Below are 115,343 nucleotides of genomic sequence, written 5' to 3'. Positions count from 1 at the left end.
CATCAATATGCGCCTGCCGACGGCCGGCGGGCTTTACCACTGGGAGTTTGAGAGGGAAGGGAAACCGTTACGGGTCAGAGTGGAAGGGCAGGTAACGTTTAATCTGCAGGCGGAAAGGATTGATGCGGCGTTATCCGGTTTTGGCCTCGCCTGTATACCTGAAGACAGAGTGCAGGAATATATAAAGTCAGGAGAGCTGATTCAGGTTCTGCAGGAGTGGTGTCCGTCTTTCCCCGGATATTATCTTTACTACCCCAGTCGTAAGCAGCATCCGCCCGCTTTTGCGCTGATGATCGATGCCCTTCGCTACGCGGAATAACGGGTCCGCCATTCGCCGGGGGACCCGTCCGGGTATTGATTAACGGCCTACGCGAGCCTGGTGCTCAGGAGAGTAACGCTCGCCGACGATTTTAATCGTTTCCAGCGCCTGGGTTATCTGCCGCAAGTCATCCGGTGAAAGAACGATGTTGGCAGCGCCGAGGTTTTCCTCCAGCCGGTGTAGTTTGGTGGTGCCCGGGATGGGAACAATCCACGGTTTTTGTGCCAGCAGCCATGCCAGTGCGATTTGCGCAGATGTGACGCCTTTGCCGGCCGCCAGTTCACCCAACAACGAAACCAGCTTTTCATTGGCTTCAATGGCTTGTTCGGCGAAGCGCGGCACGGTACTGCGGTAATCATCCTTACCGAAAGTGGTTCCTGGCTTAATCGATCCCGTCAGGAAGCCTTTGCCTAATGGGCTAAAGGGCACAAAACCAATACCCAGTTCCTCCAGCAACGGCAGGATCTCCTGCTCAGGTTCGCGCCACCACATGGAGTACTCACTTTGCAGGGCCGTGACCGGTTGTACCGCATGCGCACGACGGATAGTTTGCGCGCCCGCTTCGGACAAACCGAAATGTTTGACTTTGCCTTCCGCTATCAGGTCTTTCACCGTTCCCGCAACATCTTCAATGGGGACATCCGGGTCGACACGGTGTTGATACAGCAGATCAATGACATCCGTCTTAAGACGGCGTAATGATCCTTCAACCGCTTCACGGATATGCGCCGGGCGGCTGTTTAAAATCTGCTGCTTGTTGTCCGCACCGAAGGTAAAACCAAATTTGGTGGCGATGACCACACGATCACGAAACGGTTTTAAGGCTTCACCGACAACCTCTTCATTAAGATATGGGCCATACACTTCGGCGGTATCAAAGAACGTGACGCCACGTTCAACCGCTGCGCGAATGAGCTCGATAGCCTGACGGGTATCGGTCGCCGGGCCGTAGCCGTGGCTTAAGCCCATGCAACCGAGTCCAGGGGCGGAGACTTCGAGTCCGGATTGACCCAGATAACGTTTTTGCATTGAATGAATACCTCTGCTTATTGCGCCTTAAACATCAAGTTTGCGACCGGTCAGCCATTCCACCATCGCCGGATCGCGGTGAGAGAAGAAGGCGCTGGTGGCGGTGTCGAGGGCGGCAATCTGCAGCATATCTTCACCACTGAGTTCAAAATCGAGAATGTTGATGTTCTCTTCCATGCGCTCTTTTCGCACCGATTTGGCCAGTGAAACGATGCCTCGCTGGAAGATCCACCGCAGTACAACCTGGCCCACGCTTTTGCCGTACTTCTGACCAATCGCCGTTAACACCGGATGCTGGAACAGGCCATTTTTACCTTCTGCAAACGGTGCCCAGGCTTCCGGCTGAATGCCACGGCTTTGATTCCATGGAACGGCCTGCAGCTGCTGGTTGAAGGGGTTAACTTCAATCTGGTTTACCGCCGGGACAACGTGGTTGAAGGCGATAAGGTCGGCCAGTCGGTCAGGATGGAAGTTGCTGACGCCAATGGCGCGAATTTTGCCGGCCTGTTGCAATTCCTCCATGGCCCGCCAGGCCCCATGGACATCACCGTAAGGCTGATGAATCAGGTACAGGTCAACGTAGTCAAGTTGCAGCCGATTCAGGGAACGTTCGAACTGTGCTTTAGCGCCTTCGTAGTGGGTATCCTGCAGCCACAGTTTGGTTGTGACAAAGAGTTCGTGACGTGCGATACCGGTCTGTTTCAGCGCATTCCCGACCTGGGTTTCATTCTGGTAAGACGCGGCGGTATCGATCAGGCGGTATCCCGTATCGATGGCATCAATAACGGCTCTTTCGCATTCAGCGGCATCAGACATCTGAAACACACCAAAGCCCAGCAGGGGCATTTCAATACCGTTGTTCAGTTTTACAGTTTGCATGACGTTATCCTTCAGCTGTTGTGTGGGAAAAGCATAACGCAAACGGATTTATTCGATTAGATGGGGTAATTCGCTAGGGTTTATTAGATTTGTTCATTAATTTTGAGAGGATTTGCCAATCGGTTTTCTACTGAAAGTGGCGCTCGTAATGTTCGTTCAGCTATTGCCGGCTACGTATTCTTATTGTTGCCCGTGTTTACGATAAATGTCTGGTCGATTGATCTGCCAGACAAAATCTTGCCGGTTCAACGGGTTATACCCCAACTTCTGGTATAGCCAGGGCGCACTGTCGGTTACCAGCATTATCCGTCGCAGACGTGACAGCACCGGATGGGCGTGACAGCATTCAATCAGCCACCGGCCAAGACCACTTTTCTGATAATCGTTCAGCACGTAGACGTCGCACAGATAACCAAAAGTGGCATAGTCTGTGACCAGACGGGCGAAGCCGATTTGTCTTGTTCCATCCAGAAGCGCAAAACAAAGGCTGTTCTGGACGGATAACCTGACCGTTTCGACATCAATACCCGGAGCCCAGGACGATTGCGAGAGGTAATCGTGAACGGCTTCCAGCTGAAAAAAAGCGGGATCGGTTGTGACAGTAAAATTATCTTTGGTAAAACTCAGATGCTGATTATTCACTGAACGTTTCCTTCTGGACTGACTGGTGATGAGACAAGCCTTACTGGTTAAACGGGAAACACTCAGGATGCTTTTTCATGTACTGTCATGATGAAAATCAATGGGCTCTCCCCCCGGTTTTCATAGAAATGAGGAACGTCCGTTCTGGCCGTTGCCGAACACCCGGTCTTCACCAGATACAGGTGGTCCTGTACGCCAAGTGTCAGCGAGCCCGTCTGAACATAAAACAATTCAAGCGTCCCTTCCGTGTGCCCGGGTGAAGCAAACTTCTCCCCCGGCTGCATTTCCCACATCCAGAGCTCTGTCATATCAGGGCCACCAGATCCTGCGAGCAACCTTGCTCTCCCGCCTTTTTCACCTTCCCACAATTCTGGGATCTCATCTTCAGCAATGAGATGAACCGTTGGTTTTGAACTGACATCCACAAAGTCAGCCACCGAAACTCCCATTGCGGCAGCCAGGCGGCATAGCAGGGCAATGCTGGGATTCGCCCGGCACCCCTCAATCTCAACCAGCGCCCCCTTGCTGACGCCCGCCCGACGGGACAGTTCATCGAGTGATATTTTCTTTTGCTTACGATACAGCTTAATCCGCTGAGATACGGCTTCATTCACGGTGCTGACTATAGAATTTGCGTCGGTCATTAAATTGACTTTTTTGGTCATCGGTCATTATTATGGAATAAATTGGTCGTTACAGGATTATCACGTGTTTACAGTATCTCCGTCAATTGCCCCTGAAATTTATCGTATTGCTCCCGGTTTTCGGGCACTCAGTATCTACGTAAAAGCTGCCCCGGTGCTGAACCCTGATACTGGAGAAACGGCGTTGCGAGAAGCAAGTGAAGCGGTTCTGGCCGGTGAGCCTGAATGGGCGGAATCTCATCTGGCCGCATGGGCTGAGGTTTTTCAACAGTTTGGCGCCAAACCCAAACGCACCCCTTGTTCAGCCGATGCATTACGTAAGCGCGTATTACGTGACGGTACGATGCCAGCACTCGATCCCATCGTTGATCTTTATAACGCCGTGAGTCTCCGCTACGCCATTCCGGTTGGTGGCGAAAACATTGCTGCCTATCAGGGGTCGCCACGTCTGGTTATGGCAGAAGGCACTGAGCCTTTTGATACGGTAAAAGAGGGGGAAACCGCCGTTGAATATCCTTCACAAAACGAAATTATCTGGCGCGATGACGCAGGCGTAACCTGTCGCCGCTGGAACTGGCGACAGGGGAGCCGAACCCGCTTAAGCGCGGAAGCTCAACAAATGTGGTTTATTCTGGAAAGTCTGCCGCAGATGCCGCTGGAAAAGCTTCACGACGCCGGAAAAATGCTGACTGATGGTCTTGAAAAAATGATGCCAGGTCTGTGGTTTGATGTGGCTCTCATCGAAGAGCAACGCCAGTAATATCATTCAGGAGAAACACTATGTTTACCGGTTTGTCTGCGTTCCCAATAACACCAATCACCGCCAGCGGCGTGGACGAAAAGGGTTTCAGTCATATTCTTTCCCGCCTTACAGAAGCTCGGGTTGATTCTATGGGTATCCTCGGGTCAACCGGTAGCTACGCGTATCTGACCCGAGAGCAACGCCGGCGCATCGCGACTCTGGCAAAACAGCATGCCGGAGAGATCCCCGTCATGGTATGTGTGGGTGCTGTCAGCACGGATGCCATCCTGCATCTGTCAGACGATGCGCAAGCCGCAGGCGCAGATGCCTTGCTGCTACCGGCGGTTAGCTACCAGTCGCTCCGTGACGAAGAAGTCTTCGCACTCTTTGAGACCGTTACCCGGCACGTGTCTGTACCGGTGTGCATCTATGATAATCCAGGCACCACGCATTTTACCTTTACGGATGAACTGCATGGCCTTCTCTCCTCGCTGGAGGGTATCCATTCGGTTAAGATCCCTGGCGTCCCGGATAACCCGGCTGCAGCGGCTGAGCGGGTGGATGCGTTACGTCAACATCTGCGTCCTGGTGTAACAATCGGTATTAGTGGAGATGCTTATGCCGGGCTGGGATTAAACGCCGGCTGTGAAGTCTGGTACTCCGTGTGCGGCGGTTTGTTCCCGGTGACGGCGAAACAAATCACGGAAGCCGCGGCGGCGAACGATCGTGAGCGCGTCACGACCTTGACAACCCGCCTTGAGCCTCTGTGGGCTCTTTTCCGTAAACATAGAGGAAGTCTCCGGGTTATTGCTGCAGCCGCAGGCGTGCTTGGGCTGACGGATACGGATTGTTTGCCTCGACCACTTCAGCCGCTGTCGGTGGGTGATATTGCTGATATTGCCGGGGTGATAAGAGCGCTGGAACTGAAATAATCCCGCCATTGGACCGGAAGTCTGCTGGTCCTTTAGAAAACCAAACGTGCAAGACTTTTCATGACAACCCTCAGAAAGAGGTATTGCTTAACCCGATCGCGCGGCGAATTTTACGACAGAATGACAAAGGTCCGTTGTTCGTTCATAGCGGATGACCGCCGAGGGCGGGCATTAGAGAAGGGCACAATAGAAGAGCAATTGGTGTATCTTTTGCACCCATCTGGATCGTCAGAGGTATGTTTATCGGTAATCGCGCAGTGCCGCTGGGAATACCTCGGTTAGCCAGTCAATAAACACTCGTAACCGGTGCGTCATGTGCCTGTTCTGCGGATAGACGACATAAAAAGGATAACTCGCGGGACGCCATGCCTGTAGGATCTCAACAAGTGTGCCGTTGTTCAGTTCATCTTTCGCCGCATAACAAAAGGTCTGGATAATTCCCATTCCGGCCACGGCGGCAGCCAAATGCGCATTACTTTCGTTAACCCCGATGTGATGCTGCGTCTTCATCTCCCGCATTTCACCTTCTACGATAAAGCGAAAAGGAAAGGCTCTGCCCGTCAGCGGAGACAAATAGCTCACCAGCTTATGTCCATTTCTTAATTCATCCGGATACGCAGGTACGCCAGCGGCTTTCAGGTATCCCGGCGTAGCGCAGGTCACCATCGGGGCATCACCAATATGACGGGCGATCAACGATGAGTCATCGAGAGAGCCACCACGGATTACACAGTCCACATTTCCGCTAATAAGATCCACCGGCCTATCGGACACGCCTAAATCGATTTTGATTTCCGGATAGCGCTGCAAAAAATCCGGTAACGCCGGGATCAGGACTTCACGTGCGGTAGAGCCGCCGACATCAATACGCAGATACCCTTTAGGTCTGCTCTGCGAGGCGCTAAACGAAGTGTCTATCTCCTCAATATCAATTAGCACCCGAGAGGCTTTTTCATAATAGTCCTGACCCTCTGGCGTTGTGACGACGCGCCGGGTTGTGCGATGTAAAAGACGCACGCCGAGATGGGCCTCCAGTGATTTAACCAGTTTACTTAATGTGGCATTTGGCAGATTCAGTGAATCCGCTGCCCGCGTAAAATTGCCGGTTTCCACTACCCGTGTAAACGCACGCATAGCCATTAACTGATCCACGTTCTGTTTCTCCGTGTGACATCTGATTATGCACCTGTAGAAAGAGTGTTTTCTATTTTTACTAATTTATCAATAATTTCTCTGCGGCTAGAGTGTGTTCACAGGCTGAATGACTGCCAATTCGAAACAACGTCGAGGATATGAATAATGAGTAAACCACTTTCAGACAAAATTGCCCTGGTCACGGGCGGCAGCACAGGAATCGGTCTTGCCAGTGCGCAGGAACTGGCTGCGCAGGGGGCAAAAGTCTACATCACCGGACGTCGTCAGCAGGAACTGGATGCGGCCATCGCGTTGATCGGCACGTCTGCTAAGGGGATTCGGGCCGATGTCTCCCGTCTTGACGATCTGGATAAGGTTTACGCGCAGATTGCAGAAGAGTCGGGGCGTCTGGACATTTTGTTTGCTAACGCCGGTGGCGGAGATATGCTGGCGCTGGGTGCCATAACCGAAGAACATTTTGACCGGATTTTCGGGACTAATGTTCGCGGAGTATTATTCACCGTCCAGAAAGCACTGCCACTGCTTGGTGCCGGTTCATCCATTATCCTCACCGCTTCCACCGTTTCGGTAAAAGGGACGGCTAACTTTAGCGTGTATAGTGCCAGTAAAGCCGCAGTGAGAAACTTTGCTCGCTCATGGGCGCTGGACTTGCAGGGGCGTGGTATTCGGGTGAATGTCGTGAGTCCGGGTCCGGTCAAAACCCCTGGATTAGGGGGGCTGGTTGCCGAGGAAGAGCGTCAGGGCCTGTTTGATGCACTGGCAGCGCAGGTTCCGTTGGGCCGGATTGGTGAGCCAGCGGAAGTCGGCAAAGCCGTTGCGTTTCTGGCGTCTGATGCCGCCAGTTTTATCAATGCCATAGAGCTGTTTGTTGACGGCGGTATGGCGCAGATTTAAAGCTGATATCACACCGTCAAATCCCCCGAGGTGACGGGTTTTCAATGGACGGCTGGCGTCAGTCCACGGTTTTAACTTCACAGTGTGACACGCACAATACGGCTCCAGCCATCCCTGATGGGTTTTATCATCTCGCAAAACATAGCGACCGTTTGCCAGTCACTTCACCATCGTCAACAAAATTTGCGCATAACTCCCTTCTAATGACGAGTTTCGGTCAGAACGGCTGCTGTGTGCCAGAAGCGGACATTGCGTGCGTATGAAAAAGGGGTATTGCCTATGGCAATACCCTCCGTATCGGGAAAAATAAATCAGCTTTGACAGAACCGGAGCCGGTTTCCAAATGGGTCGTAGACTTCCAGAATATCTCCCCAGTCCTGCTTCACGATTTCCGGGCGACCATAGCCATATTGTTTTGCGTGTAGTTGGTCTCTAAACAACTCGATATTCTGCACAGGTATAAATATCGTTGCCCCCGGGCTGGCGTCACCGTGATGTTCAGAGAGGTGCAACTGCAAACCATCTCGAGCAATGCCCAGATACAAAGGTAAGTTGGGCTCGAACCGGTGTTCAAATTCAACGCTGAATGACAGAAACTCGAGATAGAACTCTCGCGCTTTTCGCTCATCGAACATTCGTAAGATAGGTATAGTCTTGATGAAATGAATTTGAGGCTGAGGAACAACTGGTGGGAGCAACGCAGCCGATGCTGTGTTCCAGTCCTTGTAGCCCAGCTGTTGTGAAACAGTTTCGAGTGCGGCGGAATAAGAAATTTTATGACCGCGCATTTCGAGAGAGCTTTTTAACTTCGCAGCCATTTGCTTGGCTTGCTCGATTGATAACATAATTTCTCCTGTCGTCAGGAAACCATGGTGCCCGCATTACCAAATCCCGACCGTCAAGAGTGGTTAAATCATTGAGGTTGAGGACAAACATGCTTTCACCATTTCCATACAGGAAGCGAGCGGCAGGCAGCACGGGCCTAAAATGAGAATATACAGGTCCGGCAAATCGCACAAGTGTTCAGGTTTGAATAGGTACCCCCTCAGCGAACTCGATTTTGCAGCTACCAGGCGTCAAACACAATTAGCCCAGCGTCTGATTTTCGCTCAAAGCAGACTTTCACAGCTGTCATGCACGTTGTCACTCGTACACATTTAAGCGCTCTCGAAATCTCATCGGCACTGGGGGACGTTAAAACGGTCTGGCATGATCGACTAAATACAATCTATTTCTTTATAAACAACAAGTTAATTCAAATATTGTAAGGTGTGACCACAATGACACGCGAGGGCGCTATTTCATTCTCTGTTTCCGGCAAAAAACCATGGAATCGCAGGATGGCGCTAAATGCTGACCGTGCGTCTTCACACAGGTCATGATCAATCACCGCATCCATTTTTTCAGCAGCCAGCAGACTGCGGTTTTCCTCATCCAGATCGTGGCCAATAAAGACTTTTATCTCTCGTTGCATCGCTGCAAAAGCCCGTAGAATAGCGCTGTTTCCCCCACCTACGCTGTAAACAGACTGGATTGAAGGGTCCTGTTCCAGCGCTTTACGCATCTGCGTAAAAGTCAGCGTATCGATACCATATCCTTCACTGACGGCGATGGTCTTCAGATACGGTGCCCGATCGGTTAGCGCCTGGATAAAGCCTGCCATGCGCTGTTCTTCTCCGCGAAAATCCTTACTACTGAGCACGACTGCGACCGTTTGCGCTTCTTTCAAAAGCCATCGCGACAGGAGCCATGCTGCTGTTCGCCCTGCTCCGGCATTATCCATTCCCACGTAACGGATACGTCTGCTGTGCGGCAGGTCAGTGACCAGCGTGACCACCGGAACATTAAGCTCCGCCAGTTCCGCAATAGCGCTTTCAAGCAACGGATGATCGCTGGCTTTAAGCAACACGCCGTAGCTGTCATTGCCGCAGCGGCGCAGTTCACGTTGCAACTCCTCAGGCGTGACTTCTTCAAAAATGTGGCAGCGTAGCGTCAGGCGAAACGGTGAAAAGGTTTTAATTTGGCTGAGCAGCGCCGCGACCGTCAGTGAACTGAAGCGTTCCGGCGTGTGCATCACCAGGTCGATCGGCAACGTGCGGCCGCTTGCAAGGCTGGTGCGCTGTTGTAATTCCAGATCGCTGATTGCCTGCGCAATGCGTCGGGCTGTACGGGGACTCACACTGCCACGCTGGTGCAACGCCCTGTCGACCGTAGCTTTACTCACGCCAGACTGGGCTGCGATTTGTTTGATGGAAAATGACCTTGCCATAAATTGAGGTCTTTCTGAGGTTATGTGTACATATTGTTAATCGAATGTAGCTGCTAAGGTCAGGGTAAGCAAGCGAACAAACCCGATCTCTCCTCAATAAGAAAGGACAACAAATGGACATGATTAATGGCAGTGGTTTTAACAACAAAGTGTTCGTCGTTACCGGCGGAACCCAGGGACTCGGCGCAGCGGTTACCCGTCTGCTGGTAGAGCGTGGGGCGCGAGGCATCGTTATTTGCGGACGTAACGTGAAAGCCGGACGTGAACAAGCAGAAACCCTTAGCCATGGCGGATGTGAAGTGATATTCGTCGAGGCGGATATCAGTTCGCCTGAAGCCTGCAAAAAAGTGGTGGGCGCCGCAGAATCGGCGTTTGGCACGCTGCATGGACTGGTGAACTGTGCAGGCATGTCGGACCGTGGCACCATCCTTGATACCTCTCCGGAATTATTTGACGCCATCATGGCGGTCAACACTCGCGCGCCTTTTTTTCTGATGCAGGCGGCGATCAAACTGATGATTGCCAGGGGCGTAGAAGGCAGCATTGTTAATATCATTACCATGACTTCCCACGGCGGCCAGAGCTTCCTGACCGCCTACGCCGCATCGAAAGGCGCCCTGGTCACGCTGACCAAAAACGTGGCCTTCAGCGTTATGCGCAACCGGATAAGAGTAAACGGCCTGAACATTGGCTGGATGGACACGCCGCATGAACACGACATCCAGCGGCAATATCATGATGCTGAAGAAAACTGGCTTGCCAGTGCTGAGCAGGCCCAGCCTTTTGGCCGATTGCTGAAGCCAGACGAGGTCGCGCGTGGCGTAGCATTTCTCCTTTCAGAGGAGTCGGGAATGATGACAGGCGCGGTGATCGATTTCGATCAAAGCGTGGTCGGTTGCGGTGACAACGGCGGTTTTCAGCCACCACATGCCCTGACGCTGTGAGGTAAAAATGAATACGCCCTATATAAATGACAGCCATATTTCTCTCGATAAGTTCGCCACGCTATGCGCGCAAACCTTGCGTAAGGGCGATTTCCCGCTGGCGCGTTCCGCCGATAAAAACGTACCGATCTATCATCATGATGATCTGCTTGCAGCAGCCAGAGCCGATCGTCAAACCATGCTGGGCGAACTGCATCACGCACTGTCTGGCGGACCAGGCGTGTTCGTGGTTCAGGGCTTGTACCGCGATCTCTCAGCCATAGACAGCAGCAATAAGGTGTTTGACAATATCCTCGTCAGTGAAGCGACAAACGGTGGCGGTGGCGATCACTTTGCCAAAGCCGGTAGCAATGGACGTATCTGGAACGCGCTACAAAAAGTCGCTGAGCGTGATGCCGATGCCTTCGTCGACTACTACAGCAATCCTTTACTGGCCCTGATTTGCGAAGCCTGGGTTGGCCCCGGCTATGAAATCACGGCCCAGGTGAATCAGGTCCGCCCTGGCGGTAAAGCGCAACAGCCGCATCGGGATTACCATCTCGGATTCCAGCTTAATGAGGTGGTTGCCCGCTTCCCGCTGCCTCTGCAGATTCTGTCGCAATACCTGACGCTTCAGGGTGCGGTCGCGCACAGCGATATGCCGGTAGAGTCAGGACCGACGCAGCTTTTACCGTGGTCGCAACAATATGCTGAAGGATACCTGGCATGGCGCGATCCGCGTTTTATTGAATTTTTCCAGCAGCATGCCATTCAGTTGCCACTGAAAAAAGGCGACGGGTTGTTCTTCAATCCGGCGCTGTTCCATGCCGCGGGGAATAACGTGACGCAGGACCATGTGCGTACGGCTAATTTGCTGCAGGTCTCATCCGCATTTGGCAAAACAATGGAAAAAGTGAATCACGTCAAAGTCATGGAAGCAATCTATCCCGTTTTGCTGGATAAACCATTAAACGATGAGCAGTTACAGGCAGTTGTGGCAGCAAGCGCTGAAGGCTATTCCTTCCCGACCAATCTTGATACCGATCCGCCGCTGGGTGGCCTGGTGCCAAAAACACAGCAGCAGTTGTTGCTTGAAGCGTTACAACAAGGTTGTACGGCTGAAGAGTTTATTCGGCAACTGGCAAATCACGAGAGCAAGAGAAAAGCTTAGCAGCGCATATGTGGCAGGCATGGTGTAATTTGCTCACGTGTGGATTGCGCCATGCCAAGGTTTCCCTGGATTATCAAATGCTGTGGGCTGGTTTGCCGTGTAGCCAGTCAGACGAATACGTTCTTACTTTTGCTCCTCGTTCAAAAAAGTCCTGGGCAGCGGTCAGTTAAGTGCCAGCAGCGGCCGTTGATAACATTGTGATATGTTACTTAATTGGGAGCAGGTTATTGATTTTCATTCCATCCTGGATTCAACACCACGCGATTTTTTTGTCTTAATCCACAAAGGGGATATTGCTGCTCTCATGCTATGTTTTTCCACAGAACACATATCAATATCGTTAACATCGCTAAACTCAATGGGATATATGCAACCTGAATACGGAGCACTTGATGGTCACCACACATGTTTTTATCGCTGTCAGTCTTGATGGTTATATCGCCCGACAGGATGGCGATATCGACTGGCTGGTGCAGCGCGATGACCCTACAGAAGATCATGGCTATGCAGCATTCATTGCGGACAAAGATTGGATCGTTATGGGGCGAGGCAGCTATGAAAAGGCGCTGACCTTTGACGAATGGCCTTATGATCGACCCGTGCTGGTTCTCTCGCGACAGCTAACCGGTACCTCCGTGCCCGAGGCGTTGAAGGCCAAAGTACAGTTCTCATGCCGTACGCCAAGGGAGGTGCTTGCTGACCTGACGGAGCAGAACGCACATCGCGTCTATATAGATGGCGGGCAGGTAATACAGTCGTTCCTGCGCGAAGGTCTGGTCGCCGATATCGTTATCACGACCGTTCCTGTCCTGCTCGGTTCGGGAAAACCGTTGTTCGGATCCCTGAGTAGGGATATAGATTTGACTCTGTTATCAAGCCGCAGCTTCCCATCGGGTCTGGTACAGTCGCACTATCGGCTGACGTCATAAGCTACATCTAAACAGAGAGGCGACCTATGCTAAAACAAGAGTACCGCGCTGCTGCCAGCGGTACTCTTGCTTCAGTTCACTGAAAAAGTAGCGCATCAGAAAACTGATCCACACAACCCGGGCCTTCAAACAGTTCTCGTCCTGAGGATTGGATTTGTCTACTGTCGTGGGAACAGTTTAGGCAAAGGTGTCAGCTTCTGCTCTTCGCTCAAAGCAGTCCCTGGCCGTTGCCGTGACTGCGTTATCCCCGATGCGGACATTTAGCACCTTACTTCGTATCCACTCTGTGTGTCATTCAGGCATCTGTCGTTCTTCGACCGGCAAAATAGTGCGCGGGAGTGCTACCCATCGTTTTTCGGAACATGGTAATAAACGCGTTTACCGACTCATACCCCAGATTAGCCGCGACGTTTTGCACCGATACTCCACTTGCCAGCTCCCGAAGGGCAATAATCAAATGCAGTTGCTGACGCCAGCGCCCGAAGGTCAGCCCGGTTTCGCGCAGCATCAGGCGTGCTAATGAACGCTCGCTGAGCGCCAGCCGTTTCGCCCAGGCTTTAAAGGTACTGCGATCCTCAGGGTGGCTGACCAGCGCATCCGCCATGGCGCGGATCTTCGGGTGTGCCGAAACCGGCAGACTCAGTTTCTGCTGCGGCATGGCGGCCAGTTCATCGAGCGTCACTCTGGTCAGCCTGCCGACATGGCTCTGCGCTACGTAATCAACGTCCTCATTCGTTAAGCGGTCAACTAACGCTTTTATCAGCGGAGAAATCGCCAGCGTGCAGCATTTCTCCGGCAGTGCGGCGGCGCCGGGTTCAATAAATAAATAGTTGAGATGCGCATTCCAGGTGGCTTTGGCGCTATGGGGGATCCCACCGGGGATCCACACCGCGCAATCTGGCGGCACTATCCAGATATCGTTTTCCGCGCGACAAATCACTGCCCCATACAGGGCAATAATCAGTTGCCCCTTGCGGTGGGTATGAACCGGCACTTCTGCCGCATAATCAACGAAATCAATATGCCGTGCGACGGCAGGGCTCGGCGTGCTATCGGGATCAAACAGGGTATGGGCAAGTCTGGACGGCATCTTATTGGCAATATTTAGGTATTTTTTGACAGAATAGAGTATTTAAGGGCAGGCGCAAAGCGGGAATAATTCCCGGCATGAGCAAATTAACTCTCCATCACCGCCGCGTTTTGCACGCGATAAGCCGTTGGTCAGGCCGTATAGCCTCTCCCGCACTGCTGAGCGACGCCCATGCGCTGCTCTATTCCGCCAGGAGTTTTGCCGCAGCGATGCTCGCGTATTACATTGCCCTGGCGATTGGCCTTGAACGACCCTCATGGGCCATCATCACCGTCTATATCGTTTCACAAACCTCGGTGGGCGCGTCCTTGAGCAGGAGCCTGTATCGCCTGGCAGGGACCGTGGCCGGCGCGGGGGCCACGGTGTTGATTGTGCCCACGTTTGTGAATATGCCGATTTTATGCAGCGTGATTCTGACAGGTTGGATCATCTTCTGCCTCTATTTATCCCTGCTTGAACGCACGCCCCGCGCCTATGCCTTTGTACTGGCCGGCTACACCGCAAGTCTGATTGGTTTTCCCGCCGTCTCTGACCCTGGCACGGTGTTTAACATTGCCATCATTCGGGTTCAGGAGATCACCATCGGCATCGTCTGCGCCGCGCTGATTCACCGCTACATTTTGCCTACCCGGATATCAGGGCTGTTCAACAGCAAATTAGCGCAGACGCTGCAGGCCGCGCGTCAGCGGCTTGCCGACACCCTTGCAGGCAAGTCCAACGCGCGGTCAGAGCCTCTGCATCTGGCGCTGGCGCTACAGTTCCTGCAGGGCATCAGCCACCATATTCCGTATGATTTTGCCCTTTCGGTTCCGGTCCGTCAGGCCAGGAAAGCGCTCCATGACAGGCTGGCGCGGTTAGTCATTGTGAACGGCGAATTGTGCGATCGGTTACAGGCGATCGCGGAGATGCCCGCCGATATGCAGAGGCTGCTGGATGATGTTCAGGCCTGGCTGACCTGCGACGATACCGGGAAACGCAGAAACTCAGCCGATGCGCTACAACAACGCAGCGCGCAGTTAGCACAGCGGCACGCTGCGCAGGCGCTGACGTTTGAGGATGCGCTGCGGGTAAATTTGTTACGCTATCTTGTTGAGTTGATTACCCTCCTGCAACAGTGTGAGCGTCTTTCGGATGCCATCCACCACGCCAGACCCGCCCCCATGCAGGCGGAAGATCATGCGGCGAAAGGGTATGTTTTCCATCGCGATCCCCTGAGTGCAGCCCGAACGGCGCTGGGCGCTTTTGTCATCATTCTGGGCGGCTGTCTGTTATGGATTTACTCCGCCTGGCCCGATGGCGGCACGGCGGTCTCGATTCTTGGGGTTTGCTGCACGCTGTTTGGCGGTTTCGATACGCCGGCCCCGCATATTGTTAAATACATTATCGGCTCCGTCTGGGGCGTATTGATAAGCCTTATCTATAGCTTCGCGCTGCTTCCTCCGCTCAGCGATTTCCCGGTGCTGGTGGCGGTGCTTGCCCCAGTCTATCTGTTTGCCGGGTCACTGCAGGCGCGGCCGCCCACGACCTTTATGGCGATGGGGATCACCCTGACGCTGCCTGTGCTGTGCGAGCTGGGCGCACACTACAGCGGCGACTTCGCCGACGCGGTCAACACCGCTATCGCCCTGTTTTTCGCGACCGGCTTTGCGGTTATCGGCATGAGTCTGCTGCAAACCGTGCAGGCGGACGCGGCGATAAACCGTCTGCTAAAACTTTGCCAACGCGATATTCGCCGCAGCGTGAACGGGGTGTTTAAAGGCGATGAAACGCACTGGACCAATCTGATGATCGACCGGGCAGCCCTGTTGCTGCCACGCTTGCCGCGCAGCGGGCAGTCATCCGCACGGGCGCTTGAACGCCTGGTACACTTTCTGCGCATTGGCCTCTGTGTGATGCGCCTGCGCCGTGGCGATACGCCCGCAGGCAGTGATATCAACGAGGTGCTTTATCATCTTACCCGCACAACGGAAACCGAAGCCTTACGCGAGCGCGTTGCCGCAATGGCCGCTCTCTGCTTGCCCGCGACAGATGAACAATCAAGCCAGTTTGTCGACAGGCTGGTTGATCTGCACTGCGCGTTACGGACGCAGAACAAGGAACTCACCCATGATAAATGATATCAATATCGGGGGTGTTTTTATCCCCGGACTACTGCTGACCGCGCTCATCGCTCAGGTCTGTACGCTGTTACTCGTGCCGCTTTTCTCTTTCAGCAGGCTTTACCGGCGTTTACCCTTGCGCCCGTTGCTTGATGTCTCAACCTATATTCTGACCTTTTTCCTGCTTTTGCAGGGCCTGACCACACCGGGGTTATTCGCATGAAACCTTTACTCTCTTTGCTGGGTCGTTACGCGCTGACGTTAATCGCAGTGGCGGTGGCGACTTTCGTGGCGTTTATTTTCTGGAAACAGTATGCGCAGACGCCCTGGACTCGCGATGGACGGATTAGGGCAGATGTGGTGCAGATTGCGCCGGATGTTTCCGGGCCGGTGAGCAGCGTGGCTGTCCGCGATAATCAGTGGGTTAACCAGGGCGACGTGCTTTATGCTATCGACCCGCGCTGGCTGAAGCTGGCCGTGCTCAGCGCGCAGGCCGACGTTGAAGCAAAACGTCATGAGATGCTGATGCGCCAGGATGCGGCCAGGCGACGTGCGCTAATCAAAGGCGTCATCTCCGGCGAGGACATCCAGCAAACAGGCAGTGCAGCACGCGTTGCGGCGGCCAATTATCAGGGGGCGCTGGCGGCGCTGGAACTGGCGCAGCTTAATTTATCTCATGCTACCGTGCGCGCTCCGGTTGCCGGCTACGTCACGCATCTTCGGCTTCGCCCGGGCGACTACGCCACCGTGGGAGAGACAAAGGTCGCCGTTGTCGATGCCCGCAGTTTCTGGGTGGTGGGTTATTTTGAAGAGACCAAACTGCGTCATATTCGTATCGGGAACGCCGCACAAATTTCGCTGATGGGGTTCGACCCGCACATCACGGGGCATGTGGAGAGTATTGGCCGGGGGATCGATGATAGCAATGACCAGACGGGCGGGCTTGGGCTGCCGGATGTCAATCCCACCTTCAGCTGGGTGCGACTGGCGCAGCGAGTACCTGTACGTATCCAGTTAGATAAGATACCGGAGGGAATTGAACTCGTGGCAGGATTATCCGCCAGCGTTTCCATTATGCCTTAACAGTTTGTCTCCATCCTGACGGCGGACATTCCGCAAGACCGGTTTACGCGACTCAGGCAGCGATAAATATAGCGTGAGCGACTCACTCTGATACGGCAGATTGCCTGGATACCTGCTTTGTACCAGATGCGGACGTTCTCCATCCCTGGGACAATTTCAGGGAGTATCTGGAGTCATAGGTTAAAATAGTTCGGTTGTATGCCTCAGTCCGCTCGGTGGTAATAAGGATTTTAAAGGAATCGCTATGGATACAGATAAGTTGAGTTTTTGGTTAAATCGTTGGTCACTTATTCCGGATGGGGAGATATTTATCACTCATACATCAACGTTGCTCCCGGTAAAAACAGCAACGCATGGTATTAAAGCTATGTTGAAAGTGACCGATGATGCGGATGAGCAAACCGGAAACGCACTGATGGCATGGTGGGAAGGTAACGGCGCAGCCCAGGTTATGGCTTATGAAAAAGAGGCTATTCTGCTCGCTCGCGCTACAGGAATTGCATCATTGTCAACGATGTCCAAAAATGGTCAAGACAAGGAAGCCTGTCGCATTTTGTGTGCAACTGCGAACAGGCTTCACAGCAAGTCAGATAAACCCTGGCCACAACTTACACCGCTACATCGCTGGTTTTCTTCGCTAGAACCCGCAGCCCTTGAGCATGGAGGTATTCTGGCACATTGCGCCGAGATCGCTCAGCAACTGCTCTCCTCTGGGCAAGATGTCGTGGTATTACATGGTGACTTGCATCACGATAACGTGCTGGATTTCGCATCATATGGTTGGCTGGCCATCGATCCCAAAGGGCTACTCGGCGAACGAGGATTCGACTTTGCTAATATTTTCACCAATCCGGATCTTGGTCATCCTGAGCATTATGTTGCAAGAGTACCGAGTATTTTTAAACAGCGACTTGCGATCGTTACTGAGATAGCGGGAATAAACAGAGAGCGACTTCTGCAGTGGATAATTGCATGGTGCGGGCTCTCAGCGATATGGTCGCTCGAATGCAATGATCGTATATCAGTCCAGGTTGAAATTGCTGAGTTGGCTATTGCTGAACTGGGCGGATGAGATGCAGGCAGCGCCGGGCATCGGAGTCATCATCCCACGTCTCATTTGCTGTGCAATTACCATCTGCAAGTCAGCTCCTCGCTCAAAGCTGACCGCCACGTTCAACACCTTTCCGCCAAAAGTCGTCCATTTTTCATTCTGATGTTTGTATTGAGCCTTCATGAATAAAGGCCCAATACAGCTTCTTTCTACTGCAGATCTTTTTCCTTCAGGAACTGACTCACCAAATCAGCAATCTGCACATTATTTAAATCAGAGAACGGGAAGTGGGTATTACCTTTGATACCTATCTCAGGCAGATGCGTTACCGTGACATCCCCGCCATGCTTGTTCACCGCGTCACGCCACTCGCGAGCCATCGCCAGACGAACGCGCCAGCTGTCCTGTGCCGGCATGGCGACGGGTTTCTCCGGGATGTTATCGCCGTAAATAATCAGAATCGGGATTTTAGTCAGCGCCATAAACTGTTTCAGCGGCACAGGCTCACCCTTCAGCGTGTCGAATGCGCTTGGCATCGGGGCAGGGAGTTCTTGCTCCGGGAAGACAAAGCTGCTGCCAGGCTCGAAGGCAACAATGGCTTTGACCTTATCGTTTTTCATCGCCGTGTACCAGCCCGGTCCGCCACCCTGAGAGTGGGTGAAGAGGATCGCCGGGCCGGATTTATCCACGACAGCGGACATCGCATCGGAGATAACGTTGATATCAAACGGCCCGGTATTGGGGGTCATCTGACGGAAATACTGATTCAGGGCTTCTTTATCGTGTGAGAACTGGACGCCTTTAAAATACTCCGGCCACACGCCGACGCGGAACTGATTAAACCACATCTGCTCATCCGGTTTTGGCGTTACCGTACCTTCTACAGTCGTGCGCCCGGCGCTGCCCCGACGCGGTTGATCGACAAGCCAGGTTGAGAATCCGCGGCGCAGGAAGATGTTCTGGAACCCTTCACGACCATCCGGGGTGCTTTCCCAGGTACGGGAAAACTGACCTGCACCGTGCAGCATGACAATAGAGTATTTATGCGGATTCACCGGGATTTGGTAGAACACGGACGCATGATCGCCATGATAAGTTTGACCAGCAGAATCCAGCGGTTTTTTCGCGTCGAAGGTTCCCGGGGCAGTGATGAGGGTGCCACCGGCAGAAAAGCTTCCTTGTTCCTGAATGACCAATGGCTCGGCATATACCGACTGAGCCACCAGGCCACCCGCCATGACGCAGATGGCCAGCGTTTTTAAAATCGTCTTCAAGATTACATCCTCTGTTATGTTTACCGTTCAATCATATCTGAGTTGTCTGCGTTAATTATTTAGCAGCCTTGATTGCCCTTATTTGGCAGCCTCATGAATGCGGGCGATTAGCCGCGGATGGTTTCTAACCAGCGGTTGACCGTTTCTGTGGTTCTGCGCTCCTGGTCGCATTCAATGACCAGCGGTTTTTCCCGGCGCGCGGTGGGCGCCAGACTGGCAAGGATGTCGTCGCTGTCTCCTTTACCGTAGCCGCCGTGAGTAATGAAGGGGATGAGTAATTTCCCCGCAAGGTTATGGCTGCTGAGAAACGTTTGCACGACGGGGGGGACGCTGGTCCCCCAGATGGGAAAGCCTACGTACACAGTCTCATAGCGTGAGATATCTGCGACGCTATTTTTTAAGGCGGGTTTGACTCCCCGCTCACGCTCATGTTTTGCTTGTTCAACGGTCTGGAAATAGTCTTCCGGATATGGCGTTGCCGGTTCGATTGCCAACAGATCGGTGTTCAGGCTGCGATGAATGACGCCGGCAATCACCCGTGTGTTACCGCTGCGGGAAAAGTACGCCACCAGAATTCGACTTTTACCCTGTATATTTGCATTTCCGGTGGCTGCTGATGACCGCGAGACGTTCGCCAGCGTCAGCCCGGCAAGCGCGGTAAGCAACATTCTGCGGGTGGGATCATGCTCCATAATCAACTCCTAATGGTTGGCGAGCGCCTGTTGCAGCGCCTTTTCAGCTCGCATAGCCGCATCATTTTCGCCATATTCGCGCAGGACCTGCGCCAGCTGGCGCAGCTGCGCTGCCGTCAGGCCGACCCGCATGCTGGCTCGCGTATGCGATAACAGCTGGGCTTCGACGCCCGGAGTGGCCGCTAATGCGCCAACCGTTGCCAGCTCGCGGCTCTGCCAGTCGAGGTTATCGCGGGCGAAAATATCGCCGAACAGATGCGTTTGCAGAAATTGATTAATGACCGGCGCAAAATCAAACAGCGGCCCCTGGACGGGAGCGCCTGAGATTTTGGTCTGGTTTGCGGTACCGACCCGGCGAAGTTCATCCCCGACTGGGATGGTGGCGACCGATTCTTTGCCCTCAACGTCTTCAATACCACGTTGTTTGCGTGCGTCGACGACCTTCATCAGTTCACTGAGCGCATTCAGGCTACGGGGGAAGCCCGTATAGGCATAAAGCTGGACGAGAATCTCTTTGGCTTCGTTTACCGTGAGCCCAGCGTCAAGTCCCTGATTCAGGGCCGTATTCAGCTTCTCCATCTGACTGCTGGCCATCGATGCCGCGATCAACGGGATGGCCTGCTGGCGAGCTGACAGCGTATCTGAAACGGTTTGTTGCTGGTTCATTTCTGAGGCTCCTGTAATGACGGGGGCAGCATTTGCGGTGAGAGCAAAACCAAAAGTCAGCAGTAGCGCTGCCGTTAATGCCTTAATGGGCGTGGTATTGTTCATCTGTCACTTTCTCCATCCAGTTAACGCTTTTGCCATCCACAATCCCGGTTATCGCCAGATGCGTCATTGCACTGCCGGGGGCAGCTCCGTGCCAGTGTTTGACGCCCGCCGGACAAGAGACAACATCGCCAGTGCGGATGACCTGCACCGGCTGGCCTTCTTGCTGGGTGAGCCCGACGCCAGAGGTCACGATCAGCCGCTGACCTGCCGGATGCGTATGCCAGGCGGAGCGGGCACCAGGTTCAAAGGTGACATAAGCCGCGGAAACCCGGATGTCGTTATCCGCCTTGAACAGGGGATCGACCCGAACGCGACCGGTAAAGTTCTCCGCTGGCCCATACACCGCGATCTGGCTCCCGGCGGGGGCGATATGGACAGCGGAATGTTGTGCCGCTGCCGAGGATGAAAAAGTGAAGAGGGGCAGTAACAGCCCGAGGTAACGTAAATGTCCGATCATGCAAAGCGTCCTTATCTACGATGAGGGGGATGGTCTGCAATGATTGTAATAAGGGTGGCATGTCGTCAGGCTGACGCCCCCCTGACAATGATGTCAGTTAAGCTCTATTAGGGTGACACCGCTTTATACTTCCTGAAAATAAAGCACCAAAGCAAAAACCGTGTCATTAATGCAAATAAAACAATAATGGCCAGGTAGCGCAAATAAAACAGAAGGGTAGATTCGTCGTAGTCGAAAAAGGAGAAATCCACCTTCATCAGCAAATAGTCGAGATAGTTCTGATTCAGAAGCCAGTACAACCCCAGTAACGCAATAATCGAAAAAATCCCCGGCATAATGACATTGGCAAAGCGTGAGTCGTCGGAGATGTTCAGGATCCGGCAGAAAAACGTTGCCAGCATTTTCCAGTGCAGCCCAATATGCAGTGCCAGAATGAGCATACCCCAGTGGACCGACGTCATGTGTATTTTTCTGACCCAGCTTGCCGGGTTGTGGAACGGCAGGTCCAGAAGGATATGTCGGGACAGCATCATGCCAGAGACAATCGCGGTCAGAATAACAACGAATGTCACCACATTAATGGCTCTGTTAACTATCCGCATCGATAACGGAATTTTCATCGACAATAACCACAAGCGCCGCCTGTTAAGATATAAATGCAAAATGATGAGCAGCGTAAAAATAATACTCGCCCATTCATGAATGATTTCACCCTGAAGGTGAAACCCCATCAGCACCAGCAGAAGTAACGTCATGAGCGTATCCTGCATGACCTGGAAAATATAAATTTTCTTCATGTCGATGGCTTAACGCGGTGGCTGGACTTGTTTGACCCATTGCTCAACTTGCGTGGGTACGTCAGGATCTGCAATATCGTTGCGTGAGATCGAGAGCGCGCGAGTGACTAATTTGGCCTGGGGCTGCATGCGGGCAATTTCTCGCAGGGAGTCGGCTAACCGGCTGCCTCCATGGGTGGTAAAGGGAATGACCGTTTTACCGGCAAAATCATTTTGCTCAAAAAGGCTATAAATCACCATGGGCATGGTGTACCACCAGATGGGGTAGCCGACGTAAATGGTGTCGTAATCGCTGAGTGCGGGGAGCGGCGTTTTTAGCGCGGGCCTGGCTTTAGTTTGCTGCTCCTTTTCGGCAACGCGTAACAGCGCGTCATGCTGGCGAGGGTAGGCGGTGGTTGTTTCAATGCGAAACAAATCGCCGTGAGTCTGTTTCTGCACCAGCTGCGCAATAAACTGCGTGCTGCCGGTCTCTGGGGTATTTTTTTGTAATACGCTGGCCCCGGAAAAACCATCCACGGCATCAGGTTTCATCTCCTCGGGTTGTGAAAAGTAGATAATCAGCGTGCGGGACTGAGCAGATGAATTCTCTGATGCGGACGCGGGCTGTCCCAGAAGCCCCGTGAAAATTATCGCCAGAAACCCGCTAAATACCTTGTTTATTCTCACTGTTTCATTCCTTCCATCAGCAGTGGTTAGTCTTAGCGGTGATTCTGGCGCAGGCAACCTGACATCAGACTGACGGCCCTCTGACAATTTCGTCAGAGGGCTTAGCGTGCGGACGTCCCGATGTTGTCTCTGAAATCAGTCTCTCTGTTCGGATAGCGTCGGGTTGTTTAGCAAACGTCAGTCCAAATGTATTGATGCCACCTTCACTACGGGCAAAGACATCTCCCCGGTGCATAATGGCGACGGCACGCACGATCGACAGCCCCAGCCCATGATGGGTATCACTCCTGGCTCGGGAGGTGTCGACACGATAAAACCGTTCAAAAAGCCGATGTAAATGCTCCGGTGCTATCGGATCGCCTGGGTTTGAAACTTCAACACAGGCTTGATTATCCTTTTCGCTGAGTCGCACGGTGACCGCACTGTTCGATGGCGAATGCCGGGCGCTGTTTTCCAGTAAATTGGCCAGTGAGCGGTGGAACAGCCGCCGGTCGATGTGCGCGCTGACATCGCCCTCAACATCCAGAGAAAGCTGTTTTTCAGCAAAGGAGGGCTCAACATACTCCGCGGTTTTCAGGGTTTCTTCTCGCAGGGAGACCCGGGTAAGCTGGGAAGCATGTTCACCTGCGTGAGCGTGGGACAGGAACAGCATGTCGTTCACAATTGACGTCATGCGCTCCAGCTCCTCGAGATTTGAACCCAGCAACTCTTCCAGTTCATCAGGCGAGCGTCGGCGCGAGAGACCCAGCTGCGTCTGACCAATCAGGTTGGTCAGCGGTGTGCGGAGCTCATGGGCAACATCGGCGTTAAAGCTTTCAAGCTGTCGCCAGGCGACCTCCTGACGCGCTAATACGCCGTTAAACGATGAGGCTAACTGCTGTAGTTCTTCGGGCAATGCGCGGGTATCCAGGCGTTGGCCATGGTCCACCGGGGCGAGATGTTGTGCCTGTTTACTGAGCATTCCCACCGGACGCAGACCAATCCTTGAAACGACGTATCCCAGCAGGGCGACGATCGCTACGCCCAGCGCGGCAATAATCAGCAGCGTACGCGTGAAGGCATTCAGTGTGCCCATATACGGCGTGGAGTCGATGGCAACCACGTAGCGCAGCTCAGGCCTTTCACCGTTGGCGGGGATGGTTTTCACTAACAGGAACAGTGAACATGCCCCTTCCGCTGCGCCGGGCACTTGATTAAACCCCTCCCGTAAAGCAGACCACTGGACTCCCAGCGGCGGCGTTCCCCCTATACTAAAGCGCGGATCGTCGCTCACTATCCAGTAGCGAACGCGCTCACCTTCAGAATTGGTTAACAGGGTAAATTTACTGGTAAGCGTCGACCAGCCGTCAGCCGAGGTCCGCGCGGTGATCCATGGACTCATCAATGATTCCCGGAATAACAGCTCGTTGTGCATCTGCTTTTGCAGAGAGTCATGCAGAGAGCTTCTTAGCAGGATACCGATAACGGACACGATCAGCAGCGCGGATAGGGCGAACATCAGCGCCAGGTGGACTGAGATGGAGCGCTTAAGCATGCTTATCCCCTTCATTTATTCAGCGCGGACTTCAAGGACGTACCCCATACCACGAACGGTATGAAGTAGCTTGATGTCGAACGGGGCATCCACTTTGGCGCGCAGACGTTTAATGGCGACTTCAACCACGTTGGCATCGCTGTCAAAATTCATGTCCCATACCTGCTCAGCAATCATCATCTTGGACAGAATTTCTCCCTGATGGCGGGAGAGAAGGCTCAGCAGGGAAAACTCTTTTGCGGTCAGTTCCAGTCGCGTTCCGGCGCGAAATACCCGGCGAGCCAGTAAGTCGAGATGCAGATCGTGAATGTGCAGCTGGGTGATGTCTGCACCGTCCACAGAGCGGCGGCGCACCAGGGCCTGAATACGCGCCACCAGCTCAATAAGTGAAAAGGGCTTGGGGAGATAATCATCAGCGCCAAGGCGAAGTCCTTTGACCCGTTCGTCGACCGATCCCCGTGCAGAGAGCATCAGCACCGGCGTCTGTTTGACGGCTCGTACCCCCTCGAGTACCCGGTAGCCATCCATCCCCGGCAGCATCACATCCAGGATGATGGCGTCGTAGTCAAACTCCAGCGCGTAATGAAGGCCCTCAGCGCCATCGGCAGAGATATCGACCGTAAATCCGGACTCACCCAGCGCACGGCTGAGATAGGTTGACGTTTTTTCTTCATCTTCGACTAACAACAGGCGCATAACGGAACTTCCTCTAAGCTTTTCAACGGTGCTTCAATATCTGAATAGATCTGTCCGGCATCCGGCAGACGTTGCCCCTGGATAGTCAGGGTTGCCAGTGAGCGGGTAAGCGCGGTCAGCGATACGCCGGCCGCCGCTCTATTTTGTCGCATAGGGTCTTTATTTGTTGCCGATACATGGGGAATCAGCAAGGTGGCGGCAATGCTCGCCCTGGCGACTAATCGCTTACGTCGCTCTGGTCGTGTTGAGGCGTTTTGGCGTTTCATCGATCGCTCCTTTGCTCGGAAAATTGAACATGAATCTCATCTAACCGAGACCATTCTGCGCCTTGATAGCCAACATAAAGCTGACGCTTACCTGACAGCGCTGTCAGGAACAGGTTCTCATCCCGGTCCGCTTCCTGACAAAAATGTTATTCCTCGGTCACGCTGCTGACAGCCCTTTCTCCCTAACCTGAGGCTGCAAATTGAATTCCGCGAGCCTGGATAACCAGGCTGATACTCATCGGGAGAGACCATGAAATTGATGCTTATAAGCGCCATGCTGCTGACGGCTGTCGCCGGAGTGACCTCAGTCAAGGCGGCTGATTACAAGAAAAATCCGTTCACCCTCGTTTATGACGGTGCCATTACTGAAAATATCAAAGGTAAGGTCAACATTCATCCGGTGAAATACGATCTGCACGGCATCCAGATTGCTGCGAATGTCTATACGCCAGCTCACTACGATCCCGCCCAAAAATACCCTGCGGTGGTGGTCGCACACCCTAATGGCGGCGTAAAAGAGCAGGTCGCGGGTTTGTATGCCCAACGTCTCGCTGAGCAGGGGTACATCACGATTACCGCCGACGCGGCTTATCAGGGCGCTAGCGGCGGGATGCCTCGTAGCGTGGATAAACCGGCAAATCGTATTGAGGATATCCACGGTATGGCGGATTACATCAGCCAATATCCTGGGGTCGATACCGCACGCCTCGGTCTGCTGGGTATTTGCGGAGGTGGCGGGTATTCACTGGCTGCCGCCGAGACGGATAAACGATTCAAATCGATTGCAACCATCAGCATGTTTAATTCAGGGCTTGTACGCCGCAATGGTTTTCAGAATTCACAGCTGGATACTATCCAGCAGCGGCTTCAGCAGGCTTCTGACGCCCGTGCTCAGGAAGCTGCCGGAGGCGAAGTGCTTTACTCCGGCGATGCAAATCTGACGGATGAACAGATCGCTAAATTACCTTTTGCCCTCTATCGACAGGGCTACGAGTACTACTGGAAAACCCATGCCCACCCGAACTCAACGTTTAAATACACCACCAGCAGCCTGTTGGATTTGATGAGCTTTGACGTGACGGACCATATCAATCTCATAAATAAACCGCTGCTGATGATTGCCGGTTCAAAAGCGGATACGCTCTATATGACTGAAGATGCGTTCGCGAAAGCGACCGGTACGCAGGATAAAGAACTGTTCCTGATCGATGGCGCTACTCATATCGAAACATATTGGGTTCCTAAATACGTTGACCAGGCCATGCAAAAGTTAGACGTCTTCTTCAATAAGCATATTTAGTTCGCCTCCGATGCCCCCGGCCGCACAGGCTGGGGTATATCCTCTGCTTGTGGCCAAATTCAGTGTGTTACTACAGGAGATCGAGTTTTGGCGCTGGCGTTTTGCCTTCTGCGGGATACTTACAACAGTATTACTTTACGTTATCTTCACACTTTCATCATAGTGTTTAGGGTTTTTTATTGTTAACTACATTTATTACCTTATTTATAGATGGATTTTTTCGTAACAATATACAAAGTGAAGGACTCACAGAATAAAACGATTTTCTAAGCCATCGTTGGTATTTTCATGGTTACTTTTATTGATACCCATAGAGGTGAAAACGGGCGTCGCTAGCACAAACAAGGGATCGGGGCCAGGGGACTCGCGGTAGTATCAATCGCTACACTCGTGACCCAGCCGAAATTCAACTTATAAGGTTCATGTTGTGTATGTGTAGATTAACGCGTGTTCACTATGCCTGGTATGTTGCTTTTGCCTGTTTGGCTATATCGTCTATCCGTGCCGGAATCGGTTTCCAGACCATGGGTTTCATTATAAATCCGGCCCGGGAAGAGCTTGGATGGTCCAATACTCAAATTACAGGGGTCATCGCATTCAGAGAGCTGATCGCAGGCGCTATCGCCCCTCTTGTCGGCTGGTTAGTTGATCGACGGGGGCCAGGAATTATTATAGTGGTTGGCGCTATTCTTGTTGGCTTCTCCCTCAGTGTGGTCTCTTTCACACAAACTTTCTGGCAGTTCGCGCTTATTTTTGGCGTAATCGGCGGTATCGGAGTTGCGGGCCTGTCTAACGCATTAGTGTTTCCTCTGATTGCCAAATGGTTTACGACGCAGCGCGGGCGTGCGACCGGTCTGGTATCATCTGGCGCCAACCTCGGCGGCATATTGCTGTCACCCGTTATCATTTGGCTGTTGTCTATTTCCGACTGGCGCTCTACCTGGTTCTTGCTTGGTTTTCTGCCCATTCTCTTTCTGGTGCCACTGGCTCTCTTTGTTCTACGTCGCGAGCCAGCGGATATGAACCTTCTGCCGCTCGGCGAAGAGCAGGGTAGCGCATTTGCTCAAGAAAAAAGCGGGGGGGAGCGTCCTGATCTTACATTGACAGAAGCCATTCGCTCGCCTGGTTTCTGGTGTCTTATCGTCGGCTGGAATCTCAGCGATTTTGTCTTGAAAGGCGTCTTGTTACATAAGGTTCCGGCGGCAGAATCGCTTGGCTTTACAACCGCCGAGGCAGGTAGTGTGATCTTGACCTATGGCGCTTTTGCGATCCTGGGTAAATTATTAACGGGTTTCATTGTAGAGCAAGTTTCAGCGAAATGGGTTGTTCTCAGCCTCTCTGTATTTCAGGCAATAGGTCTCATCCTCTTCATCACCGCGGGGAATATTTGGCAACTGCAGTTAGGCTATGGTGTCTTGAGCGGTTTATCTGCAGGAGGGCTGATCATGATGATGCCGTTTCTTCTCGCTTCGTTATTCGGGCGCAAGAATCAAGGCGTTATTATGGGGGTCGTTACGCCCTTAGTCATGATCTCAGGTATCGGTGGACCGTTATTGGCAGCGCTGCTGTTCGATATCACGGGTAGCTATATATTTGCCTTCGAGATTTACGCGGCGATTGCCGTTTTCGGTGGTCTGGCTCTTCTGGGTGCCTGTATTACCCCCACGAATAACACCAAATCCTTAAATCTATACAGGAGGTAATATCATGTCGACGATCGCTATTCTCTATCCGGGCCAAATGGGCAGGGCTTTTGCTGCATTGCTGCGGGCGGCTGGCCATGAAACGATCAGTCCGATGGGTTGCCGTAGCGAGAAAACCCAAAAATCGGCACGGGAGATCGGGATAGGCATGCGCGACAGCATGGCCGATGCTGTTGTTGAAAGTGACCTGATTTTGTCGCTGGTCCCCCCATCGGCTGTCGTCGAGGTGGCACATCAAGCAATTCGTGCCTGCCGAGAAAAGAATGCTATGCCCGTATTTATCGATCTGAATGCAAAGACCCCTGCGGATGCAGAGTACTTGAGCAGGGTTTTCGACCAGGCTTCATTGCCTTTTTGCAATGCTTGTATTATCGGGCGCGCCTCACATTTGGGCGAAGAAGGACGAATTTATGTCAGTGGTCCAGACACAATGCCGATAGAAAAATTATTTAAAGGTATATTGCCGGTGATTCGACTTGGCGATGAAATCGTCCAGGCATCAATTTTCAAAATGGTTTTTGCAGGTTTCAACAAGGCTGTTACTGCTGCCTTGTTTGAAACGGCTAATACTGCCAATGCTTTTGATGTTACCGATCCTCTGTTCGAGCTGCTTGAGTATCATCTGGGAAGCACATTGTCTGATTTACGAAAGCTGGTTCCAACCTATCCGCACCATATCACGCGTAGGGCAGAAGAGATGGAGGCGTTGGCACAGATGTTGAGTGACAGCCGGTTACCGAACAAGATTGCATTGGCTGCCGGGGTAACATTCCGTAGTCTTGGCTCCAGCGATTGCTGGTCTGGGGCTGAAACCTCACCTCAATTCATGGAGTTGTTATTGAATACTAACTATCGGGTCACATCTGGCAAGATAGTGTAATTGCTAAGCCCACTTTTTGTGGTTTCGACTCGTTTGGGCGCGTGAGCCATATTTGTATCGTTTTATCCGTCACAGCATGACAGATCACACACCGTATTCTGATCACATCATTGGCGCTGTAAGCATCCCGGCTTTAGTTCCACGCATCTTTTGAGCTTGACCCCGGCGTCAGAAACGGAGGCGCGATAAGTTACGGAACAGCCCGTTTCACTCGATGAATAACATTTACCTTTAAAGTATGATTTTTCTGTTGCATCGACTTAATAGTTAATTCAGGATGGTTTTTGTCGTCGACGGCTACTGTGAATATAAAATGGTGGAAATATTGACGCTAAGGAATTGTATATGCAAGAAATTAATCTGCACGCAATAGGTATAATTACTTTAATGGATGATAAAGTAAATGTTATCCTGCATCCTCCTTACCGGGATGGATTAAAAGGAATAGAAGGGCATAGTCATGTCAGTCTATTATGGTGGTGTGATGGTTGCGATGATAAATCGTCTCGCCAGACTATTATTACATCAACGCCTTATACTGAAGATGAAATGGGCGTATTTGCCACTCGCTCGCCGCAAAGACCGAATCCCATAGCGATTACAACAACAGAGGTATTGCATGTTGATTTAAACGCCGGATTGCTCATTGTATCCTGGATTGATGCGGAAAATGGTAGTCCAGTTATCGATATTAAACCTTACATTCCCAGTTTAGATCGTGTGGAAAATCCAATAACCCCTGAGTATTTATCTAACTGGCCCAGTTCTTTAGAAAAGTCTGCTGATTTTGACTGGTCTTCAGTTTTTAATTATTGATAAAGCCACAAAATTAGATTTTACTTGCAAGTCTCTTCCATGAGCGATCCTGAAAGTTTTACCCGGAATATTTTGTATCAGTAAACAGCCTATATTGGGTAAGTCAGGGTTAGCTGACAAGATGGCTCATGTAGGTATAGTGAATGAACGAGGGCTTATCCCTGCCTCTATGGGGTGGGGATCTGCTGCTGCAAAATACTGGCATAGAGGGGGCGATCAATATTGGCTCCGCTCAGTATTACGGCCACTTTTTTGTTTTTCTGTAATCGGCGTTCCTTTATTAATCCCGCGAGGCCAGCGGCTCCTGCTCCTTCAGCCATATTATGCGTATCTTCATGATAGATGCGAATGGCATGGCAAACTTCATCATCGGTGACCCTGATAATGCGCTCTGCACCGCGCTGAATCATGGCAAATGATTCAGCCAGAGGCATACGACAGGCAAGGCCATCGGCCATGGTATCGGCGCTTAGCGTCGTGATAATTTTCCCTTGTTCAAAGCTTTGTGCGAATGCGTCAGCCTGGTCAGAGACAATACCTACTATTTTTGTCTTTAGACCAAGCAAATCCCGGGTTTGTATTAAACCACAGATGCCTGAACCCATTCCGACCGGTACATAAACGGTATCCAACTCAGCCACGGCATTAAAGAGTTCCAGCGCGTAGGTTGCAACGCCAAGGATAAGGTCTTTATGAAATGCGGGAACAAAGTAAAGCCCCCTTTGTTGCGCTATCTCAGCGGCTTTAGCGCGCGCTTCATCAAAATCAACACCGTATTCGATGATTTGTCCGCCCAGCGCCTGCATGGCGGCATTTTTTTCACGGGAATTACCCTTTGGTACAACCAGGTAGCAGGGCAATCCCGCTTTTGTCGCCGCCAGAGCCAGGCTTTGTCCGTGGTTCCCTCGTGTTGCGGTAATGATACCGTTAATATTAGGTTCCCGTTTTAATAAACAGTTAATAAAAATGATCCCGCCTCTTATTTTAAAAGCGCCGGTTGGTGTATGATTTTCATGTTTAACCCATACTTCGCAATTTAAACGTTTACTCAATAAAGGCCATGTATATTGTGGCGTAGCTGGCATAACATGGTATACCGCGCTGGCTGAGGCGCGTAGTTCATCTATATTAAACATAGTTGACACTCTCTGGTTGTAAGTCTTGCTCCAGAGCGTAGCAACCGATATTGTATGGGTAAATAATTATATTGTATGGCAGGCAATAATGTGGGTCCCAACATTAAAAGAGACAAATCAACCTAAATATATTCTCCTGGTGGAAGCTATTGCCGAGGCGATTGAAAAAGGTGAACTCAAAGTGGGGGAGCGTTTACCGCCGCAGAGACAGTTGGCCTGGAAGTTAAACCTGAATCCGAGTACGACCATGCAGGCCTATAGGGAAGCCGCCCGGCGACATCTGGTTAGCGGTGAAGTGGGACGCGGGACTTATGTGCTTCCAGGGAGCAAGGAGGCATCACTTTTTTTGATAAAGAACCCACTACCGTTAAAAGAGCGTATCGATCTTTCAACAAACCTTCCTGCTATCGATCAAGATAATCGCGACCTGGCTTCAACGCTCATGGAGCTCACGATGTCAGCTGAGTGGGGCGGTGTGCAAAGCTATTTAACGCCGGATGCCATTCAATCAGGAAAAATTCGGGCTACTGAATGGCTTAAATTACGTAAGGTAAGTTATTTACCTGAAAACATAAAATTATGTGCCGGAGCGCAGCAAGGTCTGATGACGGTTTTGCTTTCTCTTTGTCAGAGGGGAGAGTCGATTCTGGTAGAAGAGCTCACTGCACCCGGGATCAAGGCTGCATCGCGGCAACTACATTTACCGTTGCACGGAATTATGTCAGATGAACAGGGCATAATTCCGGATGAGTTTGATCGAATGATTCGTACCACAGGTGCAAGAGTGGTTATTTTAACCCCTTCTCTGCAGAATCCTACGGGCACGGTTATGGGACATCGGCGGCGTGGTGAGGTTGCTGATATTATCAATAAATATCAACTCATAATGATTGAAGACGATGTCTATGGCGGATTGATTAAACAGCCACCGCTGAGTGTTTTATTACCGGAGCGAACCATTCTTATCAGCAGTTTTTCGAAAACGGTGGCTGCGGGCTTGCGACTGGGATATATCGCAGCGCCAGTCCCCCTGTTAAGCAAGATAGATCCGGATGCTCAGCTAACGCATTGGGCGGTATCTTCGCTAAATCTGATGATAGCGAATCGGTGGATTCAGGATGGCACGGCTGAAAAAAGATTAAACTGGCAACGCAGAGAAGTTGCACAACGCTGGCACCTGGCGCGTAAGCTTGTAGGACAATATATGCTGAATGTGACCTGCCCAAGCCCACATGTTTGGCTTACAGCCCCTTTTGAAACACCTGAACTGGTCCAACTCTGTTCTCAGGCGGGAATTAATGTTGTATCGGCAGATGTTTTTGCGGTACGACAGGCCCCGTTGAATGCAATTCGAATCAGTTTAACAGCCGCTAAAAATCAGGTTCAATTAAAAAGCGCTTTGGAGACTATTGCCACTTTATTGGCGGTTTAACCGAATCAAAAAATGTAAGCTGTAGAGGTGCTCCAATGAAAAAGTCCTGAATTCAAACGTGAATCCGCTCAGTTGCCTGTCGATCAAAATTACACCGTCTCTGACCCAGCTAAGGCTATGGATGTTGGTCTTTCCACGATATCGTTGGGTATTACAGCGCGCTCAGGCTGCATGAATATAACGGTGGGCTATCATCTAACGAATCAGAAAACGATACTGGAAGAACGCTAAAGTGGTGGCCAGTTTTAGTTGACCACTACACATATTTTGCGTGAAGCGCCATGCGCGCCGTCCAACGGTAATACTCAACCCAGGTCGCTGCATATCCTCTCGGAGCATACCCGGCGATATTTTCCCGCGTGCCGATATTTACGGCTCAAGAGTAATAGGCAGTAATCAGGCAGGATCGGGCTCACCGGGTTGCCCATCTGGCCGCTACAGTTCAGCAAGGTTAATGCACAACTGGAGCAGCTATGAAAACGATGGGTTATGCCGCACTTAATGCCACCACTCCGCTGGTTCCCTTCAGCTTTGAACGACGCGCTTTGCGTCGTAACGATGTGGCGATTGAGATCCTGTGGTCCGGGGTGTGCCACAGCGATCTGCATCAAACCCGGGATGACTGGAAAGAGTGGGGGGCGACCGTTTATCCCTGCGTTCCCGGGCACGAAATTATTGGCCGGGTAAGTGAGGTTGGCAGTGAAGTTAGCCGCTATCAGGTTGGGCAGATGGTGGCCGTCGGGACGATAGTCGACAGCTGCCAGGAGTGCGATCAGTGCCGCCGCCATGAAGAGCAGATGTGTCGCGAATTTCCGACGGTGACCTACAATGGCCGCGATCGCATTTCGGGCGAGATCACCTATGGCGGCTATGCGAAGCATATCGTGGTACGCGAAGAGTTTGTCTTAAATCTGCCGGAAGAGCTCGATCCTTCCCGCGCCGCGCCGCTCCTGTGTGCCGGTATTACCGTTTACTCCCCGCTGCGAACCTGGAATGTGGGACCGGGCTCACGCGTAGGGGTGATTGGCATCGGTGGCCTGGGGCATCTTGCCGTACGTCTGGCAGAGGCGCTGGGCGCTACGGTCACCGTGATTACCCGGAGCGCGGCAAAAGCTCAGGAGGCGCATGAGCTGGGGGCGAAACATGTTTTACTGTCGACCTCAGCAGAGGATATGCAGCGGGCAGGCTCCTCGTTCGACGTGATCATTGATACGATTCCCACCCGGCACGATCTCTCTGCGTACGTGCAGTTGCTGGATATTGAAGGGGCGCTGGTGATTGTCGGCAATCTGGGCGATATGGACGGTTTCAGCACCTTACCGCTCATCCTGGGCCGCCGCCGCATTACCGGCTCACCTTCCGGCGGCATTGCGCAAACCCAGGAAATGCTGAATTTCTGCGCGCAGAAAGGGGTTTACCCGGAGTGCGAGATCATCCCCATCCAGCAGATTAACCAGGCGTTTGAACGCATGGAACGGGGAGAGGTGAAGTACCGTTTCGTGATTGATATGGCCTCGCTGTCGGCCTGATGAGGACGGCTGACATCGGTGAACCGCTGTCAGCCTTTGCTGAGCTTTAGTAGGGGCGCCCGGTCCCGGCCGCCAGCGACAGGGCTTTATCGCCGATCGGCGTAATACCAAACTGACGCTTGTACTCACGGTGGAACTGGCTGACGCTTTCATACCCCACGCTTATCGCCGCCGTCGAGGCATCCGCATCTTGCGACAATAACAACCGTCTGGCTTCAAGAAGCCGTAGCTGCTTCTGGTACTGCAGCGGACTCATGTTCGTCATGCGGCGAAAATGGTGGTGCAGCGTGGAGACGCCCATACCGGCAATCCGCGCCAGCGCTTCGACTTTTAACGGCTGCGCATAGTTATCGCGTAGCCAGTCCAGGGCCACGGATATCCGTTGCCCGCTGGAGCCGGTCAACACGGTTTCCCTCAGGGTCCTGCCCGCCGGGCTGGTGAGAATACGATACAGTATTTCGCGCTGAATGAGGTTACCCATGTAGCCTTTATCCTGCGGATGTTCGTTGGCGTTCAGATAGCGTAGCAGCGCATCAAGCAGCGGGCCGTCGGCCGGCCCCAGGGACATTCCCTCATCGCTGTATTCCGCCTCATTTCCGTACTGTTTCATGTCGATCATCACTTCCCGGGCGAGAGATAAGTCCAGCTGCAGCAGCAGCGAGATAAACGGTTGTTCAGCGCTGGCTTGCATCACTTCGGCGACGGTCGGCAAATTGACGGCGGTCAGAAGAAAGTGGGATTCATTATAAGCATAGGTTTTTTCGCCCAGACTGACGCGCTTCTCCCCCTGAATAATCAGCGACACGCTGGGCTGGTAGAGACAGGCACAGGGCGGCATCGGGCGGTGTAGTTCGACAACGCTCATACCGGGAAAGGGGCAAAGAATATTTTCCCGCCGTCCGGTATAGGCTCTGATTTTCTCTCTGATCTCACCACGTCGCGACGCCATTTCCTGTTGCCAGCGTCTATGCTGTGAGTCCGGATGGTTATCAGGCATGGTCTGGCTCCTCAACTGAGTGATGTAGGCTTTACCTGGCCACAGGGCAGATAAACGATCGGCCGCGTCGGCACCCACGATATTATGTACCGACAGGCTGCGCAAACGGACGGTGTTCCCCGCGCTGCGATTCACACAAAAGGTTAAACCGCGCTGACCCATCATCAGCGCCATGCCGGCGAAGATCCCGGTTAGCCCGACAGCAAGCAGACGGATGAGATGATATCTGGCGCTTGTTACTCTGATGGTTGGGGGGATGGTGGCTGAACCTGAACGCGGGGAAAACTCACGCATCAACCAGCGGAAATAAACCGAGAGTATCCAGGCGCTGAAACTCCCCTCCGGCCTTTGCCAGAGGGGGAGCTGAACAATTATTCCCAGCGTTTCAGCAGCAGGCTGGCGTTGACGCCGCCAAAGCCAAACCCGTTCGACAGCGCATACCGCATTTTCTGCGGGCGGGCCACCAGCGCCACCAGGTTCAGGCCTTCCGCGTCTTCATCGGGGTGATGCAGGTTCAGCGTCGGCGGCACTATCTGGTCACGCAGCGCCTGAATGGTGAAGATGGCCTCAATCCCGCCGGCTGCGCCTAACAGATGGCCGGTTGCTGATTTCGTCGACGTAATGGCGACGGGATGGGTAGCAAACAGGCTTTTAATCGCCGCCAGTTCGCCTTTGTCTCCTACCTGAGTCGAGGTGGCGTGGGCGTTGATATGGTCAATCTCTTCTGCTGTCACCCCCGCCTGACGAATGGCCATTTCCATGGCCCGGCGCGCGCCGTTCCCGTCTTCCGGACCTGCGGTCAGGTGATAAGCATCTGCGCTGGTGCCATAGCCCACCAGCTCCGCCAGCGGGGTGGCGCCGCGCGCCAGGGCGTGTTCCAGCGACTCAATCACGATAAGCCCGGCGCCTTCTCCCATCACAAAACCATCGCGGTCGCGGTCGAAAGGGCGGGAGGCCGCTTCCGGCTGCTCATTGGACGCGCTGGAGAGCGCCCTGGCTGCGGCAAATCCGGCAAGGCTGACGCGATGAATTGCCGCTTCTGCGCCGCCGCAAAGGGCGATATCCGCCTCGCCGCTGCGGATCATCCGTGCAGCATCGCCAATGGCCTGCGCGCCTGCCGCGCAGGCGGTGACCGGCGCGCCGATGGGGCCACGGAAACCGTGGGCGATAGACACATGCCCGGCGGCCAGGTTGGCAAGAAAAGAGGGGATGGTGAACGGAGACAGGCGACGCGGCCCGCGATCATCCGTTGTATGTACCGCATTGGCGATCTCGCCAAAGCCGCCGATCCCGGTGGCAATGACCGTTGCGGTGCGATCTTGTTCTGCCGGTGATGCTGGCGACCACCCGGCCTGCGTCAGCGCCTCACGTGCGGCGACCAGCGCAAACTCGATAAAGCGATCCATCTTTTTACGTTCCCTGGCCGGGATGGTTGCCAGCGGATCGAAGCCGTGCAGCGGATCGCGTTCGATGGACGGAACCTGCCCGGCCACTTTGCAGGGAATGTCTTCGACCAGCTGCTCGCTAAGCTTTGTAATACCTGACCTGCCTGCCAGCAGCGACTGCCAGACGTGCTGTACGCCGCAGCCCAGAGGGCTGACAATCCCCATCCCGGTCACGACAATGCGTTTAGCTGAAACGCTCATAATCAACTCTCCTGTAATATCAGTGTGCCGGCGGCTTGTTCATCAATGGAACCAGCAGCGCAGCAATCAAAAAACCGATCATGATGAGGTAAAAAGCATCGGAAAATGCCTGTGTTCGCGCCTCCCGCAGCGTCAGAGCGGAAAGATTCTTTAGCGCAGCCGTATGAGCGGCATCCGGCGAGATCCCCTGAGCGACAAAGTTTGCCGCGCTGCGTTGAACAAAATCGCTCATTGCCAGGTTGGCGTTATTCAGATGATCCGCCAGGCGGCTGTAATGCAAATTGGTCCTGTCGTTAAGCACCGTACCGCACAGGGCGATGCCGATGGCGCCGCCGAGGTTGCGCATTAAATTAAACAGCCCGGAGGCCAGCTTAAGGCGTGCGGGAGGCAGGCTGCCCAGCGTCAGGGTCACGGTAGGCGCGACGGCAAACTGCTGCGCCAGCCCGCGAAAAGCCTGCGGTAGCAGCAGCTGGTCGGCGCCCCAGTCGTGGGTTATCGGCACAAAGCTGTACATCGAGACCGCAAAGCCGACCAGCCCGGCCATCAGCAGCCAGCGCAGGTCGACGCGGTTGGCGAGCCACGAATAAAACGGGATCGACATCACCTGGAACAGGCCGGTGGAAAATACCGCCAGTCCAATCTCCAGGGCGCTGAAACCGCGCACGCTACCGAGGTACAGCGGGGTTAAATAGATGGTGGCGAAGATGCCGACGCCGGCCATAAACGAGAAATAGCAGCCGAGGCTAAAGGTTCGGTCCTGCAGGGCCCGGAGATCCATGACCGGCTGCGGATGGCGCAGGGTGCGGATAATAAACGCCACGCCGCACAGCAGGGCGATCCAGGCGGTCGTCGTCAGGGTGGCGTCGTCAAACCAGCCCCAGCGCGGGCCTTCTTCCAGGGTATATTCCAGGCAACCGAGAGACAACGCCAGCAGCAGAATACTGAAGTAGTCCGCGCCGCGCAGCAGCGAGGGGTCAGCGGTATCCACTTTCACCAGCAGCGGTACGGCAACCGCGATGTAAATCCCCGGAACCACGTTAATAAAAAACAGCCAGTGCCAGCTGAAGTTTTCGGTGATCCAGCCGCCCACCGTCGGGCCAAGCGTGGGAGCCAGGGAGGCCAGGCCGCCGATCGTCGCGGCGGCAATGACCCGCTGTTTGCCCTGGAAAAAGGCGAAGGCGGTAGTGAAAACCAGCGGGATCATCGACCCGCCGGCCAGTCCCTGCAGGGCGCGAAAGGCGATCATGCTCTGGATGTTCCACGCCCAGCCGCACAGCAGACTCATCAGCGTGAAGCCCGCCGCGGAAGCGGCAAACAGCCAGCGCGTTGACATGACCCGTGCCAGCCAGCCGGAAAGCGGGATAATAATGATCTCGGCAATCAGGTAGCTGGTTTGTACCCACACGGTTTCATCGTCGCCCGCCGAGAGGCCACCGCCGATATCCCGCAGCGAGGCGGACACGATCTGGATATCGATGAGCGCGATAAACATCCCCACGCACATGCTGGCGAAAGCGAAGATCTTCTTCGTCATCGGCATCGATAGACCCTGCGGAGCGGGCAGCGCCTGAGCGGTGCTCATCGGCGGCTCTTTTCGTTCACGGTGACGATCACCGATAGCCCTGGGCGCAGGACGTCAAGTTTTGCTCCTTCTCCTTCCAGCGCAATGCGGACCGGCACGCGCTGAACGATTTTAGTGAAATTCCCCGTCGCGTTCTCCGCAGGAAGAATGCTGAAGCGTGAGCCGGTCGCCGGCGCCAGACTGGCAACATGGCCCTTAAAGGTATGGGCCGGCAGCACATCGGCCACGATGGTCACCGGCTGGCCGGCCCGCATATGCGCCAACTGGTTTTCTTTGAAGTTGGCGTCAATCCACAGGCCGTGCGCGGGAACCAGGGACAGCAGCTGCGTGCCGCTGCTGACAAATGAACCGGACCACGCGCGGCGGTTGCCAATTACCCCATCGAACGGTGCGCGAATTTCGGTATAGCTGAGGTTCAGCGTGGCTATCTCGAGGTTAGCCTGGGCCTGTGCCAGGGCGGCCAGCGTTTGTTGCTGGCGGGCATCCAGCACCGCCAGCTGGCGTTCGGCCGCGGTTTTATCCGCTTGTGCTTTATCCTGCTCGGCGTGCGCCCGGCGGTAATCGGCGGAGGCGTTATCGCGAATTTGTGCGGAAATCGCGCTCGACGCGGCCAGGGCGTGATAGCGCCGGTTGTCGTTAGCCAATTTTTCGGCCGCCGCCGTGGCGGCCTGTAACGAGGCCGCAGAGCCGGCAATGGTCGCCTGCTGTAGCTGCCGGGTGGCAATGACATCGGCCAGCGCGGCCTGTTGCGCCGCCACTTCTCCGGCGGCTTTTGCCAGGGCGGCGCGGTAATCGCGGTCGTCAATGCGAATCAGCAGATCGCCTTTTTTCACCGCCATATTGTCCTGCACCGCCAGCTGCTGGATATAACCGGAGATTTTGCTGGAGATGGCGCTAATGTCGCCGCCAACATAGGCATCATCGGTTGTCTGCATAAAGCGCCCGCTATGCCACCAGTAAGCGCCGTAGCTCGCTGCCGCCAGCGCGGCGACGGCGAGTGTCGCCAGGACGAGGGCTCTTCTCTTACTGGCCGGATTCATGGCTGGCATCTCTGTAGGGTTCGGGTTGAAACTTTTGGCCGCTATCGCCCTCGCGTTTGCGCAGCAGATATTGGTGACGATATTTCATCATCGGCGAGGCTGCGGGTCCCGGCACCATGGTGTATTTACCCGGAATAATCTCTTCGCCGGTCGCTTTATCGACCAGCATCGGCTCCACCGGTCGCTGGGTTTCACTTTCCACCAATTGCATCTGACGGCCTTCGGGTGAGAAGTGGCGGTTACCCCATTCCGCCAGCGCCAGCAGTACCATGCGAAAATCGCGGCCGCTTTGCGTGAGGTGGTATTCGTAGCGCGGCGGTGTGCTGCTGTAGCAAACCTTCTCCAGCAGGCCGTCGTCTACCAGCGCCTTCAGGCGGCGTGAAAGAATATTGGGCGCGACGTTGCTGCTTTTCTGAAACTCGTCAAAGCGGGTAAAGCCCGCGAAGGCGTCGCGCAGGATCATTATGCTCCAGCTGTCACCGATGCGACCAAGGCTACGGGCGATGGGGCAGGGAGCGTGGCAAAGCGGTTCATTTTTCATGGGCTGACCTGGATAGAGAGGTGGCTTTCGGGAGCAAATTGACATAGTAACTATCAAAATGCAAGTTACTTAAAAAACGATCTCTCTCTCAGCAGATTCATGGCGCCGGCGTTAAGGTTGACGCGCGCGATACCACTACGGGGTGACACGGCTTAGCGCAAAGCGGTGGTGCAGCGGGCCGGAATGGGTAAGGGAGTGACGGAGCAGAATCTGACGGTCCGCTCCGCGGCAGGAGCGGACGTTATGCTAATCAATGATGAGGGGGTCAGACGGGATAGTACGTGTAGCCAGTTTCTTTTGAAGTATTATGACCAGGACGGGAAATACAGATGCGGCTAATGCACTAACAACCAACAGCGTGTTTAGATTTTGCGTGGTTATTCCCTGGTCAGGGAGTAATAAGGAAGACAGAAAGAACGCGAGAGTTGTTATCAGGTACATCATGGCTGTCTGTAGGGAAGTAAAACTGGCTCGTTGTTTATCCTCCGGAAACGGGACTACAACCGATGAAGCGCAAACCAGCCGACTGTATGAAGCCCCAAGAAATAAGGTTATAAATAGAAATACATTATGATAACCCATCGCGGGAATCAGCAAGCTTGCTACAAAGAGTAGCGTTGAAATTATCGCCAACAGCAGAGCAGATAAACGCGATGTCAGCATACCTGTTATTTTTGTCGTCAGATAACCGGCTATCCCGCCGCTTAAAAATAATAAAGGTAATAGGTTTTGTTGGGCGCCCATATACTGCGTCATTAATGGGGTCAGAATGGGAATGATCAGCATTGGACTAAATTGTACCAGAGCAGTACAAGAGGCGAAAAGTAAGGTTGGAGAATCAATAGATAGCTTCCTCTGCACGCCCGGCGAGAGCGTATCCTTGGGGATAATAAATACTATCAACGGTAAAGATAACAGACAAAGTGAACTGATTAACCATAGCGCAGTATGCCAACCATAGTGCGTGCACAAAAATAATATAGCTGGCATGCCGACGATACTGACCAGCGAAAATGATGCAATGACCGTTGCCAGCATTTTTCCACGTAAGTTTGCCGGGGCATAATTTATCAAAATACTCATACCCACGCCCATTGTCGTCCCCCCCACCAATCCTGCGCAAAATCGTAGTGCCAGAAGAGTGCCAAAATGAGTCGTGAGTGTGGACAAAAATGTTAGCGCTCCCAGCAGCACCATATTCTTGAACAAGAACTGTTTTTTATTAAACAGGTCAATCCAATAAAAGGCCATGATTCCAGAAAGTACCGCACCCAGCGTATACATACCGGAGACATAGCCAGAAAATGATACAGGAACCGAAAATCCGTCGGCCATAAAAGCAAAAACAGGCGTTAACGCCATATATTCCAACGCATTAGTGAACTGGACAAAAGCCATAACAATGGCTATCCGCATGAGGGTTTTATGATTAAACGTCTGTGTGACCAGTGGCATAATAAGCAACCTATGGATGAAAGATATCCGAGTTTAACCACTATCAATGATGTTCATTAGATGGTAAAAATGGCACTTATTATTATCAAATGTGGGATAGTTGATGCGTTCAGCTCTTGATTTTAATGCCCTGAAAGTATTCATCGCGGTAGTTGAAAGAGAAAGTTTCGTGGGGGCAGCGAAAGTTCTTGCAATGCCGACATCAAACGTGAGTCGTTGCATTTCTCAGTTAGAAGAAAAACTGAATCTTCAGCTCATTGAGCGCAGCACCCGACATATGAAACTCACCCAGGCGGGGCACCTACTCTATACCCGAGCGAAGCCATTACTGGAGGCGCTTGAGCAAACTGAGACAGAATTAACGTTGCGGCAAATGCAGCTCAAGGGGCCATTACGCATCTGTATTCCCAATGAGATCGGTCCTGCATTGCTGGGTTCTGTTATTGCCGATTTCGCCTGTCAGTATCCGGATCTGGAGATCAGCTGTGTGACTAATCTGTCAGGTCTCGAATCCCTGAGAGATGATCTGGATTTAGCTATCATTATTACCCGTGGTCAGATGGATGACAGTGACTATATAGCCCGGCATCTGGTGACTATTCCTTGCACCATTGTTGCCGCGCCCTCCGTCATTCAGCGCTACGGCACCCCTTCTCATATCCGGCAGTTTGAAGAATTACCCTGCATTACAACGGTAAGCGCCCTGAAAGGTGCCCCCTGGCAGTTTGTCACTATGAAGGGGGGATTTGAGACAATTAAGGTGAATGGGCATTATCGGGTAAACAGCGGAGAGATGGCAGGGCGCGCTGCGGTAGCCGGCGTTGGTTTTGCCATCCTGTCGAAACAAGCCTGCCAACCCTATATTAGCGATGGACGGTTAATCGAGATTGAGTTTGAACAATCGCCAGCCCCATTGCAGTTGTTCGCACTTTATTCCGATCGGCGTTACTTGCCGGCTAAAACAAGAGCGCTCATTGATTTTATGCATCAGAAGTTGAGCAATACATCTTTAGCAACGTAAGGCGGTATGGAATCGCGACAGAGAGTCCCGGTGGGATAATGAATCTCTACTTAACCCAGAGCGTCTGTTTTTTCGCTCACCGTGAATTTTATGGCCTGGTTTCCTCTGCGCGTCGAGCCAGGTCACGTAACGGTGAGTGAAAAAACGGGGAACAGGTCATCGATTTCTATTCATTTTCCAGCCAGTCAATGAAGAACCGGGTGAAAGCGGTAACCGGCAGCGGCTGCAGCCGTCGCTGCGGATAGACAAATTGCAGCCCGACATTTTTTTTATCAAAGCGGCTAAACCCAATAAAACTTTCAGCAAACAGCAGTTGTAGCCTGCCTTGTTCCACATCTCGCTTGACATCCCACCATGATTTGCTGGCGATACCCGCATCAGCCAGCACCCACTGGCGGAGTAGCGCGCCATCGTCGCATACCATGGCTGGGGTAAAGCGTAATGTGCTCTGTTTACCGTCGTGCTCAAAACGCCATTCGTTCATGACCATTCCGCGCAGCTCCAGCGCCAGGCATCGGTGGTGGTGTAAATCCTCAATGGCGCCCGGAGTGCCTGCCGCCCGAAGATAGTTGGCCGAGGCAACCAGAACCCGATGATTCGGGCGGATATTTCTGACGACCAGGCTGCTGTCTGGCAGGTTTCCGAAACGAATGCTCATGTCCAGACGATTGGCGACCAGATCTTTGACACTTTCGCCCAGGTATACCGAGGTTTTCACTGCCGGATGCAGCCGGGAAAAATCGAGCAGCGCCGGGCTGAGATACTGTCGGCCAAAATCGGAGGGGGCCGAAATACGGATATTACCGCTGAGCACCCCTTCTTTTTGCGTAAGTAGCGACTCAGCATGGTTCATTTCATCCAGTACGCGCAGCGCAGCGTGGTAGAACTCCTCACCGGCACGCGTCATGGTAATGGCGCGAGTGGAGCGGTGGAACAGACGGGTCTGATAACGCTCTTCAATCGCCTTCAGCCTGGCGGTCATGGTGGCCGGGGAGAGTCCCATATGGCGACCGGCGGCTGAAAGCCCGCCGGCCTCCACCACGGCAACCAGCAGTGCCATGTCTTCAAGCTTTCCCATTATTCAGTAATCCTGAAAAGACAATCATATTTTAATGTCATTATCAAAATATCGCTCACCTCGTAAAGTATTTTCAACAATTCATTACGGGGACAGAAAATGGAAAATCGTACGCTTTTTGATAGCTACTACCTGAAGGCGCTCAGCCTGAAAAACCGGATTGTGATGGCGCCAATGACCCGGGCACGGGCGTTACAACCGGGAAACGTGCCCTCAGCACTTATGGCGGCGTACTACCAGCAGCGTGCCAGCGCGGGGTTGATCATTACAGAAGCCACGCAGATTTCACCTCAGGGGCAGGGATACTCCTGGACACCAGGTCTGCACTCCGCTGAACAGATTGAAGGATGGCGGCTGAGCACAGAAGCCGTTCACCGCGCGGGGGGAATTATCTTTTCCCAGCTCTGGCATGTGGGGCGCATGTCATATGCGGGTTTCCAGGAAGATGGCAAACCTGTCGCGCCGTCTGCGCTCGCGCCCGATGCCCAGGTCTGGGTTGTTGATGAGCAGGGGGAAGGGCATATGGTCGATTGTCCGGAGCCGCGGGCACTTGAGCCTGCCGATATTCAGCAGATTATTGCTGATTACCGGCAGGCCGCACTAAATGCGATTAACGCCGGTTTTGATGGTATTGAGGTGCACGGTGGTAATGGTTATCTGATCGATCAGTTTCTTCGCCGGACATCGAACAAACGTACCGATGAGTATGGCGGTAGCCTGGCTAACCGGATCCGTTTTGCGCAGGAGGTGCTGGAGGCTATCAGCGACGCCATCGGCACTACGCGCACGGGCATACGCCTTTCCCCATTCATCACCCAGCGCGGAATGAACGACCCACAGGTGATTGAAGCGATCCTCGCGCTGGCTGCATGGTGTGAAAAGAAAGGTATCGCTTATATCCATCTGGCAGAGGCTGACTGGGACGATGCCCCGCAGGTACCTGCTGAATTTCGTCAACGATTACGCGCCACCTTCAGCGGCACGCTTATTGTCGCCGGCAATTATACCCAGGACAAAGTGGACAAGCTCCTTAAGGCGGGGCTGGCCGACCTGTTTGCCTTTGGCCGCCCGTTCATTGCCAACCCTGACCTGCCGTACCGGCTCAGGAATAGCCTTCCATTAGCGACGGTAAGCAATCCCGCCACGCTTTTTGGCGGCAGCAGCGCAGGCTATACCGATTATCCGTTCTACAAAATCGACGAGGCGTAAAGTGATGGCGAAAAAAACATTAATCATCGGCGGGAGTTCCGGCATTGGCTTTGCTGTGGCTGGCGCTCTGGCTGAACAGGGAGAAAGCCTGATCCTTGCCGGACGGGACGGAGAAAAGCTGGCGCGGGCCAGACAGTTACTGAGTCAGGAAAGTGCATCTGTGGATACTGTCGTCCTTGATATCAGCAAAGAGGAGGAGGTGATCCAGCTTAGCCAGACGCTCGGAGAGGTCGATAACATTATTGTGACGGCGGGATCGCATGCGCCCGGCGGGGCGCTCACTTCACTGGATCTGAACGAGGCCCGGCTGGCTTTCGACAGCAAATTCTGGGGCAGTATCCATGTCGCCAGGCATCTGAGTAAAAATATTAGTGCCCGCGGCACTCTGACGCTGACCAGCGGCTTTGTTTCCCGCCGCACTGTCGCGGGCGCTATCGTCAAAACCACCATGAACGCGGCCCTGGAGTCCGCCGTTAAGGTTCTGGCGAAGGAGCTTTCCGCTGCGGGTAAACGCGGTGAGCCCGGGGCTGACAGATACCGAGGCTTACGCCGGTATGGATCCTGCTGCCCGCGAAAAATGGTTTGCGTCTGCCGCTGAAACTCTACCGGCAAAAGCTTTCGGGCGGGCAGAGGATATCGCAAAAGGCTATCTGTTCGTGATGGACAATCCCTTTGTCACCGGATCCCTGCTGGATATCGAAGGCGGCGCGCTGATTAACTAATCCTCACATTTTACCCGCAAGCGGCTGAAATACGCCCGGGTTACCTGTTTCTTTGAGGCAACACAAAGGACCTTTTATGCAAAAGTTGACGATTTATCCTACCCGGCTGGCGGCGCTTATGCTGCTACCCGTGGCCAGCGCTGCCTTTTCTGCATCGCCTGCGCTGGTGAAACCCCATCAATTGATTGCGGAAAATAGCCGGTTATCCGCCCGCGAGGCCGCGCTTGAAACCGTCGCGAGACGTTACGCAACATTCTGGAATACAGGTGATGAAGCCCTGGCCCGTGAGGCGCTGGCCGATAATTTTGTCGATAAGACGCCGCCTGAGGGCCGCAAACAGGGACCGGAAGGCGCACTTCTGGCCTCCCGTGCCTTCCGTACCGCCGTCCCGGATCTGAGTTGCGAGATTGAGCAGATGATCGTTGCAGGCGATCGAGTCGTATCGCACCTTCATTTCCGCGGACATTTCACCGGAACCTTCGGCAAACTGAAAGGTAAGGGCCAGCAGGTTGATTTTATCGCGACGGATATCTATCAGGTCAGGAATAATAAAATCATCGCGAACTGGCATCTTGAAGATAACCTGACCCTGATGAAACAACTGGGTGGGTCATAAAATGACGGCTTAGGGAAGAGGGCGTATTGCCAGGCAGTATGCCGAGAGACGGGCATCAACATCAGCATTTATCCTCAAGCCTGTCTGGAGCGGCAGGCGAAAACGAAAAGGTGTGAGGTCGCGCGTAATCTACGAAGAGAAATGCCACCGGGATTAGAGACAATCCGCGTTCAGCGCTCTTTCTTGTCCGCCTTTGGCATCTCTGTCCGCTGGTACCGCATCGGGTGGCTATTAATCAGGGGGGAGGTAACCACACGCTGGTTTTTTTAAAAGGGTCTCAGCAGGCACGACTCGTTGTGCCATTTATGCAGAAAGAACGCGATTTCGTCAATTTGACGCCCGCTGCTATTGGCTTCTCAGGCTATCTCTTTTTGTGCATGTTCACTGGTTTCGTCGTGACTGACTAAGCGGGCAATCAGCAACCGGGAGTAGGCTGGCAGAGGTTCACGTTCTGCTTCCTCACTTAAACATCAGTCCAGGAAACAGGCCCAGATAATCTATCGAGTCTCGACTCTCCTCTGGTAAATAGCGTTCATGCCGCAGAGACGAATGATTCCTGAATAATGTGATTGCCCTGCTTCCGATGTCTTAGGTCACGAAGGTATAAGTTAGCCTCGTTCCTCGCTCACAGTGGACCTTCCGCTCAGTCAGTTCGTCCGCTTCGTGCCAGAAGCGGACATCACTGCTTTACGGCTGCTGCAGCAACGTCGACTTGATGTGCAAGCATGCCTTATTTATTTAAGAATGACTGAACCGCGCTGGAAAACCGTTCTGGCTGATCAAGCATGATAAAGTGAAAACTATCATCGATTCGTGTGAAATGGATATCGGGCGTATTGGTATAGGCTCGACGGTACATTTCATCCACGCCGGATGCAGGCACCCCGAATAAGGCGTCATACGCATAAACGATCTCAATCGGTGCTCTAATGCGGCCAAGTTCGGGGCGCAAATCGGTAATCATCAATTCATACACAGCATCTGCAATGGTTCTGCGATCGGAACTGAGCCCGGCAGCCACCAGAGCAGGCCTCACCGCCTCGGTCCTGGCTAAACGGGCTATGGATGTTTTCTGAAACGCTAGAAATTCTTCCGGCGATTGCGCCAGTATCCAGTCCCTTGTCGCAATAGCACGTTGGGACGCTGTTTCGCTGGTCGCCGCAGGATCAATCATTAACGTATAGAACGGCAAAGCATCGACAATCATTAAGCGACCAACCAGGTCAGGATGCCGCGCACCTAACATCAATGCAATCTCCCCGCCAAGTGAATGGCCAATGATCGCCGGAGCTTTGATGTGTTGGGTGCGGATGTATTCAGCGATGGCGTCAACTACTGGAGCGATAATTTTACCGTCCCGGTTGGAAATAGCAGGCGTACTCGCAAAGCCCGCTAGCTCTAAAATGTGAACGCGGTGGCTCAACTGTAAACCTGATACTAAATCGGTCCAGATTGCGCGAGACGACGCCAGCCCTGGAATCAATATGACATCCGTTCCTGAGCCTTGCGTTTGAACGGAAATAAGCTGCAAGTTCGGATGTTCTGATGATATGGGCAGAGATTGAGCTTTGGTCATCGGGATGAAGACAGACGCCAATAATAAAGCCCCTCCGAGCATCGCACGAATAGAACCTGTAAAAGACGGCTTTCCATGATGCATTAAAATAATTTCCATAAAGATCTTCGTTTTTGGAGTTTTATAACGCAGACAGACTAACGCGATGAAGGTAGGGGGCACTACCACCATATTTAGGGTTGACCCCGGTCGATGAGGGAAGGTATCAGATAAAGATCGCTGCGCGCAGAAACAGATAAATTATGCAGCCGTACAGGTCTGATGTCCGCTCCTCGCTCAAAGCAGACCTTCCGCTCAGTCAGTTCGTCCGCTTCATGCCAGGAGCGGATGTTGCGGCCCCTTAGGTGCTATTGTCAATCAGGGTAGACACATACCGCAAAACATCGATTGGCGACACTTTCGCAGAAATGCAGCCGCTCGGAGTTTTATTCCTGTTGCTGAACTATCGGAACCTGGCATTATTGATTTCGTTTCACCTCGTATTGCAGACACACTACGCCCGACGGCAAAGCGTTACTCTTCACCAGCATGAGTGAGGTTCTGTGTTTTATATTTTGGAACAAGGGAATGCCTTGCCCCAGCAGAATCGGATTGACGAATAGCCAATACTCATCAATAAGGTTTTCCGCCATTAGCGAGTGAGTGCGTGATCTGGGCATTGAAGTAGATGATGCGTTAGAGATCTCTGAGCCGATTGAAGTCTAAGGTTGTCAGAGCTGCAACAGCAGCCCTGTGCCAGGATCGAACGTTGATTTCAGTGTTCTCAGACAGAGGCACACCTAAAATGGCTGCCTCTTGATAAATGGGCATTAATTTTGGATGTTATTTTTCATATCCGTATAAATTAATCCTACCCGATAAGTACTCACCTAAATATACTTCACTAATTTTATTAAAGCCTTTCTTTGTAACTTCATGTTCTAACCATTCATTGTCTTTATTAAGGATTTCTAGCAGATCATGGTTGGCTAAACCGTCCACTATAATAGGGTAGCGTATATTTTCATCGCCACTTTGTATGATGGTTAATTGCCCATTTTGTTCGAGAACCACGCGTTTTAGTTGTTCTATTTCATAAATGCCATTTGCTCTTAATTTGAACATTAAATCATTTGCAGAAACACCATTCCGTAAACACTCCTTGACATTAATGCTGCCATTGTGTACTAAAGTAATAGGTTTTCCATCAATAATTCTTTTAACTAACCGATTGTTTTCTTTAAAAAACTTAAGAGAAAAGACCAAGAAAGTCCATATGATTAGGACCAGGACAAACTGGAGTACTGTTATAGATTCGTTGTAAATTACGCCTCCTATAATCCCCCCCAGCACATAGTTTTGAACCTGGTCCATTGCGGATGAGGGGGCCAGATTCCCTTTTCCCATAAGATTTATTTGAACAATTAAACACAGTATCCCCAGCCCCAACTTTATAATGATAGGTAAATAAATTATCATTTCTACACCTCAGTTTTTTATGATTTCTATTTCTGGGTTTACTAACGAAACCTCTACTAAATTGTATGTTTTTTGATCCGGACTTAAGTTGACGCGATAAAAAAGATCGTTAACTTTAACGATAATGCCATCAGAGAGTTGTACTGAACTGGAAAATATAGCATTCACATCCACATCTTTTTTTTGTGATAAGGACCTGACAAAATTAACCATTTGTGATGATTGGGAATGTATATTTTTACTATCAGTATAATCAGCATATTGCACACCGGAAATGAAGAGCAAAAATAAGAAGGCTATGATTGTTAAGTCACGATATTTAGTTTGCAAACGATGGCGCATGTACAGACTAAAAACAACGATCAGGATAAATAAAGTACTAAATATAACGATGTATTTTAAATAATCATTGATGCTAGACTGCGTTTGTAGATAATCTATGCTATAAAATCTCATATATGTATAATCCCTAACCCCTCAAGACCCCATTTTTATTATAGTAACACATAGCCATTATCCGTTCTGGTGTTACTTAACAGCTAATAATTATCAGTTATCAGCTGAGATTTGTCATTATCCTTTTAGTCAACTGCAGTGATCTGCTTACGATGACCCAAGGCACTTCGATGTAAGTAAACATTCAGAACTTCTGTTTTTCGCTCACAGCGGCCACTGACCGTTGGCGAAGAGTGCTTTGCACCACAAGAGGATATCTCGGACATTACGACACGTTAGGTTAGATATCTAAAAGTGCATGGTTCGCCTGGTGGGAAACTTACAATGAGGCTAAGTGAGGTTGAATTTTGCAAGACTAACTGAATGGCCAAAATTGAGCAAACGGAGTAAGCAGTGTTCGCTATGCTGATGAATATTGAGCCGTAACAAGACAATGATAAGATTGATTTCTGTCTGGTCCCATTAAGGAACCCATTATGAACAGGCTGATTCGCAAAAATTATCCTGAGTTAGGTGAGGTAAAGGCCCCCTACGTTCACTCCGTGAGACATGGCGATACGCTCTATATCTCGGGGCTTACCGCATTTGGCACACCCGCACAGCAATCAGGCATCGTTGAACAGGCTGAGGAGATATTCAGTCAGATTTGTAAAATCGTCACCGCAGAGGGTACTGATTTCTCGTCTCTCATTAAAGTGACTATTTTCATTACCTCTTTTGACGAGATCAACGCGCTGCGCGAGGTACTCTACCGCTATTACGGCGATCACTTGCCTGCCAGTTCGCTGGTGGAAGTCAGCCGTCTCTTTGCACCCGATCTCAAGATTGAAATTGAAACGCTATTTGCCCTCTGATTAAGCTTAATGCGATGAAATAAATACCGAGGCTTGCTGGGCTGGCGGAACGGCGAAATTACGCTGCATACGTTTTATCTCCTCCGCCGGTGGCAGGCCAAACAGGCGTTTGAACTCGCGATTAAACTGCGACGGGCTTTCATAGCCTACGGCGTAACTCGCGGCGCTGGCGGTGATCTGCTGGCGCACCATCAACATGCGCGCCTGGTGCAGGCGGACCGATTTCACATACTGCATCGGCGGCATCCGGGTTATCGCTTTGAAATGGCTATGAAACGTCGGCACACTCATTCCTGCTTCCAGCGCCAGCTGCGTCAGCGTGAACGGCTCAGCGTAGAGAGCATGGATGCGCTGTAGCACTTTACCGATTTTGCCGAATTGCCCTTGCAAGGCCAGCGCGGCGCGCATTGCGTTGCCTTGCTCGCCTGTCAGAACCCGGAAATAGAGCTCACGCACCCGCGCAGGGCCAAGGATCGCCGCCTCAAGCGGATTGTTCAGAACTTCTAGCAAACGCAGCACCGCTGTTTTTACCGCGTCATCCATCGGACTCGACATCATGCTTTGCGGCACGGCGGGGGGATGCGGGGCACCATGCTGTTCAATCTGTAACATCAGTTCAGCGGCAAGCTGAAAATTCAGATGCATATAAATCGCCAGCAACGGATGTTCTGCCGAGGCGTCGGTTTCCATCACAAACGGCACCGGCACCGAAACCGCCAGGTAGTGCTGCTCATCATATAAATAGGTCTGCTGGCCGAAATAGCCGCGTTTGCTGCCCTGGCAGACAATCACGATCCCCGGATCGTACAGCACAGGTGTTCTGGCAAGCGGCCGGTCGGCACGCAAGATTCGCACATCAGGCAGCGCGGTCAGGTTGTACCCCTCCTGCGCGGCCAGTGTTTTCATCATGCTAATCATCCCGGACATCACGGCACCTCATAAAATCAGGCAATAAAAAGAGAAGATTCGGCCTAAAAATAGGACAGTACAGAGAATACCATGCAACCTTCACTGTTCATGGGAGTTCTTTTTTATGACATCGGTAAAAACGATTTTAATCACTGGCGTCAGCAGCGGCTTTGGTCGTGCGCTGGCGCAGGAAGCACTCACCGCAGGTCATCGGGTTATCGGGACCGTGCGTAATCACCACGCAAAGCAGGCTTTCGAGGCCCTTGATGCACAGCGGGCTTTCGGCCGCTTGCTGGATGTTACGGACGCCGGGCGTATTGCTGAGGTGGTAGCGGAGGTTGAATCGACCGTCGGTCCGGTTGATGTGCTGGTGAATAATGCCGGTTACGGCCATGAAGGCATCATGGAAGAAGCCTCGCTTGCGGAGATGCGCCACCAGTTTGAGGTGAATGTGTTTGGCGCAGTGGCAATGATGAAAGCCGTGCTAGCGGGCATGCGCCAGCGCCGTCGTGGCCATATTATTAATATCACCTCAATGGGCAGTTTTATTACTCTACCCGGTATCAGCTATTACTGCGGCAGCAAATTCGCGCTGGAAGGCATATCAGAAACGTTAAGCAAAGAGCTTATCCCGTTCAATATACACGTGACCGCCGTGGCGCCAGGGTCGTTTCGCACCGACTGGGCCGGGCGTTCAATGGTACGCAGCGCGCGTAGCATCCCGGACTATGATGCTCTTTTCGAACCCATTCGGCAGGCGCGTATGGAAAAAAGCGGCAAGCAACCCGGCGATCCCGTGATGGCTGCCCGCGCCATACTGACAATCATTGAGAGCCAGAACCCACCCACGCATTTATTGTTGGGCAGCGATGCATTGAGTTTAGTGCGGCAAAAACTCGCTGCATTAGATAAGGAAATCGAGCAATGGGAAACACTAACACGTTCAACGGATAGCGACTTACCGGCTTAGACGGGAGTGCATTGGATAACCCATAATGGCCGGTCGCCCATACGGCCATTTTGTATCGGGCATCGTGCTGATGCCCTGCACATGAGTGATGTTGACTTTGCGGACGTGCGGTGAAGTCAACGTCTCCTCTAACTTAACGCCACCCTGGCGCCTCTGGCCAGAGTGCTAAGTGCCAGGAGCGGACGTTGTTAATGGCATGATGTATGAACCCCTGGAGAGTCGATCATCTGTACTCCTGTTAATCCATACGGGAAATATTGTTATCAATAGCCCTACAGCGGAAGCGTTAACTGTATATTTGCACGCTCTCATTGAGCCTGCCACTTTGTTAAAGCAACTCTTACAGTTTAAAAGAACTTTCGCGGGATGTTACTCGGCTAAATAACCACCATCGATTGGATAAACGCCTCCGGTACAGAACGCTGATTTGTCTGAAAGCAAAAACAATATGAAGTCTGCTATTTCTTGCATTGTTGCCATCCTTTTCATAGGGTGGCTATTTGCGAAACTACGTACGATATTTTCAGGAAATTCAGTCATTCGTGGGGTTTGGACATAGCCCGGAGCGACTGCGTTGATTCGAATGTCCTGGCTTGCAAATTCTAACGCTGCGGTTTGGGTTAAACCGATTATACCGTGTTTAGCCACGGTGTAAGGTGCTAATCCAGGAATGCCAACCAGGCCATTTACTGCAGATAAATTAACGATAGAACCACCAAATTTCATCATCTCAGGTATTTCATATTTCAGACAGTAAAAAACGCCGCTCAAGGAGGTGGCAATAACCTTATCCCAGTTTTCAACCGTTTGCTCTGTTATGTTTTTACCATGTTCACCGGTTAAGCCTGCATTATTTACAGCATAATCAAGTCTGCCGAACTGTTGGATAACCTGAGCGATCATTTTCTGTACTTGTTCCGGTTGTGAGACATCACAGCCGATCCCCAGCGCTTGTGGTCCCTGTGAAGTTAATCGTTTCGCTTTTTGTTTAGCCTGCGCTGAGGAACGGGATACAATAACGACCTTCGCACCATATTTGTGTAATTGCTCTGCAACTGCCTCACCGATACCTGCAGTACTTCCTGTTATGACAGCAACTTTATTCTGGAAATTCATAATTCCCCCTATGAAGTAGAATGGAGTCTTTCATCGGGGTGAGTATACAAATTAGCTGTGACAGTTTTTGTCAGTACTCTTTCTCCTCGCAGATCCCTTCTTTGAATCTCCATTTTTTCAATAAAACCGTTCTGCTTTCACTATATGTAGAATCCAGCTGTGCCAGCTCTTTAATTTTATCAGTTCTAAAATGACGAAAATCATTTCTCATCTCACACCAGGCCACCAAAAGCCAGCATGACTCCATATATACCAATCCGATGGGCCATATGACTCGAGAAGAGTAAGTGTCTTTCTTGTCACAATACTTTATTTCGATTTTCTTTCGCTTTTTAATAGCATTGCGGATATCTTCAAAAAACAGTTCATTGTTTTCTGAAGGACCGATCAGATAGGATTGACTCTCAATAAGATTTTTTAATTCACCAGGAATGACGGCATGTATTTTGGCAAGGGCATTCCTTGCGGTATTCTTGAAATCATAATCCGTATTATGAGATACCCAATTTAACCCAAGCGTAATAGCATTGATTTCTTCATGAGAAAGGTTTAAGGGTGGCAAATGAAAGTCAGACTTAACGATATAACCAATTCCAGCACCGCCTTCAATGCACACGCCTTGATGTTGTAGCGTTTTTATATCTCTGTAAAGGGAGCGTACACTTACTCCTAATCTTATCGAGAGAGTGGATGCGGTGATCGGGTATCTTTGCGCCCTTAATATCTGTAGTAATTCGAGAAGCCTTTCTGTTCTGGTCATGCTGATCAATCCATCCTGATCCTGAGACGATATCTTAACGCATCTGTTGGATAAGCATCTTAGTACAAAGTAAGCGTACACGCTTAAGTTGAACAGTTCCCTTTGATTAATACAGCGCTATATTCGTCATTATTTTATTTAATAATATTAAGCGCTGCAGGCGAGGGCATAACTACCTGAAAAGGTACCGCTGGTTTCAGGGCGCGCCGTCAGCCGGAGCCAACCGATAAGAATGTAGCCGAAAACCATACCTGGCTGCGGGCGAGGATATCCGCCTGGTATCAACGTCGCTGAACGGCGGACAATCTGCGCGATCGGCTGAATGGGCTGGCACGGTGAGTACCGCGACCAGCCACGTGCGGCGGGGCATGACCTGTGGAAACCGCAGGTCATGGGAGCCCCCTGATTATTGCAATGCCGCCAGCTCATCCGCGGTCAGCGCAACGCTTTGCACCGTACCTGATTCCGCCGACTGTACCGCCGCTTCTAATACCGCCATTACCGCCAGCGCCTGCAGCGGCTGGACCGGGTTCTCGATCTTGCCGGTTAACGCATCGCGCACGTTAATATAGTACTGGCGCTGGTCGCCCTGCGGAGTAGGGATCTCGCGCGACTGCGAGCTGGCATCAAACACCACGAGGCTGTCGTCGTCATGCCCCCAGCTTTCGCTGCCGGGAACCACCCCGGCCAGCAGCTGGCTTTCCTGGCGATCGGCTTTCTGTTTCACCACGCTGCCTTTATCTCCGTGGACGGTAAAGCGCGATACGCCACCGGCCACCAGCATGCTGCAGTGCAAAATCACCTTATGCTGCGCGTAGTTTAAGACCACATGCGCCCAGTCATTAATCTCCGCGCCCTGGCGCAGGGTGGCGATATTGCCCTGCACCGACTGCGGCAGGCCGAACAGCTGTAGCGCCTGATCGATCAGGTGCGGCCCCAAATCGAACCATAATCCGCTGCCGGGGACATTTTGTTCTCTCCAGCGCACGCGAACTTCCGGGCGGAAACGGTCAAAATGCGACTCAAAGTGCTTAACATTGCCGATAAGTCCTTGTTCGATAACCTGTTTAATGCCGAGGAAATCGCTGTCCCAGCGGCGGTTATGGAAGACCGAAAGCAGCAGCTGCTTCTCTTCCGCCAGCGCAATCAGCTCGCGGGCTTCCTGCATATCCAGCGTAAAGGGCTTATCCACTACCACATGTTTCCCGGCATTCAGCGCCAGTTTGGCTAACGGGGCGTGCGTGGCGTTGGGGGAGGCGATCACCACCAGGTCAATATCCGGGTGTTGAATGGCCTGTTCTGGCGAGCCGATGACGGTGACATCCGGCAGATCGCGCTTCACCTTCTCTTCATCGCCGGACGCAACGACCGCCAGCGTGAGGCCTTCCACCGACTGAATCAGCGGGGCGTGAAACGTTTTGCCGACGAACCCATAGCCGATCAGCGCAATATTAATGTTTTTACCTTCACGAGCGATGACTTTTTTCATTACCCTCTCCACGTTATTGAGCGTCAGCAATGTTGACCTGCAGCGCGCTAGTATCCCCGAGCTCTTCCCAGGGCTTGTCTAAAAATAACTGATGTATGTCTGTTAATTCGGCCACCAGATGCGGCTCGCAGTGGTTCAACTTCATATGATCGGCGACCAGCCAGTGCTCGGTGCTTGCCGCCAGCATGGCGCGTTTGATTTCAGCATCGGCCTCCTGGCTGGCGCTTAAACCGAGTTGCGCATGGATGGCGCAGGCGCCGAGGATAGCGATATCGGCACGATAGCGCGCCAGCAATGCCAGGGTGGCGCTGCCGGCAAACAGCCGCTGCTGCACATCCCATGTTCCCCCCAGCATGATCAGCTGGATATCCGGGCGGGTGCTGAAATGCGAGGCAATATCTAATGAGGTGGTGATAACCGTCATCGGGCCTTGAATCTGGGTCGCGACGGCCAGAACGGTACTGCCGGCATCTAAAAAGAGGGTCGAACCGGCGGGTATTTTGCTGGCGACCAGGCGGCCTAAACGCTGTTTAGTCTGCGGCAGCAGGGCATTTCGGCCCTGGCGATTCATTGCGGAAATGTCGAGCGCGATTGCGCCGCCGTGGTTCTTCTGCGCCAGCCCCTGCTTTTCAAGATCGGCCAGATCGCGGCGCAGGGTGTCTGCAGAAACCTGCAGCTTTTCAACCAGGTCGCTGATACTGACTTGCCCGTTTTCACTAATAAGGTCGACCAGGTACTTTTGTCTGGCGGTTTTATGCATGGTGATGAAATCCTGCAAAATGCTGCAATAACTCGCATAATACAGCATTTCGCAGGAAAAGAAATCGTCCTTGCATCACCTTCTGGAGAGGAGCAGCGATGGGGCGAGGAAAGGGCGGCCGCCCGCTCTACGGAGGAGGTATCGGGCGGTATGGCGCAACGTTCTGCAGGCCCCCCAACCGCTCATCGTTACCGGTCAAAATATCCGCGACGGCGCTTCATCAGGGCGTCGGGGCGGGGCGAGACTTTTTTAAGGGGCGGGTTTGCAAAACGGCAACTCCGGTCTACTCTTACTCCTGCTCATAACAATGAAGGAGATAAAAACATGTGTACCAATTTGCACGATAACGCTCGTCAGTACGCAGAAGAGAAAAAATGAACGGCTCCTGCTAGCCTGCCGTCCCGCCGGTATTCATTCTGGCGGTGGTTCATTCAGCGGGCTGGACATATTCTTATGAAACGCACGCATAACCCGCCGTCGGCGGGTTCTTTTTTTATGTTTCTCCTCGTCCGCTTTTCATCAGCGAATTCAGCACCCTGCTGACTTTACCCCTTGATTAACCGATGTGTCAGGCTAGACTAGCAAAAATAAGAACTGACTGACGGAGGTCTGGTGGACGCCATTAAGGGATCGGAATTGAACGTGCCGGATGCGGTTTTTGCCTGGCAATTCGACGGGCAGGGCGGCGTGAAGCCGCTGACTGACAGTGACGCTATCGATAAGGAGCATCCCTGTTGGTTGCATCTGAACTATACCCACGCCGATAGCGCCGAATGGCTGGCATCCACTCCGCTGTTGCCCAACAGCGTCCGCGATGCCTTAGCCGGGGAAAGTACCCGTCCCCGGGTCACCCGGGTGGGGGACGGAACGTTAATTACGCTGCGCTGCATTAACGGCAGTACCGATGAGCGGCCTGACCAGCTGGTGGCGATGCGCCTGTATATGGACGAGCGCTTAATCGTCTCTACCCGTCAGCGTCGGGTGCTGGCGCTGGATGATGTGCTCGGCGATCTGCGCGAGGGAACCGGGCCGGTGGACTGCGGCGGCTGGCTGGTGGATATTTGCGATGCGCTGACCGATCACGCCAGCGAATTTATCGAGCAGCTGCATGACCGGATTATCGACCTCGAAGATAACCTGCTGGATCAGCAGGTGCCGCCGCGTGGTTTTCTGGCGCTGCTGCGCAAACAGCTGATCGTGATGCGCCGCTATATGTCTCCGCAGCGCGATGTCTACTCCCGCCTTGCCAGCGAGCGTCTGCCGTGGATGAATGACGATCACCGCCGCAGAATGCAGGATATCGCCGACCGGCTGGGGCGGGGCCTCGATGAGATTGACAGCTGTATTTCCCGGACGGCGATTATGAGCGATGAGATTGCTCAGATTATGCAGGAGGCGCTGTCGCGTCGTACCTATACCATGTCGCTGATGGCGATGGTGTTTCTGCCCAGCACCTTTTTGACCGGTCTGTTTGGCGTCAACCTGGGCGGGATCCCCGGCAATGAGTGGCATTTAGGCTTTTCTATCTTCTGCATAATGTTAGTCGTTCTCATTGGCGGTGTTACATGGTGGTTACATCGTAGTAAATGGCTGTAAATAATCGCTTTTCATCGCCGTCCATCGCGTGAAAATCCGGGAATGTTTGAGCGAAATCAATAAACCGTCTACCCATTCGGGGCAATATCTCTCTCGCAGGTGAATGCAACGTCAAGCGATGGGCGTTGCGCTCCATATTGTCTTACTTCCTTTTTTGAATTACTGCATAGCACAATTGATTCGTACGACGCCGACTTGATTAAGTCGGCTTTTTTTTGCTCTCTGGTTAGCAGCTTCTACGCTTAATGGGTATACCCGCTCATTCCCGGGAGAATCACCATGCGCTATCAGCCCCTGACATCGATCCCTGTCTCGCCAGAACCTAACGATCCCATACCGGTGCCCGATCCCCGGCCTCGCCCGCATCCGCTGCCCGACCCGCCGCCGGACGATGAGCCGATTAAATTGTCGCATCGCAGGCGCAGATCTGCGAGGATACGCGCCTGCCCTTTGTGTGCCTGTTAATTCGAGAAAAAATTGTGACCGCTTTTTCAACACTGAACGTTTTACCCGCTGCCCAGCTCGCCAATCTCAATGAGCTGGGTTATCTCACGATGACCCCTGTGCAGGCCGCCGCCTTGCCCGCGATTCTGGCGGGTAAAGATGTGCGCGTGCAGGCCAAAACCGGTAGCGGTAAAACAGCGGCATTTGGTCTGGGGCTGCTTCAACATGTTGATGCTACCCTGTTCCAGACACAATCTCTGGTACTGTGCCCAACCCGCGAACTGGCCGATCAGGTCGCGGGTGAGCTGCGTCGTCTGGCGCGCTTTTTACCGAATATTAAAATTTTGACCCTTTGCGGCGGGCAGCCTTTCGGCGCGCAGCGCGATTCGCTGCAGCATGCGCCGCATATCATCGTCGCCACACCGGGCCGTTTGTTAGATCACCTGCAAAAGGGCACCGTGTCGCTGGATGCGCTGCAGACGCTGGTGATGGATGAAGCCGATCGGATGCTGGATATGGGCTTCAGCGAGGCCATCGATGAGGTGATCCGCTTTGCCCCGGCCGAACGTCAGACGCTGCTGTTCTCCGCCACCTGGCCGGAAGCGATCGCGGCGATCAGCGGGCGGGTACAAAACCATCCGTTGACCATTGAGACCGATTCCGTCGACGCGCTGCCGGCAATCGAGCAGCAGTTTTTCGAAACCTCCCAGCGCGGAAAAATCCCGCTGCTGCAAACGCTGCTCAGCCAGCATCAGCCGGCCTCTTGCGTGGTGTTTTGCAACACCAAAAAAGATTGCCAGGCGGTTTGCGATTCGCTGAATGCCGCGGGGCAGAGCGCGCTGTCGCTGCACGGCGATCTTGAACAACGCGATCGCGATCAGACGCTGGTGCGATTTGCCAACGGGAGTTCTCGTGTGCTGGTCGCCACCGACGTTGCCGCGCGCGGCCTCGATATTAAATCGCTGGAGCTGGTGGTTAACTATGAGCTGGCCTGGGATCCGGAAGTTCACGTGCACCGTATCGGGCGTACCGCCCGCGCGGGTGAGAGCGGTCTGGCTATCAGCCTCTGCGCGCCGGAAGAGGCGCAGCGCGCCAATATCCTGGCAGAGATGCTGCAGCTGAAGCTGAACTGGGTGAGCGCGCCGACCAACGGCAATATCAAACCGCTTCACGCAGAGATGGCGACGCTGTGTATCGATGGCGGGAAGAAAGCGAAAATGCGCGCCGGCGATGTGCTCGGCGCGTTGACCGGCGATATGGGCTTTGACGGCGCCGACATCGGCAAGATTAACGTCCATCCTGCGCATGTCTATGTGGCCATTCGCCAGAGCGTGGCGCAGAAGGCCTATAAGCAGCTGCAGAACGGTAAGATTAAAGGCAAAAACTGCCGCGTTCGCCTGCTGAAATAAGCGATGACAAGGCGTCTCAGAGGTGACTCTGAGACGCCGGTGGGTTACTTCACTTCGACCACGTTCAGGCGCAGTTCATCCAGCTGCGCGGCATCGTCTTCCGGCTGCCAGCCGGCAGGCTGCAGCGGAATCTCTTCCCGGTCAAACGCCAGATCGCCGCCATCAACCACTTCTGAGTTGTGGTTAATCCCTTTAAAGTCAAACAGGTTAATGTCGCTCAGATGCGACGGCACCACGTTCTGCATGGCGCTGAACATGGTTTCTATACGGCCAGGATAGCGCTTATCCCAGTCGCGCAGCATATCGGCGATCACCTGGCGCTGCAGGTTAGGCTGCGAACCGCACAGGTTGCACGGAATGATCGGGAAACCTTTCGCCTGCGAAAAACGCTCAATGTCTTTTTCACGGCAGTATGCCAGCGGGCGAATCACGATGTGTTTACCGTCATCGCTCATCAGCTTCGGCGGCATGCCTTTCATTTTGCCGCCGTAGAACATGTTCAGGAACAGCGTCTGTAAAATATCGTCGCGGTGATGGCCGAGGGCAATCTTAGTTGCGCCTAGTTCACTCGCGGTACGGTACAGGATACCGCGACGCAGACGCGAACAGAGCGAGCAGGTGGTTTTGCCTTCAGGAATCTTCTCTTTGACGATCCCGTAGGTGTTTTCTTCGACAATTTTGTACTCGACGCCAAGCTGCTCGAGATATTCCGGCAGAATGTGGGCGGGGAAACCCGGCTGCTTCTGATCGAGGTTGACCGCGACCAGCGAGAATGAAATCGGCGCGCTTTTCTGCAGGCTGCGCAGGATTTCCAGCATGGTGTAGCTATCTTTACCGCCGGACAGGCAAACCATAATCCGGTCGCCGTCTTCGATCATGTTGAAATCGGCAATGGCTTCGCCGACGTTACGGCGCAGGCGCTTTTGCAATTTATCGAGGTTGTACTTTTCTTTTTTGCTAATTTCTTGATTTTGCAGCATTTAATAATAGCTCAATTCATAGTGTGGCACACGCACTCTGCCCACGGCACGGCGGGTGGTCGCAATTAATGACGTCAGTCTAAGTCTGTGGCGTGTATGGTACGGATTCGCGGTGGGGATGTCAGCACATTTCCGGTAGTTTAACCTGACAGATGTTGAGATAAAAAGCCCGCCGTGAGGGCGGGCTGAAGGGGTTAACGCACAACCAGTACGGAACAGTCGGCATGACGAACGACGGCCGCGGCGTTGGAGCCGAGCAGATAGGTCGTTATGTCCGGGCGGTGAGAGGCGATAATCACCAGATCGGCCGGCAGCGTTTTCGCCAGCTCCAGAATGTTATCCTTCGGCGAACCTTCCTTAACATGGAAATGCACCCGGTCTTCAGGAATGGCGAACTGAGCGACGAACTCTTTCAGACGCGTTTCCGATTCCGCTTTAAACTCATCCATCGGCGGTAGTTCGGTGGTATAGGCCATCCCCAGCGAGGCGTAGTAGGGAAGGGATGGAATCACGGTCAGAAAGTGTACTTCGGCATCGTCAATACGCGCTTCCGCCTCAACGTGACAGACAACGCGTTGAGTTAATTCTTTTTCAGATATATCAATAGGTACAAGAATTATTCTGGCCATAAAACCTCCTGTTTAAGTAACCGCTTAAAGTGTACGCCATTTGGCGGCATGATGTACCATGACGGGTCACATTTTAGCGTGAGCTACCCCGATGTTCGGTAAATTTCCCTTTGATGACGCCATCATAAAAACGTCCCTTGGAGACCACCTGCAAAAAAAGGCGATAGATGCGTTCGGGCACCTTCTCATAGCGGAGCGTGGTGGCGTCGTGAAACCGGATTTCGAGGATGCCAGAGGCTTCGTCATAGGCGATGGAGGCGATTCGGGATGATTTTACGGGTTGATGATCCATGGCTGGCGTCCTTTACGGCAGGCTTTACCGGCAATATATCATTTATCGGGTAACGGTTTTAATACACCAGGGATATTGTTTTGATTTGATTGATGTTCCCGGCACGACGCGATAAAACAGCGTTGCTGTGGGCGGGACTTTGCATCACCGCGGATACAGTGGCACCGGTGCGACGATGCAGGCGCCAGAGGAGCGTTATGCGATAAGGCGTTGTCATCTGTGCCCTATAGACTGGCTATAGAATAAACACCGGCAAAGTATTTCGCTTGAAGTCGTACATCGTCGCAATACCCGCATATGGAACGAGACTTTTATGGACATTGCTCATGCCGGATATAATGTGTTTTAAATATCAGGCCAATATTATGTTGATTCCTTTATAAATCTGCAGGCGATGAATAACGTATTTGATAAGCGTTATACATAATGATGACTTCAATTGGATGTTTCTGAAGTGTTTTTATTTTAAATTTAGAGTGGCGCTGAGGGTGTTATAAATAACAAAGAGGTGTAAGGGTGAAAAATGATCTGAGCGGTAATAGAACCTGTAGGCTAAAAAAATACACCTGTTATGATAATGGTTTGGTGAATGTATAAACTGAATATATACAAAATAAAAATTATACATAACGGGATTATTCGCTTATTATCCGTGCGTTATTGCCTTCTATTGTCGCCAGCTTCTTTATTATGTTCGTCACATATTCACGCACGATATTATTTTGACGATAAAAATGACAAGCCCGAATGAATATTCGGGCTTTTTTTATGCTAAGGCTTAAAAACAGAGCGGGTTAACTCTCGGTTGCCGGTTTCTCCGCTTTGCCGGCCATCTGGGCCAGGAAGTCATAGCGTTTTTGCAAATCCGCCGCCGCATCCTTCCACAGCTGCTCCGCCACTTCGGGCTGCTGAGAATTGAGGCGACGGAAACGTTGCTCGTTAAGCAGCGTTTCGGCCAGCGCGTCTGACGGTGGGCGAGAGTCCAGCGCCAGCGGCAGTTTGCCTTCATCCGCACGACGAGGGTCGAAGCGGTACAGCGGCCAGAAGCCGGTGGCGGTCAGCTGACGCATCTGATCGTGGCTGAGCGCCAGATCGTAACCGTGCTCTTCGCAGGGGCTGTAGGCGATAATCAGCGACGGGCCAGGGTAGGCCTCCGCTTCCTGAATCGCTTTCACCGTCTGATTCAGCTGCGCCCCCAGCGAAATTTGCGCGACGTAAACATGTCCGTACATCATCATGCTGACGCCGAGGTCCTTACGCGCCTTGCGCTTGCCATGCTCACCAAATTTGGTGACCGCGCCGAGCGGAGTCGCCTTCGATGCCTGGCCGCCGGTATTGGAATAACACTGGGTATCGAGAACCAGAATGTTGACGTTTTCGGTCAGGCTCAGGACGTGGTCGAGACCGCCGAAGCCAATGTCATAGGCCCAGCCATCGCCGCCGATAAGCCAGATGGATTTCTCAACCAGCGCATCGGCATCGGTTAAGAGCTCCTTCGCACCGGCTTCATTAGCCAGAACCTGGCGTAGCTCGGCCACCTGTTCGCGGCGCACCTCTGGGGTGGCGTCGGCCTGCAGCGCCTCATACAATGCTGGCGGCAGTTTATCGGCAAACGTTGCCAGCAGGCGCATGACGCGCTGACGGTGCTGGTCGACGGTTAAGCGGAAGCCGAGGCCAAATTCGGCGTTGTCTTCGAACAGCGAGTTTGCCCACGCCGGGCCACGGCCGTTGGCGTCGGTGGTATACGGTGTGGATGGCAGATTACCGCCGTAAATCGACGAGCAGCCGGTGGCGTTAGCGATCAGCATCCGATCCCCGTACAGCTGGGTCAGCAGTTTGATATACGGCGTTTCGCCGCAGCCGGAACAGGCCCCGGAATATTCAAACAGCGGGCTGATCAGTTGCGAGGTGCGGATATCAATCCGCTCCAGAGTGCTGCGGTCGATTTCCGGCAGGTTGAGGAAGAAGTCGTAGTTCACTTTCTCTTCTTCCACATGCTCAAGGCGCGACATCATGTTGATGGCCTTGATTTCAGGATTCTGCCGGTCTTTTGCCGGACACACTTCCACGCACAGGTTACAGCCGGTGCAATCTTCCGGCGCCACCTGCAGGACATATTTCTGCCCGCGCATATCGCGCGATTTGACGTCCAGGGAGTGCAGACTGGCCGGGGCCGCCTCCATGGCCTGCGGAGGGACCACTTTGGCGCGAATCGCTGAATGCGGGCAGGCGGCGACGCAGTGGTTACACTGGGTGCACAGCTCCTCCTTCCAGATGGGGATCTCTTCGGCGATATTGCGTTTTTCCCAGCGCGTGGTGCCCATTGGCCAGGTGCCATCCGGCGGCAGCGCGGAGACCGGTAGCGCATCGCCGAGACCGGCCAGCATCGCGGCGGTGACGGTTTTCACAAAATCCGGCGCGGCATCGGAGACCACCGGCGGACGGTTCGGGCTGGAGGCATCGACCGGGCGCAACGGCACTTCGGCCAACGATTCGCGCGCCAGCGCCAGCGCCTGCCAGTTGCGCTCAACCAGATCCTGGCCTTTGCTGCTGTAGCTTTTCGCAATGGCGCCCTGCAGTTCGGCCAGCGCGCTGTCGCCCGGCAGAATTTGCGTTAAGTGGAAGAATGCCATCTGCATGACGGTATTGATACGCGCGCCAAGGCTGCATTCTCGGGCAATTTTCGCAGCGTTGACGATATAAAAGCGCGCTTTTTTCTGATTCAGCGTTGCCTGCACTTCCTGCGGCAGGCGCGACCAGACGTCATCCACACCATAAGGTGTATTGAGCAAGAAAATCCCGCCGGGTTTTAACCGCTCAACCATTTGATATTTGTCGATAAACTGTAGCTGATGGCAGCCAACGAAATCGGCCTGCGAGATCAAATAGGAGGAGCGAATCGGTTTCTCACTGACGCGTAAATGCGAAACGGTCAACCCGCCGGCTTTTTTCGAGTCATAGACAAAATAGCCCTGCGAGAACCACGGCGTGGAGTTACCGATAATTTTGATATTGTTTTTAGTGGCCGATACGCTGCCATCGCTGCCGAGGCCGTAGAACAGCGCCTCCAGTTTGGCTTCTGACGGCAGGGTGTTCTCCCCGAGCGGCAGGGAGAGATTGGTCACATCATCATAAATGCCGACGGTGAATCGCGGTTTGGGCCGGGCTTCGCGCAATTCATTGAAGATAGCCAGCACGCACTCCGGGCCGAACTCTTTCGATGAAAGGCCGTAGCGGCCGCCGATGGTGCGGGGCAGAGTTTCACGTTCGCCGCGGTTAAAGGCTTCCGCCAGCGCGGTCATGATATCCAGGTACAGCGGCTCGGCATGGGCGCCCGGTTCTTTGGTGCGATCCAGAACGGCGATAGCGCGGGTGCTTTCCGGCAGTGCCTCCAGCAGATGGGCGGCTGAGAAGGGGCGATAGAGGCGAACTTTCAGGACACCGACTTTTTCGCCACGGCTCAGCAGTTCGTCAACGACCTCTTCACAGGTGCCGATCGCCGAGCCCATAATCACAATCACCCGTTCTGCCTGCGGATGGCCATAAAACTCGAACGGTTTGTACTGACGCCCGGTCGCGGCGGCGAAATCGTTCATCGCCGTTTCAACGTGGTCATAGACCGCGTCGTACCAGGGGTTCGTGGCTTCGCGGGACTGGAAATAAGTATCCGGGTTCGCCGAAGTGCCGCGGATCACCGGATGTTCCGGATTCAGCGCGCGCAGACGGTGCGCGTCAATCTCGTCCTGAGGCAGCAGGTTGCGAATGGTGTCATCCGCAAGCGGGGCGATTTTATTGATTTCATGCGAAGTGCGGAAGCCGTCGAAGAAATGGATAAACGGCACCCGGCTCTTAAGCGTGGCGATATGGGAAATCAGCGCAAAGTCCTGGGCTTCCTGGACGCTGCTGGCGCACAGCATGGCGCAGCCGGTCTGGCGTACGGCCATGACGTCGGAGTGGTCGCCGAAGATCGAGAGTGCGTGGGTGGCGACGGTACGAGCGGCAACGTGCAGGACAAACGGCATCAGCTGACCGGCCAGTTTGTACAGCGTGGGGATCATCAGCAGTAAACCCTGCGATGAGGTAAAGGAGGTCGAGAGCGCCCCGGTTTGCAGCGCGCCGTGTACAGCACCGATGGCCCCGGCTTCCGACTGCATTTCGACGACGCGAGGTACGTCTCCCCACACGTTTTTAAGCCCGTTACCCGCCCAGGCATCCGCCTGTTCCGCCATCGTTGAACTGGGCGTAATCGGGTAGATGGCGATAACCTCACTTGTGCGAAACGCGACTGAAGCGGCCGCGCCATTACCGTCGATAGTAATCATAAGAAGACACCCTAACATTGCGCAAAAGAAGAGACCTGACAAACGGCTACAGGTCTTGTAATTATAGTGGCTAGTATAAGGGCATTATCTATACCCTTGAAGTTGTGAGGCTTTCGAGTGCACAAATTGATCCACGAATTCTTCCCCGGAAGGGCAAAAGATACCGACGGCTTCGCATCTATCTTTATGATTATTATGCATTTATGTTGACAGGCGGCGTAACGGGCAGGTTTCCCCGTGGTGAGAGCCGTGCTGTCGAAGATATCGCCGTTGACGTATCAATCTGCCTGTGGGTCTGAATCAGGGGGCATTATTTATCTGCGAATTCGCGATACTCGATTTTCTAATCCTGACGTTGTGGAATAGCCATTCACGATTAACATTGGCAATGATGGGACATATTGTAGGCGGATGTTAGCGGACTGCGAATGTGAGAACTCCGCTATTTGTGATTTTTACATTCTGCCTTTACAAAGATAAACAAAGGTTGAAATAAACTCTCTTTTGCGGGTGTTAATATCAGCTCAACATTGCTGGATTAACTACGGAATGGTTAGCAAAAGTCAACCTGGAGAGTTTTTATGCAAAAATCTACCCGAAAAACCCTTTGTACAAAGCGATGGTCACGGACGCCTGAATCACAGGACCTGCAAAAAGATCGGTTTGATCCACTTTGGTCAGAGCATAAAGACAGCGGTTGCCGTAAAAAAGAGTGGAAAAAAGCGGGCTTAACGTTGTGCAGTAAAAATTCCCCCCTGAGACCTGATTGATATTTTTATTAGATTTTGCCTCCTGTATAAAAATCAGGAGGCGGTCTGCCTGGGGATTTTAATTTTAAGGACCATTGGCTGGTTGAGATTATATTTTAGGGTATATCTAAAAATGCCGAACTTTAATGAAAAAAGGTGACCTGGTCGTTGGCTTGCAATTTGATAATAGCATTAACGCTATGATGTCGCCGGCTGGTGGATAAATAGCTGAGCGGGATAACCTTCCTGGCACGATCCGAGCTCCGTAGAGAAGGGGCGGGAGAAGGGCGTCATGACAACCCTGCCATCTGGCGGGGTTTTATCGTTATGGGCGGCGGCATCCTGGTCGCGAGAGCAAACGCTCTTTTCTCATCACAAGTACAGCCGTTTTGACGGCGATAGCCACAGCCCGTCTGGAGGACCGCGGCCAGCGGCGTGCATCGCGGGTATAGATGATCCACAGCATTCCTGTCATTTTCCCTGACAAGATCAACGATCGGCGGAAAATTTGCTAAGAAATGTTAATGGGGCGCATAAATACGTATTTCGCCTCTCGACGTCAGGCGCTGCGCTGCCTATTATTCTTGGGTTTGTTTATTTTGGGAAGTTTCTGAGGGGAGAGACGATGCGAGCAGCGTTTTTAGTAGGGTGTGCCGCGTTATTATTGTCGGCCTGTAGTAGCGAACCTGTTCAGCAGGCAACCGCGGCACACGTGTCGCCGGGAATGCGTGCCGCGATGAGCAGCTCAGGGCAGGCGAACTGCGCGATGATTGGCGGCTCATTGTCCGTGGCACGACAGCTTGATGGTTCGGCGATCGGCATGTGCGCGTTACCCAACGGCAAGCGCTGCAGCGAACAGGCGTTAGCGGGTGGAAGCTGCGGTAACTACTAGTTGACCAGGTCGGCGAGTTTATAGACCAGAGTCTGATCGGCAGTGGCCAGCGTCAGCTGATTTTCCGTCAGGTCAACCTGTGCGCCATCGCGCAGCATTTTGCTCAGCGTATTATCCAGCGTATTCAGCTGAGAATCGGTGCACAGCATACGGGTCATCGCCAGCGTTTTGACCTTCAGCTCGCCGCCGCTGATTTTGCCTTTACCGCTAAAGCGGTTGCACATGTTTCCTGAAACATACATATCTTCGCCAAAACTCAGCTCCAGCGGTTTGGCTCCCGCCGCCAGCGCCTGGCCATTCACGCTGGTCAGGACGAAACGATGGTGCTGAAGTTGCTCCGCGCCGGTGGAAACTTTGCTGTTGTAGACACAGCCAGATAACAGCATTCCTGCCGCCAGCAGTGCAGCAAACTTGTTCATTTTTCCTCCAAAACATTTATCACATCTATTAAATACGCACAGTTTAACTTTACTGCAGGCAATTTCTGTGGGGGTTATCTGAAAGTGCCCCCCGTGGAAGGAGGGCACAAAAGGGAAAGGACGATCAGACCAGCGCGTTCGGGCAGGTTTCGCCAGCATCGACCTGGCGCAGGTTATCGAGGGTCGTTTGTGAAATGCTGATCAGCGCCTCGGCGGTCAGGAAAGCCTGGTGCCCGGTGAACAACACGTTATGACAGGCAGAAAGGCGACGGAAGACGTCATCCTGAATCACGTCATTGGACTTATCTTCGAAGAACAGATCGCGTTCATTCTCATACACGTCCATGCCCAGCGCCCCGATTTTCTGGTGTTTCAGCGCATCGATCGCCGCCTGAGAATCAATCAGCGCCCCGCGGCTGGTATTGATCACCATCACGCCGTCTTTCATTTGCTCAAACGCCGCATGATTCAGCAGATGGTAGTTCTCTTCCGTCAGCGGACAGTGCAGGGAGATCACGTCGGACTGCGCATACAGCGTCGGCAAATCAACATACTCGACGCCAAGATCCAGCGCCGCGGCGCTTGGATAGGGATCGAACGCCAGCAGGCGCATGCCAAACCCTTTCAGAATACGCAGCGTGGCGACGCCGATTTTGCCCGTCCCGATCACCCCGGCGGTTTTACCGTGCATGGTAAAGCCGGTTAAACCTTCCAGCGAGAAGTTAGCATCGCGGGTACGCTGGTAGGCGCGGTGGATACGGCGGTTCAACGACATCATCATGCCGATGGCATGTTCAGCCACGGCCTCCGGCGAATAGGCGGGAACGCGGACAACGCGCAGACCCAGCTCTTTTGCCGCATCCAGATCGACGTTGTTAAACCCGGCGCAGCGCAGGGCGATGTACTTCACGCCATGCGCTTTCAGCTCTTCCAGTACCGGACGGCTTCCGTCATCGTTGACAAAAATGCACACGGCTTCACAACCGTTGGCCGTTTTCGCGGTTTTTTCGGTTAACAGGAAGTCGAAAAATTCGAGTTCAAAGCCATATGTATCATTAACATGCTGAAGGTACTTTTTATCGTACTGCTTCGTACTATACACAGCGATTTTCATAAGACTTTTCTCCAGTGATTATACCGTCACGGTAGCATATTTAAAATAATCGTACAAATATTAAAAATTAGTTTGGCCTGGCGGGTATCTAATAATTCTAGAGCATATCACTGAGTTGAGGTATCTCTTTAAAACACAATGTATTTTACCAAAAACTGAAGCTGAAGGCACCGGGAGCCAGCAGAAGCAGCGGCCAGAGAAGTCCCGAGCTGACATTGGCCAGTTGAAAACGCCAGAACGGCGTGCCGCTGACGCCGCTGGCCAGGGGGAGGGTGGCGCGAAGCGGCGAGAGAAAACGCCCGAAAAACACCGCCCATTCGCCGTGGCGATGGAGAAAGGTCAGGCTACGGGCCAGCCGATCGCCGCGCAGCCAGCGAAGTCGTAGCAGACGATGCTGATAGTACCGTCCCAGCCACCAGGAGATCCAGAATCCACCGATTGCCCCCAGGCTGGCGCTGAGCCACATAAATAAGAAGTGATTCAGGCTGCCGGAGGCGAGCGGGCCGAGCAGCAGCAGCCCGGATGTGCCCGGCACCAGCAGGGAAATCAGGGCACAGGATTTGCTGAACGTCAGCAGGAAGACCAGCAGCAGCAGGAATGAATAGTGGCGCTGGGCATACTCAATAAGCGAAACAAAAAACTCCACGGGATCCGCCCACTTGTTAGATCGATTCCCGCGAGTGTGACAGGCGCTGGCTAAATGGCGGTTAAATAAGCGGATGGCAACAATTCACCATAACGATGATGTCGCAGCAACTATTCTTAGAATCTATCCCGACTGGGCTATCGGCGCAGGCCGTTTGCACGCGGACAGCGCGGAGAAAACGGAGCGTACAGGAAGTTGCTGGCGATTTGCATCGCTTCGCTTACCCTGCGGGCCGCGCTGAAGGGCGTGCAAGAATCGCGCGTTGTGAGCTCTGCCCGGGGCAAAATGACAAGCAAAATAGCCCGGATGAGATAGGCTCTTAAGCGGGATAGAAACTTTAACTCACTGGTCGAACGTGCCACAATACGCGCTACTTTCGGCTTTTACTTTTGTTTAATCAGGATATTAACTGCCCATGAAGGGTAAATATAAAGCCGCCATCGCGCTATTGTTAGCACTTATTCTGCTACCGCTGGCCTTGTTGTCGACGCTTACCCATTGGGTACCTACGCTGGCCGGGATCTGGCTGCCAGAGGGAACCCGCATTTCGCTGCACGACAGTCCGCGCCTGACGCGTTCTGCGCTGCGTATTCCCGATTTACGCTATCTGGTCGGCGATTGCGAACTGGCCCGCATAACCAATGCCCGACTCTCACATCCCAGCCGCTGGCGGCTGCAGGTTGACGAACTTGATATCAATAGCGCCTGCCTGAGCAAACTGCCGGAAAGTGAACCGGCATCCGGCGCCCCGCGTACCCTGGCGGAATGGCAGTCCATGCTTCCCTATAGCTGGTTGACGATTGAAAACCTGCGTCTCTCGCCGTGGGAAAAGTGGCAGGGTCGGCTGGTCATGTCATTGACGCCGCAGCAGCAGGATATCGGCTACAGCGGTAAAGAGATGACGCTGCAGGCGCGCCTGCGCGGGCAGGCGCTGACGGTGAGCGACTTTTCCGCGCAGCTGGTTGAAGGACAGGCGCCGGTGAAGCTGGTCGGCGAGTTTCATATGCCGCTGGTGCCGGACGGTTTGCCGGTAGACGGTCATCTGCTCGCCACGCTCGAATTCCCGCAGACGGCAGGACTGGTTGATGCGGAGCTGGAGTGGCAGAAAAACCGTGGGCAGCTGCTGGTTACGCCGCGCGGCGATGTGCAGCCGATGCTCGATTTACCCTGGGAAATCACCCCGGAACGTATTGCCATCAGCGATGGTCGCTGGAGCACCGAGTATGCCGGATATCCGCTGAGCGGCCGCGTGGCCTTGTCGGTTGGCAACTGGCAACAGGGCACCGAGCAGATGCGGGTCAGCGGTCGTCTCAACGTTCTCACCCACGGGGAAGCCGGGAAGGGGAACGCGGTACTGACGATTGGCCCTGGCAAACTGAGCATGGACAACAGCGACATGCCGTTGCGGTTAACCGGCGAGGCCAAGCTCGGCGACCTGATTGTCTATGCCGTGCTGCCGGCGAACCTGACTGGCCCGCTGACCGCGCCGTCGCTGGCGTTCCATCCCGGCGCGCTGCTGCGTTCCCGCGGGCGGGTCATTGATTCGCTCAACATTGACGAAGTTCGTCTGCCGCTGGCCGGGGTGAAGGTGACTCAGCAGGGCGTGGACGGCCGTCTGCAGGCTATTCTGCGCGCGCACGAACAGCAGATGGGCGACTTTTCGCTGCACCTTGACGGTCAGGCCGACAACTTTATGCCCGACAGCGGCCGCTGGCAGTGGCGTTACTGGGGCGAGGGCCGCTTCACGCCGATGCAGGCCAAGTGGGACGTCAAAGGGGCGGGGGCGTGGATAGACAATTCGATTGTGCTGAACAGCCTGTCGACGGGCTTCGATAAGCTGCAGTACGGCACGATGCTGGTCAGCACGCCGCGGTTAACCCTGGATGAACCGGTGCACTGGCTGCGCGGCGAACAGCACCCCAAACTGACCGGCGCGCTATCGCTGGACGCGGGTAAAACCAGCTTTAGCAGCGGCAGCGAACTTCCCCCCTCCACGTTAAAGTTCAAGATCGACGGACGGGATCCCACCTGGTTTCAGTTTAGCGGGGCGCTCCACGCCAATAAGATAGGTCCCGTGCGGGTCACCGGGCGTTGGGATGGCGAACGTCTGCGGGGCCAGGCCTGGTGGCCAAAACAGTCGTTAACCGTGTTTCAGCCGCTGGTGCCGCCAGACTGGAAAATGAATCTGCGTGAAGGAATGCTGTATGCGCAGGTAGCCTTCTCCGCGGCGGCAGATCAGGGATTTGAAGCCGGCGGCCACGGCGTCTTAAAAGGCGGCAGCGCCTGGATGCCTGACAATCAGATTAATGGCGTAGATTTTGTTCTGCCTTTTCGCTTTAGTCAGGGGACCTGGCAACTGGGAACCCGCCGACCGGTGTCGCTGCGTATTGGCGAAGTCGTCAACCAGGTGACGGCGAAAAACCTCTCGGCGGATCTGCAGGGCTCCTGGCCGTGGAGCGAGCGCGAACCGCTGCAGTTGAGCAACGTCAGCGTGGATGTTCTCGGGGGTAAGGTGACCATGCAGCAGCTGCGTATGCCGCAGCACGACCCGGCGCTACTGCGTCTGCAGCAAATTTCCAGCAGCGAACTGGTAAGCGCGATAAATATCAAGCAATTTGCCATGTCCGGCGCATTTAACGGCGCGCTGCCGCTGTGGCTGAACAATGACAAATGGATCATTAAAGACGGCTGGCTGGGTAACCCGGGGCCGATGACCTTACGTCTTGATAAGGATATGGCGGATGCGATGGTCAATGACAATATTTCCGCCGGTGCGGCGATTAACTGGCTGCGCTATATGGAGATCTCCCGTTCATGGACGCGCATCGATCTCGATAATCTGGGCATGCTGACGCTGAAGGCGACCATCAGCGGAACCAGCCGCGTCGGGGAGCAGAGTAATACGGTGCATTTAAACTATTCTCATCAAGAGAATATTTTTGACCTGTGGCGCAGTTTACGTTTTGGCGACAATTTACAGGCATGGTTTGAGCAAAATGCGGTGCTCCCCGTGCGCAGCTGTACGGACAGTAAAAAGTGTAAGGAACAACAATGATGAAATTGCTAACGCCGGTGCTGATGACGATGCTGCTGGCGGGCTGTACGCCACGAATTGAAATCGCGGCGTCAAAAGAGCCGATCACCATCAATATGAATGTCAAAATTGAGCATGAGATTCATATCAAAGTGGATAAGGATGTTGAAGAGTTACTGAAGTCGCGTAGCGATCTATTCTGAGGTGGCGATGAGAAAACGACTGTTAACGGCGGCGTTGGCGCTTGGCCTTCTCAGCTCATCGGCGCTGGCGCTGACGCTGGGGGAGGCTCGGGAGCAAGGGCGGGTCGGCGAAACGCTGAATGGCTATCTGGCGCCGCTGCGTCAGGATAAGGAAACGCTGGCGCTGGTCAAACAGATCAACGCGGCCAGAAGTGAAAGCTATCAGCAGCTGGCGGATGATAATAACCTGCCGGTGGATGAGGTGGCGAAAATGGCCGGACAAAAACTGGTCTCGCGGGCACAGCCGGGGGAGTATGTTCAGGGACTGAATGGTCAATGGCTGCGGAAATAACGCGCCGGCGCTTTTGCCTGGCAGGAACGGCCGCTGATGAGACTCCCTTTCATCAGCGGCGGCGGGGCCTGACGGCGATTAAGCGTCAGGGTTAGCGGTGTTGTTGTAAAATCGTCAAAAAGTCCTGTTTACTGGAGATCAATGACAGCGCATTTGCAATGATTTCATCGCTGAAAATAGAAGCGATGTCCTTCAGAACATCAATATGCTCTTTCTCTTTGGCAATCACGCCAATGGCGATAAACATGACGTTGCTTCTGTCCCAGATGACGCCGTCCGGGAACTGAAATATTTCTATTCCGGTTTTCAGAATGATATTGGTCGCGGATTTCGGCAGGTGCGGAAGCGTAATGCCATTGCCTAAAAAAGTGGACACCTGACGTTCCCTTTCATCAAGAAAAGCGGTGCAGTTTTCGCTGACGTAGCCTTTCTTTTTAAATTCCTCACCGAGCAGGGTCAACACTTCGGCCTTATTTTTCGCCTTGTAGCCAAGGTGAAGGTTCTCTTGCGTAATATTAGCGATCATTGTGAGCGACCTCCGCGCCGTTATTCACCCGCGCATCATATTTATTAGACGATAACTCTTCTTCTAATTGTTCCAGCGATTTGTTCGAGGTTTCCGGAAGCGCCGTGACCACAAAGATAATCGCGATATAGTTGATGGCCGCGAAAATCAGGAATACCGGACCAAGGCCGAGTTTGGCCTGGAGCAGCGGAAACAGGTAGCTGACAACGGCATTCATGATCCACATGAAAAACACTGAAATCCCCATCGACAGGCCGCGGAATTTCAGCGGGAACAGTTCGGCCAACACCACCCAGGTAATAAAGCCCATTGTCCCCTGCATGACCCCGACAAACAACGCGCCGAGCAGCCAGATCGCCGTCGCTTTGATATCGCCAACCAGCGTGTAATCGACGCCGGCAATGATCAGGTGCAGCGTCGCCATAATGGCAAAGCCATAAATAATGATGGTTTTGCGTTTAAAGCGATCAACGAGGAAGAAGACCCCAACCAGCATTCCCCCCACCGAGAAGACCCCGTTGAGCACGTTGCATATTAAGGAGGTTCTTTCTGAGAAGCCGGCCGTACTCAGGATTTCGGTGCCATAGTACATAATGACATTGACCCCGGTGGTCTGCTGCAACGCGGCCCAAATGATGCCCACCAGCAGTAATTTAAAAATCCACGGCGTGCTGAGAATGGTCAAAAACGCGTTTTGCGTACTGAATTTGCGATCGGCTTCAACTTTGATGAGGGTCGAAATATCGGCAAATTCTTGCGCCGCGCGTTCCGGCGAGCGGATCTGCTTTAATACTTCCAGCGCTTCCTGATGACGGTTTTTGCTCACCAGCCAGCGCGGGCTTTCCGGAGAACGCAACATTCCGACAAATAAACAGATAGCCGGGATGGCCTGCACCATCAACATATATCGCCAGACGTCGGGAAGGTGGCCCCAGATAATACCAATTACGGCGTTGATGGCGAATGCGGCAAGCTGCCCGATAACAATGGCGACCTCATTCAGCCCCGTGAGTTTACCGCGCATTTCCGTGGGGGCAACTTCAGAAATGAACGTCGGTGCCGTGACGGAAGCGCCACCGACGGCATATCCCAGCAGAAAACGGGATAGCAGCAAGACGGTGATATCCGGGGCGAGGGCTGACATTAATGCCCCGACAAGGAAAATAAAGGACAGGCAGAGCAGATATTTGCGTCTGCCAAAATAATCGGCGAGGGTTCCACCAAAAACGCTGCCAATAGCGGCGCCCACCAGCAATACGCTCATGACCAGACCTTCCGTTGTCGGCGTCAGGCTCATATATTGCTTCAGTGAAGAAAATGCACCATTAATAACCCCGGTGTCATAGCCGAATAGCAGGCCGCCAAATGTTGCCACTAGCGTTATTTGGTGAAGCCGCTTTCTTTGCTGTACGTTCAGTTTCATGATAGCTGACATTTTCATACCTTTTATTTTCATTAACAGCACCGGTCATTCTGTTTCTCTTCGCTCGCGGCTACAGTTTTATCCTGTCGAACGATGACGGAGGGAAACGAGATGGGCGGTGCGATTATTCGTCTTCATCGCCATATGCTGAGGAGCAACGGGCGATGAGGCGTGTTTTTGATTGACGGTGTGTTATCAGTGTCTCTGGATTGTGTGTGGCATCTGCGATGCTTGCTGTCGACATTCACACGGTTACCCGACAGCGCTTGTGCACAGAACAGACTGTGCGAATCCGGTACCGCATCTGACCCTCGCTCTTGAAGCGATGAAAGCCAACCTGCGGTGCAAGGTGTCTTGCTGACGCCTCATTGTGCTTTGTCACCGGCGTTCCTTTCAGTGGAAAAACCGTCGTGACCGATAGGTAATCGATGACATGACAACGCTTCCTGCCGTCCGACGTGTTCAATCTTCTTTCTGTGTCCTTCATGGTCTCCTCCGTGCTTGCGGGTTTGCGTACCGCCGAGAGTGGACAGATTGCGTTCTATCGAAGGGTAATATGACATCCGCTAATGAAATAAAATCACAAATAGATCACAATTTGAAAATTTCATTTCATTTCATTTTGTTTGAAGCGAAACAAATTTCTCTTTGTGAGAAAAGATAATGTTTTTATCTAATTGATTTTAAAAGATAATATTTGATGGGGTTTATGGGGTTGTCAAAAATAAGCTATTGAATTAAAAGTTAAATTTTTGATACGAGTCACGCTTTTAAATCCATGCAGTTATTAATGAAATTAAAATTCCATTTTATATTTTTTATACGCTTTTGTTTTTTTCACGGCCAGACCCGGATCGGGCGGGAACAGGGGCGAAATGCGCGGCACGAGGCCTGCGGGGGAACAAAGCGGACGTCAGGCGCGGCACCCGGTAACGGACAGAGGAATCAGCAAGCGGCGGTGGCAACAGGAGGCGCTGCGACTGTAAGCGGCAGCCGGACAGCGGCGGGGGGGAGGCCGGAAGTCTGCGGCCCATTGCCGTATAAAAATCAGCGGCAGCGCTTGCGGTATTCCCCGGGCGATACGCCAAAACGCTGTTTGAAAGCGGTTGAGAAGTGGCTGTGGTCGCTGAATCCCCAGCTATAGCCAATTCCCGCCAGCTTTTCGTCATCACGGGCATTGTGCAATGCCTGCGCGCAGAGATCGAGACGCCGGTTCTTAATATATTGTGCGACCACCAGCCCCTTGTCGGCAAACAACCGGTACAGACTCCGAACCGACATACCGGTCTCGCTGGCCAGCCACTCCGGACGCAGATGTTCCGCCTGAATGGACTCATCAATTAAATCCATAATCTTCTGAAACTGCTTCTCCCTACGCGACGGTCGGGGGTCGTGATGATGCAGCATCGGACGCAGCAGGCAGACGATGGCCTCCAGCGCCGCGGCACTCTCACTTTCCGACAGCTCCGGGCTACACATGCTCTCCTGCAGCAGCCGCTGACTGAGCTGGACCATCGGCAGCGATTTTTCCAGCCGCGTGGCAATGCTTATTTCACTGCCGCGCAGCTGTTGCTCCAGCAGCTGTCGGGGCAGTAGCAGGGAGGCCTGGCGCGAAGTCTGCTGCCAGAAAATAGAGCAGGGGCGAGATGCGTCAATCAGGGTGATGTCACCGGCGTCGAGGACCACCTGGCGATCGTCCTGCTCGATGGCCGCCTGGCCGGAGAGCTGGAAGACGGTATAAAACCAGTCGTCATTGCTGCGCTTAATTTCGTTGCGGGTGCGGAACAGATTGACGCCGCTGGCGGTGACGGTGCTGACTTTCAGCGTGCCGGCATAGCTGGCGTCAATCTCCCCGTGAAAGCGACCTTCCAGCGGACGAGCGGCAAAATGGCCGCAGACCTGATTGATTTTCGCCAACCAGCGCTGGTAGTCCTGTCCGTGCTCCGCCGTCGCCATAGTCTGTCTCATGTAAACATAATGTTTTTGCATTGTTGCATTTACACAGTGGCATACAAGAGCGAGGCGCGGAGTATATGAAAGAACTATTACCTGAGGCACATTTCTGCGTCCGCAATATGTTGAATTGCGGCGGCTGTCACAGCGGCACAAACGAATGTCACAGAGAAAAAAGCGCGAACGTCAGCCGCGTCGTAGACTGAATTCACGATCCGTGAGCAATAAGGAAGCGATATGTCCACAGCACAGGTAGCGCTGCTTGCCAGCGTTCAACAGTTTTTAGACCGCCAGCATGGCTTATATATCGACGGTACCCAGCAGGCGTCGCAGAGCGAACAGCGTCTTACCGTCTGGAACCCGGCAACCGGGCAGGCCATCGCCAGTACCGCGGATGCTAACGCGGCCGATGTCGATCGCGCGGTAATGTCGGCGTGGCGCGCCTTCGTCGCCCGCAGCTGGGCTGGGCGCACGCCGGCCGACCGCGAACGTATCCTGCTGCGTTTTGCCGATCTGGTCGAACAGCACGGCGAAGAACTGGCGCAGCTGGAGACGCTGGAGCAGGGGAAATCCATCCAGATTTCTCGCGCATTTGAAGTGGGCTGTACGCTGAACTGGATGCGTTACACCGCCGGGCTGACCACCAAAATCAGCGGGCGCACCCTCGATGTGTCGATTCCGTTCCCGCAGGGCGCACGCTACCAGGCGTGGACGCGCAAAGAGCCGGTGGGCGTTGTCGCCGGTATCGTGCCGTGGAATTTTCCGCTGATGATCGGGATGTGGAAAGTGATGCCGGCGCTGGCGGCAGGATGCTCTATCGTCATCAAACCATCGGAGACCACGCCGCTGACGCTGCTGCGCGTTGCCGAGTTGGCCACCGAGGCTGGGATCCCGGACGGAGTATTTAACGTCGTGACCGGCAGCGGCGCCGGATGCGGCTCGGCGTTAACCTCTCATCCGCAGGTGGCGAAGGTCAGCTTTACCGGCTCCACCGCAACCGGTAAGCATATCGCCAGGGTGGCCGCCGACCGCCTGACCCGCGTGACGCTGGAGCTGGGGGGGAAAAACCCGGCGATCGTGCTGAAAGACGCCAATCCGGAGTGGGTAATCGAAGGGCTGATGACCGGCAGTTTCCTCAATCAGGGGCAGGTCTGCGCCGCCAGCTCACGCATCTATATTGAAGCCCCGCTGTTCGATAACCTGGTGAGCGGTTTTGAACAGGCGGTGAAATCGCTGCAGGTGGGACCGGGGATGCTGGAAACGACGCAGATTAACCCGGTGGTGTCAAAAGGGCACTGCGAGAAAGTGGCGGCTTATCTCGATGAGGCGCGTAAGCAAAATGCCGAGCTGATCTCCGGGCAGGTCGGGCCGGATTCGCAGGGCTATTACATTGCGCCAACGCTGGTGATCAACCCGGATGCCGGGCTGCGTCTGAGCCGGGAAGAGGTCTTTGGACCGGTGGTCAATCTGGTACGCGTCGCCGATGGTGAAGAGGCGCTGCGCCTTGCTAACGACAGTGATTTTGGTCTGACCGCCAGCGTCTGGACCGGCGATTTGACACAGGCCCTGAGCTACACCGAGCGTCTGCAGGCCGGGACGGTATGGGTCAACAGCCATACGCTTATCGATGCCAACCTGCCGTTTGGCGGGATGAAGCAGTCCGGAACCGGGCGCGACTTCGGCCCGGACTGGCTGGACGACTGGTGCGAAACGAAATCGGTCTGCGTGCGCTATTAACTCTCGCCTCAGCGCCTGACGCCCGGAGTTCGAACACCGGGCCGGGCGCTGAAACCTGTTTTTTTATCCTGCTGTTGCTTATTTATTAAAGAGTCTAATTGCTTGATGGTTTCCGTTAACTGGGTTGACCATGAGTGTGTCTCCTGTTGTTGCGCAAGGTGAATAGTATTAATAAACGCAGCGGCAATGACTGCCGCTTGACTATAATGTTTATTTTGTTGCGTAAGGTAGGTGGCATCATTTTTGATCCATTCGGTAATAAACTCAGCATAGCGTGTCTCGATGGCCATAATGGTATTAATATAATTTATCCATCCACCGGTGAGACGAAATGCTCGATCGGCTATAAATAGCAGCACGGCAAGCGTTAATAGCGCGAGGGATAATTGGGTTAACCGCAATTTTTCATCGGCATTAGCGGTAAACGGGAGTTTAAGGGTCTGAATACCACCGATGATTAGCATGATAATTAAGATTGCCGATAACAATAATAAAGAGAGGATGCGTTTTTTCTTGACCTCTTTTTTATACCAGCCGGTAATATTTTCTTGGTACATGGTACAAATTTTAAAAACTGTATCCAGTTTTTGTTCTACCGGCACTAAATGTAATTTAGCTAACTCGTTGACAGCGAGGAGGTAGTGAGTTTCTGTTCCCATGATTATCCCCGTAATAACATTAAGTTAATTATGCTGTTCGCCAAAAAAATCCCCACGAATACCTGCCGGCGACTGTCGATGCCGGATATCACGGGTATTTAATCGATTGCTCCCTTGCTTCGATTACAGTCTGCTATTTTTACTTTGTCAATCCTGACCGCTTTTCACGCAGCCTGCGATGAGGTTCCTATGAACTTACTGGTGTTTTGCGACGGTACCTGGAATACGCCCCAACAGCTTGATGATGGAAAACCCGCGCCGACCAATGTGGTCAAACTCAGGAATGCCGTAGCGGAAAATACGCAGCAGCGAGTCTATTACCACTCCGGCGTCGGTACCGAAGGCGGAGTGGTCGATCGCTATATTGGCGGTGGCATCGGCGAAGGTCTTGATAAGAATATTATCAGCGCCTATTACTGGCTGGCGACCCGCTATCAGCCCGGCGATAAAATATGGTTGTTTGGCTTTAGCCGCGGAGCTTATACCGTCAGGAGTCTTGGCGGGATGATTTCGCGCTGCGGATTATTGAATGCCAGCCAGGCAGGAACCGGCGACGATAAAGTCTGGGAGGATATCAACGATCTCTTCAGCTATTACCGCCAGCCTGCAGGCAGCGCGCCGGCTATCGTGGCCAGCGTGGGTAGACCTTTTTATTCGGTGGCGACGGGACATCCGACCAGGGAGAGCATCCCTGTCTATTTTATTGGCGTCTGGGAAACGGTGGGGGCGCTGGGTATTCCCGATGATATGGCGTTAGCCAATCTGCTCGATGACCCTAAAAAGTATGCCTTCCACGATACGTCACTCAGCCCGATTGTTGAACATGCCCGCCATGCGCTGGCGCTGGACGAGCAGCGACAAAGCTTCATTCCCACGCTATGGGACAATGTGGCGGATAACCCGAAGGTGAAACAGCGTTGGTTTGCCGGCGTGCATGCTGATGTCGGCGGCGGCTACGCACAGTGCGGATTATCGGACATTACTCTGCAATGGATGATGACAGAGGCAGCCGGACTGGGACTTACGCTGCTGCCGGGTATCGACGCCCAGCTGGCTCCCGATCCTCATGGACTGCTGCATGATTCGGTCACCAGCATTTTTAAACTGCTGCATACCTGCCCGCGCAGCGTACCGCGGATTGTCGCCGGAAGTCCCGATGTCGATGCCAGCGTGATACAGCGGCAAAGTCAGCCGATGCTTCTCCACGGTCGCTACCGACCGCTCACCGATGTGACGGCAGAACACCCGGCGACCTTTGACGTTTTTGCGCGTGAGCGCTGGAATGCCACGGGGATCTGGCTGGAGGCGGGAGTGGAGTATCGCTTTATGGCTACGGGAAAATGGGTGGATGGCTCGGTGCCCTGCGATGCGGGCGGGACCGATGACGGTAAGTTTTATCCCGGCGAGGCCGCGCAGATTATGGCCTCCGTTTCCGACAAACTGGAAGCGTTGTGGAAAGGGGGAACCAAAAACCAGGATGTGGACTTTTGGCTGAGCAGACGCGTCGGCACGGCGCCGTGGTTTGCGCTGATTGGCGTGGTTGCCAATCAGGCAGATCCTGCGACCGACGCCCCTGAGTCGCGGCATGAGATCGTTGTTATCGGCAGCGGATGTCGGTTCACACCGGCTAAAAGCGGCTATTTTTACGCCTACGCCAACGATGCGTGGCAAATGTATGATAACAATCGCGGCAGCGTCTCCCTGACGATTTCCCGCTAAGCGCCGCCGGGCGCCGTGCCCATCGTTAGCCGTGAACAGGACTTGCTGAATCACCGTATTTATCGCTACTGTTAATGCCTTCCCGCCATCGTGGCGGAGCTTATCATCAGGAGGCGGATATGATGTCGGAGGAGCCTGCCGTTGCCCTTATTGGGCCAGGCGCGATTGGGACCACGATAGCCGCGGCGCTGCATGAAGTGGGGCGTACGCCGGTGGTATGCGGGCGTACGTCTCATGCACAGCTGTTGCTCAGATTCGATGGCGGAGAGATTACGCTTCCCGGACCGGTGCTGACCGACCCGGCGGCCATTGCGCGGCCATTTTCGCTGGTTTTCGTTGCGGTCAAGGCGACCCAGAACCCCGCTATTTCCGCGTGGTTGACCGCGTTGTGTGATGAAAAAACGGTGGTGTGCGTATTGCAGAACGGCGTCGAACAGCAGGCGCAGTTTGCCGACCGCGTTGCGGGGGCGACGGTGCTACCTGCGGTGGTGTGGTTTCCGGCGCAGCGCCAACCCGATGCCTCCGTCTGGCTGCGCGCGACGCCCCGGCTGACCTTGCCGGATCTACCGCAGGCCCGGCTGGTACAGCAAACGCTGCAAGGGACCCGCTGCGCCGTCGATCTTGCCGCTGATTTCACCACCGTAGCCTGGCGCAAGCTGCTGCAAAATGCGGTGGCTGGCCTGATGGTGCTGACGGGACGTCGGGCCGGTATGTTCGCCCGTGGCGATATCAGCGACATCGCGCTGGCCTATTTACGTGAAGGCCTGCTTGTCGCGCGCGCGGAAGGCGCAAGGCTGAGCGACAGCGTAGCGCAGGAAATTATCGACGGATTTCATCGCGCGCCACCCGATCTCAGTACCTCGATTCAGATTGACCGTGAAAACGGGCGGCCGCTGGAATGGGAGATTCGTAACGGCGTGATACAGCGCCGCGGACGTCGGCACGGCATTCCGACGCCGCTGAGCGATCTTATCGTTCCGCTGCTGGCGGCCGCCAGCGACGGACCGGGCTGACGGGATAAAGCGGCGGCGCTTGCAGCCGCCGGATAGCAGGCGGCATTCCGCGAGGTCTGGCCGCTGTGACTGGCAACGTGGTTGTCGTCTGTGTATGTTATCCCCTTGAGCGCTGGCAAGCGGAGATCTGCTTGCTCACTGTCCCACCGTCGCACCAAAATTGTGTTTGATCTCAGCCCGCTATGTGCAAGCTGCCAATATATTTGGCGAAGAGAAGCATAGAAACTTGATCTCTTGTTAGAGCTGTCTACCATAAAAAGTAGCGCTGCGTTTAAATGCAATTCTTGCGTAGCACCATTCTAATGCTGGTTATTCATTTCATTCTCTGACCTGGTTGTTGTCCGGGATATTTATGCCTGTAACTCATCGTGTCGTTGAGCGAGGTGTCACATGACAAGACCTGCCTCTTATTTTAAAGATAACCTGTTTATATTTATTAAAAATGACTCCGGGTAAGCATTGTAAATAACAGTCTGACTCAGCAGGTAATCGAGTGGCCAGATTTTATTTTTGGTGAGTATTAATGTTGCTGCTAATTATTGTATGCGTTGTACAAACCTGAGTTTATTAAATCACCTGAATGCTACGGGGGCTCTATGTTAAAAATCGGTGATGAAGGTAAGGCGGTAGCACAATTGGTTGACGATCTCCGCAAGCTATCATTCGGTCTTGCGCCAACGGATAAATTTGATCAGGTAGTAAAAAAGTCAGTAGAAGCTTTCCAGGTGGCCAACGTGGATGCCTCAGGCCAACCGTTAATTGTCGATGGTAAAGTAGGACCACACACCCGTTGGGCTCTCGATGCTGCTTTGGGTAAACACAGCGTTGTGCTTCAACACCCGACTCTCCCGACGTTCACCCCGTCAGGGGGAAGCCATGCGGGCCTGGCCGCGCTTAAAGTCGCTCAGGCGGAGATCGGCCATGGTGAAGAAGGTTCGGATAATCACGGTCCTGATATTAAAAAATATTTCGCCGGGTACGGAAACCAGGGGCAAAGCTGGTGCGCGGTCTTTGTCAGTTACTGTTTTAACCAGGGAGCAACTGCGGTATTCGGCTATCAAACATCAGCTCAGGTATTGCATAATAAAATGAAGTCATTAGGCTATTCTTACACTCCTTCATTGAGCAATCCACCACAGCCGGGTGATATTATTTGTTGGTTGAGAGTCGATCCTAAAAAGCAGCAAGAGACTGCCTGGATGGGGCATGTTGGTATTGTTCAAGGCTATGCCGATGGCATTTTGTGGACTATTGAAGGTAATCGTGGAGCCTACCCCTCAAAAGTGAATATCTTCCATTATTCATGGTCAGTTTTAGTTGCTTCAGCAACTAATGATAAGTTTAAGGGACTGTATGGGCTCTCGCGCCATCCCTGATAATATTTAAATTCTACAGGATAATAAAATGGCCAATAAGAAAATGCCTTTTTACCCTATTATTTATGTTCGTGGTTATGCGATGACTAATCACGATATTAATGAGACTACCGCCGATCCTTTTAATGGTTTTAATCTTGGCTCAACGATGCTGCGAGCCTCTGCGAGCCAGAAAGATCGCCCGAAGAAATTTTATTTTGAATCGCCTGTTATTCGTCTGGCCTCGGAGTTTGGTTATAGCGATGTTTTTGAGCAGGGACTGGATATCACGGACGCTGGTTGGGCGCTGGATCCGGAGGGTAAACCTACCGGAAACATCCTGGATGATAAATCGGTGATTGTGTATCGCTATTATGATGATGCGTCCACGCTACTGGGAAGGGGTAAAACGCCCGACATAGCAACGGCGGCAGTTGGACTGTCAAGCCTGCTGGCCACGATCAGGCAGCTTTTGCTGGCAAACCCCAACAGCGGCGTGCAGGAGCCCGACGACTTTCGCTGTTATCTGGTGGCCCACTCGATGGGAGGCCTTGTTTGCCGGGCTTTTCTACAAAATCAGGCGCTTGATCCGCAGCAGATGGCCAGAAGCGTCGATAAATTTTTCACCTACGCTACGCCACATAACGGGATTGAGTTTGCGGAGATTAATATCCCGAACCTTCCCTGGCAAAGTAGCGTCACTAACTTTAGTCGTGACCGTATGGCGCAGTATCTCGACCTCGAGAATGCGTACCAACGTTATAAACGGGTCGATTTGATCCCTGAGTCCCGACTTCCCTCATCGCGCATTTTCACTATGGTAGGGACCAATCGCCTTGATTATGACGTTGCCGCCGGACTCTCGAGAACCTTTGTCGGGAACGGCAGCGATGGTCTGGTAAAAATTGAGAATGCTACGCTGAATGGTCTTAATGATGATGGCTCAATCGGCGCGCCTTGTGCGAAAGCCTTCACCTATCGCGCCCATTCCGGCTATTTCGGTATCGTGAATAGCGAAGAAGCTTTCCAGAATCTGGCACGCTTTCTTTTTGGCGATGTCCGCGTGGATATATGGTTGGAACTTAAGGACATTCGTCTTCCGGATGCGGCGCTAAAAGCGGCCGGTGGAGAACCGAATAAGATTGACGCAATCTATCAGATAGAAGCTATTGCTTCTCCCAGGGGTAAACCCTGGTCGTTAACCCGACGTGTCGCCGAAGAGGATTCCGTTGCCTGTCTGACGCAAAAAGAGTGGAATACGCAGGGACATGCTTCGCAATATCTCTCGAGCGTCTTCTTGTCCAGGCGTGCGCGAGTGAATAAAGCCCGGCGCTCTCTGGCCTACAGCCTGGTACTGGGAGTGAAAATTCCCGATTATGAAATAGAAAAGCGATTTTGGTTTAACGAACACTATGAGGGAGGGTATTTGTTCCGCAACTCTCTGATCCTTGAAATTGTCCCTCCGGCCAATGACGACAGCCCCTGGCGGATAAAATATTCCTGGCAGGACTCAGGGGTTTCCAACGCCGATATTATTCTTGATCCGCAGCAAATCGCCGATAATGCATGTGAGGTCACGATACCCGTAGAAAGTGTCTCCATCGATACCAAAGGCAATAAACGGCCTTCGGTGCCGGGGATCTCTGGGGCGTTGCGCTTTAAAGTCCAGCTCTGGAATTGAGAAGCGCGCTGAAAGCGATAGCGCCACCGAGGTTACCCCCGGTGGCGCGCATATTTCTCTATTGGGTCCTGCGACAAACTACTTTTTCTTTTCGCCCAGCGTCGGGGTTTCGTCAAAGAAGTTCCACGGTTTCAACAGCGCATGCGCCCATTCGGTCGGCATAATCGGCCACTCCTCCGCGCGCGCCACGTGGGTGGTGCCGGTGGTTATCCAGACCACGTCATCGTGGTTGGTCAGCGACTCGTTATCCTTCGCATAGGCGCCAAGGCCGGTATCATGGATCGACCGGTTCGGGTATTTCCCTTCCGGATAACGCTCCTGCGGGTGATAGCGGGTAACCCACAGCTGTTTATCCATAAAGCTCAGACGGTGATAAATCCACTCATCCGGCGCGAATTTGGCACCGGTCGCCACCGGGTGGGTTCCGCCCGCGTACGGGATAATTTGATACGATACCGGATTACCCATCCGGTTCTCTTTGGTGGTATTGCTCAGCAGGCGAATAGTACCCGGATCGAACTTCTGCGCCGCTTTTTGTTCGCTGTCGATGGTGTACTGGTTAATCTGCATGGAGCTGGTGCGCGGGCCGCCGGCGGTATTGGGCTTCACTTCCGGGTCCATGGCCACCAGCGTGTTGTTCTCACCATCAACGTCAAGGTCAAGACGGAAGTTGTAGATATGCTGGTGCGTGGTGCCGACGATGTTATGGTCGATCAGCGTCCCGTAACGGGTATCCTCTTTGGCGCTCGGATCGTGCATGGTCTTCGCCATGACGCCTTTGACCGCTTCGATTCCGGTGGCGCCGGCATCAATGCCGATGGTGCCGTTCTCGTGGAACACCCAGTCAAAGATATAGTCGTAGTTGCCGACGGTGCTGATCCAGCGCACCACCAGCTCGCGGCGCTCGGTGCTGACGTTCGGTTGTCCCATCTCCTGATGTTTATATTCCGGGCCGGCATAGCGCTCGAAGATCGCAATCGCGTGCGGAATAGTGGTTGGCGCACCGGTATAATCAGCAATGGTTTCATCCAGCAGTACCGAGTTCGCCGGCGCATCTTTACCGCGGACGATTGGCGAGGTCAGGGTACCCATGCCGTAGTCGCCGGAGTCGAGATAGGCTTTGAAGTACCAGCCCACGTCCGGGTCACCATATGGCACGATCATTCCGCCCAGCGAGCCTTCATACATCACCTGACGTTTCTGTCCGTTGTCGTTGTAGGTCACGGTGGAGAGAATCGGCCCGACGCGGGAGTTCAGCCGCAGGTGGAAATCCCAGTTCTGCCAGTGAATCGTGTCGCCGGTAATGGTGTAGTTTTTGCCTTCCGGCTCGGTGATATCCAGCGGTTTAACGGCGGCAGCTACGCGGTCGCGGCCATCATAAGGGCGCGACTCCATCGGCACCGGGATCACCGGACCTTCTTCAATTTTGATGATTTTCTTCTGCTCAAGATCCACCACCGCGACCAGGTTTTCGATCGGGTGCGCCCAGTAGTTGCCGTCGCCGGTATCCAGATAGCTCACCACTTTCAGCAGGCGTGAATCCTGCTTCAGACCATCTTTGCCGTCAAAGTAACCGACGGTCAGCGGCGTGGTGATGACTTTTTTGGTGTCGGTGATGCCGTGTTTTTTGAGTACTGCGGCGAATTCGTCACTGGCGTTAATAATGTTCTGCACGCTGACGAAATCATCCAGCAGGACCATGCCGTGGGCGTCTTTAATTGGCTGCCAGGAGATGATTTTCTTATTCTGTAAATCCACCACGCTTTCGATGACGTGTTTGCCATCGAGCATCACCACGTCAGCGGTGCGCGGCGCATCAACCGCGGTTCCTTTAAGCGCGAAGGCCCACACCGCCGCTTTATCCGGCTCGTGCAGCGAGATTTCGGTAAAACGGGTGTTGGGGCGGAATTGCGGCGAGGCTTTGACAATCGTCACCGCTTCGCTGATTTCTGCCGCGGATAACGAGTTGAGCGGATGCGGGCGTTTCTCGACCTGGAAGGTCTGATCAAGACCGGACTGGAAGACATCGTTGATAAAGGTATCGGAGACCCACGCCTTACCGTCTTTCATCACCACCGGAACCTGTAAATCCAGCGACTTGCCGTTGACGATGGCCGTTTTGGCGCCGGGCTTCACTTTGACGTAGGCGCCATCCTTCATCAGGGTAAACATCTGGGCATAATCATCCCACTGCACGTCGGCGCCAAACGCCTGCAGCGTTTTATCCATCGGGACCATATGCGCTTCGTCGCCGTGCGCGAACACCGGTGATTGCCAGGCACAAAACAGCGCAACGGCCAGAGCTAAGGCTGTTTTACGCGGGGAACGAATTGAGTTATTTGCCATTGTGACCTCATCTTATATTTATATTCCCGTCATGCTTTGGGTTGCATCTACGGTGACCACGCGTCCCTGCTGACTGTCTGCAACGCCAATGATTCCGGCGAGTTGTGTTGTCGCTTGCCGCTGCGAAATGCCGGCTTTACTCGCTTTAACCTACCAGCGGTTGGCCGGTTGGCGTTTGTTTGCTCTTGCCAGGTTGTTTGTCAGATTTGCCAGTTATGCCCGGAACAGGCCGGGCGGGGCACAAAAAATGCCTCCGCAGAGGCATCGGAAACCGACCCTGCACGTCCGGCGTTAGCCGGCGCGGCAGGGGACGGACAGGCATTGGTTAATCCGCAAAGTCACCGTGCTGACGGGCCACCAGCGTCAGGATGGAATAGAGCGCCACCGGCTGCTGGTGCTGGTTGAATATCTCTACCGCCCACTCCACCACCCCGGTGGCTTTCTCCTCGGCGCTACGCTGGCGCTTCACCGTTTTACGTTTGCAGGTCAGGCGAACCTGAATGGTATCGCCCGGCTTCACCGGTTCGATAAAGCGCAGGTTTTCCATGCCATAGTTAGCGATGACCGGCCCGACGCCGGCATCGACAAACAGCCCGGCTGCCGCGGAGATCAGGAAGTAACCGTGGACCACGCGCTCGCCGAAAATGGAGTCCGCGGCGGCAATCTTGTCCATGTGGGCATAGAAGTGATCGCCGCTGAGACAGGCAAAATTGACGATATCCGCTTCGGTCAGCGTGCGGCGCGGCGTCAGCAGGCTATCGCCAGGCTGGATCTCTTCAAAATATTTACGGAACGGATGAATGCGGTCCTCGCTGACTTCGGCGCCGCGCACCCACTGCTGACCGATGGCGGCCAGCATCGTCGGGCTGCCCTGAATCGCGGTGCGCTGCATATAGTGTTTTACCGCGCGTAAACCGCCGAGTTCTTCGCCGCCGCCGGCCCGACCCGGCCCGCCATGCACCAGCTGCGGCAGCGGCGATCCGTGACCGGTGGACTCGACGGAAGAGGTCTGGTTGAGGATCTGAATACGGCCATGTGAACGAGCGGCGCCGAGGATAAATTCACGCGCCAGCTCGCCGCTGGCGGTTACCAGCGTGCCGACCAGACTCCCTTCACCGGCGCGCGCCAGCGACAGCGCGTGCTCGCGATGCTGATACGGCATCAGGGTGGCAACCGGACCGAAGGCTTCAATGGCATGCACCGCCGGTGTTTCATCCGGCTGCGGGCAGAACAGCAGCGTCGGCGGAAAGAAGGCGCCGGCGGCGTTAAGATCGGCCTGGCCGCCGAGCAGAACCTCGCATCCGGCCTGAATCAGCGCGTTGACGTTGTCCTGTACATCCTGGCGCTGATCCTCGCTGACCAGCGCGCCCATTTTTACCCCTTCTTGCGCCGGGTCGCCGACGGTCACTTTTTGCAGACGGGCAATCAGCGCTTCGCTGACCGCATGAACCTGGGCCTGCGGAACGATGATGCGGCGGATAGCGGTACATTTCTGCCCGGCTTTGGTCGTCATCTCGCGCACCACTTCGCGGATAAACAGGGCAAATTCCGGCTGTTCGGGAGTGATGTCCTCTCCGAGTACGCAGCAGTTCAGCGAATCGGCCTCCATGGTGAAGGGGATCGATTTCGCCACCAGGTTAGGGTGAACGCGTAGCTGCTGGCCGGTATGGGCGGAGCCGGTAAAGGTCACCACATCCTGGCTATCCAGATGATCGAGCAGATCGCCCGCGCCGCCGCAAATCAGGCTGATGGCCCCGTCCGGTACCAGCCCGCTCTCGACGATGGATTTGACCATCGCCTGAGTCAGCTGGGCGGTGGCGGTGGCCGGCTTGATAATGGCCGGCATGCCGGCAAGCCAGGTTGGCGCCAGCTTTTCCAGCATGCCCCAGCAGGGGAAGTTAAAGGCGTTGATATGCACCGCGACGCCGGATTTTGAAGTCAGAACGTGGCGGGCGGCAAAGCCTCCCTGTTTCGACAGCGGGATCAGTTCATCTTCCGGCCACAGCGTATCGTCCGGCAGCTCGCGACTGCCGAGGCTGGCGTAGGTGAACAGCGTGCCGATCCCACCTTCAATATCGACCCAGCTATCGGCGCGGGTCGCCCCGGTTTGCGCTGAAATTGCATAAAACGCATCTTTTTCTGCCAGCAGGTGTTTCGCTACCGCTTTCAGCATCGCGCTGCGTTCGATAAAGGTCATGGCCTGTAACGCCTTAGCGCCGCGGTCGATGGCAAAACGGCGCGCCTGTGCCATATCCAGCCCTTCGCTGGTGACTTCCCATAATGTCTCACCGCTGATGGCGTGGCGAAGCGGGCGGGCGCGACCCCGTCCGCTCTGCCAGACGCCGGATAAATAGCTGGCTAACTGCTGCATGGCGAATCTCCAATATGTTACGTGAAATCTTTATAAATAGTTATTTTATGAATCATGAAATGCAAGCGACTATTTAATAATTTATTAACATTGTGATCGTGGACGCGTCGTGTCTCGCCGCGGATGGCCTGTGTTGTCGCAGTCGCAAGGCGATTTTTTGTAGTCATCATCACAAAAAACACAAACAAAATTTGTGGTTTTATTTAACCTGAGTGTAACTTTTATAAAACAAAGTGATTCACAAATACGCATTTGTTGAATTTATTGGAATCATAAAGGTGATGACGTGACAGAAGAACAACGCTTTGACCAGCGTATCGCGCAGGATACGGCCATCGAACCGCAGGACTGGATGCCGGATGCCTACCGCAAGACGCTGATCCGTCAGATTGGCCAGCACGCGCACTCGGAAATTGTCGGCATGCTGCCGGAAGGCAACTGGATTACCCGCGCGCCGACGCTGCGCCGGAAGGCAATTCTGCTGGCGAAGGTGCAGGATGAGGCCGGACACGGCCTGTATCTGTATAGCGCGGCGGAGACGCTCGGCTGCGCCCGGGAAGATCTGTATCAGAAGATGCTCGACGGGCAGATGAAATACTCCTCGATCTTTAACTATCCGACGCTGAGCTGGGCTGATATCGGCGTGATCGGCTGGCTGGTCGACGGCGCCGCTATCGTCAACCAGGTGGCGCTGTGCCGCACATCTTACGGCCCCTATGCCCGGGCGATGGTCAAAATCTGCAAAGAGGAGAGCTTTCACCAGCGTCAGGGGTTCGAAGCCTGCATGGCGCTGGCCGAAGGCAGCGAAGCCCAGCGTCAGATGTTGCAGGATGCGATTAACCGCTTCTGGTGGCCGGCCCTGATGATGTTTGGCCCGAGCGACGATAACTCGCCGAACAGCGCGCGCAGTATGGCGTGGAAAATCAAACTGCACTCCAACGACGAACTGCGTCAGCGCTTTGTCGATAACACCGTACCGCAGGTCGCGATCCTCGGCATGACCGTGCCGGACGCCGATTTGCAGCTGGATGAAACGACCGGGCACTACCGTTTTGGCGCAATCAACTGGCAGGAACTGAATGAAGTGATTAACGGGCGCGGCATTTGTAACCACGAACGCCTGGCCGCCAAGCGTAAAGCCTGGGAAGAGGGGGCATGGGTGCGGGAAGCCGCGCTGGCGCATGCGCAAAAACAACACGCCCGCGACGCGGCATAAGGAGAAGCATGATGAGCAACGTTTACTGGCCGTTATATGAAGTATTTGTTCGCAGCAAGCAGGGGTTATCCCATCGTCACGTCGGCAGTCTGCATGCCGCCGATGACCAGATGGCGTTAGAAAATGCCCGCGATGTCTACACCCGTCGCAGCGAAGGCTGCTCCCTGTGGGTGGTGAAAGCCAGCCAGATCGTCGCATCCCAGCCGGAAGAACGCGGCGAGTTTTTTGATCCGGCGGAGAGCAAAGTCTATCGCCATCCGACTTTCTACAGCGTGCCTGACGGCATGGAACATATGTGAGGCAACGATGAACAACCTGAATCCCGTTGCAACCTATGCGCTACGTCTCGGCGATAACGGCCTGGTGCTGGCCCAGCGCTTAGGCGCGTGGTGCGGCCATGCCCCGGAGCTGGAAATTGACCTCGCGCTGGCCAATATCGGCCTCGATCTGCTGGGCCAGGCGCGCAACTTCCTCAGCTATGCGGCTGAGCTGGCGGGGAGCGGCGATGAAGATACCCTGGCCTACGGTCGGGATGAACGTCAGTACGGCAATCTCCTGCTGGTGGAACAGCCGAACGGCAACTTTGCCGACACCATCGCCCGTCAGTTCTTTATCGATGCCTGGCACGTGGCGCTGTTTACCCGGCTGGTTAACAGTCGTGATGCGCAAATTGCCGCCATCGCCGCCAAGGGGCTTAAAGAAGTGCGCTACCACCTGCGCTTCAGCCGCGGCTGGCTGGAGCGTCTGGGCAACGGCACCGAGGTGTCGGCGCAGAAAATGCAGCAGGCGGTCGATGGTCTGTGGCGCTTTACCGGGGAGCTGTTCCTCGCCGACGCGCTGGAGCTTGCCCTTGTCGAGCAGGGTATCGCCGTTGACCCCCGCGACCTGCAGGCGGAGTGGCAGAGTACGGTTCACACCGCGCTGCTTGACGCCGGGCTGCAGATCCCGCAAGAGGCGGCGTTTCGCCACGGCGGTAAACAGGGACTGCACAGTGAACATCTCGGGCCGTTGCTGGCGGAAATGCAGTATTTGCAACGCGCTTATCCCGGTCAGCAGTGGTAACAGGAGGTGGCTATGCAACGTCTCGCCGATATCGCACCCGCAGAAGTCCATGCTATCTGGGCGCTGTTAAGTGAGATCCCCGATCCGGAAGTGCCGGTGCTGACCATTACCGATCTTGGCATGGTGCGCAGCGTGGCGCCGCATGGCGAAGGCTGGGTGATTGGCTTTACGCCGACCTACTCGGGCTGCCCGGCGACCGAGCATCTGCTGGGGGAGATTCGCGCGACGATGGCTCGCCACGGCTATACGCCGGTGCATGTTGTCCTGCAGCTTGACCCGCCGTGGACCACCGACTGGATGAACCAGGATGCCCGCGAGCGTCTGCGCCAGTACGGCATCAGCCCGCCGCAGGGGCACGCCTGCCATGCCGGTCTTCCGCAGGAGGTGGTATGCCCGCGCTGCGGCAGCGTTCACACCACGCCGATCAGTGAATTCGGTTCGACGGCCTGTAAAGCGCTTTATCGCTGCGACAGCTGCCGTGAACCCTTTGATTACTTTAAATGTATTTGAGGTTGCCATGACGACGTTTCATTCGCTTACCGTCGCGAAAGTGGAGCCGGAAACCCGCGATGCGGTAACCATTACCTTTGCGATTCCCGACGCGCTACAGGCGGAGTATGCCTTCCGCCCGGGCCAGCACCTGACCGTGAAAGCCCGCCTCGGCGGGGAAGAGCTTCGCCGCTGCTACTCCATCTGTCGCAGCCGCTCGCCGGCAGAAATCAGCGTGGCGGTCAAAGCCATCGACGGCGGGCGTTTCTCCCGCTATGCGCAGAGCGATATCTGCCAGGGGATGGTGCTGGACGTGATGGTGCCGCAGGGGCACTTCGGCTACCAGCCGCAGGCCGGGCGCGAGGCTGACTATCTGGCGATTGCCGCCGGATCCGGTATCACTCCGATGATGGCGATTATTGGCGCCACGCTGGCCACCGAAGCGAATAGTCGCTTCACCCTGATTTATGGCAACCGCAGCAGCAGCAGCATGATGTTCCGTCAGGCGCTGGCGGATTTAAAAGACCGCTACCCGCAGCGGCTGCAGGTGGTGCATCTGTTCAGCCAGGAGTCGATGGACAGCGATTTGCTGCAGGGGCGCATTGATGGCGAAAAACTGCACGCGCTCTCCGTCAGGCTGCTCGATTTCAGCCGCTTCGACGAGGCCTTTATTTGCGGTCCGGCGGTGATGATGGATGAAGCCGAAACGGCGCTGCGCGAGCTGGGGATGGCGGAAAACCGGATTCATCTCGAGCGCTTTAATACGCCCGGAAGCAGCGTTAAACGCGCCACCGGCGTGCAGGCTGAAGGCCGCACCGTCACGATTCGTCAGGACGGCCGCGATCGGCAGATTGCCCTCACCGCGGAAGATGACAGCATTCTGGATGCGGCGCTGCGCCAGGGGGCGGATTTGCCCTTCGCCTGTAAAGGCGGCGTCTGCGCCACCTGCAAATGTAAAGTGCTGCGCGGTGAAGTGGCGATGGCGGCCAACTACAGCCTGGAAGCGGACGAACTGGCTGCCGGATATGTCCTGAGCTGCCAGGCGCTGCCGACCAGCGGCGATGTGGTGGTGGACTTTGACGCAAGGGGAATGGCATGAGCGATCTGCTGATAACCCGTCACCAGCGGATCCTGCTGCTGACCCTCAATCGCCCGCAGGCGCGAAATGCCTTGAATAACGCGCTGCTGACGCAGATTGCCGACGCCCTGGACGCGGCGGCGTCTGACCCGGATATCCGTGCCTGCGTGATCGGCGGCAACCGCCGTTTCTTTGCCGCCGGCGCCGACCTGAACGAAATGGCGGAAAAAGACCTGCCTGCCACGATGGATGATATTCGCCCACGTCTGTGGGCGCGGATTGATGCTTTTCCGAAGCCGCTGATCGCTGCTGTCAACGGCTACGCCCTTGGCGCGGGCTGCGAGCTGGCGCTGCTCTGCGACCTGGTGGTGGCGGGCGATAACGCGCGCTTCGGCCTGCCGGAAATCACTCTCGGTATTATGCCCGGCGCCGGAGGCACCCAGCGTCTGATCCGCTGCGTAGGGAAAGCGCTGGCCAGCCGGATGGTGCTGAGCGGTGAAAGTATTGATGCGCAGCGGGCGCAACAGGCCGGTCTGGTGAGCGAGATCGCCCCGGCGCTGTTGACCGACGAATATGCCCTGAAGCTGGCGGCGACCATCGCCGGCCATTCGCCGCTGGCGCTGCGTGCGGCGAAACAGTCGCTGCGCCAGGCGCAGGAAGTGAGCCTTCAGGCCGGTCTTCAACAGGAGCGTCAGCTGTTTACGCTGCTGAGCGCCACCGACGATCGCCGCGAAGGTATTGCCGCCTTCTTACAAAAACGAACCCCGGAATTTAAAGGACGCTAATCGTGGACGCTTTTATTCTCAGCGAAGTAGAACAGGGTGTGATGACGATTACCCTTAACCGCCCGGATCGTCTTAATAGCTTTAACGACCTTATGCATCAGCAGCTGGCGGCCTGTCTGACTCAGGCCGAGCGCGATGAGAACGTGCGCTGTCTGCTGATTACCGGTGCCGGCCGCGGTTTTTGCGCCGGCCAGGATTTAAATGATCGAAACGTCGACCCCAGCGGCCCGGCGCCGGATCTGGGCCTGTCCGTTGAGCGTTTCTATAACCCGCTGGTGCGCCGTCTGGCGGCGCTGCCGAAGCCGGTCATTGCCGCGGTGAACGGCGTGGCGGCTGGCGCGGGCGCCACCCTCGCGCTGGGCTGCGATATTGTCCTCGCCGCGCGGTCGGCGAATTTTGTGATGGCCTTCAGCAAGCTGGGGCTGGTCCCCGACTGCGGCGGTAGCTGGTTCCTGCCGCGGGTGGCCGGGCGCGCCCGGGCAATGGGGCTGGCGCTGCTGGGTGAGAAGCTCAGCGCCGAACAGGCCGCCCAGTGGGGGATGATCTGGCAACTGGTGGAGGACGCCGAACTGGCCGATACCAGTCGTCAGCTGGCCCGCCATCTGGCGACGCAGCCGACCTTCGGTCTGGGGCTTATCAAAAAAGCGCTCCAGGCCTCGGAGACCAACGGCCTCGATGCGCAGCTGGATCTTGAGCGCGATTATCAGCGTCTGGCCGGACGCAGCGATGACTATCGGGAAGGCGTCAGTGCCTTCCTGGCGAAGCGTCCTCCACAGTTCAGCGGGAAATAGACCATGAGCCAAACACTGCAAACCGTCGCCGTGATCGGCGCGGGCACCATGGGGGCCGGCATTGCGGAAGTGGCCGCTGCGGCCGGACATCCGGTTCTGCTCTACGATATCGCCGCCGAGGCGCTGACCCGCGCCGTGGAAGGTATTCGTCAGCGTCTGGCCGCCCGCGTGGCGCGCGGCAAGCTGACGGCGGATCAGGCGGATGCGCTTGTCGCCCGCCTTGTGCCGGTCACCGAGTTAGCCGCGCTGTCCGACGCCTGGCTGGTGATTGAAGCGGCGTCAGAGCGCCCGGATGTCAAAAAAGCGCTTTTCAACCAGCTGGCGGCGATCTGCTCCCCGTCAACGCTGCTGACCAGCAATACCTCATCGATCTCGATTACCGCCATTGCCGCCGATGTCAGGCACCCTGAGCGGGTGGCCGGGCTGCACTTCTTTAACCCCGCGCCGGTGATGAAACTGGTCGAGGTGGTGAGCGGCCTGGCGACATCGCCGGAAGTGGTTGAACAGCTGTGCCGGTGCGTGACGGCATGGGGAAAACAGCCGGTACGCTGCCGTTCGACGCCGGGGTTTATCGTTAACCGCGTGGCGCGGCCGTTCTATGCCGAAGCGTGGCGGGCGCTGGAGGAGCAGGTGGCTCCCCCAGCGGTGATTGATGCCGCGCTGCGCGACGGCGGCGGTTTCCCGATGGGGCCGCTGGCGTTGACCGACCTGATTGGTCAGGACGTCAACTTCGCCGTGACCTGTTCGGTCTTTAACGCGTTCTGGCAGGACCGCCGTTTTCTGCCGTCGCTGGTGCAGCAGGAGCTGGCGCTGGCCGGGCGTTTAGGCAAGAAGAGTGGACAGGGCGTCTATCGCTGGCCCATTGAGAGCGCATCGGTGCCGGCGCTGGCCGCCGTGGCTGAGACTCGCGGGGCCAAAACCGTCTGCACGACAGGTGACAGTGTCACCGGAAGGGTGGCGATCGCGCTGGACGATGTGCGACTGCTGGAAACGGAAGGTGAAACCGCCCAGGCGCTGAGCGTGCGGTATGGCTGTCCGGTAGTGGTGTATGACTATTGCGCGGGTGACACCGTGGTTCTGGCAACGGCGGCGACGAACCCGGCGTCGGCGACCGACAAAGCGGTGCGCTATTTCCAGCAGCAGGGCAAGAAAGTGCTGCTGATTGCCGATTATCCTGGTCTGCTGGTCTGGCGTACCCTCGCCATGTTGATTAATGAAGCCCTCGACGCGGTGCAAAAAGGGGTCGCCAGCCCGGAAGATATCGATACCGCGATGCGCCTGGGCGTCAACTATCCGCATGGCCCGCTGGCGTGGGGCGAATCTCTGGGCTGGCAGCGCGTGCTGCGCCTGCTGGAGAACCTGCAACAGCACTATGGCGAAGAGCGTTATCGCCCCGGTTCCTTACTGCGCCAGAAGGCGCTTGTGGAGAAGCGTAATGAGCAATGAGGCCTGGCGCAACGCGCGCGCGATGTACGAAAAAGATACCTGCGCCAGAACCCTGGGCATCGAGATTATTGAAATGGATGACGGCTATGCGCAGATGAGCATGACCGTCTCGTCAGCCATGCTTAACGGCCATCAGACCTGTCACGGCGGGCAACTGTTTTCGCTGGCCGACACCGCATTTGCCTATGCCTGTAACAGCCAGGGGCTGGCGGCGGTGGCTTCTGCCGCCAGTATCGACTTCCTGCGTCCGGCCTTTGCCGGCGACCGGCTGGTCGCCACGGCACGGGTGAAGCAGCAGGGGAAACTGACCGGCGTCTACGACATTGAAATCGTTAATCAACAACAAAAGATTGTGGCCCTGTTTCGCGGCAAATCGCACCGCATCGGCGGCACAATTACGGGAGAAGTCTGATGCGTGACGCCTTTATCTGTGATGGGATTCGTACGCCGATTGGTCGTTACGGCGGGGCGCTGGCCAGCGTCCGCGCCGATGATTTAGCCGCCATTCCGCTGCGAGAGTTGCTGAGCCGTAATCCGGGTCTCGATCCATCGGCTATCGATGATGTGATTTTCGGCTGCGCGAACCAGGCCGGGGAAGATAACCGCAACGTGGCGCATATGGCGACGCTGTTGGCGGGCTACCCGCAGAGCGTCTCCGGCACCACCATCAACCGGCTGTGTGGTTCCGGCCTGGATGCGATCGGCTTTGCCGCACGCGCCATCAAAGCCGGGGATGCGGATCTGATGATTGCCGGCGGCGTGGAATCGATGTCGCGGGCGCCGTTTGTGATGGGCAAAGCCAGCGCGCCGTTCCAGCGTCAGGCCGAGCTGTTTGATACCACCATCGGCTGGCGTTTTGTGAACCCGCTCATGCAGCAGCAATTTGGCACTGACAGTATGCCGGAAACGGCAGAGAATGTAGCTGAGTTGTTAAATATCAGCCGGGCCGATCAGGATACCTTCGCTTTTCGCAGCCAGCAGCTGACGGCGAAAGCGCAGCGGGCGGGGATTCTGGCGCAGGAAATCGTGCCGGTACAGATTATTGGCAAGAAAGGGGCGGTGAGCGCGGTTCGCGAGGATGAACACCCGCGTGCCGAGACCACCCTTGAACAGCTGGCGGGATTAAAAACGCCCTTTCGCAAAGGTGGCGTGGTCACCGCCGGAAACGCCTCCGGGGTGAACGATGGCGCCGCTGCGCTGATTATCGCCAGCGAACAGCAGGCGCGGGCGCAGGGGTTAACCCCACGCGCACGAATTGTAGCGATGGCGACCGCGGGCGTGGAGCCAAAGTTTATGGGGCTGGGGCCGGTGCCGGCGGTACGCAAAGTGCTGGAGCGCGCCGGACTGAATATTAACGATATGGATGTTATCGAACTGAACGAAGCCTTTGCTGCACAGGCCCTGGGCGTCCTCAGGCAGCTGGGTCTGGCGGACGATGCTGAGCATGTTAACCCTAACGGCGGGGCTATCGCCTTAGGTCATCCATTGGGCATGAGCGGCGCGCGGCTGGCATTGAGCGCCAGCCTGGAGCTGCAGCGACGGAACGGGCGCTATGCGCTGTGTACGATGTGTATTGGCGTGGGTCAGGGCATTGCCATGATCCTTGAGCGAGTGTGAGCGACTTTACCTGCGAGTACCCTAAAATGATAACTAATACAAAATTAGATCCGATTGAAACTGCTTCTCGTGACGAATTACACGCTTTGCAAACCCAGCGCCTGAAATGGACGCTGAAACATGCCTATGACAATGTGCCGATGTACCGGCGTAAATTTGATGCGGCGGGCGTCCATCCTGACGATTTTCGCGAACTGAGCGACCTGAGCAAGTTCCCGTGTACCACCAAACAGGATCTGCGCGATAACTATCCGTTTGATACCTTTGCGGTGCCGATGGAGCAGATTGTGCGCATCCACGCCTCGTCCGGGACCACCGGCAAACCGACGGTGGTGGGCTATACGCAAAATGATATCGACACCTGGGCCAACATCGTTGCCCGTTCGCTGCGCGCCGCCGGCGGTACGGCAAAAGATAAAATTCATGTCGCCTACGGCTACGGGCTGTTCACCGGCGGTCTTGGCGCCCACTACGGCGCAGAGCGCCTGGGGGCCACGGTGATCCCGATGTCCGGCGGCCAGACGGAAAAGCAGGCGCAGCTGATCCGCGATTTTCAGCCGGACATGATCATGGTGACACCGTCCTACTGCCTGAATCTGATTGAAGAGCTGGAACGCCAGATGGGCGGCGACGCCAGCGGCTGCTCGCTGCGGGTCGGCGTCTTCGGCGCCGAGCCGTGGACGCTGGCGATGCGGGGAGAGATTGAGCGTCGCCTGGGGATCTCCGCGCTGGATATTTACGGCTTGTCGGAAGTGATGGGGCCGGGGGTGGCGATGGAGTGTCTGGAAACCGCCGACGGCCCGACTATCTGGGAAGATCACTTCTTCCCGGAAGTGGTTAACCCCAACGACGGTACGCCGCTGGCGGATGGCGAACACGGCGAGCTGCTGTTTACCACGCTGACCAAAGAGGCGCTGCCGGTGATTCGTTACCGTACCCGCGATCTGACCCGTCTGCTGCCGGGCACCGCACGCACCATGCGCCGGATGGATCGCATCAGCGGGCGCAGCGACGATATGCTGATTATTCGCGGGGTAAACGTCTTCCCGTCGCAGCTGGAAGAGGAGATCCTTAAAGTCGAGCATCTGTCGCCGCACTATCAGCTGGAAGTCAATCGTCGCGGCCATCTTGATTCACTTTCTGTTCGCGTCGAGCTGAAAGAGAGCAGCTTGTCGTTGAGTCATGAACAGCGCTGCCAGATCTGCCATCAGCTGCGCCACCGTATTAAGTCGATGGTCGGGATTTCGACGGATATTAGCATCGTCAACTGCGGCAGTATCCCTCGTTCGGAAGGTAAGGCCTGCCGCGTCTCCGACCTGCGCAAAATCGTCGCCAACGGTTAAGCCGCGACGTCCCGGCGGCGGCTTGCGCCCGACCGGGGATCCAGACCCGATCCCCGGTTAGCCTGCGCTACCGGGGATTTTCCTGTGCTATGATTCAGAAAGGACAACAATAACAACAGAATGAATCAAATGAGTAAACTCGATACTTTTATTCAACAGGCGGTCGAAGCGATGCCTGTCAGCGGCACTTCGCTGATTGCCTCGCTGTACGGAGATTCATTGCTACAACGCGGTGGTGAAGTGTGGCTCGGCAGCGTGGCCGCGCTGCTGGAAGGGCTGGGTTTTGGCGAACGGTTCGTGCGCACGGCGCTGTTCCGGCTGAACAAAGAGGAGTGGCTGGATGTGGTGCGCATCGGCCGACGCAGTTTCTATCGTCTGAGCGACAAAGGGCTGCGCCTGACGCGCCGGGCGGAGCATAAAATCTACCGCGCCAGCGCGCCGGAATGGGACGGGACCTGGCTGCTGCTGCTGTCGGAAGGGCTGGAGAAAAATCAGCTGGCGGAAGTGAAAAAGCAGCTGCTGTGGCAAGGCTTTGGCGCTCTGGCACCGAGTCTGCTCGCCTCGCCGTCGCAAAAAATGGCGGATGTTCAGTCGCTGCTGCACGAAGCGGGCGTGGCGGAAAACGTGATCTGTTTTGAAGCCCATTCGCCATTGGCGCTCTCCCAGGCGGCGCTGCGCGCCCGGGTTGAAGAGTGCTGGCATTTGACCGAGCAGAACACGATGTACGACACCTTTATTGCTCTGTTTCGCCCGCTGCTACCGCTATTGCGCGATGCGGATGCCGACGAATTAACGCCGCAACGTTGCTTTCAGATCCAGCTGCTGCTGATCCATTTCTATCGTCGCGTGGTGCTCAAAGATCCGCTGTTACCGGAGGAGCTCCTGCCTGCGCACTGGGCCGGCCAAACCGCGCGCCAGCTGTGCATCAATATTTACCAGCGGGTGGCACCGGGCGCGCTGACCTTCGTCGGCGAAAAAGGGGAAAGCTCGGTGGGGGAACTGCCTGCACCGGGGCCGCTCTATTATCAGCGTTTTGGCGGTTTGCCAGGCGCCTAAGGAGGCTTGATGCCGATTTATCAGATTGACGGTATGACCCCCGTTGTACCGGATGAAAGCTATGTGCATCCCACGGCGGTGCTGATTGGCGACGTGATCCTCGGGAAAGGCGTCTACGTCGGCCCTAACGCCAGCCTGCGCGGTGATTTCGGGCGCATCGTGGTGAAAGATGGCGCCAACATTCAGGATAACTGCGTGATGCACGGCTTTCCCGGCCAGGATACGGTGGTCGAAGAGGACGGGCATATCGGTCACGGGGCGATCCTTCACGGCTGCGTTATCGGCCGCAACGCGCTGGTGGGGATGAGCGCGGTGATTATCGACGGCGCAACGATTGGCGAAAACAGCATCGTCGGCGCCTCGGCGTTCGTTAAGGCTAAAGCCGAGATGCCGGCCAACCATCTGATCGTCGGCAGCCCGGCGAAGGCCATTCGCACCCTGAGCGAACAGGAGATCGCGTGGAAAAAGCAGGGGACGCGGGAGTATCAGGCGCTGGTCGAGCGCTGCCAGCAAACGCTGCATCAGGTAGAGCCGCTGAAAGAGGTGGAGCCGCAGAGAAAGCGGCTGGAGTTTGATGAAAGCCTGCGGCCGAAATCATCATCCTGAACCAGAGCCCCTGGCTTCGAGGGCCTAATATTTAGCCAGCTCGCGAAAAAGTGCCGGGTTCGCCTGAATCGCCGCCAGCACTTTTGCCGCGAGTCCCGTTGGGTTACGTCGTCTGGACTCCCAGCTTTTAATGGTATCCACGCTGGTTCCCAGCGCTTGCGCCATTTCCGTCTGGGAAACGTTCAGCTGCGCGCGAATGGCTTTTACGTCAGCGATCTCATAGCGAGTCACGCGGGCCGGGGCTTTATCGCCATTTTTGATATCAACGGCTTCTTTGAGGGACGTTTGAAGCTCATCAAAAAAACGCATGTCACACCTCATTTTTCAGTAGGTTAGCTAGTTTTTTGAGCCGGGATTTTTCTGCATCGGTGAGATTATCTTTGGTGCTTTTCGGGTACGCCAAAACCAGATAGATAATCTCAGCGGTGGCGAGGAAATAAATCACCCTCGCGCTGCCGCTTTTCCCCTGAGCGCCGGTCGCCATCCTGATTTTCCGTAGTCCACCCGTATTCTGGATGATATCCCCGGCATCCGGATTGCCAATGCGTTCTTTCTGCAGCGCCCGAAGCTCATCGTCAGTCGCAAGCTGTTTTATCTGCCGGGTAAACAGCGGCGTTTCGATAAATTCAATCGCACAGCACATGAGTACGCTCCTTGCTAAGGTACCATGTACACCTGAGCGTGTACATGGTACCTATCGATGATTTTTCGACATGTTGTCAGGTCAGGCCCGGAGGTCGGAGACAGCTGGCCGCAGGCCGTGAGCGCTATCGTATACGTTGGAGGATTTACAGGCAGAATGGGCTGCTGATTTTACGAGGCGTCTCGTAAGGTGGGTGACGGGGAGAAGAAACTCCCACCGGGCGGTGGGAGTGACAATCTAAATTACGCTGCAACCACGCTATCGATGGCCGCTTTGGCATCGGACTGCGCTTTGGCCGCGACTTCCGGACCGTAAGCAATGCCTTCTGCGAAGACAAAGTTCACATCGGTGATACCGATGAAGCCGAGGAAGGTAGACAGGTACGGCGTCACCAGATCGGTCGGGGTATCTTTATGGATACCGCCACGGCTGGTCAGCACGACCGCACGTTTACCGGTAACCAGACCTTCTGGTCCTTTTTCGGTGTAGCGGAAGGTCACACCGGCGCGAGCCACCAGGTCGAAGTAGTTTTTCAGCTGAGTCGGGATGTTGAAGTTGTACATCGGCGCGGCGATAACAATCACGTCATTAGCCTGCAGTTCAGCGATCAGCTCGTCGGACAGCGCCAGCGCTTCCTGCTGACGCGGCGTCAGCGGCGCATCGCTCGGACGCAGAGCACCAACCAGTTCACCATCCAGTACCGGAATCGGATTGGCTGCCAGGTCACGCACGGTGATAACATCTTCAGCGTGCTGTTCACGCCATTGTTCAACAAAATAGTCGGACAGCTGACCGGATTGTGAGTACCCTGCCAGAATACTGGATTTCAGTACTAATACTTTGCTCATGGGTGTTTCCTTATATGAGGTTGACGGGTCGATGCCCTGGTGCTTGTTGACACTGTATTCACAATCATGCCACAGAGAAAGCGCAATAAATCGAACCCTGTATTCAATTTTTTTGAACAAGGCATGCGATTCGCAGATGTGGTAATATACAGCAATACATCAAAAGAGATTTTTCCCGGCAGTGCGCTGCCCGATAACGCTATGACAGAACAACAAAAGTTCACCTTCTCTCAGCTATTCCAACGGCTTGATGGCCTGATGCTGCGTGATAAGTCACGCTTTTCCCGTCGCCTGCATGGCGTGAAGAAGGTTAAAAATCCTGAAGCCCAGCAGGCCATTCTTCAGGAGATGGCGCAAGAGATCGAACAAGCTGCAGGGAGAGTCCTGCTGCGTGAAGCGTCGCGTCCGACGATTACCTACCCGGAAAATCTACCGGTCAGCCAGAAAAAAGATGAGATTTTGCAGGCGGTTCGCGACCATCAGGTGGTCATTGTGGCGGGGGAGACCGGCTCCGGTAAAACCACCCAGCTGCCGAAAATCTGCATGGAGCTGGGGCGCGGGGTGAAAGGGCTGATTGGCCATACGCAGCCGCGTCGTCTGGCGGCGCGCACCGTGGCCAACCGTATTGCCGAAGAGCTGCAAAGCGAGCCGGGCGGCTGCATCGGCTATAAGGTCCGTTTTAGCGACCACGTTAGCGACAACACCATGGTCAAGCTGATGACCGACGGTATTCTGCTGGCGGAAATCCAGCAGGATCGACTGTTGATGCAGTATGACACCATCATCATCGATGAAGCGCACGAACGTAGCCTCAACATCGACTTCCTGCTCGGCTATTTACGGGAACTGCTGCCGCGTCGCCCGGACCTGAAAATTATCATTACTTCGGCAACCATCGACCCGGAACGATTTTCGCGCCACTTTAACAACGCGCCGATTATCGAAGTATCCGGGCGAACTTACCCGGTGGAAGTGCGCTATCGGCCAATCGTTGAAGATGCCGACGACACCGAACGCGATCAGCTGCAGGCGATCTTCGATGCCGTTGATGAACTGGGACGTGAAAGTCCCGGCGATATCCTGATCTTTATGAGCGGCGAGCGCGAAATTCGCGATACCGCCGATGCGCTCAATAAGCTCAATCTGCGCCATACCGAAGTGCTACCGCTCTATGCGCGCTTATCGAACAGCGAGCAGAACCGCGTCTTCCAGTCGCACAGCGGGCGGCGGATTGTGCTGGCGACCAACGTCGCCGAAACCTCGCTGACGGTGCCGGGCATTAAGTATGTTATCGATCCGGGCACCGCGCGCATCAGCCGCTACAGCTACCGGACCAAGGTGCAGCGTCTGCCGATTGAGCCGGTCTCTCAGGCCTCTGCTAACCAGCGTAAAGGGCGCTGCGGCCGTGTTTCCGAAGGGATCTGTATTCGTCTCTATTCCGAAGACGATTTCCTCTCGCGCCCGGAATTTACCGACCCGGAAATTCTGCGTACTAACCTGGCGTCGGTGATTCTGCAAATGACCGCGCTGGGCCTCGGAGATATTGCCGCCTTCCCGTTCGTCGAAGCGCCGGATAAGCGCAATATCCAGGACGGCGTGCGTCTGCTTGAGGAGCTGGGGGCGATTACCACCGACGAGCAGCAGACCGCCTATAAGCTGACGCCGATGGGCCGTCAGCTCAGCCAGCTGCCGGTTGACCCGCGCCTGGCGCGGATGGTGCTGGAAGCGCAAAAACATGGCTGCGTGCGTGAAGCGATGATCATCACCTCGGCGCTGTCGATTCAGGACCCGCGCGAACGCCCGATGGATAAGCAGCAGGCCTCCGATGAGAAACATCGCCGCTTCCACGATAAAGAGTCCGACTTCCTGGCGTTTGTTAACCTGTGGAACTACCTTGGCGAGCAGCAAAAAGCGCTCTCCTCGAACCAGTTCCGTCGCCAGTGCCGTACCGATTTTCTCAACTATCTGCGGGTGCGCGAATGGCAGGATATCTACACCCAGCTGCGCCAGGTGGTGAAAGAGCTGGGGCTGCCGATTAACAGCGAGCCGGCGGAGTATCGCGAAATCCATACCGCGCTGCTGACCGGTCTGCTGTCGCACATCGGGATGAAAGATAACGATAAGCAGGAATTTACCGGCGCGCGTAATGCGCGTTTCTCTATCTTCCCGGGCTCCGGTCTGTTCAAGAAACCGCCGAAGTGGACGATGGTTGCCGAACTGGTGGAAACCAGCCGTCTGTGGGGACGGATTGCCGCGCGCATCGACCCGGAATGGATAGAGCCGGTGGCGCAGCACCTGCTGAAACGCTCATACAGCGAACCGCACTGGGAGCGGGCGCAGGGGGCGGTGATGGCGACGGAGAAAGTGACCGTTTACGGTCTGCCGATCGTCGCCGCCCGCAAAGTGAACTATAGCCAGATCGACCCGGCGTTGTGCCGCGAGCTGTTTATCCGCCACGCGCTGGTGGAGGGGGACTGGCAGACGCGTCACGCCTTCTTCCGCGACAACCTCAGGCTGCGTACGGAAATCGAAGAGCTGGAGCATAAATCGCGCCGCCGCGACATTCTGGTGGATGACGATACGCTGTTCGATTTCTACGACCAGCGTATCAGCCACGATGTGATCTCCGCGCGCCACTTCGATAAGTGGTGGAAAGCGGCCAGTCGCGAAACGCCGGATCTGCTCAACTTCGAAAAGAGTATGTTGATCAAAGAGGGGGCGGAACAGGTCAGTAAGCTTGACTATCCGAACTTCTGGCATCAGGGCAACCTCAAGCTGCGGTTGACCTATCAGTTTGAACCGGGCGCCGATGCCGACGGGGTGACGGTACATATTCCGCTGCCGTTGCTCAACCAGGTGGAAGAGGCCGGGTTCGAGTGGCAGATTCCCGGCCTGCGTCGCGAGCTGATTATCGCGCTGATTAAATCGCTGCCGAAACCGGTGCGCCGTAATTTCGTGCCGGCGCCGAACTACGCCGAGGCGTTTTTAGGCCGCGTGACGCCGCTGGAGCTGCCGCTGCTGGATTCGCTGGAGCGCGAGCTGCGGCGGATGAGCGGCGTGACCATCGACCGCGAGGCCTGGCAGTGGGAACAGGTGCCCGATCATCTGAAAATCACCTTCCGGGTGGTGGATGACAAGAACAAAAAGCTGGCGGAAGGGCGTTCGCTGCAGGATTTAAAAGAGGCTTTGAAGGGCAAAGTGCAGGAGACGCTTTCTGCCGTTGCCGACAATGGCATTGAGCAGAGCGGGCTGCATATCTGGAGTTTCGGTCAGCTGCCGGAGAGCTACGAGCAAAAACGCGGCAACTATAAGGTGAAAGCCTGGCCGGCGCTGGTGGATGAACGCGACAGCGTGGCGATTAAGCTGTTTGATAATCCGCTGGAGCAGCAGCAGGCGATGTGGCAGGGGCTGCGCCGTCTGCTGCTGCTGAATATCCCGTCGCCGATTAAGTATCTGCACGAGAAGCTGCCGAATAAAGCCAAGCTGGGGCTCTATTTTAACCCTTACGGCAAAGTGCTGGATCTGATTGATGACTGTATCTCCTGTGGCGTCGATAAACTTATCGATGAGGCGGGCGGCCCGGTGTGGCGCGAGGAGGATTTCGCCAGACTGCACGATAAGGTGCGCGCCGAACTGAATGAGACGGTGGTGGAGATAGCCAAACAGGTTGAACAGATTCTGACCGCAGTGTTTAACATCAATAAGCGGCTGAAAGGGCGCGTCGACATGAGCATGGCGCTGGGGCTGTCGGATATTAAGGCGCAGATGGGCGGGTTGGTCTATCGCGGCTTCGTGACCGGCAACGGTTTCCGCCGGCTGGGGGATACTCTGCGCTATCTGCAGGCGATTGAAAAACGGCTGGAGAAAATGGCCATCGATCCGCATCGCGACCGGGCGCAGATGCTTAAGGTGGAGAGTATCCAGCAGGCCTGGCAGCAGTGGCTGAATAAGCTGCCGCCGGGGCGTCGTGGGGATGCGGATGTGCAGGAGATTCGCTGGATGATTGAGGAGCTACGCGTCAGCTTCTTCGCCCAGCAGCTCGGAACGCCGTATCCCATCTCCGACAAGCGGGTGCTGCAGGCGATGGAGCAGATCGTCGTCTGATCGACCGGCTGATGGTCGTTTTTAGGGTGGTTTGGGCGAAGGCGTGTTTTCTTAGTTTGTTCTGTGAAATGTTCGGTGGAATGTTCCGTTCACTATCGGTTCCGTATACTTCTGTTTCCTGCGGCACAGGTGAACGGCCCAGGGCCGGTTTCGCCCGGCTCTGGGGACCCGGCATCCCGGCAAGAAAAATCGTCGCTGCGCGATACCTTCGTCTCCGCCGTCTGGCTGTTCGGGGACGGCAAGAGGTAACCTCCCTGTAAGGCTTGCCTCCGCCAGGTTATTCGTCCCATCCCTGGGACTCACCCCTTCGGGGCCGACGTCAACGTCGTTCAAAAACGCTCCGGGCGTTTTTGTCCATGCTGGCGGCCCCGTCCAGCCGCCTGCGCCTCAGCGATTTTTAGCCGGCCCAACCCCCTGCTGCATGTCCCGATGCCTCATGCCTGCATAGTCATTGCTGAAAATTCTTTCAGCAATAATATCGCAACCTAATCGAACCGCACAAAAGCTACCCGTTGACCCACGCCAGCGTAAACCCATCCCAGCCTTTGCTGCCTACCGTTTGCAGCGCCGTGACCGTCAGGCGCGGATCGCGGGCCATCATCTCGATAAAGCGTCGTACACCCTGCACGCGGTCGTCCTCGCTGCGCGGGTTCACCACCTCGCCGTCGCGCACCACGTTATCGCCGATAATCAATGTTCCCGGTCGGGAATAGTGCAAGGCCCAGCGCAAATAGTCGGGATTGCTGGGTTTATCGGCATCAATAAAAATCAGATCAAACGGCGGGCGATCGCCGAGGGATTCCAGGGTCTGCAGCGCCGGCCCCTCCCGTAGCGTGACCTGCTTATCGACCCCCGCCAGACGCAGATTTTCGCGCGCCACCGCGGCATGGCGCGGATCGGCCTCCAGGGTCAGCAGCTCGCCATCTTCCGGCAGCTCACGAGCCATCCAGATGGTGCTGTATCCGCCGAGCGTGCCGATTTCCAGCACCCGCTGCGCCCGCACCATGCGCACCAGCAGCGCCAGAAACTGTCCCTGATTAGCGGCGACGTCAAAAGCCGGCAGCCCGGCGCGCTGATTGTTCGCCAGCACCTGGCTGAGCAGCGGATCATGGGGAATTAAAGCATCAATCAGATAACTGTCTACGGCAGACCATTGTTGTTGCATAAGCGATTTCCCGCGTTACGTCCCTGATGAGTCTGACCAGCCGCCTCCCAGCGACCGGTATAAATCCACCTGCGCCAGTAGCAGATTGTTTTTCACCTGCACAACGCTAATCTGCGTAGAGAACAGCGTGCGCTGGGCGTCCAGTACGTCAAGATAGGAGGAGTAGCCGTTGCGGTAGCGATTCTGCGCAATGCGCAAGGTTTCCTGCGCCACCTCTTGCTGGCTGAGGAGTTCGTTTAACTGCTCGCCATAGCGGGCGATGGCATCAAGACTGTCATTCACTTCCTGAAACGCGCCGCGCACCGTCTTCTCATAACCGTACAGCGCCTGGTTGCGTTGCGCCATCGACACATCCACCTGCGCATTGAGCGCCTGACGGTTGAGCAGCGGGGCGAGAATACTGCCACCAAGGCTCCACAACCGCAGCGGGTTATCGAGCAGGTCCGGCAACGTCCGATCCTGCAGGCTACCGGTGGCGGTCAAATTGATCGACGGCAGGAGCTGCGCCTGCGAGGAGGTGAGGGTGGCATCGGCGGCAAGCAATTGCCGCTGGGCCTGAACAATATCCGGACGGCGGTTCAGCAGCGTGGAGGGCAGCTGGGACGGCAGCGCGAGCGGCGTCAGTCGGCTGAAATTCTGGCGCTGAATGCTGCCAGGGTTGCTGCCCGTCAGGACGCTCAGGGCGTTCTCCTGCTGAGCTATTTGATGCTGAAGCGGCGGGATCTGCGAACGGGTTGAACGCAGTTCAGAATCGGCCTGCATCAGCTCCAGGCGCGATGTATAGCCGGTCTCAAACTGACGTTTAGCCAGGTTGTACGCGTCCTGGCGCGATTTCAGCGTCTGCCGGGTGACCCGCAGCTGCTCATCCAGCGAAAGCAGCGTCAGATACCCCGCGGCCACCGAGGTGGCGACGGTGAGATCGGCGGCCGCGGCGGCGGCTTTTTGCGCCTCCAGACTCGCCTGGGCGGCGCTGGCCGCGCTGCGGTTAGCGCCCCAGATATCCACATCATAGCTGGCGGTTAATCCGCCTTTGTAGACCGTGCTGTGCACGGGCAGGCCGGTTGCTGCGGACTGCGACCGCGCGCGGGTGCCGGTCAATGAGGCATCCAGCGATGGAAACAGGCTGCTATCGACGGCGTAGGCCCGGGCCTGATACTCATTGACGCGCTCGCGGGCGATCAGCACATCGCTGTTGTAGCGTAGCGCCTGGTCGACATAGCGATTGAGCTGGCTGTCGTGAAAGTGGCGCCACCACACCCCTTCCACCGGGCTGGCCGGGCCGACATCGGCACGCCAGGCGGCCGGGATCTGTAATGACGACCCGGCACGCTGAACGTCCGCCGATTGACAGCCGATCAGTACGAGGGCCAGCGCGAGAGTCAGCGGGCGGATCATGGCTGTGCTCCCTCGCGGGTATCAATGGTGACCTGCACCGACATTCCCGGGCGCAGTCGCGAACTGTTCTTCTGCCCGTCCTTCACCGCAATGCGCACCGGAATGCGCTGCGCGATTTTGACAAAGTTGCCGGTGGCGTTATCCGGGGAGATAGCGCTGAACTCAACGCCGGTCGCCGGCGAGATGCTTTGTACGGTACCGCTGAATGTTTCGCCGTTCAGCGCATCGACGGTAAAGGTGGCGGGCTGGCCGATACGAATTTGCGCCAGCTGGGTCTCTTTCATGTTGGCGATCACCCAGTGCTGCGGCGGCACCAGCGAGGTTAAGTGGGTACCGGCGCTGACGTAGGCGCCGAGGCGCACGGATATCTGTCCGAGCTGACCGGCGGTGGGGGCGACAATGCGCGTGTTGTTCAGATCGATTTCCGCCAGCTCCAGCGCCGCGCTGGCGCTGGCGACGTCGGCTGCCAGCGCATCGCGGTTTACGATGGTTGATTGCAGATCCTGGCGCGACATTTCCAGCGTTGCTTTTGCCTGTTCAATATCGGCGGAACCCTGCGCCGCGCTGGCCCGGGCGGAATCGCGTTCGCGTATGGACAGTGAACCGTCGGCGGTCAAATCCTGCACGCGTTTTAAATCGGCCTGGTTTTTCTGGTTCTGCGCGCGGGCGTTTTGCAGCGCCGCTTCGTTGCGTTGAATGACCGCCTCGGCACTTTTACGCTGCTGCAGGTTATTTTTCAGCGCCGCCTCTTTCATCGCCAGCGTCGCCTGCGCCTGATGAACGCGCTGTTTGTAGATCCGGTCATCAATCTGGAACAGCACCTGGCCTGGCTTGACGTAGGCGAAATCCTGGACATTAACGGCAGTCACATAGCCGCTGACCTGCGGACTGATAAAGGTGGTCTGCCCGCGAACATAGGCGTTATCGGTAAATTGGCTGTGGCGGGTAAACGGCGGCAGCTGCCAGGCATACAAAATCACCAGCACGCCGATAAGACCGATGGCGGCGGCGGTAAAAATAGATACCACGCGGATATTATTGCGAGTGTTGGCCTGTTGCCTGGCCGCATCCTGCTGACTCATAACGACTCCAGAGAAAAATTATCAGTGTTATTTGCTGCCCGTCGCGCGTTGCAACGCGATACGGGCGGTAATACGCAGTCTTATCAATCGCCAGAACACCCAGATCAGCGTCCCGGCGGAAATCGCCGCGGTCAGAAGATAGGTGTCATTGTAGGCAAGAATATTGGCCTGCAGCGTCGAGGCGTTTTGCAGCAGCGTGCTGGCCTGGACGTTCAGCAGGGTACTGTCGCCGATCTGGCTTTGGTACAGCTGGCTGTATTGCTGCAGGCGCTCGGTAATTAACGGGTTCAGAGTGGTCAGCTGGTCGGCCAGCTGGCTGGAGTGGAACTTCTCCCGCCAGGTCTGGAAGGTCCCGAGAATAGCCGAACCCAGCAGGCCGCCGATATTCTGGCTCATCCCAAACAGCACCGAAAAACTCACCAGGTTGCGCGGGTCGGCAATGACCCCGCCGATCCCGGCGAGCATGGCCGGAGCGAGGAAAAAGGCGCTGCCGAAACCGAGTAAAAACTGGCTGAACATCAGCTGCTCCGGGCGAGTCAGGATGGTGGACTGACTGTCGAGCAGCGAGGCTAGCATGATGCAGGTCAGCGCGGTGGCGATCGGCCAGTAGAGCCGCTGCGGATTGAGGGTCAGACAGCTGGCGATAATCCCGCTGAGGATACCGGCGAAAATTGACCAGGCCAGGGTGCCCATCTGTTCGTTTTGCAGCCCCGCGTACTGTAGCCAGCCGATAACCCCGGTGTTTTGCTCCGCCAGCACAATGCGAATAAGCAGCATAATCAGCCCCAGACGCAGGATACTGCCGCTGGAGAGCCACTGCGTATTGAGCAGCGGGTTGCTTCGGTTGTGCTCAAAAACAATGGCCGAGACAATTAACACCACCGCGCCCGCCAGCGACCAGCCAATCCACGGGGCTTCAAACCACCAGTCGAGACGGCCCAGCGACAGGACGGCGCAGACCAGCGCCATGCCGGGCGCCAGCAACATGAAGGTAATGAAATCCTTTTTCTCGAACACCTTTTTCCGATCGCTGGGCGGCAGCTTCAGCACGATAACGCAGGCCAGGGATATGAGTGCCAGCCCCAGTTCGAAGAAGTAGAGTCCGCGCCATTCGTCAAGCTGTAACAGTTCGGTGGAGAACAGGCGGGCAATGGGGATCGCCAGCGAGGAGCCGGTAATGCCAATCGTCAACGCTTTCAGGCGGTGGCGAGCGGGCCACGCCTGCACCTGATAATAGATACCCAAAGAACTGAGGGCGGCCGCCACCATGCCGTGGGCGGCGCGAACCATCATCGCCGAGCTGAGATCGTTGACGAAGAGGTGGAAAAAGGTCACCAGCACGTAGAGCACCAGGAAGCCTTCGGTAAAGGCGCGCAGGCCGAACTGCTGGCGGAATTTCACCAGCAGCAGGTTAATCGACACGTTGGTCATCACGTACACCGCGGGCAGCCAGGCGATCTCCGTGGACCACGCGGCAAATGTCCCCTGCAGGTTTTGCAGGTTGGCGGTCACCACCGCATTACCCAGCGCGCCGGTCAGGCACACCAGCAGCCCGACGATGCCATAGGCGATGCGTTTCGGGGGGCTGTGAATCGGCGTTGACGGCGAGCCGAGCAGCGCGGGTTTCTCGTGCGGCGCCCAGTCATGAGGGCGATAGGGATTACTCTCGCGGCGCGGCATTATTTTTTCTCCAGCTCGCGCAGCAGAGTTTCCAGTACCCGCTGAGTGCGCTCGCGCTCCTCGGCGGTGATGGAACTGAGGATCTCTTCGCGCAGGGCGTCCGCCACGGTTTTGACCTGGTGATAGACCTCAAGACCCTTTTCCGTGGCGACCAGCAGCCGTTTGCGTTTATCGCGCTCGGTGATAACGCGCTCGACCAGCCCCAGCCCGACAAGGCGATTGACCAGCGGAACGATGGTGGCGCTTTCCACGCCCAGCTCCTGGGCCAGCTCAATTTGCGACAGCGGGTCGGCGTTGCGGGCAATGGCCGCAACCGCGACCCAACTGGCCTGACTCATACCGAGGTCTTTCAGGCGGCGATTGACCGCCAGCCGCCAGTGGTGGGCCGTGAGATACAACAGATGGGAAAAGGTAAGCTGCCGGTTATCCATAGTCTTCTTCGCATCAGTACATGACAAAATCATTAGAGCTCTAACGATTCTATTCCTGATGGAAAGCCAAATTCAAGGGCAGATGCTAAAAAGTTGTTAACGCTACGTGCGCTTAGCAGGGGGAATACCTGACACGCTGACGTGCAGGGGGGGAAGAACGAACCGGGAAGGGCGCTACCGGTGGGATGGCCTGGCGTGGACAAAAAAAAGCCCGGGCGATAGCCCGGGCGGGGGGCGCTGCATCTTAGCCTGGGTAGATACCGCGATCTTTACGCGCCATCAGAATGCGTTCACAGGCGACGATATAGGCTGCGGTACGCAGAGAGCACTCTTTGTCTGCGGCCTTCTCGCAAACGTGAATGATCGCGTCAGTCATGATGCGGTCCATCTTGGCGTTGATCTCTTCTTCGCTCCAGAAGAAGCTCGCCATATCCTGGACCCATTCAAAGTAGCTGACGGTCACGCCGCCGGCGTTACAGATAACGTCAGGAACCACGACGACACCGCGTTCGGCAAGGACATCATCCGCTTCCGGATAGGTCGGGCCGTTCGCCCCTTCCAGCACCAGCTTACAGGTCAGTTTTTCTGCGCGCTCGCGCGTGATCTGGCCTTCCAGCGCGGCGGGGATCAGAATGTCCATCTGGGTGGTCCAGAAGGCATCTTTGTCGATTTCACGGGCGCCCGGGAAACCGGCAATCTGCTTCTTCTCAGCCTGCCATGCGGTCAGGGCGGCCATATCAATGCCCCCTTCGTTATACAGGGTGGCGGTGTGGTCCTGAATCACCACGATCCGCGCGCCCACTTCGGCGAACAGACGAGCGGCTTCGCTACCGACGTTACCAAAACCTTGCAGCGCCACTTTCGCGCCTTCAATTTCAATTCCGGAACGGCCGGCGACTTCACGGCCGGTAATAAAGACGCCGCGACCGGTCGCTTTTTCACGTCCCAGCGAACCGCCGAGGTGAATCGGCTTGCCGGTCACCACGCCGGTAATCGTGGTGCCATGGTTCATGGAATAGGTATCCATCATCCACGCCATTACTTTACCGTTGGTGCCGACGTCCGGGGCCGGAATATCTTTCTGCGGCCCGATAATCAGACCGATTTCGCTGGTATAGCGGCGGGTCAGACGCTCCAGCTCGCCTTCTGACAGGCTGAACGGGTCAACGCGCACGCCGCCTTTGGCGCCGCCGTAAGGAATATTGACCGCGGCGCACTTAATGGTCATCCAGGCAGAAAGCGCCATCACTTCGTTCAGGTCAACGTCTGGATGGTAGCGAACACCACCTTTACCCGGTCCACGCGATAGATTGTGCTGTACGCGGTAACCTTCAAAGTGACGGATAGTGCCATCATCCATCTGCACCGGAATGTCGACAATCAGCGCGCGTTTCGGGTGACGCAGAGTTTCCACCCAGTAGGCGAGATCGCCCAGGTAAGGCGCGACGCGGTCGATCTGGCGCAGGTAGGTTGTCCATGGAGATGTACTACTTTCAGATGCGTAAGATAACTTTTCCATAAGAGTCCTGTTCTTAGTGTTATTTATGTCGTGTGAAACCGTGGAATATTTCTACCCGTCATACTTCAAGCCGCATGAGCGTTGGCTTTCCTCGTTCACCCCAGTCATTCACTTCAGTAAGCCCTGGGGATCCTCTGCGTCGCCGCCTTCCTGCAACCCGAATGATTCAGGGTACACAGCAGTAAACTCTGTGCAATGAATGTTATCACCAATTTTATAAACCGGTATTTGACGGGTATTCCGAATTTTAAATTTTTGTTAGAAATTTGGTTTTTCGATTGCATAACTACGCAGCCAAAAACGGGATCATGCTGTGCATTTATATGCATATTTTATGCACTATGGTGAATAGTAAAATAATTTTTTCATATTTATCATTATCTTGATGATCTTCAAAAAGTGAATAAAATGATGGTGCTGGTATTGACTTTGTCACGCGACAGGGCCCAGCATGAGAGCACGCAATGCACAAGGTATTAACCGAGAGTTAACAAATACCCATAAATATAAAAAGGCTTTGTTTTATTGTGGTGAATATATCTTCATCGCAACGGGCTCGTTCGCCAGTAAAACAGGGATCGGGGAATTGTTAATGTCGACTCACCATGATTGGCCCACTGAATAATGCCAATAATCGTTCCGGAGAATTGTTATGTCAGGCTCTATGACTCGTGAAGATTTTAATTCTTACATGGTTCCCTGTTTTGCCCCTGCGCCCTTTATTCCAGTGAAGGCGGCGGGCTCGAAAGTCTGGGATCAGCAGGGTAAAGAATATATCGATTTAGCGGGCGGCATTGCCGTTAACTCTCTCGGGCACACCCATCCGGCGCTGGTTGCGGCGCTGAAATCTCAGCTTGATAACCTCTGGCATATCGGCAACGGCTATACCAATGAGCCGGTGCTGCAGCTGGCGAAAACGCTGGTGGAATCGACCTTTGCCGATAAGGTGTTCTTCTGTAACTCCGGGGCGGAAGCCAATGAAGCGGCGCTGAAACTGGCGCGTAAATATGCCCACGATAAGTCTGGCGCGGACAAAAGCGAAATTATCGCCTTCCAGAATGCATTCCACGGCCGCACGCTGTTTACCGT

Annotated in this window: 105 protein-coding genes and 3 pseudogenes (2 of these 108 running past the window's edge); 50 read left to right on the top strand and 58 right to left on the bottom strand. The window is 54.7% G+C overall.

What is annotated here, in order from left to right; translation table 11 throughout:
- Nucleotides 1–319, top strand: the end of a protein-coding gene (locus tag AC236I_RS14190) for a LysR family transcriptional regulator (RefSeq protein ID WP_015584529.1). It extends 575 nt beyond the left edge of the window; only the last 319 of its 894 coding nucleotides appear in the window; its start codon lies beyond the left edge, outside the window; the stop codon is at nucleotides 317–319.
- Nucleotides 320–358: 39 nt separating this feature from the next.
- Here the strand turns inward: AC236I_RS14190 and AC236I_RS14185 are convergent, their stop codons facing one another.
- From AC236I_RS14185 to AC236I_RS14170, 4 genes are all read right to left on the bottom strand, one after another.
- Nucleotides 359–1,348, bottom strand: coding sequence for an aldo/keto reductase (locus tag AC236I_RS14185; RefSeq protein ID WP_015584528.1), 990 nt, complete (start codon nucleotides 1,346–1,348; stop codon nucleotides 359–361).
- A 27-nt stretch (nucleotides 1,349–1,375) separates the two neighbouring features.
- Entirely contained in the window at nucleotides 1,376–2,227 is an 852-nt protein-coding gene (locus AC236I_RS14180; RefSeq protein WP_015584527.1) for an aldo/keto reductase, read from the bottom strand.
- Nucleotides 2,228–2,407: 180 nt separating this feature from the next.
- Nucleotides 2,408–2,869 (bottom strand): GNAT family N-acetyltransferase, encoded by a 462-nt coding sequence (locus AC236I_RS14175; RefSeq protein ID WP_032717317.1) that lies wholly within the window; start codon nucleotides 2,867–2,869, stop codon nucleotides 2,408–2,410.
- 62 nt (nucleotides 2,870–2,931) lie between these two features.
- Entirely contained in the window at nucleotides 2,932–3,534 is a 603-nt protein-coding gene (locus AC236I_RS14170; RefSeq protein WP_015584525.1) for a helix-turn-helix domain-containing protein, read from the bottom strand.
- 43 nt (nucleotides 3,535–3,577) lie between these two features.
- Here AC236I_RS14170 and AC236I_RS14165 point away from each other — a divergent pair, with 43 nt between their 5' ends.
- Entirely contained in the window at nucleotides 3,578–4,273 is a 696-nt protein-coding gene (locus AC236I_RS14165; protein ID WP_097357643.1) for a B3/B4 domain-containing protein, read from the top strand.
- Between the two features lie 20 nt (nucleotides 4,274–4,293).
- On the top strand, nucleotides 4,294–5,187 hold the full coding sequence (locus AC236I_RS14160) for a dihydrodipicolinate synthase family protein (RefSeq protein WP_015584523.1): 894 nt from the start codon (nucleotides 4,294–4,296) through the stop codon (nucleotides 5,185–5,187).
- A 240-nt stretch (nucleotides 5,188–5,427) separates the two neighbouring features.
- On the opposite strand, the gene AC236I_RS14155 is transcribed toward AC236I_RS14160, so the two are convergent.
- The gene (locus AC236I_RS14155; protein ID WP_015584522.1) at nucleotides 5,428–6,339 is read right to left on the bottom strand and encodes a LysR family transcriptional regulator; all 912 of its coding nucleotides are present in this window, start codon (nucleotides 6,337–6,339) and stop codon (nucleotides 5,428–5,430) included.
- A gap of 147 nt (nucleotides 6,340–6,486) precedes the next feature.
- Here AC236I_RS14155 and AC236I_RS14150 point away from each other — a divergent pair, with 147 nt between their 5' ends.
- The gene (locus tag AC236I_RS14150; protein WP_015584521.1) at nucleotides 6,487–7,236 is read left to right on the top strand and encodes an SDR family NAD(P)-dependent oxidoreductase; all 750 of its coding nucleotides are present in this window, start codon (nucleotides 6,487–6,489) and stop codon (nucleotides 7,234–7,236) included.
- Between the two features lie 311 nt (nucleotides 7,237–7,547).
- Here AC236I_RS14150 and AC236I_RS14145 read toward each other — a convergent pair whose 3' ends face one another.
- Both AC236I_RS14145 and AC236I_RS14140 read right to left on the bottom strand, forming a co-directional pair.
- Nucleotides 7,548–8,081, bottom strand: coding sequence for a glyoxalase superfamily protein (locus AC236I_RS14145; RefSeq protein ID WP_032717318.1), 534 nt, complete (start codon nucleotides 8,079–8,081; stop codon nucleotides 7,548–7,550).
- A 410-nt stretch (nucleotides 8,082–8,491) separates the two neighbouring features.
- Nucleotides 8,492–9,505 (bottom strand): LacI family DNA-binding transcriptional regulator, encoded by a 1,014-nt coding sequence (locus tag AC236I_RS14140; RefSeq protein WP_099144058.1) that lies wholly within the window; start codon nucleotides 9,503–9,505, stop codon nucleotides 8,492–8,494.
- Nucleotides 9,506–9,618: 113 nt separating this feature from the next.
- Here AC236I_RS14140 and AC236I_RS14135 point away from each other — a divergent pair, with 113 nt between their 5' ends.
- The 3 genes from AC236I_RS14135 (at nucleotide 9,619) to AC236I_RS14125 (ending at nucleotide 12,528) form a co-directional block, all read left to right on the top strand.
- The gene (locus AC236I_RS14135) at nucleotides 9,619–10,449 is read left to right on the top strand and encodes an SDR family oxidoreductase (protein WP_015584518.1); all 831 of its coding nucleotides are present in this window, start codon (nucleotides 9,619–9,621) and stop codon (nucleotides 10,447–10,449) included.
- 7 nt (nucleotides 10,450–10,456) lie between these two features.
- Nucleotides 10,457–11,599, top strand: coding sequence for a phytanoyl-CoA dioxygenase family protein (locus AC236I_RS14130; RefSeq protein ID WP_086816759.1), 1,143 nt, complete (start codon nucleotides 10,457–10,459; stop codon nucleotides 11,597–11,599).
- Nucleotides 11,600–11,991: 392 nt separating this feature from the next.
- Nucleotides 11,992–12,528: a dihydrofolate reductase family protein gene (locus AC236I_RS14125; RefSeq protein WP_015584516.1), complete on the top strand. Its 537-nt coding sequence runs from the start codon at nucleotides 11,992–11,994 to the stop codon at nucleotides 12,526–12,528.
- 295 nt (nucleotides 12,529–12,823) lie between these two features.
- Here the strand turns inward: AC236I_RS14125 and AC236I_RS14120 are convergent, their stop codons facing one another.
- Complete coding sequence (locus AC236I_RS14120; RefSeq protein WP_064357122.1) at nucleotides 12,824–13,618, bottom strand: AraC family transcriptional regulator; 795 nt, start codon at nucleotides 13,616–13,618, stop codon at nucleotides 12,824–12,826.
- Nucleotides 13,619–13,695: 77 nt separating this feature from the next.
- Here AC236I_RS14120 and AC236I_RS14115 point away from each other — a divergent pair, with 77 nt between their 5' ends.
- The 4 genes from AC236I_RS14115 to AC236I_RS14100 all read left to right on the top strand — a co-directional run bounded on the left by AC236I_RS14115 (nucleotide 13,696) and on the right by AC236I_RS14100 (nucleotide 17,872).
- On the top strand, nucleotides 13,696–15,735 hold the full coding sequence (locus AC236I_RS14115; RefSeq protein ID WP_044023537.1) for an FUSC family protein: 2,040 nt from the start codon (nucleotides 13,696–13,698) through the stop codon (nucleotides 15,733–15,735).
- Complete coding sequence (locus AC236I_RS14110) at nucleotides 15,725–15,940, top strand: DUF1656 domain-containing protein (RefSeq protein ID WP_136342692.1); 216 nt, start codon at nucleotides 15,725–15,727, stop codon at nucleotides 15,938–15,940. The genes AC236I_RS14115 and AC236I_RS14110 overlap by 11 nt, the downstream gene beginning before the upstream one ends.
- Nucleotides 15,937–16,800: an efflux RND transporter periplasmic adaptor subunit gene (locus AC236I_RS14105; protein WP_118860032.1), complete on the top strand. Its 864-nt coding sequence runs from the start codon at nucleotides 15,937–15,939 to the stop codon at nucleotides 16,798–16,800. Before AC236I_RS14110 ends, AC236I_RS14105 begins: the two co-directional genes overlap by 4 nt.
- A 244-nt stretch (nucleotides 16,801–17,044) precedes the next feature.
- The gene (locus AC236I_RS14100) at nucleotides 17,045–17,872 is read left to right on the top strand and encodes an aminoglycoside phosphotransferase family protein (RefSeq protein ID WP_487608525.1); all 828 of its coding nucleotides are present in this window, start codon (nucleotides 17,045–17,047) and stop codon (nucleotides 17,870–17,872) included.
- A 188-nt stretch (nucleotides 17,873–18,060) separates the two neighbouring features.
- On the opposite strand, the gene AC236I_RS14095 is transcribed toward AC236I_RS14100, so the two are convergent.
- The 9 genes from AC236I_RS14095 to AC236I_RS14055 all read right to left on the bottom strand — a co-directional run bounded on the left by AC236I_RS14095 (nucleotide 18,061) and on the right by AC236I_RS14055 (nucleotide 25,004).
- Nucleotides 18,061–19,125 (bottom strand): alpha/beta hydrolase, encoded by a 1,065-nt coding sequence (locus AC236I_RS14095; RefSeq protein WP_065906390.1) that lies wholly within the window; start codon nucleotides 19,123–19,125, stop codon nucleotides 18,061–18,063.
- A gap of 107 nt (nucleotides 19,126–19,232) precedes the next feature.
- Nucleotides 19,233–19,817: a flavodoxin gene (locus AC236I_RS14090; protein ID WP_136342691.1), complete on the bottom strand. Its 585-nt coding sequence runs from the start codon at nucleotides 19,815–19,817 to the stop codon at nucleotides 19,233–19,235.
- A gap of 9 nt (nucleotides 19,818–19,826) precedes the next feature.
- Nucleotides 19,827–20,588, bottom strand: a complete 762-nt coding sequence (locus tag AC236I_RS14085; protein ID WP_065906395.1) for a carboxymuconolactone decarboxylase family protein — start codon at nucleotides 20,586–20,588, stop codon at nucleotides 19,827–19,829.
- The gene (locus AC236I_RS14080) at nucleotides 20,566–21,045 is read right to left on the bottom strand and encodes a (R)-mandelonitrile lyase (RefSeq protein WP_015584508.1); all 480 of its coding nucleotides are present in this window, start codon (nucleotides 21,043–21,045) and stop codon (nucleotides 20,566–20,568) included. Before AC236I_RS14080 ends, AC236I_RS14085 begins: the two co-directional genes overlap by 23 nt.
- A 107-nt stretch (nucleotides 21,046–21,152) precedes the next feature.
- On the bottom strand, nucleotides 21,153–21,842 hold the full coding sequence (locus AC236I_RS14075; RefSeq protein ID WP_487608524.1) for a DUF4405 domain-containing protein: 690 nt from the start codon (nucleotides 21,840–21,842) through the stop codon (nucleotides 21,153–21,155).
- Nucleotides 21,843–21,851: 9 nt separating this feature from the next.
- Nucleotides 21,852–22,508: a flavodoxin gene (locus tag AC236I_RS14070; RefSeq protein WP_032717327.1), complete on the bottom strand. Its 657-nt coding sequence runs from the start codon at nucleotides 22,506–22,508 to the stop codon at nucleotides 21,852–21,854.
- 64 nt (nucleotides 22,509–22,572) lie between these two features.
- Nucleotides 22,573–24,042 (bottom strand): heavy metal sensor histidine kinase, encoded by a 1,470-nt coding sequence (locus tag AC236I_RS14065; RefSeq protein ID WP_015584505.1) that lies wholly within the window; start codon nucleotides 24,040–24,042, stop codon nucleotides 22,573–22,575.
- Nucleotides 24,043–24,057: 15 nt separating this feature from the next.
- Entirely contained in the window at nucleotides 24,058–24,738 is a 681-nt protein-coding gene (locus AC236I_RS14060) for a heavy metal response regulator transcription factor (RefSeq protein WP_015584504.1), read from the bottom strand.
- On the bottom strand, nucleotides 24,723–25,004 hold the full coding sequence (locus tag AC236I_RS14055) for a hypothetical protein (protein ID WP_227505873.1): 282 nt from the start codon (nucleotides 25,002–25,004) through the stop codon (nucleotides 24,723–24,725). The genes AC236I_RS14060 and AC236I_RS14055 overlap by 16 nt, the downstream gene beginning before the upstream one ends.
- 250 nt (nucleotides 25,005–25,254) lie before the next feature.
- On the opposite strand from AC236I_RS14055, the gene AC236I_RS14050 reads away from it, so the two are divergent.
- The 4 genes from AC236I_RS14050 to tsaA all read left to right on the top strand — a co-directional run bounded on the left by AC236I_RS14050 (nucleotide 25,255) and on the right by tsaA (nucleotide 29,703).
- Nucleotides 25,255–26,304 (top strand): alpha/beta hydrolase, encoded by a 1,050-nt coding sequence (locus AC236I_RS14050; protein WP_015584502.1) that lies wholly within the window; start codon nucleotides 25,255–25,257, stop codon nucleotides 26,302–26,304.
- 431 nt (nucleotides 26,305–26,735) lie between these two features.
- Nucleotides 26,736–28,007: an MFS transporter gene (locus tag AC236I_RS14045; protein WP_071824623.1), complete on the top strand. Its 1,272-nt coding sequence runs from the start codon at nucleotides 26,736–26,738 to the stop codon at nucleotides 28,005–28,007.
- Nucleotides 28,008–28,011: 4 nt separating this feature from the next.
- Nucleotides 28,012–28,887 (top strand): DUF1932 domain-containing protein, encoded by an 876-nt coding sequence (locus AC236I_RS14040; protein ID WP_015584500.1) that lies wholly within the window; start codon nucleotides 28,012–28,014, stop codon nucleotides 28,885–28,887.
- A 345-nt stretch (nucleotides 28,888–29,232) separates the two neighbouring features.
- The gene (gene tsaA, locus AC236I_RS14035; protein WP_015584499.1) at nucleotides 29,233–29,703 is read left to right on the top strand and encodes a tRNA (N6-threonylcarbamoyladenosine(37)-N6)-methyltransferase TrmO; all 471 of its coding nucleotides are present in this window, start codon (nucleotides 29,233–29,235) and stop codon (nucleotides 29,701–29,703) included.
- A gap of 167 nt (nucleotides 29,704–29,870) precedes the next feature.
- On the opposite strand, the gene AC236I_RS14030 is transcribed toward tsaA, so the two are convergent.
- Nucleotides 29,871–30,839 (bottom strand): threonine dehydratase, encoded by a 969-nt coding sequence (locus tag AC236I_RS14030; RefSeq protein ID WP_032717329.1) that lies wholly within the window; start codon nucleotides 30,837–30,839, stop codon nucleotides 29,871–29,873.
- A gap of 25 nt (nucleotides 30,840–30,864) precedes the next feature.
- Here AC236I_RS14030 and AC236I_RS14025 point away from each other — a divergent pair, with 25 nt between their 5' ends.
- Entirely contained in the window at nucleotides 30,865–32,271 is a 1,407-nt protein-coding gene (locus AC236I_RS14025) for an aminotransferase-like domain-containing protein (RefSeq protein WP_487608523.1), read from the top strand.
- A 473-nt stretch (nucleotides 32,272–32,744) separates the two neighbouring features.
- A complete protein-coding gene (locus AC236I_RS14020; RefSeq protein WP_015584496.1) occupies nucleotides 32,745–33,800 on the top strand; it encodes an NAD(P)-dependent alcohol dehydrogenase in 1,056 nt (351 codons plus the stop codon).
- Between the two features lie 46 nt (nucleotides 33,801–33,846).
- On the opposite strand, the gene AC236I_RS14015 is transcribed toward AC236I_RS14020, so the two are convergent.
- The 7 genes and pseudogenes from AC236I_RS14015 to AC236I_RS13985 all read right to left on the bottom strand — a co-directional run bounded on the left by AC236I_RS14015 (nucleotide 33,847) and on the right by AC236I_RS13985 (nucleotide 41,061).
- Nucleotides 33,847–34,971, bottom strand: a complete 1,125-nt coding sequence (locus AC236I_RS14015) for an AraC family transcriptional regulator (protein WP_227520583.1) — start codon at nucleotides 34,969–34,971, stop codon at nucleotides 33,847–33,849.
- A gap of 197 nt (nucleotides 34,972–35,168) precedes the next feature.
- Complete coding sequence (gene fabF, locus AC236I_RS14010) at nucleotides 35,169–36,443, bottom strand: beta-ketoacyl-ACP synthase II (protein WP_032717332.1); 1,275 nt, start codon at nucleotides 36,441–36,443, stop codon at nucleotides 35,169–35,171.
- Nucleotides 36,444–36,462: 19 nt separating this feature from the next.
- A complete protein-coding gene (locus AC236I_RS14005) occupies nucleotides 36,463–38,025 on the bottom strand; it encodes a DHA2 family efflux MFS transporter permease subunit (protein WP_015584493.1) in 1,563 nt (520 codons plus the stop codon).
- Entirely contained in the window at nucleotides 38,022–39,065 is a 1,044-nt protein-coding gene (locus tag AC236I_RS14000) for an HlyD family secretion protein (RefSeq protein WP_064359503.1), read from the bottom strand. Before AC236I_RS14000 ends, AC236I_RS14005 begins: the two co-directional genes overlap by 4 nt.
- Complete coding sequence (locus AC236I_RS13995; protein WP_032717335.1) at nucleotides 39,049–39,606, bottom strand: winged helix-turn-helix transcriptional regulator; 558 nt, start codon at nucleotides 39,604–39,606, stop codon at nucleotides 39,049–39,051. The genes AC236I_RS14000 and AC236I_RS13995 overlap by 17 nt, the downstream gene beginning before the upstream one ends.
- Nucleotides 39,596–39,676 (bottom strand): annotated as a pseudogene (locus AC236I_RS13990) (hypothetical protein); the annotation flags it as partial. The gene AC236I_RS13995 and the pseudogene AC236I_RS13990, both read right to left, overlap by 11 nt.
- A 176-nt stretch (nucleotides 39,677–39,852) precedes the next feature.
- A complete protein-coding gene (locus tag AC236I_RS13985; protein WP_097357654.1) occupies nucleotides 39,853–41,061 on the bottom strand; it encodes an MFS transporter in 1,209 nt (402 codons plus the stop codon).
- A 103-nt stretch (nucleotides 41,062–41,164) separates the two neighbouring features.
- Here AC236I_RS13985 and AC236I_RS13980 point away from each other — a divergent pair, with 103 nt between their 5' ends.
- Entirely contained in the window at nucleotides 41,165–42,082 is a 918-nt protein-coding gene (locus tag AC236I_RS13980; RefSeq protein WP_032717337.1) for a LysR family transcriptional regulator, read from the top strand.
- A gap of 166 nt (nucleotides 42,083–42,248) precedes the next feature.
- Here AC236I_RS13980 and AC236I_RS13975 read toward each other — a convergent pair whose 3' ends face one another.
- Nucleotides 42,249–43,160 (bottom strand): LysR family transcriptional regulator, encoded by a 912-nt coding sequence (locus AC236I_RS13975; RefSeq protein ID WP_088911794.1) that lies wholly within the window; start codon nucleotides 43,158–43,160, stop codon nucleotides 42,249–42,251.
- Between the two features lie 99 nt (nucleotides 43,161–43,259).
- Here AC236I_RS13975 and AC236I_RS13970 point away from each other — a divergent pair, with 99 nt between their 5' ends.
- The 3 genes and pseudogenes from AC236I_RS13970 to AC236I_RS13960 all read left to right on the top strand — a co-directional run bounded on the left by AC236I_RS13970 (nucleotide 43,260) and on the right by AC236I_RS13960 (nucleotide 45,707).
- Nucleotides 43,260–44,369 carry an alkene reductase gene (locus AC236I_RS13970; protein WP_032717338.1) on the top strand — a complete coding sequence of 370 codons (1,110 nt, stop codon included), beginning with the start codon at nucleotides 43,260–43,262 and terminating at the stop codon, nucleotides 44,367–44,369.
- Between the two features lie 4 nt (nucleotides 44,370–44,373).
- Nucleotides 44,374–45,091: pseudogene (locus tag AC236I_RS13965) on the top strand (SDR family oxidoreductase).
- Nucleotides 45,092–45,167: 76 nt separating this feature from the next.
- Nucleotides 45,168–45,707, top strand: coding sequence for an ester cyclase (locus AC236I_RS13960; RefSeq protein ID WP_075808625.1), 540 nt, complete (start codon nucleotides 45,168–45,170; stop codon nucleotides 45,705–45,707).
- 356 nt (nucleotides 45,708–46,063) lie between these two features.
- Here AC236I_RS13960 and AC236I_RS13955 read toward each other — a convergent pair.
- From AC236I_RS13955 to AC236I_RS13935, 5 genes and pseudogenes are all read right to left on the bottom strand, one after another.
- Nucleotides 46,064–46,156, bottom strand: a pseudogene (locus tag AC236I_RS13955) (hypothetical protein); the annotation flags it as partial.
- A gap of 281 nt (nucleotides 46,157–46,437) precedes the next feature.
- Nucleotides 46,438–47,382: an alpha/beta fold hydrolase gene (locus AC236I_RS13950; RefSeq protein ID WP_015584484.1), complete on the bottom strand. Its 945-nt coding sequence runs from the start codon at nucleotides 47,380–47,382 to the stop codon at nucleotides 46,438–46,440.
- Between the two features lie 359 nt (nucleotides 47,383–47,741).
- Nucleotides 47,742–47,915 (bottom strand): dihydrofolate reductase family protein, encoded by a 174-nt coding sequence (locus AC236I_RS13945; RefSeq protein WP_228714808.1) that lies wholly within the window; start codon nucleotides 47,913–47,915, stop codon nucleotides 47,742–47,744.
- 190 nt (nucleotides 47,916–48,105) lie between these two features.
- The gene (locus AC236I_RS13940; protein ID WP_015584483.1) at nucleotides 48,106–48,741 is read right to left on the bottom strand and encodes a DUF421 domain-containing protein; all 636 of its coding nucleotides are present in this window, start codon (nucleotides 48,739–48,741) and stop codon (nucleotides 48,106–48,108) included.
- A gap of 9 nt (nucleotides 48,742–48,750) precedes the next feature.
- Nucleotides 48,751–49,197: a DUF3290 domain-containing protein gene (locus AC236I_RS13935; RefSeq protein WP_015584482.1), complete on the bottom strand. Its 447-nt coding sequence runs from the start codon at nucleotides 49,195–49,197 to the stop codon at nucleotides 48,751–48,753.
- 476 nt (nucleotides 49,198–49,673) lie between these two features.
- On the opposite strand from AC236I_RS13935, the gene AC236I_RS13930 reads away from it, so the two are divergent.
- Nucleotides 49,674–50,051, top strand: coding sequence for a RidA family protein (locus AC236I_RS13930; RefSeq protein WP_048024344.1), 378 nt, complete (start codon nucleotides 49,674–49,676; stop codon nucleotides 50,049–50,051).
- Between the two features lie 6 nt (nucleotides 50,052–50,057).
- Here the strand turns inward: AC236I_RS13930 and AC236I_RS13925 are convergent, their stop codons facing one another.
- Entirely contained in the window at nucleotides 50,058–50,978 is a 921-nt protein-coding gene (locus AC236I_RS13925; RefSeq protein WP_004861194.1) for an AraC family transcriptional regulator, read from the bottom strand.
- A gap of 106 nt (nucleotides 50,979–51,084) precedes the next feature.
- Here AC236I_RS13925 and AC236I_RS13920 point away from each other — a divergent pair, with 106 nt between their 5' ends.
- Nucleotides 51,085–51,930, top strand: a complete 846-nt coding sequence (locus tag AC236I_RS13920; RefSeq protein ID WP_054828862.1) for an oxidoreductase — start codon at nucleotides 51,085–51,087, stop codon at nucleotides 51,928–51,930.
- Nucleotides 51,931–52,299: 369 nt separating this feature from the next.
- On the opposite strand, the gene AC236I_RS13915 is transcribed toward AC236I_RS13920, so the two are convergent.
- From AC236I_RS13915 to AC236I_RS13900, 4 genes are all read right to left on the bottom strand, one after another.
- Complete coding sequence (locus AC236I_RS13915) at nucleotides 52,300–53,046, bottom strand: SDR family NAD(P)-dependent oxidoreductase (protein ID WP_004861200.1); 747 nt, start codon at nucleotides 53,044–53,046, stop codon at nucleotides 52,300–52,302.
- A 70-nt stretch (nucleotides 53,047–53,116) separates the two neighbouring features.
- Complete coding sequence (locus AC236I_RS13910) at nucleotides 53,117–53,806, bottom strand: helix-turn-helix transcriptional regulator (RefSeq protein WP_015584480.1); 690 nt, start codon at nucleotides 53,804–53,806, stop codon at nucleotides 53,117–53,119.
- Between the two features lie 406 nt (nucleotides 53,807–54,212).
- A complete protein-coding gene (locus AC236I_RS13905; protein ID WP_032717342.1) occupies nucleotides 54,213–55,295 on the bottom strand; it encodes an oxidoreductase in 1,083 nt (360 codons plus the stop codon).
- Between the two features lie 13 nt (nucleotides 55,296–55,308).
- Nucleotides 55,309–56,055: a DeoR/GlpR family DNA-binding transcription regulator gene (locus AC236I_RS13900; RefSeq protein ID WP_004861208.1), complete on the bottom strand. Its 747-nt coding sequence runs from the start codon at nucleotides 56,053–56,055 to the stop codon at nucleotides 55,309–55,311.
- Between the two features lie 612 nt (nucleotides 56,056–56,667).
- Between AC236I_RS13900 and zntB the strand changes: the two genes are divergently transcribed.
- From zntB to dbpA, 3 genes are all read left to right on the top strand, one after another.
- Complete coding sequence (gene zntB, locus AC236I_RS13895) at nucleotides 56,668–57,651, top strand: zinc transporter ZntB (protein WP_004861213.1); 984 nt, start codon at nucleotides 56,668–56,670, stop codon at nucleotides 57,649–57,651.
- Nucleotides 57,652–57,930: 279 nt separating this feature from the next.
- Nucleotides 57,931–58,116 carry a proline-rich small protein YnaL gene (ynaL, locus tag AC236I_RS13890; RefSeq protein WP_071824622.1) on the top strand — a complete coding sequence of 62 codons (186 nt, stop codon included), beginning with the start codon at nucleotides 57,931–57,933 and terminating at the stop codon, nucleotides 58,114–58,116.
- A 14-nt stretch (nucleotides 58,117–58,130) separates the two neighbouring features.
- Nucleotides 58,131–59,504 (top strand): ATP-dependent RNA helicase DbpA, encoded by a 1,374-nt coding sequence (gene dbpA, locus AC236I_RS13885; protein ID WP_004861223.1) that lies wholly within the window; start codon nucleotides 58,131–58,133, stop codon nucleotides 59,502–59,504.
- A gap of 44 nt (nucleotides 59,505–59,548) precedes the next feature.
- Here the strand turns inward: dbpA and ttcA are convergent, their stop codons facing one another.
- From ttcA to nifJ, 4 genes are all read right to left on the bottom strand, one after another.
- A complete protein-coding gene (gene ttcA, locus AC236I_RS13880; RefSeq protein ID WP_004861225.1) occupies nucleotides 59,549–60,484 on the bottom strand; it encodes a tRNA 2-thiocytidine(32) synthetase TtcA in 936 nt (311 codons plus the stop codon).
- Between the two features lie 194 nt (nucleotides 60,485–60,678).
- A complete protein-coding gene (gene uspF, locus AC236I_RS13875; RefSeq protein ID WP_004861228.1) occupies nucleotides 60,679–61,113 on the bottom strand; it encodes a universal stress protein UspF in 435 nt (144 codons plus the stop codon).
- 73 nt (nucleotides 61,114–61,186) lie between these two features.
- A complete protein-coding gene (locus AC236I_RS13870) occupies nucleotides 61,187–61,405 on the bottom strand; it encodes a KTSC domain-containing protein (RefSeq protein WP_004861230.1) in 219 nt (72 codons plus the stop codon).
- A 794-nt stretch (nucleotides 61,406–62,199) separates the two neighbouring features.
- Complete coding sequence (gene nifJ / locus AC236I_RS13865) at nucleotides 62,200–65,727, bottom strand: pyruvate:ferredoxin (flavodoxin) oxidoreductase (protein WP_048024342.1); 3,528 nt, start codon at nucleotides 65,725–65,727, stop codon at nucleotides 62,200–62,202.
- 1,374 nt (nucleotides 65,728–67,101) lie between these two features.
- Between nifJ and AC236I_RS13860 the strand changes: the two genes are divergently transcribed.
- The gene (locus AC236I_RS13860; RefSeq protein WP_004861238.1) at nucleotides 67,102–67,368 is read left to right on the top strand and encodes a putative hemolysin; all 267 of its coding nucleotides are present in this window, start codon (nucleotides 67,102–67,104) and stop codon (nucleotides 67,366–67,368) included.
- Here the strand turns inward: AC236I_RS13860 and hslJ are convergent.
- The 3 genes from hslJ to AC236I_RS13845 form a co-directional block, all read right to left on the bottom strand.
- A complete protein-coding gene (hslJ, locus tag AC236I_RS13855) occupies nucleotides 67,365–67,787 on the bottom strand; it encodes a heat shock protein HslJ (protein WP_004861241.1) in 423 nt (140 codons plus the stop codon). The genes AC236I_RS13860 and hslJ overlap by 4 nt on opposite strands.
- A gap of 124 nt (nucleotides 67,788–67,911) precedes the next feature.
- Nucleotides 67,912–68,901 carry a 2-hydroxyacid dehydrogenase gene (locus tag AC236I_RS13850; RefSeq protein WP_004861243.1) on the bottom strand — a complete coding sequence of 330 codons (990 nt, stop codon included), beginning with the start codon at nucleotides 68,899–68,901 and terminating at the stop codon, nucleotides 67,912–67,914.
- Nucleotides 68,902–69,046: 145 nt separating this feature from the next.
- The gene (locus AC236I_RS13845) at nucleotides 69,047–69,547 is read right to left on the bottom strand and encodes a DedA family protein (RefSeq protein ID WP_015584476.1); all 501 of its coding nucleotides are present in this window, start codon (nucleotides 69,545–69,547) and stop codon (nucleotides 69,047–69,049) included.
- 415 nt (nucleotides 69,548–69,962) lie between these two features.
- Here AC236I_RS13845 and AC236I_RS13840 point away from each other — a divergent pair, with 415 nt between their 5' ends.
- Genes AC236I_RS13840 through AC236I_RS13830 form a run of 3 tightly spaced genes read left to right on the top strand, consistent with a single transcriptional unit; the run spans nucleotide 69,963 to nucleotide 73,115 of the window.
- On the top strand, nucleotides 69,963–72,602 hold the full coding sequence (locus AC236I_RS13840; RefSeq protein ID WP_032724707.1) for a YdbH family protein: 2,640 nt from the start codon (nucleotides 69,963–69,965) through the stop codon (nucleotides 72,600–72,602).
- The gene (locus AC236I_RS13835) at nucleotides 72,599–72,784 is read left to right on the top strand and encodes a YnbE family lipoprotein (protein ID WP_004861256.1); all 186 of its coding nucleotides are present in this window, start codon (nucleotides 72,599–72,601) and stop codon (nucleotides 72,782–72,784) included. The genes AC236I_RS13840 and AC236I_RS13835 overlap by 4 nt, the downstream gene beginning before the upstream one ends.
- 7 nt (nucleotides 72,785–72,791) lie before the next feature.
- Nucleotides 72,792–73,115, top strand: coding sequence for a YdbL family probable chaperone protein (locus tag AC236I_RS13830; protein ID WP_004861259.1), 324 nt, complete (start codon nucleotides 72,792–72,794; stop codon nucleotides 73,113–73,115).
- 91 nt (nucleotides 73,116–73,206) lie between these two features.
- On the opposite strand, the gene AC236I_RS13825 is transcribed toward AC236I_RS13830, so the two are convergent.
- From AC236I_RS13825 to feaR, 3 genes are all read right to left on the bottom strand, one after another.
- Nucleotides 73,207–73,641, bottom strand: a complete 435-nt coding sequence (locus tag AC236I_RS13825; RefSeq protein ID WP_004861262.1) for a PTS mannitol transporter subunit IIA — start codon at nucleotides 73,639–73,641, stop codon at nucleotides 73,207–73,209.
- Nucleotides 73,631–75,076 (bottom strand): sugar porter family MFS transporter, encoded by a 1,446-nt coding sequence (locus AC236I_RS13820; RefSeq protein ID WP_032717562.1) that lies wholly within the window; start codon nucleotides 75,074–75,076, stop codon nucleotides 73,631–73,633. The genes AC236I_RS13825 and AC236I_RS13820 overlap by 11 nt, the downstream gene beginning before the upstream one ends.
- A gap of 1,035 nt (nucleotides 75,077–76,111) precedes the next feature.
- A complete protein-coding gene (feaR, locus tag AC236I_RS13815) occupies nucleotides 76,112–77,020 on the bottom strand; it encodes a transcriptional regulator FeaR (RefSeq protein WP_004861269.1) in 909 nt (302 codons plus the stop codon).
- A gap of 234 nt (nucleotides 77,021–77,254) precedes the next feature.
- On the opposite strand from feaR, the gene AC236I_RS13810 reads away from it, so the two are divergent.
- Entirely contained in the window at nucleotides 77,255–78,754 is a 1,500-nt protein-coding gene (locus tag AC236I_RS13810) for an aldehyde dehydrogenase family protein (RefSeq protein WP_004861276.1), read from the top strand.
- An 8-nt stretch (nucleotides 78,755–78,762) separates the two neighbouring features.
- Here AC236I_RS13810 and AC236I_RS13805 read toward each other — a convergent pair whose 3' ends face one another.
- Nucleotides 78,763–79,413 (bottom strand): SLATT domain-containing protein, encoded by a 651-nt coding sequence (locus tag AC236I_RS13805; RefSeq protein WP_071359364.1) that lies wholly within the window; start codon nucleotides 79,411–79,413, stop codon nucleotides 78,763–78,765.
- A gap of 189 nt (nucleotides 79,414–79,602) precedes the next feature.
- Here AC236I_RS13805 and AC236I_RS13800 point away from each other — a divergent pair, with 189 nt between their 5' ends.
- The 4 genes from AC236I_RS13800 to AC236I_RS13785 all read left to right on the top strand — a co-directional run bounded on the left by AC236I_RS13800 (nucleotide 79,603) and on the right by AC236I_RS13785 (nucleotide 85,181).
- Nucleotides 79,603–81,132, top strand: a complete 1,530-nt coding sequence (locus tag AC236I_RS13800) for a T6SS phospholipase effector Tle1-like catalytic domain-containing protein (protein WP_088884006.1) — start codon at nucleotides 79,603–79,605, stop codon at nucleotides 81,130–81,132.
- Between the two features lie 122 nt (nucleotides 81,133–81,254).
- Nucleotides 81,255–82,145 (top strand): oxidoreductase, encoded by an 891-nt coding sequence (locus AC236I_RS13795; protein WP_015584471.1) that lies wholly within the window; start codon nucleotides 81,255–81,257, stop codon nucleotides 82,143–82,145.
- 596 nt (nucleotides 82,146–82,741) lie between these two features.
- Nucleotides 82,742–83,521 (top strand): NlpC/P60 family protein, encoded by a 780-nt coding sequence (locus AC236I_RS13790; RefSeq protein WP_071359365.1) that lies wholly within the window; start codon nucleotides 82,742–82,744, stop codon nucleotides 83,519–83,521.
- A 28-nt stretch (nucleotides 83,522–83,549) separates the two neighbouring features.
- Nucleotides 83,550–85,181, top strand: a complete 1,632-nt coding sequence (locus tag AC236I_RS13785) for an esterase/lipase family protein (protein WP_071359366.1) — start codon at nucleotides 83,550–83,552, stop codon at nucleotides 85,179–85,181.
- Nucleotides 85,182–85,259: 78 nt separating this feature from the next.
- On the opposite strand, the gene tynA is transcribed toward AC236I_RS13785, so the two are convergent.
- Both tynA and paaZ read right to left on the bottom strand, forming a co-directional pair.
- Nucleotides 85,260–87,527 carry a primary-amine oxidase gene (gene tynA, locus AC236I_RS13780; RefSeq protein WP_004861284.1) on the bottom strand — a complete coding sequence of 756 codons (2,268 nt, stop codon included), beginning with the start codon at nucleotides 87,525–87,527 and terminating at the stop codon, nucleotides 85,260–85,262.
- Nucleotides 87,528–87,852: 325 nt separating this feature from the next.
- A complete protein-coding gene (paaZ, locus tag AC236I_RS13775) occupies nucleotides 87,853–89,898 on the bottom strand; it encodes a phenylacetic acid degradation bifunctional protein PaaZ (RefSeq protein WP_404695031.1) in 2,046 nt (681 codons plus the stop codon).
- A 286-nt stretch (nucleotides 89,899–90,184) separates the two neighbouring features.
- Here paaZ and paaA point away from each other — a divergent pair, with 286 nt between their 5' ends.
- The 13 genes from paaA (at nucleotide 90,185) to paaY (ending at nucleotide 101,387) form a co-directional block, all read left to right on the top strand.
- Nucleotides 90,185–91,114, top strand: coding sequence for a 1,2-phenylacetyl-CoA epoxidase subunit PaaA (gene paaA, locus AC236I_RS13770; protein WP_004861291.1), 930 nt, complete (start codon nucleotides 90,185–90,187; stop codon nucleotides 91,112–91,114).
- 11 nt (nucleotides 91,115–91,125) lie between these two features.
- Nucleotides 91,126–91,413 (top strand): 1,2-phenylacetyl-CoA epoxidase subunit PaaB, encoded by a 288-nt coding sequence (gene paaB / locus AC236I_RS13765; RefSeq protein WP_004861295.1) that lies wholly within the window; start codon nucleotides 91,126–91,128, stop codon nucleotides 91,411–91,413.
- 7 nt (nucleotides 91,414–91,420) lie between these two features.
- Nucleotides 91,421–92,176 (top strand): 1,2-phenylacetyl-CoA epoxidase subunit PaaC, encoded by a 756-nt coding sequence (gene paaC / locus AC236I_RS13760; protein ID WP_032717349.1) that lies wholly within the window; start codon nucleotides 91,421–91,423, stop codon nucleotides 92,174–92,176.
- 12 nt (nucleotides 92,177–92,188) lie between these two features.
- Entirely contained in the window at nucleotides 92,189–92,686 is a 498-nt protein-coding gene (paaD, locus tag AC236I_RS13755) for a 1,2-phenylacetyl-CoA epoxidase subunit PaaD (RefSeq protein ID WP_004861301.1), read from the top strand.
- 7 nt (nucleotides 92,687–92,693) lie between these two features.
- Complete coding sequence (gene paaE / locus AC236I_RS13750) at nucleotides 92,694–93,764, top strand: 1,2-phenylacetyl-CoA epoxidase subunit PaaE (protein ID WP_004861305.1); 1,071 nt, start codon at nucleotides 92,694–92,696, stop codon at nucleotides 93,762–93,764.
- Nucleotides 93,761–94,528 carry a 2,3-dehydroadipyl-CoA hydratase PaaF gene (gene paaF, locus AC236I_RS13745; RefSeq protein ID WP_162661382.1) on the top strand — a complete coding sequence of 256 codons (768 nt, stop codon included), beginning with the start codon at nucleotides 93,761–93,763 and terminating at the stop codon, nucleotides 94,526–94,528. Before paaE ends, paaF begins: the two co-directional genes overlap by 4 nt.
- 2 nt (nucleotides 94,529–94,530) lie before the next feature.
- Nucleotides 94,531–95,319, top strand: coding sequence for a 2-(1,2-epoxy-1,2-dihydrophenyl)acetyl-CoA isomerase PaaG (gene paaG, locus AC236I_RS13740; RefSeq protein ID WP_004861311.1), 789 nt, complete (start codon nucleotides 94,531–94,533; stop codon nucleotides 95,317–95,319).
- Between the two features lie 3 nt (nucleotides 95,320–95,322).
- Complete coding sequence (gene paaH / locus AC236I_RS13735; protein WP_015584466.1) at nucleotides 95,323–96,765, top strand: 3-hydroxyacyl-CoA dehydrogenase PaaH; 1,443 nt, start codon at nucleotides 95,323–95,325, stop codon at nucleotides 96,763–96,765.
- A complete protein-coding gene (paaI, locus tag AC236I_RS13730) occupies nucleotides 96,755–97,177 on the top strand; it encodes a hydroxyphenylacetyl-CoA thioesterase PaaI (protein WP_004861316.1) in 423 nt (140 codons plus the stop codon). The genes paaH and paaI overlap by 11 nt, the downstream gene beginning before the upstream one ends.
- Complete coding sequence (gene pcaF / locus AC236I_RS13725; protein ID WP_162661380.1) at nucleotides 97,177–98,382, top strand: 3-oxoadipyl-CoA thiolase; 1,206 nt, start codon at nucleotides 97,177–97,179, stop codon at nucleotides 98,380–98,382. Before paaI ends, pcaF begins: the two co-directional genes overlap by 1 nt.
- A 26-nt stretch (nucleotides 98,383–98,408) precedes the next feature.
- Entirely contained in the window at nucleotides 98,409–99,725 is a 1,317-nt protein-coding gene (gene paaK, locus AC236I_RS13720; protein WP_004861319.1) for a phenylacetate--CoA ligase PaaK, read from the top strand.
- A 129-nt stretch (nucleotides 99,726–99,854) separates the two neighbouring features.
- Complete coding sequence (gene paaX / locus AC236I_RS13715; protein ID WP_004861322.1) at nucleotides 99,855–100,781, top strand: phenylacetic acid degradation operon negative regulatory protein PaaX; 927 nt, start codon at nucleotides 99,855–99,857, stop codon at nucleotides 100,779–100,781.
- 9 nt (nucleotides 100,782–100,790) lie between these two features.
- Entirely contained in the window at nucleotides 100,791–101,387 is a 597-nt protein-coding gene (gene paaY / locus AC236I_RS13710) for a phenylacetic acid degradation protein PaaY (RefSeq protein WP_004861325.1), read from the top strand.
- A 24-nt stretch (nucleotides 101,388–101,411) separates the two neighbouring features.
- On the opposite strand, the gene nadS is transcribed toward paaY, so the two are convergent.
- From nadS to azoR, 3 genes are all read right to left on the bottom strand, one after another.
- Nucleotides 101,412–101,696: a NadS family protein gene (nadS, locus tag AC236I_RS13705; RefSeq protein WP_004861327.1), complete on the bottom strand. Its 285-nt coding sequence runs from the start codon at nucleotides 101,694–101,696 to the stop codon at nucleotides 101,412–101,414.
- Nucleotide 101,697: 1 nt separating this feature from the next.
- Nucleotides 101,698–102,030, bottom strand: coding sequence for a type II toxin-antitoxin system RelE/ParE family toxin (locus AC236I_RS13700; RefSeq protein ID WP_069475984.1), 333 nt, complete (start codon nucleotides 102,028–102,030; stop codon nucleotides 101,698–101,700).
- 242 nt (nucleotides 102,031–102,272) lie between these two features.
- The gene (gene azoR, locus AC236I_RS13695) at nucleotides 102,273–102,878 is read right to left on the bottom strand and encodes an FMN-dependent NADH-azoreductase (RefSeq protein WP_004861333.1); all 606 of its coding nucleotides are present in this window, start codon (nucleotides 102,876–102,878) and stop codon (nucleotides 102,273–102,275) included.
- Nucleotides 102,879–103,079: 201 nt separating this feature from the next.
- On the opposite strand from azoR, the gene hrpA reads away from it, so the two are divergent.
- A complete protein-coding gene (gene hrpA / locus AC236I_RS13690; RefSeq protein WP_487608522.1) occupies nucleotides 103,080–106,982 on the top strand; it encodes an ATP-dependent RNA helicase HrpA in 3,903 nt (1,300 codons plus the stop codon).
- A gap of 505 nt (nucleotides 106,983–107,487) precedes the next feature.
- Here hrpA and AC236I_RS13685 read toward each other — a convergent pair.
- The 6 genes from AC236I_RS13685 to AC236I_RS13660 all read right to left on the bottom strand — a co-directional run bounded on the left by AC236I_RS13685 (nucleotide 107,488) and on the right by AC236I_RS13660 (nucleotide 114,254).
- On the bottom strand, nucleotides 107,488–108,147 hold the full coding sequence (locus tag AC236I_RS13685; protein ID WP_220667759.1) for an O-methyltransferase: 660 nt from the start codon (nucleotides 108,145–108,147) through the stop codon (nucleotides 107,488–107,490).
- Between the two features lie 15 nt (nucleotides 108,148–108,162).
- Nucleotides 108,163–109,542, bottom strand: coding sequence for an efflux transporter outer membrane subunit (locus tag AC236I_RS13680; RefSeq protein WP_487608521.1), 1,380 nt, complete (start codon nucleotides 109,540–109,542; stop codon nucleotides 108,163–108,165).
- On the bottom strand, nucleotides 109,539–110,624 hold the full coding sequence (locus tag AC236I_RS13675; RefSeq protein WP_015584459.1) for an HlyD family secretion protein: 1,086 nt from the start codon (nucleotides 110,622–110,624) through the stop codon (nucleotides 109,539–109,541). Before AC236I_RS13675 ends, AC236I_RS13680 begins: the two co-directional genes overlap by 4 nt.
- Before the next feature lie 27 nt (nucleotides 110,625–110,651).
- On the bottom strand, nucleotides 110,652–112,304 hold the full coding sequence (locus tag AC236I_RS13670; RefSeq protein WP_015584458.1) for an MFS transporter: 1,653 nt from the start codon (nucleotides 112,302–112,304) through the stop codon (nucleotides 110,652–110,654).
- On the bottom strand, nucleotides 112,304–112,735 hold the full coding sequence (locus AC236I_RS13665; protein ID WP_015584457.1) for a MarR family winged helix-turn-helix transcriptional regulator: 432 nt from the start codon (nucleotides 112,733–112,735) through the stop codon (nucleotides 112,304–112,306). The genes AC236I_RS13670 and AC236I_RS13665 overlap by 1 nt, the downstream gene beginning before the upstream one ends.
- A gap of 244 nt (nucleotides 112,736–112,979) precedes the next feature.
- Complete coding sequence (locus AC236I_RS13660; RefSeq protein WP_004861355.1) at nucleotides 112,980–114,254, bottom strand: Glu/Leu/Phe/Val family dehydrogenase; 1,275 nt, start codon at nucleotides 114,252–114,254, stop codon at nucleotides 112,980–112,982.
- A 652-nt stretch (nucleotides 114,255–114,906) separates the two neighbouring features.
- Here AC236I_RS13660 and AC236I_RS13655 point away from each other — a divergent pair.
- Nucleotides 114,907–115,343 carry the start of a bifunctional succinylornithine transaminase/acetylornithine transaminase gene (locus tag AC236I_RS13655; protein ID WP_004861358.1) on the top strand. It continues 769 nt past the right edge of the window, so 437 of the gene's 1,206 nt are visible here — the first part of the coding sequence; its start codon is at nucleotides 114,907–114,909; the stop codon falls past the right edge of the window.

Source organism: Klebsiella sp. Sb-30, from assembly GCF_057652795.1.
Note: the sequence above shows the minus strand (reverse complement) of the source record. Positions and strands in the feature narration are given on the sequence as shown.

Coding starts and splice junctions, on each gene's coding strand:
- ttcA (WP_004861225.1), bottom strand. CDS start 60,484: ATGCTGCAAAATCAAGAAATTAGCAAAAAAGAAAAGTACAACCTCGAT.
- AC236I_RS13805 (WP_071359364.1), bottom strand. CDS start 79,413: ATGGGAACAGAAACTCACTACCTCCTCGCTGTCAACGAGTTAGCTAAA.
- AC236I_RS13905 (WP_032717342.1), bottom strand. CDS start 55,295: ATGAAAAAAGTCATCGCTCGTGAAGGTAAAAACATTAATATTGCGCTG.
- paaB (WP_004861295.1), top strand. CDS start 91,126: ATGAGCAACGTTTACTGGCCGTTATATGAAGTATTTGTTCGCAGCAAG.
- AC236I_RS14040 (WP_015584500.1), top strand. CDS start 28,012: ATGTCGACGATCGCTATTCTCTATCCGGGCCAAATGGGCAGGGCTTTT.
- AC236I_RS13940 (WP_015584483.1), bottom strand. CDS start 48,741: ATGATAATTTATTTACCTATCATTATAAAGTTGGGGCTGGGGATACTG.
- AC236I_RS14185 (WP_015584528.1), bottom strand. CDS start 1,348: ATGCAAAAACGTTATCTGGGTCAATCCGGACTCGAAGTCTCCGCCCCT.
- AC236I_RS14135 (WP_015584518.1), top strand. CDS start 9,619: ATGGACATGATTAATGGCAGTGGTTTTAACAACAAAGTGTTCGTCGTT.
- AC236I_RS14115 (WP_044023537.1), top strand. CDS start 13,696: ATGAGCAAATTAACTCTCCATCACCGCCGCGTTTTGCACGCGATAAGC.
- AC236I_RS13665 (WP_015584457.1), bottom strand. CDS start 112,735: ATGGATAACCGGCAGCTTACCTTTTCCCATCTGTTGTATCTCACGGCC.
- AC236I_RS13980 (WP_032717337.1), top strand. CDS start 41,165: ATGCGTTCAGCTCTTGATTTTAATGCCCTGAAAGTATTCATCGCGGTA.
- AC236I_RS14050 (WP_015584502.1), top strand. CDS start 25,255: ATGAAATTGATGCTTATAAGCGCCATGCTGCTGACGGCTGTCGCCGGA.
- AC236I_RS13675 (WP_015584459.1), bottom strand. CDS start 110,624: ATGAGTCAGCAGGATGCGGCCAGGCAACAGGCCAACACTCGCAATAAT.
- AC236I_RS14000 (WP_064359503.1), bottom strand. CDS start 39,065: ATGAATCCGGCCAGTAAGAGAAGAGCCCTCGTCCTGGCGACACTCGCC.
- nadS (WP_004861327.1), bottom strand. CDS start 101,696: ATGCGTTTTTTTGATGAGCTTCAAACGTCCCTCAAAGAAGCCGTTGAT.
- paaI (WP_004861316.1), top strand. CDS start 96,755: ATGAGCAATGAGGCCTGGCGCAACGCGCGCGCGATGTACGAAAAAGAT.
- paaE (WP_004861305.1), top strand. CDS start 92,694: ATGACGACGTTTCATTCGCTTACCGTCGCGAAAGTGGAGCCGGAAACC.
- AC236I_RS14005 (WP_015584493.1), bottom strand. CDS start 38,025: ATGAGCACCGCTCAGGCGCTGCCCGCTCCGCAGGGTCTATCGATGCCG.
- AC236I_RS14015 (WP_227520583.1), bottom strand. CDS start 34,971: ATGGCGCTGATGATGGGTCAGCGCGGTTTAACCTTTTGTGTGAATCGC.
- AC236I_RS13820 (WP_032717562.1), bottom strand. CDS start 75,076: ATGTCAGCTATCATGAAACTGAACGTACAGCAAAGAAAGCGGCTTCAC.
- AC236I_RS13970 (WP_032717338.1), top strand. CDS start 43,260: ATGGAAAATCGTACGCTTTTTGATAGCTACTACCTGAAGGCGCTCAGC.
- ynaL (WP_071824622.1), top strand. CDS start 57,931: ATGCGCTATCAGCCCCTGACATCGATCCCTGTCTCGCCAGAACCTAAC.
- paaC (WP_032717349.1), top strand. CDS start 91,421: ATGAACAACCTGAATCCCGTTGCAACCTATGCGCTACGTCTCGGCGAT.
- AC236I_RS14045 (WP_071824623.1), top strand. CDS start 26,736: ATGTGTAGATTAACGCGTGTTCACTATGCCTGGTATGTTGCTTTTGCC.
- AC236I_RS14100 (WP_487608525.1), top strand. CDS start 17,045: ATGGATACAGATAAGTTGAGTTTTTGGTTAAATCGTTGGTCACTTATT.
- AC236I_RS13910 (WP_015584480.1), bottom strand. CDS start 53,806: ATGACCAGAACAGAAAGGCTTCTCGAATTACTACAGATATTAAGGGCG.
- AC236I_RS13825 (WP_004861262.1), bottom strand. CDS start 73,641: ATGATCGCTAATATTACGCAAGAGAACCTTCACCTTGGCTACAAGGCG.
- paaF (WP_162661382.1), top strand. CDS start 93,761: ATGAGCGATCTGCTGATAACCCGTCACCAGCGGATCCTGCTGCTGACC.
- AC236I_RS13860 (WP_004861238.1), top strand. CDS start 67,102: ATGCGAGCAGCGTTTTTAGTAGGGTGTGCCGCGTTATTATTGTCGGCC.
- AC236I_RS14030 (WP_032717329.1), bottom strand. CDS start 30,839: ATGTTTAATATAGATGAACTACGCGCCTCAGCCAGCGCGGTATACCAT.
- hslJ (WP_004861241.1), bottom strand. CDS start 67,787: ATGAACAAGTTTGCTGCACTGCTGGCGGCAGGAATGCTGTTATCTGGC.
- paaH (WP_015584466.1), top strand. CDS start 95,323: ATGAGCCAAACACTGCAAACCGTCGCCGTGATCGGCGCGGGCACCATG.
- AC236I_RS13870 (WP_004861230.1), bottom strand. CDS start 61,405: ATGGATCATCAACCCGTAAAATCATCCCGAATCGCCTCCATCGCCTAT.
- nifJ (WP_048024342.1), bottom strand. CDS start 65,727: ATGATTACTATCGACGGTAATGGCGCGGCCGCTTCAGTCGCGTTTCGC.
- AC236I_RS13795 (WP_015584471.1), top strand. CDS start 81,255: ATGTCGGAGGAGCCTGCCGTTGCCCTTATTGGGCCAGGCGCGATTGGG.
- uspF (WP_004861228.1), bottom strand. CDS start 61,113: ATGGCCAGAATAATTCTTGTACCTATTGATATATCTGAAAAAGAATTA.
- AC236I_RS14090 (WP_136342691.1), bottom strand. CDS start 19,817: ATGGAGCATGATCCCACCCGCAGAATGTTGCTTACCGCGCTTGCCGGG.
- AC236I_RS14020 (WP_015584496.1), top strand. CDS start 32,745: ATGAAAACGATGGGTTATGCCGCACTTAATGCCACCACTCCGCTGGTT.
- AC236I_RS13810 (WP_004861276.1), top strand. CDS start 77,255: ATGTCCACAGCACAGGTAGCGCTGCTTGCCAGCGTTCAACAGTTTTTA.
- pcaF (WP_162661380.1), top strand. CDS start 97,177: ATGCGTGACGCCTTTATCTGTGATGGGATTCGTACGCCGATTGGTCGT.
- AC236I_RS13945 (WP_228714808.1), bottom strand. CDS start 47,915: ATGGCGGAAAACCTTATTGATGAGTATTGGCTATTCGTCAATCCGATT.
- paaD (WP_004861301.1), top strand. CDS start 92,189: ATGCAACGTCTCGCCGATATCGCACCCGCAGAAGTCCATGCTATCTGG.
- AC236I_RS14170 (WP_015584525.1), bottom strand. CDS start 3,534: ATGACCAAAAAAGTCAATTTAATGACCGACGCAAATTCTATAGTCAGC.
- AC236I_RS14125 (WP_015584516.1), top strand. CDS start 11,992: ATGGTCACCACACATGTTTTTATCGCTGTCAGTCTTGATGGTTATATC.
- tsaA (WP_015584499.1), top strand. CDS start 29,233: ATGCAAGAAATTAATCTGCACGCAATAGGTATAATTACTTTAATGGAT.
- AC236I_RS13925 (WP_004861194.1), bottom strand. CDS start 50,978: ATGTCCGGGATGATTAGCATGATGAAAACACTGGCCGCGCAGGAGGGG.
- AC236I_RS13800 (WP_088884006.1), top strand. CDS start 79,603: ATGAACTTACTGGTGTTTTGCGACGGTACCTGGAATACGCCCCAACAG.
- AC236I_RS14140 (WP_099144058.1), bottom strand. CDS start 9,505: ATGGCAAGGTCATTTTCCATCAAACAAATCGCAGCCCAGTCTGGCGTG.
- AC236I_RS13680 (WP_487608521.1), bottom strand. CDS start 109,542: ATGATCCGCCCGCTGACTCTCGCGCTGGCCCTCGTACTGATCGGCTGT.
- AC236I_RS13670 (WP_015584458.1), bottom strand. CDS start 112,304: ATGCCGCGCCGCGAGAGTAATCCCTATCGCCCTCATGACTGGGCGCCG.
- AC236I_RS13685 (WP_220667759.1), bottom strand. CDS start 108,147: ATGCAACAACAATGGTCTGCCGTAGACAGTTATCTGATTGATGCTTTA.
- AC236I_RS14130 (WP_086816759.1), top strand. CDS start 10,457: ATGAATACGCCCTATATAAATGACAGCCATATTTCTCTCGATAAGTTC.
- AC236I_RS14105 (WP_118860032.1), top strand. CDS start 15,937: ATGAAACCTTTACTCTCTTTGCTGGGTCGTTACGCGCTGACGTTAATC.
- AC236I_RS13950 (WP_015584484.1), bottom strand. CDS start 47,382: ATGGAAATTATTTTAATGCATCATGGAAAGCCGTCTTTTACAGGTTCT.
- AC236I_RS13660 (WP_004861355.1), bottom strand. CDS start 114,254: ATGGAAAAGTTATCTTACGCATCTGAAAGTAGTACATCTCCATGGACA.
- AC236I_RS13835 (WP_004861256.1), top strand. CDS start 72,599: ATGATGAAATTGCTAACGCCGGTGCTGATGACGATGCTGCTGGCGGGC.
- AC236I_RS13900 (WP_004861208.1), bottom strand. CDS start 56,055: ATGCATAAAACCGCCAGACAAAAGTACCTGGTCGACCTTATTAGTGAA.
- AC236I_RS14060 (WP_015584504.1), bottom strand. CDS start 24,738: ATGCGCCTGTTGTTAGTCGAAGATGAAGAAAAAACGTCAACCTATCTC.
- AC236I_RS13850 (WP_004861243.1), bottom strand. CDS start 68,901: ATGAAAATCGCTGTGTATAGTACGAAGCAGTACGATAAAAAGTACCTT.
- AC236I_RS13935 (WP_015584482.1), bottom strand. CDS start 49,197: ATGAGATTTTATAGCATAGATTATCTACAAACGCAGTCTAGCATCAAT.
- AC236I_RS13915 (WP_004861200.1), bottom strand. CDS start 53,046: ATGAATTTCCAGAATAAAGTTGCTGTCATAACAGGAAGTACTGCAGGT.
- fabF (WP_032717332.1), bottom strand. CDS start 36,443: ATGAGCGTTTCAGCTAAACGCATTGTCGTGACCGGGATGGGGATTGTC.
- AC236I_RS13830 (WP_004861259.1), top strand. CDS start 72,792: ATGAGAAAACGACTGTTAACGGCGGCGTTGGCGCTTGGCCTTCTCAGC.
- AC236I_RS14085 (WP_065906395.1), bottom strand. CDS start 20,588: ATGAACAATACCACGCCCATTAAGGCATTAACGGCAGCGCTACTGCTG.
- AC236I_RS14180 (WP_015584527.1), bottom strand. CDS start 2,227: ATGCAAACTGTAAAACTGAACAACGGTATTGAAATGCCCCTGCTGGGC.
- paaZ (WP_404695031.1), bottom strand. CDS start 89,898: ATGCAGCAGTTAGCCAGCTATTTATCCGGCGTCTGGCAGAGCGGACGG.
- AC236I_RS14055 (WP_227505873.1), bottom strand. CDS start 25,004: ATGAAACGCCAAAACGCCTCAACACGACCAGAGCGACGTAAGCGATTA.
- AC236I_RS13700 (WP_069475984.1), bottom strand. CDS start 102,030: ATGTGCTGTGCGATTGAATTTATCGAAACGCCGCTGTTTACCCGGCAG.
- paaY (WP_004861325.1), top strand. CDS start 100,791: ATGCCGATTTATCAGATTGACGGTATGACCCCCGTTGTACCGGATGAA.
- AC236I_RS14065 (WP_015584505.1), bottom strand. CDS start 24,042: ATGCTTAAGCGCTCCATCTCAGTCCACCTGGCGCTGATGTTCGCCCTA.
- AC236I_RS14080 (WP_015584508.1), bottom strand. CDS start 21,045: ATGATCGGACATTTACGTTACCTCGGGCTGTTACTGCCCCTCTTCACT.
- AC236I_RS13960 (WP_075808625.1), top strand. CDS start 45,168: ATGCAAAAGTTGACGATTTATCCTACCCGGCTGGCGGCGCTTATGCTG.
- AC236I_RS13920 (WP_054828862.1), top strand. CDS start 51,085: ATGACATCGGTAAAAACGATTTTAATCACTGGCGTCAGCAGCGGCTTT.
- AC236I_RS13995 (WP_032717335.1), bottom strand. CDS start 39,606: ATGAAAAATGAACCGCTTTGCCACGCTCCCTGCCCCATCGCCCGTAGC.
- AC236I_RS13785 (WP_071359366.1), top strand. CDS start 83,550: ATGGCCAATAAGAAAATGCCTTTTTACCCTATTATTTATGTTCGTGGT.
- AC236I_RS13840 (WP_032724707.1), top strand. CDS start 69,963: ATGAAGGGTAAATATAAAGCCGCCATCGCGCTATTGTTAGCACTTATT.
- AC236I_RS13985 (WP_097357654.1), bottom strand. CDS start 41,061: ATGCCACTGGTCACACAGACGTTTAATCATAAAACCCTCATGCGGATA.
- AC236I_RS14110 (WP_136342692.1), top strand. CDS start 15,725: ATGATAAATGATATCAATATCGGGGGTGTTTTTATCCCCGGACTACTG.
- AC236I_RS14160 (WP_015584523.1), top strand. CDS start 4,294: ATGTTTACCGGTTTGTCTGCGTTCCCAATAACACCAATCACCGCCAGC.
- feaR (WP_004861269.1), bottom strand. CDS start 77,020: ATGGCGACGGCGGAGCACGGACAGGACTACCAGCGCTGGTTGGCGAAA.
- hrpA (WP_487608522.1), top strand. CDS start 103,080: ATGACAGAACAACAAAAGTTCACCTTCTCTCAGCTATTCCAACGGCTT.
- AC236I_RS13975 (WP_088911794.1), bottom strand. CDS start 43,160: ATGGGAAAGCTTGAAGACATGGCACTGCTGGTTGCCGTGGTGGAGGCC.
- AC236I_RS13790 (WP_071359365.1), top strand. CDS start 82,742: ATGTTAAAAATCGGTGATGAAGGTAAGGCGGTAGCACAATTGGTTGAC.
- AC236I_RS13930 (WP_048024344.1), top strand. CDS start 49,674: ATGAACAGGCTGATTCGCAAAAATTATCCTGAGTTAGGTGAGGTAAAG.
- paaK (WP_004861319.1), top strand. CDS start 98,409: ATGATAACTAATACAAAATTAGATCCGATTGAAACTGCTTCTCGTGAC.
- AC236I_RS14120 (WP_064357122.1), bottom strand. CDS start 13,618: ATGCCGTCCAGACTTGCCCATACCCTGTTTGATCCCGATAGCACGCCG.
- paaX (WP_004861322.1), top strand. CDS start 99,855: ATGAGTAAACTCGATACTTTTATTCAACAGGCGGTCGAAGCGATGCCT.
- AC236I_RS14145 (WP_032717318.1), bottom strand. CDS start 8,081: ATGTTATCAATCGAGCAAGCCAAGCAAATGGCTGCGAAGTTAAAAAGC.
- tynA (WP_004861284.1), bottom strand. CDS start 87,527: ATGGCAAATAACTCAATTCGTTCCCCGCGTAAAACAGCCTTAGCTCTG.
- AC236I_RS14075 (WP_487608524.1), bottom strand. CDS start 21,842: ATGAAGAAAATTTATATTTTCCAGGTCATGCAGGATACGCTCATGACG.
- azoR (WP_004861333.1), bottom strand. CDS start 102,878: ATGAGCAAAGTATTAGTACTGAAATCCAGTATTCTGGCAGGGTACTCA.
- AC236I_RS14150 (WP_015584521.1), top strand. CDS start 6,487: ATGAGTAAACCACTTTCAGACAAAATTGCCCTGGTCACGGGCGGCAGC.